The following is a 114,180-nucleotide window of genomic DNA, read 5'->3' on the forward strand; positions in this document are numbered from 1 at the left end:
TTCCCACAATCCCAGGCACCTAAGCCCAGAACCACAAATCAGCATCGCAGCCAATCTAGGAAACACCAGAGCGAGAGACTTCGTCGCCAGCAGCGCCGCCGCCCTCGTCAGTGATCGGGCTTATAGACCCTACCCAACGAAGTAGTCAACAGCCCTGTTTTGAAAAAATCATAAAAATAGATAACTGATTGATTCTCATGAGAGAATTATGACGGGTATCGGGAAGGGACAAAATCGATGTCCAGACGAGGCGTATCGCTGCAGCGCCACGATCCGGAAGCCGTCAGATTGCCTCTATATAAGGCGAGATATGCAGAAATGCCGGGCGAATAACGAGAATAGAAGCCTGCGGAATGGGCAATCTCCTGGGGAACGGCGATCCGAATCGGCGAAAACAGCCCCCTTGATTTGACACTTCTGTCATAAATATGCACATCTTCGCCCCCAGCCTAAGGCTCGCATAAAGGAAAGCGGATCTCGATTGGCATGATGACGGACAAGATGATGCTCCGATCGCTCGGCAACGAGCCGCCAATCCTGGCCGACGGCCGGCGGGCTCCGGACCGCCGCGAGGTTTCGTTGCGCTGGCTTTCCGGAACCTTCCTTACCGGCGTCACCTCCAGCATATTGATGGGCGTCGCACTGTTTGCAGCGCTCGACGGCCGTCAGCAATTGGCCATCCCGGCCGAAGCCTACGCTACGACGGACAGCCACGACACCTCGGAAGACCAGGTCACGCGCGGCGGAAGACTGGTCGCGACCGCAATCGCCTCCAAGCCTTCCGATCGCAATGTCCTGGAAGTGTCGACCGTCGTGCGCGATGGCGACAAGGAAGTAGTTCGGCGCCAGCCGTTTGCGCATGTGAAGATCACGCTCGCCGCCAACCGGGTTGCCAGCGAGAGCTATCCGCCCTTCGATCCGCTTGCGATCTTCTCCGCCGACGAGAACATACCGCAGCCCGCCAACCGAACCGGAGCGATCTACGGGTCGGACGTTGAATCCGAAGTCAGCCTCAAGACCATATCCTTTCCGGCCAAGGACATCCCATTCCCGCTCGCCGGCTCGATGTCGCTTGAGGAGGTCGAAGAGAATGTGCGTTCCAATGGGTCTATTCTCGCCGATGGCAACACGCAGCTTTCCGCGCTCTATTATGTCGATCCCCGTCGCTTCGCCAATGACGATGCCGATGTCGATCTGACCGCCGGTCTTGCGGCGCGCGTCGTTGAGGAGAACATGTCGGTCTCCGCCCCGGAGGCCGTGACCGCGCAGACCGAAGAATTCGCCGACGATATCATTCCCATCCGCGAGAATATGCCGATCACCACGGCATTGACCAATGCCGGCTATCTGAAAGCCGACGCGGACGACATCACGGCAAAGATCCAGCCGGTCTTCGGCTCGTCCGATGTTTCCTCCGGCGACGTGCTTCGCATCGGCATCCTGCAAAAGGGCGAGCAGGCCAAGATCATTCGCGCCAGCATCTATCGCGGCACAACGCATCTGCTGACCATTGCACAGAACGACCATGGCGATTTCGTCTCGGGCAGCGCACCGCCGATGCTCGATGCCATCGCCACCGCCTTCGACAACGATGCTCCCGTGGCATCCGCCGGCCGCGATCTGCCGAGCGCCTACGACGGCATCTATCGCGGCGCGCTTTCCTACGGAATGAGCAAGGAGATGATTGCCCAGATCATCAAGCTGCTTGCCAGCAACGTCGATTTCCAAGCCCAGCTGAAGCCGACGGATTCCCTCGAAGCCTTTTTCTCCGTAACAGACGACAAGGGTCAGGCAACGGCCGACTCCGAGCTGCTTTACGTCAACGCCAAATTCGGCGACACCGTCACCCGCTTCTATCGCTTTGAAGATCCGACGGATCATTCGATCGATTACTTTGATGAGGCCGGCAAGAGCATCCGTCAATTCCTGCTGCGAAACCCCGTTCCGACGGGCATTTTCAAATCCGGCTTCGGCATGCGACGCCACCCCATTCTTGGCTTTGCCCGCATGCACACGGGCGTGGATTGGGCAGCCCCTCGCGGTACGCCAATCATCGCCGCCGGCAATGGCATCGTCGAAAAGGCGGGATGGGATTCCGGCGGTTTCGGCAACCAGACGCTCATCCGGCATGCCAACGGCTACGTTTCGTCCTATAACCACCAGAGCGCGATCGCCAAGGGTGTCGTGCCGGGCGCAAAGGTCGTTCAGGGGCAAGTCATCGGCTTCATCGGCTCGACAGGCCTCGCAACCGGACCGCATCTTCACTACGAGCTGATCGTCAACGGCACCAAGGTCGACCCGTTGCGCATTCGCCTTCCCGGCGGCAAGTCGCTGGAAGGCGATGCGCTCGCCAAATTCCAGGAAGAACGCAAACGCATCGATACTCTGCTGAGCGACGAAAAGACCAAACAGGTTGCCAGCAAATAGCGCCTCGCCGGCATAGGCTGGAACGGCGGACTATTTCGATACCTGCGACTTTGCCAGCCGAGCAACAAGTTCTTCAGCGATATCGTTAGCCGACGTCCGGAAGGTGTCGACGATGATGACGTCCCTGTCCCAGTCGTCAAACGTATGATTGATGATCTCATCCCATGTCGGATTGATATGCCCGTCTATGTCGACCTCGCGTGTTTCCGCACGACGCCGATGCTCGGCCGTATCGGAACAGAGAACGTTTATTTCGATCGCTGAAACCTCGACACCTTGCGCTACCTGACGCCAAGCCTCTCGCGTCACGGAAATGGGATTGACCGAATCCGCGATCACCACGCGCCCCAGCTTGAGATTATCCTGCGCAATACCATAGGCGATCATATACCCGGCAGCTCCGACATCCGCTTTCAACGTGCCGGAGTTCCGTAAAGCCTGCTCGATCGTATCGAGCCGAACATGCACACCGCCCAGACGCGCGGCCAGCGCACGGGCAAGCGTGGTTTTCCCGCTTCCCGGCAAACCACTCAAGATGACAAGCACAATCGCCTCCCCTTTTGCCGCGTCCAATCCAGCTTCACAGAGGCGGCTGCCCCCGGCAAGCCGGTTTTCGAATGGAAGCTCCAAACGTAAATGGCGGCCCGAAAGCCGCCATCTCCAGTTCATCTCGACATTCGAGCGACTTACGCCGCTTGTTCATTCACAGCTTGCCGCGAGCGGAACAGCAATCTGTCCGAACCGCTGGTGACCTTGACTGCCGATCCATCCGGAACCTGCCCTGAGAGAATCTGCTCTGCGAGCGGATCCTGGACATATTTCTGGATGACCCGCTTCAGCGGCCGTGCGCCGTAGACCGGATCGTACCCCTTGTTGGCGAGCCAATGGCGGGCATCCTCATCAAGCTCGAGCGTGATCTTACGCTCCGACAGCAGCTTCAGAAGCCGTTCCAGCTGGATATCGACGATCGCGCCCATCTCATCGCGCTTCAGGCGATGGAACAGGATGATCTCGTCGACACGGTTCAGGAATTCCGGCCGGAAATGCGACCGGACCACGTCCATGACCTGTTCGCGCACCAGATCGCTGTCATCACCGTCCTTGAGCTGGGTCAGATATTCGGCACCCAGGTTGGAGGTCATGATGATCATGGTGTTGCGGAAATCGACGGTGCGACCCTGCCCGTCCGTCAAACGTCCGTCATCCAGAACCTGGAGCAGGACGTTGAAGACATCGGGATGCGCCTTTTCGATCTCGTCGAACAGCACGACCTGATACGGCCGGCGGCGGACGGCTTCGGTGAGCGCACCGCCTTCCTCATAGCCGACATAGCCGGGAGGAGCACCGATCAGCCGGGCCACGGAGTGCTTCTCCATGTATTCCGACATGTCGATACGAACCATCGCGGTATCGTCGTCAAAAAGGAAGCGCGCAAGCGCCTTGGTCAACTCCGTCTTGCCGACGCCGGTCGGGCCGAGGAAGATGAACGAGCCAATCGGCCGGTTCGGATCCTGCAAACCGGCACGCGAACGGCGAACGGCACGGGAAACAGCCTGAACGGCGTCACCCTGACCGACGACCCACTTTGCCAGCTCGTCTTCCATCCGGAGCAGCTTGTCGCGCTCGCCTTCGAGCATCTTGTCCACGGGAATCCCGGTCCAACGGGACACGACCTGGGCGATGTTGTCAGCGGTGACGACCTCCTGCACCATGGAATCGCGGGCACTATCCTGCTCTTCCGCTGCGTGAAGGTCTTTCTCCAGATTGGGGATCACGCCGTAGGCAAGCTCGCCGGCACGCTGGAATTCACCCTTGCGCTGGGCAATGGCGAGTTCGTTGCGGGCATCGTCGAGCTGCTTTTTGAGGTCGGCAGCAAGGCCGAGCTTCTGCTTTTCGGCCTGCCAACGCGCCGTCAGCGCATCGGCTTCCTCTTCCAGAGAAGCAAGATCCGTTTCCAGCCGCTTCAGCCGGTCGGCGGAAGCCTGGTCGGTTTCCTTCTTCAGCGCTTCGCGCTCGATTTTCAGCTGGATGATGCGGCGATCGAGTTCGTCGAGCTCTTCCGGCTTGGAGTCCACCTGCATGCGCAGCCGCGCTGCGGCTTCGTCCATCAGGTCGATGGCCTTGTCGGGTAGGAAGCGATCGGTGATATAGCGGTTCGAAAGGGTTGCTGCAGCCACCAGCGCGGCATCGGCGATGCGCACCTTGTGATGCTGTTCGTACTTTTCCTTCAGACCGCGCAGAATCGAGATCGTGTCCTCGACCGTCGGCTCCTCGACCATGACGGGCTGGAAGCGACGGGCAAGAGCCGGATCCTTCTCGACGTGCTTGCGATATTCATCGAGCGTGGTCGCGCCGACGCAGTGCAATTCGCCACGAGCTAGCGCCGGCTTCAGGAGGTTGGACGCATCCATGGCGCCATCGGCCTTGCCGGCACCGACCAGCGTGTGCATCTCGTCGATGAACAGAATGATCTCGCCATTTTCCGACTGCACCTCGTTCAGAACGGCCTTGAGACGTTCTTCGAATTCGCCGCGGAACTTCGCACCGGCAATCAAGGCACCCATATCGAGCGCCATCAGCTTCTTGTCTTTCAGCGATTCCGGCACGTCACCATTCACGATGCGCAGCGCCAAGCCTTCGACGATGGCGGTCTTGCCGACGCCGGGCTCACCGATCAGCACAGGATTGTTCTTGGTGCGGCGGGACAGAACCTGGATCGTGCGGCGAATTTCATCGTCGCGCCCGATGACCGGGTCAAGCCTGCCTTCACGGGCCTCGGCGGTGAGATCGCGGGCATATTTCTTCAGGGAATCGAAACCCTGCTCCGCGTTGGCGGAGTCGGCCGTGCGGCCTTTGCGGATATCGTTGATGACCTGATTGAGGGCAACGGGCGTGACACCGGCCTTTTTCAGACTGGCCGAGGTCGAAGCTGTTGGCTCCATGGCCAAAGCCTGCAAAAGACGCTCGACGGTGACGAAACTGTCCCCGGCCTTCTTTGCGGCATCTTCAGCCGTAGCAAAAACCTTCGCAAGCGGCTGCGCGAGATAAACCTGTCCGTCACCGCCGGAAACCTTGGGCAGTTTGGCAAGGGCGGCATCATTGGCAAGCCGGGCGGCCTTGGCATCGCCACCGGCACGCTCAATCAACGAAGCGGCCATTCCCTGGTCGTCGTCAAGAAGTACCTTGAGCACATGTTCAGGCGTGAACTGCTGATTACCCTGCGCAAGCGCATTGGTCTGGGCGGATTGCAGGAAACCGCGTACCCGCTCGGAGTATTTTTCAATATTCATATTAGACCTCCATGAATCGCACTGCCCTAGCGGCACAGAACGATGTTTGAGATTGAGCCCCCTCAAAAGGCAGGCCCGGCTTTACCGTCATTGGGATTTACGGCGAAGCAGCTGAGCAGAATATGGGAGGAATGCCCGGCAGTTTAAAGGGTGGAAAAAGCGAAAACGAGAGGATTTTACACTGCCGAAACGGCCTCGTTGGCATCGCCGAAAATGCGGGTGCCAACGACTTCATATGAGCCTTGGGGATAGACGGGCATCTTCAGAACCACGCCATAAAAGCCGAAACGGCAGCGCTTTCGCGCTGCCGTTCACAATGCTTATCAATCGCACCTCTCAAGGAGGCGTGAAATTATTCCGAAGCGGCGTCCGCCAAAGCCGGAGCTTCGCCCGATGCTGCCTCGCCTTCGCCCTCGCCTTCGGCGCCTGCAGCGCTGCGGCGCGGCTGACGACGCGGGCGGCTGCCGCCAGCATTGCGGCGGCGCGGCTGGCGTTCTGTCGCGGCAGCTGGCGTTTCTTCTTCGATGGCGACTTCCGCGGGGATGCCTTCGATCACAGGCTGCGGGCCAGTGCCGTCGATGACTTCCGGCTCGGGAGCAGCGGCTGCTACCGGGGCCGGAGCGGGCTGCTGACGGGCCGGAGCCTGTGTCATCTGCGGCTGGTCGTCCATCTCGTTGGCATCGATATCGTCGATGTCACGGTCGCCTGCATCGCGTTCGTTGTAGTTATGATGATCGTCGCGCTGATAGCGCTCCTGCATCTGCGCCTGGGCGCTGGCAATGATCCGATTGTAGTGTTCGGCATGCTGCAGGTAGTTTTCTGCCATGACACGGTCGCCGGAGCTCTGTGCATCGCGGGCCAAAGCCGAATATTTTTCGGCGATATGCTGGGCGGTTCCGCGAATCTTCACATCTGGACCGGAGCTGTCGTAGGTCCTGGTCAGCGGGTTGGAGCCCTTGCGGTTGAAATTGTTGTTGTTGTTATTTCCGCCGCCACCGCCGCCGTTGTTGTTACCACGCCCCCGACCGCGCTTGTTCTGCTGTCCTGGCCTCATAGATCCTTCACCTGAATTCTCTTCGTTGGGATAAAAATCATACACGACACCTGCCGCCGCGGTTCGGAACCTTCCGAACCAGGGCCTGCGTGCCGCAAGCAAACTGCGCTTTAGCGCTGGTCTGCCGCTCGACTACGTCAGATTAACTGATCACGCATTGGGTTATCTTCAACCTTTGACACTCTTACCAAAGAGCGGATCCCCGAGGCTGTCCAAGACAGGCGAATCGTCTCGCCTATTCCCAGCCGCCCAACGCGTGAGCGCAACCTATATCGCTTCCTCAGGAAATCCAAGCTTTTTCTTCGCGATAACAACAGTGGTTCCACAAATCCGCAGCAAGATGTCGCGTTAATGTTGAAATTCAAACACTAGTACCCGGTCGTTCTGGCCGTAGTCACGAACCGCCTCGACTAGGAGAAATCCTGCTCCTTCAAAAACCGAAGTCACCATTTCACGCTGATCGTAACCGATCTCTACTCCTACTATGCCATCGGGATGTAGAAACCGCGCCGCGTCTTTCGCGATCGCTCTATATGCATCCAGCCCATCAAGGCCACCGTCAAGGGCCGCGGGAGGATCGAAATCCTTTACTTCTGGAGCGAGAGTGGAAATGACACTGGAGGCAATATAGGGCGGATTTGAGACAATCACATGAAATCGTTCGTGGACGGCGTCAAACCAGCTTCCATGCGCAGTCTTGAACCGCGCCGCCAAGCCATTCCGCTCCGCGTTGCCACGTGCGGTCTCCAGCGCCTCGCTGGAGATGTCGGAACCGACGCCCGTCGCTTGCGGACATTCATGAAGCAGAGCCAAACAAATAGCCCCGGTTCCGGTTCCCATATCCAGTATGTGGACACTCCCCTTCTGCGATTCAAGGCGCCGGACATGCGCAAGCATCGTATCGACAAGAATTTCCGTATCGGGGCGAGGCTCCAGCGTGGCCGCCGAAAGCCGCAACGGCAGTCCGTAAAATTCGCGCTCGCCGAGAATGCGGTAAACCGGTTCGTGGTTCAGACGACGCTCGATGGCCTTCCGTGCCGCACTCACATCGTCCGCAGATACGGCTTGCGGACCGCGCGTCACCAGCTCGGTCGAAGAGAAATGCAGCAGGCCGCCGACGAGAATACGCGCCTCTGTGGCGGGATCGTCGAGATCGGCCTCGGCAAAACGGGCCCGCACTTCCTGCAGGAGCCCGGCTACGGTCGACCCCTGCCCGCCACTCATGCCTGTTCGCCAAGCTGAGCGAGCTGGCTCGCTTGGTAATCCGCCAGAAGCGCATCGACGACTTCGTCGATCTCGCCGATCATCATTCGGTCAAGCTTGTAGAGCGTCAGATTGATACGGTGGTCAGTGACCCGGCCCTGCGGAAAGTTGTAGGTTCGGATGCGTTCCGACCGGTCCCCCGAGCCAACCTGGCTCTTGCGATCGGCCGAGCGCTCGCTGTCGGCGCGTTGACGCTCCATATCGAACAGACGCGAGCGCAGAACCTGCATCGCCTTGGCCCGGTTCTGGTGCTGCGACTTCTCCGAACTCGTTACCACGATCCCCGAGGGAAGATGTGTGATGCGCACCGCCGAGTCCGTCGTGTTGACGTGCTGGCCGCCGGCGCCGGAGGACCGCATCGTATCGATGCGGATATCCTCGGCACGAATTTCGATATCGATTTCCTCGGCCTCGGGCAACACGGCGACAGTTGCCGCCGATGTATGGATGCGGCCGCCCGCCTCGGTTTCCGGCACGCGCTGCACCCGATGAACGCCGGATTCGAATTTCAGCCGCGAGAACACGCCCTTGCCGCTGATGGTGGCGATGATTTCCTTGAACCCACCCGCTTCGCCTTCGCTCGATGAGAGAACCTCGACCTTCCAGCCGTTGTTTGCGGCAAAGCGCTCATACATGCGGAAGAGATCGCCGCCGAAAAGCGCCGCCTCGGAACCGCCGGTGCCGGCGCGAATTTCAAGAATGGCGCTCTTTTCGTCTGCCGAATCCTTCGGCAGCAACAGGATCTGAATCTCCTGCTCGAGCGCTTCGATACGCTCCTTGACGTCAGGCAGCTCCATCTCCGCGAGATCGCGCATCTCGCGATCGACGGATTTGTCTGAAAGCATCGTCTCCAGATCGGCGGCCTCGGTCATGGCGCGTTCGTAATCGCGGATCTTCGTGACGACGGGCTGCAACTCGGAATATTCGGAAGCAAGCTTCACATAGACATCGGCCGCCGGCCCGGCGGACATGCGCGCCTCGATTTCGCCGAAGCGGCGCTCCAGTTCGCGCATTTTTTCAATGGGAAGCTTCGCCACCCTGAACTCCAATTCTTCTTATTATGTCTGCTGTGATGTTGTGCGCATGATCTTGTCCGGAAACCGTTTGGTGTCTTTGTGGATCAGGCACGCTAGAGCGGAATATTGTGACTCTTGGCAAAATCGGCAAGGATATCGCGCATCGATGTCGTCGGCTGCGTGTCGTTCAGCGCCGTTTCCATGATATCGGACAGAGCCTTGAGATCGAGCCCGAGAAGCATGGCCTTGACCGGTCCGATCGAGGCCGGCGACATCGACACCGAACGGAAGCCAAGTCCGAGCAGCGCCATTGCCGAGATCGTCTTGCCGGCCAGCTCGCCGCACAAGGTCACCGGCGTCTTGTTGCGCTCGCCGGCCCGCACGATATCCCGAAGAATACGCAGGAACGGTCGGTCGAGCGGATCGAAGCGATCCGCGACGCGCGCATTGCCGCGATCGACGGCCATCGAAAACTGGAACAGATCGTTGGAACCGACCGAGACGAAATCGACCTCGGCCATCAGCTCGTCCAGCTGCCACAACAACGCCGGCACTTCGAGCATCGCTCCGAATTGCAGCTTGCGCGGCAGGCTGTGGCCAAAGCGCGAGAGGTGCTGAACTTCCTTTTGCAGGAGTTCGCGCACCGCCCTGATTTCGGACACTTCCGTCACCATCGGCACCATCATCTTCAGCTCGCCATCGGCCGCAGCCTTCAGCATGGCGCGCAGTTGCGTGCGCAGCAGGCCCGGCCGGTCGAGCGAAAGACGAATGGCGCGCCAGCCAAGCGCCGGGTTCTCTTCCTCATGCGCCCTGAAATACGGAACGACCTTGTCGCCGCCGATATCGAGCGTCCTGAAGGTGACGACACGCCCGTTCGCCTGCTTCAAGACATTGCGGTAGAAGGCTTCCTGTTCGGCAGCCTTCGGCATGGTCGAGGCGATCATGAATTGCAGTTCGGTACGGAAAAGACCGATGCCTTCAGCGCCGGATTCGGCAAGCTGCGGCAGATCGACCAACAGGCCGGCATTCATCTGCAATGAAATGCGCTGCCCGTCCTTGGTGACCGACTCGACCGAGCGCAAGGCACGGAACTGCTCCTGACGGCGAGCACGGAAACGCACCTTTTCTTCATAGGAGCGCTGATGATCGGCCATTGGCCGCAGGTGCACGTGACCGCCATCGCCATCAATGATGACCGGATCGCCATTTTCGGCAAGCGCTACGATCCCCGTTGCCTGGCCGATAACCGGAATACCCATGGCACGCGCGACGATCACCACATGGCTTGTGACCGCACCCTCTTCGAGCACCAGGCCACGAATATTGGCGCGCGGGTAATCAAGCAGTTCGGCTGCGCCCATGGCGCGCGCAAAGATGATCGCATCGCTCGGAAAGCTGTCGGCGCTGGTGCGACCGGAATAACCGATCAACTGGCGCAGCAACCGGTTCGCCAGATCCTCGAAATCATGCATGCGCTCGCGCAGATAGGGATCGGTCAGGCGCATCATCCGCGCCTTGGTATCGCTCTGCACTTTTTCGACGGCGGCTTCAGCCGTCAGGCCGTTGCGCACGGCCTCTTCGAGCTTACGCACCCAGCCCTGGTCGTGCGCGAACATGCGGTAGGTTTCCAGCACCTCGCGATGCTCGCCTTCCATGGACACGTCGCGACGCGACAGCATGTCGTCGATCGAAATGCGCAGCGAGCCGAGCGCCTGTGCCAAGCGGCCGATTTCCTTGTCGGCATCCTCGTTCAGGAGGTTGGTGACGACGATGCGCGGCTCATGCAGCACGACATAGCCAAGGCCGATGCCTTCATTGTAGCTGTCGCCGTCGATCGTGACCGAGCGGGTGAGATCGAGCTCGAGGCCCGGCTTGGTAATCTTTTTGAGTTCGCCTGTGGCGATCATCTCGGCCAGCACCATCGCCGTCGTTTCGAGCGCTTCCAGCTCTTCTTCGCGATAGTTGCGACTCGCCTTGTTCTGCACGACGAGAACGCCGAGCGAACGGCCGGTGCGCAGGATCGGCACGCCGAGGAAGGAATGGTAGATCTCTTCGCCGGTTTCCGGCAGATAGCGGAAGGCGGGATGCGATTGCGCGTCCGATAGATTGAGCGGCTGGGCGGAGGCCGCGATCGTGCCGACGAGGCCCTGTCCCATCTTCAATTGCGATAGGTGGACGGCTTCCTTGTTCAGGCCTTCGGTCGCGTAGAGCTCAAGCACGCCGTCGGCGCGCAGCACATAGACCGAACACACTTCGGCGACCATGTTGCCGGCGATCTGACGGACGATCCGGTCAAGACGCTCCTGCGGCTCCAGCGGCTCCGCCATCAATTCGCGTAGCCGCTTGAGCAGAACGCGTGGACCGCCGGATAGGTCTCTCATTGCGTCTCTAGCTCCCGAATCAAGATATCATGCCATTCTTGCCCACGTCAGGGCCGGCCGAAACTCGCCTCCGTCACGGTCCGTCGTCAGCAGTCCAGAATCAACTCTTATCCAGACCGTAGCAGGAATGCAAAGTCCTGACTGCGAGTTCCGCGTACGGACCGTCGATCAGGATGGAAATCTTGATTTCTGACGTCGTAATAGCCTTGATGTTGATGCCTTTTTCGGCAAGTGCCCGGAAAGCGGTCGCGGCCACGCCTGCATGCGAGCGCATGCCGATGCCGATAACCGAAACCTTGACCAGACCTGATTCGTTTTGGATCACGTCGTAGCCGATGGTTTCCTTGTTCTCGCCGAGAACGCGAAGCGCCTTTTCGACATCGCCCGAAGGAACCGTGAAGGTCATGTCAGTCTTCGAGCCGTCCTCGGAAATATTCTGGACGATCATGTCGACATTGATGTGGTTTTCAGCCAGCGGCCCGAAGATCGCGGCGGAAACGCCCGGCCGGTCGGCAAGACGGCGCAGCGAGATCTGGGCCTCATCCTTGGCATAGGCAATGCCGGTGACTACTTCCTGTTCCACGATTTCTTCCTCGTCACAAATCAGCGTTCCGGGCGGGTTAAGCAGATTGCCCATGCCCGGAGCATCGGGATCCTCGAAAGACGAGCGCACGAAGGTGCGGACCTTGAATACCATGGCCAGCTCGACCGAGCGTACCTGCAGCACCTTGGCGCCGAGGGAGGCCATTTCGAGCATTTCCTCGAAGGCGATCTTCTTCAGGCGGCGTGCCTTCGGCTCGATGCGCGGATCGGTGGTGTAGACGCCGTCGACATCGGTGTAGATATCGCAGCGATCGGCCTTCACGGCCGCGGCGATCGCCACCGCCGATGTATCGGAGCCACCGCGACCCAGCGTCGAGATGCGATTGTCGGGACCCAGTCCCTGGAAGCCGGCGACCACAGCCACCTGGCCCTCTCCCATGCGGCGGATCATCTCGCCGCCGTCAATTTCGAGAATGCGGGCAGCACCATGCGCGTTGTCGGTGCGGATCGGAATCTGCCAACCCTGCCATGAGCGGGCGTTGATACCCATCGCCTGCAGCGCGATCGCCAGCAGGCCCGAGGTTACCTGCTCACCGGAGGCAACGATCGCGTCATACTCGCGCGCGTCGTAGATCGAGTGTTCGGCACCGGCGACTTTCGGCATGTTCTGGACCCAGCCGACCAGTTCGTTGGTCTTGCCGGACATGGCGGAAACGACGACCGCAACCTCGTGGCCGGCATCGACTTCACGTTTCACATGGCGTGCGACATTCTTGATACGGTCCAGATCCGCGACGGAGGTCCCGCCGAATTTCATCACGATGCGTGCCATGTGCCTCTACCAGTACCCAGCGCCAGGCGGCCGAAATGCGATAAGCCCGGCATGCAAAATCGCCCTTCCGGTTCGATAGCCGGAAAAGCGTGATCTCAATGGGGGCGTCTCTTAGCGAGTTTGGCAGGCGGGTGCAATAGCATCCCATGCCCGGGCAGACTAAAACTTTCTTTTAATAGTCAACTTTTAAGCTCGACCAGAGCTTGTCGATAATGGCCCCGTCCTTGGGAATATTCTCCTTGTTGGCGAAGGTGGCGACGAGCACGCCGCCATCCGGACGCCCGGTCGCGACGATCTCATAGTCCATGACATCGTTGGGTGTCGTCGTCTCCGCCTTCACGCCATTCAGAACTTTGCCGTCGGCAAGCGTTCGCTGCGCCGTCTCCTTCGTCATCTTGGCGCCAGCATTGAGGCTCTCCTGCACCATCTGCTGCAAGACGAAGTCCGTTATGCTGGAGGGATTAAGACCCTTGTATTCCTGGACGATAAGACCGGTTCCGATCGGTGTTATCAGCGCATATTGCTGCACGCCGCCACCAAGATCGGTCTTGGCGACTGCAAAATTGCCGTCATGGTCGAAGGAAAATTTGCCGCCGCTGAATGTCACGGTTTCGCTGCGCTGCAGCTCCACAGAGACCTTTCGCCCGTCCTTCAAAGTCACATCAAGGCTATCCCCGGGGTTGATGCCGACCTCGACGCCATCGACCTTCAGGCGAAAGCCCTTTCCATCTCCAGCATAGGCTTGGCCGACCGCAAGACAGACGATGGCAACCGCTGATACAACACGAAATGGTCTCATCAAGAACTCCTCCCCATACCGAAGACCGGCGCGCGATCCAGGCTCTGAAACTCCGATTGAAAGCCGCAGCGATTGATTGCCATGAGACCGTTCCTTGTCAACCTTAGACTGTCTGCCGCTGACGCTATCGCAAGGGCGTGACGATGCGGTGACCTGGCGGCCCTTGACATCGGCTCCCGATCGTCCGACTTCACAGGAGACGAAACCTTGCCTCGCGATCATGCGAGCGGATCGCACAGTGCAGACCAAGGAGTGAGCCATGACCGAAACGGCGAAAACCACGATCGACCAGAGCGAAGTGGATCGTTTCTCCGCCATGGCGGCGGAGTGGTGGAGCCCGACCGGCAAGTTCAAACCGCTGCACAAGTTCAATCCGGTGCGTCTTGCCTATATTCGTGACCGCGCCTGCGAGAATTTCGGCCGTGATCTGAAAAGCAGCCGGCCGCTGGAAGGCCTGCGTGTGCTCGATATCGGCTGCGGCGGCGGCCTGTTGTCGGAGCCGGTGGCCCGCATGGGCGCCAGCGTCGTCGGCGCCGACCCATCGGAAAAGAACATCGGCATCGCGTCGACCCATGCGAACGCCTCGGGCGTTCCCGTCGATTATCGCGCCGTTACCGCCGAGCAGTTGGCCGAAGCCGGCGAAACCTTCGACATCGTGCTCAACATGGAAGTGGTCGAGCATGTTGCCGATGTCGAATTCTTCCTGTCCACGTGTTCAAAGATGGTGCGACCCGGCGGTCTGATGTTCGTTGCGACCATCAACCGAACGATGAAGGCGGCCGCGCTCGCCATCTTTGCCGCCGAAAATGTTTTGCGCTGGCTGCCGCGCGGCACCCATCAATATGAAAAGCTCGTGCGCCCGGAAGAGATCGAAAAGCCGCTTACGGCCGATGGTCTGGAAATCATCACGCGCACCGGCGTCTTCTACTCGCCTCTGCAGGATCGCTGGAACCTGTCGAAGGATATGGACGTGAATTACATGCTCCTGGCGAAGCGACCGAACCTGAGCTGAGGCCGGCATGACGCGTAGCGCATGCTAGACCTTCAAGGTCAGAACATGCGCCATCAGTTCGCGTTGCCCCGCGGTGTTGAATGCGGCGATCTGCTTCACGCGACTGCGATCGATTTCGGCAGGCTCGCCGTTAGGCCGATAGGGTTGCTTGAAGGTGAAAGCGGCCGCGCCGGGGCCGTGATCGTGAAGGCGCTCCAAGCGCTCGACGCCATCCTTCCATTTGGGAACAAGCCCGGCATCCACCCACCAGAGCACCAGCGGCGGCCAGACCTGCCTGACATTCCAGTGACGCGCATGTTTCAAGGCGTCGGCGTGAACACCGCTATAGCTGAACGCCATCAGCGACTCGATATCGGTCCAGAGCGACAGTGACGATGGTGCCGTCTTAAAACCGCTGCCGTCCATAAAACGCGGAAAGACCTGTGTGCCCCAGCAGTCAGGGCCCGGCTCACCGGCATAGCCCGAGCGCCCGACGAAACCCTGGGCACGGGCGGCCGCCTCGAAATTTGCCGCCTCCCGCAGCCGAAACCCTTCGACGGCGGGACTGTCATAGGCAGCGACATGCAGCCCGAAATTATACATCGCAAGATGCCAGTCGGCGTGCGCCGGCATCAGTTCACGTCGTCTGGAAGCACGGGAATGGCAGCGATCTCGATGCCCTCATCGACAAGAGCCTGAGCCTCGTCCGGCGTCGCCTTGCCGATGATCCCACGCGCATCCGCTTCGCCGTAATGGATCTTGCGGGCCTCTTCGGGAAATTTCGCACCGACATCCTCGGCATTCGCCTTGATGGCCTCGACGGCTTCCTTGAGTTTGGTCATCGCTTCCTTGCGCGCCGTGTTCATGGCAAGCGTCTGCATCTCATCTTTCTTGCGTGCCGTAGACACCGAAGGCGCCATCAGAAGTTTGGAAATCGCAGCCGAATTGCAGACGGGACAGGTCAGAAATCCGCTCGCGACTTGGCGATCGAAATCGGCGCTTTCGGAAAACCAGCCCTCAAACTCGTGGGCATTGTCACAGCTGAGCGAATAGCGGATCAAGCAGCGACGCCTCCAGACGTCGGCGTCGCGATCTTCTCCAGCGAAAATTCGCGCGCATTCTTCAGGTTCGGTATTTTGTCATGGGCGGATTTTACCGCGGCCACGTCGATTTCGGCGATGACGACGGCCTCGCCTGTGCCGCCGGCGGATGCGAGCACCTTGCCCCAGGGATCGATGATCATCGAATGGCCAAAGGTTTCGCGACCGTCCTCATGCTTGCCGGCCTGTGCGGCGGCAATGACGAACATGCCGTTTTCGATGGCGCGGGCACGCAACAGGATTTCCCAATGCGCCTCGCCCGTCTGTTTGGTGAAGGCGGCAGGCACCGTCATGACCTCGGCGCCGGCCACGGCCTGGGCGCGGAAAAGCTGCGGAAAGCGCACGTCGTAGCAGATGGAGAAACCGAGCTCCGCAAAAGGCAGCGATACGATCCGCGCTTCCGATCCGGGCCGGTAGACGGCGCTTTCACGCCAGCTCTCGCCATTGTCGAGATCGACATCGAACATGTGGATCTTGTCGTAGCGGTTGATGAGCTTGCCGTCGGGGCCGAAGAGAAAGCCGCGATTGGCGATCTTGCCGTCATCGAGCGCAATGGCGGTCGAGCCGATGTGGACATATATGCCGAGCTCTTTCGCGAGCTCGGACGCCGTCTTGACGATGGTATCGTTCGGCTCGTCACGCAGCACAGCGCGCAGCCCGGGGCGATCTTTCTGGACCGCACCGGTCATCTCCGGCGTCTGCACGTACACCGCGCCCTTGGACGCGGCGTCACGCACCAGGCGCGCCATGTCAGCCGCGTTCTTCACCGGATCGACACCGGAACACATCTGGATGGCAGCGGCCTTGAAGCTCATCGCAGTCTCCTTCGTTCAAGACAAATCAGGCGTTCAAGACAAATCAGGCGGCCAGCATCGGGTCGAGCTTGCCGGCCCGATCAAGCGCATGGATGTCATCGCAACCGCCGACATGCTCGCCATTGATGAAGATCTGCGGAAAGGTCGCACGGCCGTTTGCCTTGGCGATCATCTCCTGCCGTGCCTCGGGAGAATAGGTGGCATTATGCTCGACGTAAGCGACGCCCTTGGAATCGAGCAGGGATTTCGCGCGGGCGCAGTAGCCGCAGAATTCGCGGGTATAAATAACGACGGATGCCATGATCCACTCCGGAAAAGCTTAGATTGTCTGTCATATAAGATGGCCGACGACCCTTGCAAAGGTCAAAACCGTCACATCGGCCGCCCCCGCCTTTTTCAGCGCCCGCGTGGCAGCCGCGACCGTCGCACCGGTCGTATAGACATCATCGACAAGCACGATGCGGCGGCCGAACACATCCGCCGCCCGATGTTCGGAAAGTGCGAAGGCTCCGCGCACATTATCCTGGCGCGCCTTTGCACCGAGGCCGACCTGCTGGCTGGTACGCTTGACGCGCAACAGGGTCGCAGCCAGCAGCGGCTTGCCGGAAAGCCTCGAAAGATGACGGGCAAGCTCGGCGGCCTGATTATACTTGCGAGAAAACAGGCGCGTCCGATGCAACGGCACGGGGATGATCGCATCACAGGCCGCAACGGTGCCATCGCTCGCACGCAGCATCCAGCTGGCCATCATCGGCGCCAGATCGGTGCGATCGCGATATTTGAGGCTGAGGACGAGATCCCGCACGATGCCGTCATGCACGGCAGCGGAGCGCAAGCGGTCGAAGACGGGCGGATCGGCGATAGCTTCGGCACTGAGGATTCCCGCGCCGAGATCATGAGAAAAAGGGCTGCCCAGAACCTCGCAATAGGGCCGCTCTATGAAACGGATGCGTGACCAGCACGAGGGGCAAAGCCCTCGATGCGCACCGACGGAAACCCCGCAGCCCGAACAGGCAGGCGGGTAAATGAGATCAGCCAAAGCAATCCAGGGCCTGATTAGCCCAGATCGCACCCGTGACAACGTGATTTCGCGCCCCAGCATCCCCATATGATTGACACTAGCTTTTTCCCGCAGGCTTTGCGAAGGAAAACACGCGTGCCCGGCACGCCCGCCGAAATGTTGATATTGCAGGAAACGCCATGGAAATCGTGTTCGACCAATCGCTGCTCGCAGCCCGCAAGCGCCGGGCACTGAGACAGGGAGACGAGAAGGCGGCGTTTCTGCTCGATATCGCCGCCGAAGAACTGGCCGAGCGTCTGGCCGTTACCGAACGTCACTTCGACGAGGCTGTCGAACTTCATGGCGTCACCGGCATCGCCGCCCGCATGGCTCTGGCGACCGGCAAGATCGGCCATCTCAGTCGGGTCGAAACTGAAGCGGGCTTTGCCGCACCCGGAGAGACCGTCATTGCCGCGCCGCTGGAGGAATTGCCGCTGCAGGCGGAGTCGGTCAATCTCGTACTCTCGCCGCTCAGCCTGCATGTTACCAACGACACACCGGGTGTCTTCATTCAGATCCGCCGCGCACTCAAAGCCGATGGACTTTTCCTTGCCGCAATCCCCGGTCTCGGAACCTTGCAGGAACTGCGTGACGTGCTTTTGGCCACCGAAGTCGAATTGACGGGCGGCGCCAGTCCGCGCGTCATCCCCTTTGCCGACGTCCGCGATGTCGGCGGGCTGCTGCAGCGCGCCGGCTTCACCCTGCCGGTCATCGATGCCGAGACCTACACGGTCCGCTATGACAGCCTGTTTGCCCTGATGCGCGACCTGCGCGCCATGGGCATGACCAATCCGCTGGCCGACCGCAGCCGCAAGCCGCTGACACGCGCCTTCTTCCTTCGCGCAGCCGAAATTTACGCCGAGCGCTATTCCGATCCGGACGGGCGCATCCGCGCGACGTTCTCAATTATCTATGTCTCGGGCTGGACGCCGCATGAAAGCCAGCAGAAGCCGCTGCGCCCAGGCTCCGCCAAGGCGCGCCTGGCCGATGCGCTCAAGGTCGAAGAGCACAAGCTGAAGCAATAGCCGCCAATCAGAAGAAAAGGGCCGCCGACGGCGACCTCAATTGCCTGAGCCGGAGGAATTTTGCATCTGGCTGGACACGGTATTGAGGGTGCGCGACAGGCTCCCGCCAAAAGCGCCAACGCCGCTGATGATCGCAGCCGACATAAGGGCGGCAATCAGCCCATACTCGATTACCGTGGCGCCGGTCTTGTCATTGAAAAAACGCCGTATGGAACGCATACGCTCAAAGCTCCAAGCATTGGACAACAAGTGAATCCGATGCTCGTCATGGCATCCGCAGACCCCGATGCTCATCATTGCATCGGTAGACTATGCTCATGCAACTTTCAGCAGCCGCTATCGGCGCCATAACCCTGAACGATGCAAACCGAGCCCGGCTCGTTCTGCAGCACGCTGCGGCGGATCGTGTAACGCTTGCCGTTTTCGGTCTGGGGGATTGACCCCGTGGTGATCGTATCAAGATCCGGCGCGCTTGCAAGCACGCGCTGCTTGGATTTGTCCGATAGCATCGGCGTCAGGATAAGCGAAAGCGCGACCGCCGCCGTACCGAACAGCAGAGCGATATTCAACGCGCCCGTCTTGCGCGACGTGGAATAGGACTGCTCTTTCTCCTGAACAGCTTTCCAGAAATCGTCGTCCATTATTTCAAGCCTTCTTTAACGCACCCAACAACCCGCTTGATTGAGAGAATTGAATGCCAGAAGGTCATAAACGATCCCTTAATATCCACATGCAAACTAAAGAGACGTAAAATTCCGGGACAGCAGTCGAATCAGACTATAGAACTGATTTTAAATGACTAATTTTCATTAACCATAATTGCGATGTATTGGCTTAACGCATTTCGAACCGTAACGGCGTAAACCCGAAATGGGTCCGCCCCGCTACAGGACAGCAAATTCGCTCCTCGAAAGCAAGCAATGCCAGAAAAATTCTTCAATACACCAAATAATGGAGACCAACACTTGCGCGCCATGATATAACGCCTAGGGTATATCTTGTTATCTTGAGTTGCGGGGGAATTTAAACGTGGCAGGTCTGCTCAAGGTGGTTGGCGGCTTGGTGGTTGGTCTTGCGATCCTGTTCGGGATCGCGATGTTGTTTTTCGGAAGTGCAGGCGGCGTAGCGGCAGGGCTGGTCGTTGCCCTTTCCTACGCGTTTAGCGGCGCCATGATTTTTGCCTTTGGCCTGATGCTCGAACATCTGGAAGCAATTCGCAGCGAATGTAACAGGCAATCCTACATGCTGAAGGATCTACTCCGCAGAATGCCGAAAGCGGATGCGTCCACCAAGGAGTCCGGCGTCTCCCACCTCGATCAGCTCGCCAAGCCGAATTTCAATTTCAAGGATGTCTAGACACGTCGCGACGCCACCCAATGGCAGCGCCAACCAAGCCCTTGCCACAAAAAATTAAAGCAAATCCTGCAGGAAAGGGATCAGCGGCTCGTCGGCCGGCGGCATGGGATAATCGCGCAGCGCCTGTGGCCGCACCCATTTCAATGCCTGCCCTTCCCGGCCGTGCGGAATACCCTCGAACCGACGGCAAATATACAGCGGCATGAGCAGATGGAATGTTTCATAGGTGTGGCTGGCAAAGGTCAAAGGCGCAAGGCAAGCGATCTTCGTCTGGATGCCAAGCTCTTCATCAAGCTCGCGCACCAGCGTCTCCTCCGGCGTTTCGCCGGCCTCGACCTTGCCGCCGGGAAACTCCCAGAGACCGGCAAGCGACTTGCCTTCGGGGCGCTGCGCCAAAAGAATGCGACCATCGGTATCGATGAGCGCACAGGCGGCAACGAGAACGATCTTGCGGCCTGCCTCGCTCATGCTTTCACCGAAGCTTGCCAGTAACAATAGCGATAGGCTTCGCGGAAGCCGAAGCGGGCATAGAGCGTCAGGGCCGGCGCATTGTCGGCGCTGACCTGGAGCCACGCGGTCTTGGCGCTGCGCATGCGCGCCCAGCGGAGTGCCGACGTCAGGATCTCGACGCCGAGGCCCTTGCGGCGATGCTGCGCCGATACGGCAACCGACATGACGCCGGCGAGATCGTTGTCCTGAACGCAAAGCGTCGTCGCCAGCGGCCCGGCCTCGGCATCCTCGATGACGAAAAGGCCGGATGGCGGCTTGATACCACTCACCACTTCCGCAAGCGCCGGCTTCAGCGACGGATCGGCCTCGTCAACGACAAGACTTGCATCAACGAAGCGCCCGACATCGTGGCTCGGCAGGTGGTCCAGCGTATCGGGCAGCTCGAGATCGACGAGATCGGCGGTCATGACGATCGTCTCGTCGAACCGCTTCCAGCCGCGCTCGCGCAGAAGGTCGATGAGCATCGGCGACGCCAGCGGCGTCTCGCGCACGACCATCGGCCGGCCATAGGCTTCGAACTTACGCTGCGCCTTGGTCAGGCGAATTTCGAGATCGCGGTGATCGGAAGGATCGAGCGGAACGACCGAGTTCAGCCGCTTCGACGGGTGGCCGGCCGTGAGCCGCACCTGCCAGCTGCCATCATATTGCACCGACGAGGCAGGCCAGGCCCGGAAGCCGACGGCTTCGAGCCTGCGCACCAAGGGCAGCTTGTTTATCGTGGACTGCGCATGCATCAGTTGGATATCAGCTCCGGTAGTCGCCATTGATGGCAACATATTCCTTGGTGAGGTCGCAGGTCCAGACCGTTGCGCGGCCATTGCCGAGGCCGAGATCGACCTTCACCGGAATATCCTGCTGCTTCATGACGTTGGAGGCGGCTTCCTCGGAATAGGAAGCGTCGCGCTCGCCATTGACGGCAACGCGGACATCGCCGAACCAGATGGCGAGCTTGTCGCGATCAGCCATTTCGCCAGCCTTGCCGACGGCCATGACAACGCGGCCCCAGTTGGCATCCTCACCGGCAGCCGCTGTTTTGACCAACGGCGAATTGGCGATTGAAAGCGCGATGCGCTTGGCAGCCTCGTCGCTTTCCGCACCCGTCACGGTGATTTCGAGCATCTTGGTGGCGCCCTCGCCATCGCGAACGACCTGAATGGCGAGATCCTTCAGCAGTTCGTTGAGCGCTGCGCGGAAAGCCGCAAGCTTCGGATCGTCCGCACGATCGATATGCGCTTGTCCGTCGGCAGCAGCAGCGCCCGTCGCAAACAGCATCAGCGTGTCCGACGTGGATGTGTCGCTGTCAACGGTCATGGAGTTGAAGCTCGGGCCAACGCCATCGGACAACAGTGATTGCAGGGCGGCAGACGAGATATCGGCATCCGTGACGACGAAGGAAAGCATCGTCGCCATGTCGGGCGCGATCATGCCCGCGCCCTTGGCGATGCCGTTGATGGTCACTTTGACGCCTCCGATCTCGGCGGTGCGGGTCGCGACCTTCGGATAGGTATCCGTGGTCATGATCGCCTTGGCGGCCTCGAACCAGAAATCGTCGACTGCATCCTTGGCCATCGTGTCGAGCACGCCGGCAAACTTGGTGGCGTCAAGCGGCTCGCCGATGACACCGGTCGAGGCGAGATAGACTTCGTTCTCGCCGCAGCCGACGGCAGCCGCCGCGGACTTGGCCGTCAGTTCCGTCGCCTGGCGTCCCTTCAGACCGGTGAAGGCATTGGCATTGCCGGAATTGACCACGACGGCGCGCGCGCTGCCATGTGCAAGATTCTTACGGCAGAAATCGACGGGAGCCGAAGGGCACTTCGAGCGTGTGAACACGCCAGCCACAGCGGCCGGCTTATCGAAAACCATCAACAGGACATCGGTCCGGTTCTTGTACTTGATACCGGCGGACGCCGTGGTCATGCGCACTCCGCGAAGGGCAGGCATGGACACAAAGGATTTGGGAGCGAGCGGAGAAACGGAACCGGACATGAGACCCACCTAGACGAGCATGATGCCGAAAAGTCTAGGCGGTTTTCGGATCACATCATGCTCTGCTTTTCAATTCTGGAGCGGATTCGGATTTTACGTCGTGTCGACCCAAAATCATCCGGCTCCAGTGAAAGGCCCGGAAAACCCGGGCCCTGATTGTTTCACTGCTGTCTATTACTGCTGCGGTTGCGCGTCGGGCGCTGCCGCACCGTCGGCAGGAGCAATGGCGTCATCAGCCGGTGCCGCATCCTGCTGCTTCTGCGCATCGTCATAAGCCTTGCTGAGCGCCGGATCGTTGATCACGACCTTGGTGTCGGTCTTGGCCTTGTTCAGAAGCTCAAGATACTTGTCGCGCATGACGAGCTGACGAACCTGATCCTTGACCTGTTCGAACGGCGGAGGAGGAGCATTACGCTTGTCTTCAACCTTGATGACGTGCCAGCCGAAATCGGTCTTGACCGGGGTCTTCGTGTAGGTACCGACCGGAAGAGCGAAAGCCGCGTCTTCGAATTCCTTGACCATGCGGCCATGGCCGAAATAGCCGAGATCGCCGCCGTCAGCCTTGTTCGGGTCGGTCGACTTTTCCTTGGCGAGTTCGGCGAAATCCTTGCCGGCGTCGAGTTCCTTGATGATCGCCTTGGCTTCGTCCTCGGTCTTGACGAGGATGTGGCGGGCGTGAACTTCTTCCTGCTTCGGCAGGGCTGCGACTTCCTTGTCGTAGCGAGCCTTGACTTCGTCGTCCTTGATGGAGTCAGCCACGTGAGCCTTGAAGTAGGCATTGTGGAGCTCGCGGTCACGCAGGTAAGCCATATGAGCCTGGAAGTCCGGCGTCTGGTCGAGCTTCTCGGCCGCAGCCTTCTGCGACAGGAGCTTCACGTCGACCGAAGCGGAAAGCGCGGCAACCTTCTTCTGGTCGTCCGGGAGCTGGCCGAGCTGCGGATCGAGGTTGGCGATCGCCAGATCGAGTTCGGACTGGTGAATCTCGACATCGCCGACCTTGGCGACTACGGGGTCCTTGGCATCGGCCGCAAAGACCGGAGCCTGGAAGGTAACGATTGTTGCGAAAGCAACCGCAGCAAGTTTGTTATACTTCAACATAAAATAACCCTTCGGTGATCTCGACCGGCTCGATAGATCTGAATCCGGCGTAAAAAAGCCTTCAGCAGGAGAATGTGGCCTTTGTGTATCGGCCAAATCCCGTTGACATCAATCGACCCCCCTCTTATCTGTCACGCAACCTCGCGTCCAGAACAGTTTCCGGCCGTTTTGCGCTATACTCCCGTTTTTTTCGGGATTGGATCAAGCAACGAACGGCGGGATGAAATCTCAGAAAGGACCAGTCACATGGTCAGCCTAGGTGGAATTGCCCGCAAGTTGTTCGGCTCGTCCAACGACCGCCGGGTCAAATCGTTCCAGCCGCAAGTAGCCGCAGTCAATGCGCTCGAGCAACAGATGCGTGCGCTGTCCGATGAAGCTCTGGCCGCAAAGACGGTTGAGTTCCGCCAGCAGCTCGCGGATGGCAAAACGCTGGATGACATCCTTGTCCCGGCCTTTGCCGTTGCCCGCGAAGCGTCGCGCCGTGTTCTTGGCATGCGACCTTTTGACGTACAGCTGATCGGCGGCATGATCCTTCATTCCAATGCCATCGCCGAAATGAAGACGGGTGAAGGCAAGACGCTCGTCGGAACGCTGCCGGTCTATCTGAACGCGCTGGCCGGCAAGGGCGTTCACGTCGTCACCGTCAACGACTACCTGGCGCAGCGCGACAGCGCCACCATGGGTCGCCTCTACAATTTCCTCGGCCTGACGACGGGCGTAATCATCCATGGCCTGTCCGACGAAGAAAGACGCGACGCTTACGCCTGCGATATCACCTACGGCACCAACAACGAACTCGGCTTCGATTACCTGCGCGACAATATGAAATATGACCGCGCGCAAATGGTCCAGCGCGGACACAGCTTTGCCATCGTCGACGAAGTGGACTCGATCCTCGTCGACGAAGCGCGCACGCCGTTGATCATTTCCGGGCCGCTCGATGACCGCTCCGATCTTTACATCACGATCGACGCCTTCATTCCCCGTCTGTCCAAGGACGACTACGAAATCGACGAAAAGCAGCGCTCGGCCAACTTCTCCGAAGACGGCACCGAGAAGCTGGAAAACATGTTGAACGAAGCCGGTTTGCTGAAAGGTGAATCGCTCTACGACATCGAAAACGTCGCGATCGTTCACCACATCAACAACGCCCTCAAGGCCCACAAGCTCTTCCAGCGCGACAAGGATTACATCGTCCGCAACGGTGAAGTCGTCATCATCGACGAATTCACCGGCCGCATGATGCCGGGCCGTCGCTACTCCGATGGCCAGCACCAGGCTCTGGAAGCCAAGGAGCGCGTACAGATCCAGCCTGAAAACCAGACGCTGGCGCAGATCACCTTCCAGAACTACTTCCGCATGTACGGCAAGCTCGCCGGCATGACCGGTACCGCATCGACGGAAGCCGAAGAATTCGGCAACATCTATGGCCTCGACGTCGTCGAAGTCCCGACCAACCTGCCGATTCAGCGTATCGACGAGGACGACGAGGTCTATCGTACGCACGAAGAGAAGTACAAGGCGATCATTGCCGAGATTCTGGAGGCGCATAAGCGCGATCAGCCTGTTCTCGTCGGAACCACGTCGATCGAAAAGTCGGAACTTCTTGCCGATCTCATGCGCAAGCAGGGCTTCAACAACTTCCAGGTTCTGAACGCCCGCTACCACGAGCAGGAAGCCTATATCGTCGCTCAGGCCGGCGTTCCCGGCGCGGTAACGATCGCCACCAACATGGCCGGTCGCGGCACGGATATTCAGCTCGGCGGCAACCTCGAAATGCGCGTCGAGCGCGATCTGCACGAGGTCGAGCCCGGCCCGGAACGGGATGCCGCAATCGCCCGCATCGCTGAAGAGATCAAGGGGCTCAAGCAGCGATCCATCGCTGCCGGCGGTCTCTACGTCATCGCATCCGAACGCCATGAAAGCCGCCGTATCGACAACCAGCTGCGCGGTCGTTCCGGCCGTCAGGGCGATCCCGGCCGTTCGAAGTTCTTCCTGTCGCTTCAGGATGATCTGATGCGCATCTTCGGCTCCGACCGTATGGACGGCATGCTGCAGAAGCTTGGCCTGAAGGAAGGCGAAGCGATCGTTCATCCCTGGATCAACAAGGCGGTGGAACGCGCGCAGAAGAAGGTCGAAGCACGCAACTTCGATATCCGCAAGAACGTTCTGAAATATGACGACGTCTTGAACGACCAGCGTAAAGTGATCTTCGATCAGCGCGTCGAATTGATGGAATCACCCGATCTGTCGGAATTCGTCGGCGACATGCGCCACGATGTCATTGAAGATCTCGTTTCCAGGCATATTCCCGAGCGGGCCTATGCCGAACAATGGGATGCCAATGGCCTGAAGACGGGCGTCGAAAACTTCTTCGATCTCGACTTGCCGGTGCACGACTGGATCAAGGAAGAAGGCATCGCCGAAGACGATATTCGCGCTCGCCTGACCGAGGCGGCCGAAAAGGCCGCCGCCGAAAAGGCCGAACGCTTCGGCCCCGAGATCATGACCTATGTCGAGCGCTCCATCGTGCTGCAGACGCTGGATAACCTCTGGCGCGAACACATCGTCAATCTCGACCACCTGCGTTCCGTGATCGGCTTCCGCGGCTACGCCCAGCGCGACCCGCTGCAGGAATACAAGGCTGAAGCTTTCGAGCTGTTCCAGTCCCTGTTGAACAACCTGCGTCAGGCCGTCACCGCGCAGCTGTCGCGCGTCGAGCTCGTACAGCAGCCGGCTGAACCCGAAACCCCGCCGATGCAGGGACGCCATATCGACGCGACGACCGGCGAAGACGAATTTGCCCCGCTCAACTTGGCAACCGAAAGCTTCGTTCCTCCGGAGAACCGCGACCCGAACAATCCGGCAACCTGGGGTCGCGTCGGCCGAAACGAAGCCTGCCCCTGCGGTTCCGGCAAGAAATACAAGCATTGCCACGGCGCCTTCGAAAGCACCGAGGTCGTCTGACCCTTCGATTTTTCCGAGAAATCAAAAAGATGCCGCCTTCCGGGCGGCATTTTTCTTTTCCCCAGATTGCTAACGCTCCGGTTGCTTTCGAAATTTTGAAAGAACCGATTCTTAACCCTCCTCTGGCAAAGCTATCGCGAGGTTCGGATCAGATTAAAAGTATTGCGTGTTGATCATGGCGGTCTTTCACACAGCAGAGAGGATGCTGCCGTCCGCGTTGCGGAACGCGCTATCGCGATATTTGCGCAAATTTTATGCTCTTCTGACCGCACGTGATGAAAAGACCGCGTCGCAACGCATGGCGTTGACGGCGTTTGCTATCCGGATTGCCGGCGCCGCCCTCGCCTTCCTGTCGCAGATCATTCTCGCGCGGCTGATGGGCAGGTTCGAATACGGCGTCTTCGTCTTCGTCTGGGTGCTGATGATTCTCTTCGGCAATCTTGCCTGCCTCGGCTTCCCAACGGCCATCATCCGCTTCCTGCCGCAATACGATGCCGGAGGCGATCATGCCGCCATACGCGGCTTGAATGCGACGGCGCGCCTGTTCGTCGTTGCGGTTTCCGGCCTGTTGGCTCTGCTCGGCGCCGCTCTGGTCTATGCGTTCCGTGGCACCATCGAACACTATTACGTCATGCCGATCCTTCTCGGGATGATCGCGGTTCCGATGATCGCGCTCGGCGACGTTCTTGACGGCACGGCTCGCGCCAAGCATTGGCCGATCATGGCGCTCAGCCCGACCTTCCTGATCCGCCCGACCCTGATCCTTCTCTTCATGGTCGCAGCGGTGCTTGCCGGTGCGCCGACCAATGCCGTAACCGCCATGACGGCGGCGCTCGCAGGCGCCTTCACCAGCGTTCTCCTGCAATATCTGGTCGTTACGCTGCGCCTCAAACGCCACTATCCGAGCGGGCCGAAGACCTTCGAATTCAAGACCTGGATGGCCGTCGCCTTTCCGATCTTCCTGGTGGAAGGCGTCGGATATCTCATGACCAACTCCGACGTCATCGTCGTCGGCATTTTCCTCGATCCCGACGAGGTCGCCGTTTACTTCGCCGCCGCCAAAACCATGGCTCTGGTGCATTTCGTCTATTTTGCCGTGAAAGCGGCCATCGGGCCACGCTTTGCCGCCATCATTGCCGAAAACGACAGGAGCAAGCTTGCGGCTTTTGCGATCGACGCAACACGCTGGACATTCTTTCCGGCCCTCGCGGTTGGCCTTGCGGTTCTTGCCGCTGGTCAGTTTCTGCTGGCGCTCTTCGGCAGCGCCTTTACGGAAGGCCAGATCGTCATGGGTATCCTGCTGATCGGCATTCTCGTGCGTGCGCTTGTCGGCCCTGCAGAAGTGCTTTTGACGATGGCGAGCAAACAAATTCTCTGCGTCTATCTTTACACTGTCACATTTGCTGCCAATATCGCGCTGGATGTAATTCTCATTCCGCATTTCGGCATAGAGGGGGCCGCGATTGCCGGTGCCGCCGCCCTGATGATAGAAGCGCTTCTTTTGCATGTTGCCGTGCGCAGAGCACTCGGCATCACACTCTTCGCCCTTATTCGCCGCCCGGCGACACCTGCAACGAACGGGGCCACTTAGACCATGACGCGCCCTCCCTATACCGAAACCACCGATAGCCAGGTGAATTCCCTGACGCATACGCTCGCGTCCCTGCATTTCGAGACGCCGAAGGCCGAAGCGCGGGTCGAAGTTGGCAGGGCCGGCCGCGAGCTTTGCCTCTACCCCGGCAAGCTCGGCTATGAGCTGCAGGACGAGCTGGATTTCCTGTCCAACCGGGCCATGGAACCGAATGTCTTCTTTTCGGGCCGCTTCCTGGCGCCGGCAATGCCGCGCCTCGAGGATCGGCAGGTTCGGCTGGCGCTGATGCGCGACAACAATGGCACACGCAGCCGCATGCGACTGCTGATGCCGTTCACCGTCGATAAGCCGGGCTTTGCGATCGGCCCCTCGATCATTCGCGTCTGGTCGAACTCTTTCGGCCCGTTGGGCACGCCGCTCATCGATGCGGAAGATGCGGGCGATACGATCGACAATCTTTTCGACGGACTGGCACGACCGTCCTTACATCTGCCGACCGCCCTCGTTCTGCCGGATGTGCGGCTGAACGGCCGTTTCGCCCAGATGGTCAAGGTCGTCGCCATCGGCCGAAATCTGCCCATCACGGTGGCCAACAAATTCCAGCGCCCGATGCTCCATAGCAGCGAAGACGCGATGAGCTATCTCAAGCGCACGATCTCCAACTCCCATTTGCGCGAAATGCGCCGGCAATGGCGGTTGCTTGAGAGCCAGGGCGATGTCGCCTACAATGTGGCGCGTCAGCCGCGCGACATTCATCTGCGCATGGAAGAATTTCTGACGCTGGAGGCCAGCGGCTGGAAAGGCAAGAAGCGTTCGGCGCTGGTCGCGGACCGTCATCATGCCGCCTTCGCCCGCGAAGCAATCTCCAATCTTGCAGCGGTCGACGCCGTTCGTATTCACACCATCGATCTCAACGGCAAGGCCATCGCGTCGATGATCGTGCTGATGATGGGCGGCGAGGCCTATACCTGGAAAACAGCCTACGCCGAGGCCTATGCCCGCTATTCGCCGGGCAAGCTGCTATTGGCTGAGCTGACGGAATGGCATCTCGACGACGCCAACGTCGTGCGCTCGGATTCCTGCGCCGTGCCGGATCATCCGATCATGAGCCGCTTCTGGCAGGAGCGTGAGGATATGGGCACGCTGATCATCGGCCTGACCCCGAACGGCGACCGCGATGTCCGCCAGATCGCGACGCAACTGCATATGTATCGCAGCACCCGCAACATGGCGAAAATGCTGCGCGAAAAGATCCTGTCGCTTACGAAGCGCTGATCTCCGCTGCCGCCTGCTCACGCAGCAGACGGCGGATCACCTTGCCCGACGTCGTCAGCGGCAACGCATCGACGAATTCGATCTCGCGCGGATATTCATGCATGGAGAGCCGTGTCTTTACCCAATCGCGGATATCCGTCGCCAAAGCCTCACTCGGTTCGCGGCCGGGGACGAGCACGACATAGGCCTTGACGATTTCGGTGCGCACCGGATCGGGCTTGCCGACGGCCGCGGCCAGTTGCACCGCCGGATGTCCGCCCAGACAGTCTTCGATCTCGCTGGGCCCGATGCGGTAGCCGGATGAGGTGATGACGTCGTCATCCCGGCCGACGAAGGAAATATAGCCTTGGGCATCCTGCCAGCCGATATCCCCCGTCAGCAACCAGTCATTGGCGAATTTTGCCTGCGTTGCTTTCTCGTCTCGCCAGTAGTGAAGGAACATCACGGGATCGGGCCGCTTGATCGCGATCTGCCCGCGCTCGCCCAATGCGACCTCGACGCCATCGGCATCGACAACCGCCATCTGATGGCCCGGCACCGGCTTGCCTGTCGCGCCGGGACGGCTAACACCGAAGGCGGCGCTGGAGGACAGCACGAAATTGCACTCGGTCTGGCCGAAGAACTCATTGACGTTGATATCGAGCGCTGAGCGCGCCCATTCGAAGGTCTCGCGACCGAGCGCCTCGCCGGCAGAGCCGATGCTGCGCAGCTTGAGATCGTAGTGAGCACGAGGATTGTCGACGGATTTCAGCAACCGAAGCGCGGTTGGCGGGATGAAGGCATTGCGCACGCCCATCTCGGCCATGATGCGAAACGCGGTATGCGGATCGAACTTCTGCGCCGGGGACGAAACGACGGGCACGCCAAGCATCAAGCTTGGCAGCAGCGCATTCAGCAGCCCGCCTGCCCAGGCCCAGTCCGACGGCGTCCAGAGTTTGTCGCCGGCCTGAGGAAAGCCCTCATGGGCGAACTGCATGCCGGGGATATGCCCCGGCAGGACGCGATGACCATGCAGCGCGCCCTTCGGCGGCCCGGTCGTACCCGATGTGAAGATCATCAAGGCCGGGTCATCCGGACCGGTATCGGCTATCTCGAAAATCGGCGGATGCGCCGCCACCAGATCGGCAAAGCTCGCCACGCCGTCCTCAGCACCGTCGATGCTGATGACTTCAATCAGATCCGGCAGCAGATGACGAATGGGACGCAACCGCTCCAGGCCGAATTGATTGGTGACGATCACGGAGGCGCCCGCGACCTTCAGCCGATATTCGAGCGCCTCGGTACCGAACAGCAGCGCCAGCGGCAGCGCGATCGCCCCCAGCTTGTAGATCGCCACATGTGCCACCACCGTCTCAAAACTTTGCGGCAGCAAGAGCGCGACGCGATCGCCCGACCGCACGCCGAGCGTTGCAAGCGCATGAGCGAAGGACGCCGAGCGATCCCGCATTTCACCATAGGTCATGACGAGATGATTGCCGTCCGGACTGAAGTGCTGAAGACAGATTCGATCGGGCTCGCGTTCGGCCCAGGCATCGCAAACGGCATATCCTATGTTGAATTTCGCCGGAATTTCCCAGCGAAAATCGCGATAGAGGGCCTCATAGGTGTCACGCGGGGGCAATTTCATGCAGAATTCCAGAAATGGTGCAGCGCAGCTAACACCTCCGGCCCGTGTCGTTCAAGGAAACATTTAAGATCACAGTCTTCCCCGGCTGGCGAATTGCCTTATTTATTTAGCAACACTTCGAAACTCTTCACGAACTGATGCAGACATCGGCGGCGTCTTTGCTCCGCTGATCTATTTCCCACGGCGCATCCACTCTGCCTTTCTCCCTTAGACGGAGCGCCCTTGCGCCGGATACTCGAACGGACGGAGAATATCGATGGAATACGTGAAGCTTGGCAGGACAGGTCTTGAGGTCTCGCGCATCTGCCTAGGATGCATGACATATGGCGACCCCGACAAGGGCACGCATGCCTGGTCACTGCGCGAAGAGGAAAGCCGTCCACTGTTGCGCCAAGCGATCGACGCCGGCATCAACTTCCTTGATACCGCCAACACCTATTCGAACGGCTCGTCGGAAGAGATCGTCGGGCGCGCCATTCGGGATTTCGCCCGTCGTGAAGACATCGTGCTCGCCACCAAGGTCTTCAACCGCATGCGTCCCGGGCCGAACGGCGGCGGACTGTCTCGCAAGGCGATCTTCGACGAGATCGACAACAGCCTGCGTCGCCTCGGCACCGACTATGTCGATCTCTATCAGATCCATCGCCTGGACCATACGACACCGATCGAGGAAACGCTGGAGGCGCTCCACGATATCGTCAAGGCCGGCAAGGCCCGTTATATCGGCGCATCCTCGATGTATGCGTGGCAATTCGCCAAGGCGATCTACACCTCCCGCCTCCACGGATGGACGGAGTTCGTCAGCATGCAGGATCACCTGAACCTGCTCTATCGCGAGGAAGAGCGTGAAATGCTGCCCTTCTGCGAGGATCAGAAGATCGCCGTCATCCCCTGGAGTCCACTTGCGCGTGGTCGCCTGACCCGCGATTGGGACGAGGAGACGGCGCGCACCCAGTCCGACGAATTCGGCAAGACGCTCTATACGCAAGCGCTGGAATCAGACCGCAAGATTGTCGATGCCGTCAGCGCCGTGGCCAAGGCACGCGGGATTCCGCGCGCGCAAGTGGCGACCGCCTGGATCCTGCAGAAGAGCGCCGTCACCGCGCCGATCATAGGCGCCTCGAAACCCGGGCACATTGCGGATGCCGTCGCCTCCCTGGAAGTCAAGCTGACGCCGGAGGAAATCGAGACGCTGGAAGCACCCTACATCCCGCACGCCGTCGCCGGATTCAAATGATCGGGATTTGGCTTAGCCGTCCGAAGTTGATCAACCACGTTGCCTGCTTGGCCCCTCTCCCCGCTCGTGGGGAGAGGGGCAACCTCAAACTCTGAGTCTATGCCGCTGCACCCCGGTAAATCGCGCAAAAGTGACTTCACGAACCGGTCACAGTTGGGGCTTAACAGATCGAAGTTCCTTAGCCCCGAGGATGGCAATCCATGATCACAGTTCCCTTCGAAGCGCGGCGCTTTCAATCGACCGCCGCCTATTACCTGCGCTACCGTATTCCTTATCCGGACAAGCTGATTGCGCGTGTTTCCGAGCGCAGCGGTCTGAAGGCCGGCGATCATGTTCTTGATCTCGGCTGCGGCCCTGGTCAGCTTGGTATCGCCTTTGCCCGGCTGCAGGGTGCCGCCGTCACCGCGATGGACCCGGAACCGGAAATGCTTGCCGAGGTCGAAAACGGCGCGAAGGCGGCCGGTGTCGAGATCGATATCCGTCAGGGATCGTCCTACGATCTCGGTGCCGATATCGGCAAACTGCATCTCTGCGTCATGGGCCGCTCCTTCCACTGGATGGACAGGCCGGCGACGCTTGATGCGCTGGATAAGCTGATCCAGCCGGGCGGTGCTGTCGTCCTCTTCCACGACAAGGGCATCCTTGCGGAACCGAACTGGCGTGGTGTTCTCGAGCCGCTGATGGAGACCTATTCGCCCGAGCGGAAAGCGGAGCGGCAGATGCGCAAGAGCAAGGAATGGGCGCCGCATGAAGCGATGCTGCTTGCCTCGCCTTTCCGCAACCTCGAACGCATCAGCATCGTTTCGGAATATACGAGAGACATCGACGAGATCGTCGGCCGCATCTTCTCGATGTCATCGACCTCGCCGCAGGCACTCGGCGACGGGGCTGCGGACTTTGAAGCAGCACTTCGTGCCGAATTGCTGGCAGCCGCGCCCGATGGCAAGTTCAAGGAAATCGTCGAGGCAAACGGCCTGCTGGCATTTCGCGACTGAAGCCCGATAGATTAGCTGTCTTCACTCGGCGGGGGCGTCAGTTCCTGCCGGGTCGCCGCCAGAAACTCCTGGGACAATTCCGGCGTATCCATCGTCCGCGCCAGGATCACGGCGCCGACCATGGCGGAAAGACTGGCAAAAGCCTTGCGCCGACGCTCCTCGGGCGTATCGCCGGGAACGATTTCCTCAAGAACCTCAACCAGCCCCATCAAGCCACCGCTGAAGGTCGATTGCATTTCCGGCCCATGCCGACTGACTTCCTGAGTCAACGATGCGAAGACGCAGCCGGTCGCCTGCTCGACAACGTTGCGATGTGAGAGATAATGAGCAAGCAGCGCCTCCAGCGGCTGCTCCGGCGAGCTCGCCGCCACTTCCTTCCAGCGCACCAGCGAGCGCGCCACCAGTGCCTTGCTCGCCTCGCAGGCAAGTTCGTCCTTCGATTCGAAATGGCCGTAAAAGCCGCCATGCGTCAGACCGGCAGCCTTCATGATATCGGCGACGCCGATGCCGTCAAAACCCTTCTCGCGGAAGAGCTCCCCTGCCACGGAAAGGATCTTTTCGCGGTTCTCGGCGAATTTTTCCCGGCTCACTCTCATCAAAAAACTCCATCAGAGCTTCAATAAATCTGTATTGACAATTTAGATGACGACCATCATCAATACATCACAAACATGATAGCAATCATGTAAATGCCTTTACACAAACGTTCAAGCCGGAAGAGCGGCCTGGCGCTATAAGCAAAAGCGGTAAAATCGTCTTTCGCGGAAAAGCGCTCCCTCGCCTAACCGATCCTGACGCCAAGATATGAAACCTATCGGAACGCACCTATGGTCTCGACTGCTCTTGCTTCGACCCTCGCCCGCCGCAACATCCATTACGGATGGGTGGTCGTCGGCGCCACATTCCTCACCATGCTGGTCACGGCCGGCGCAATGGGCGCTCCAGGCGTCCTGATCAAGCCACTGGAGGACGAATTCGGCTGGAGTACCTCCTCCATTTCGTCGGCGCTTGCCGTTCGTCTTGTGCTCTTCGGCCTGATGGGTCCCTTTGCCGCCGCCTTCATGAACCATTTCGGCATCCGCAAGGTCATTACCTTTGCGCTGGCGACCATCAGTGTCGGCTTCATCGGCTCGCTCTTCATGACGCAGGTCTGGCAGCTGCTTTTATGCTGGGGCATCATTGTCGGCTTCGGCACGGGTCTGACTGCGATGGTGCTGGCGGCGACCGTTTCGACACGCTGGTTCACCAAGCATCGCGGCCTTGTCATCGGCATGCTCTCGGCGAGCTCGGCCACAGGCCAGCTCGTGTTCCTGCCGCTGATGGCCGAGCTGACAACCCAATATGGCTGGCGCGCAACTGTGATTTTCGTCTGCGGCATGATCGTCGTTGCCGCCCTCATCGTGCTGCTTCTGATGCGTGACCGCCCCTCGGACGTCAATCTGCCGCTCGTCGGCGAAATCCACGTCACGCCGCCGCCGGCCGCCACCAAGAACTTGAGGGCCGCTCTCGCTTCGCCGATCTCCGTACTGCGCGAGGCATCCACGACCTCGACCTTCTGGATCCTATTTGCCACCTTCTTTATCTGCGGCCTGTCGACGAACGGATTGATCCAGACGCACTTCGTCACCCTTTGTGGCGATTTCGGCATTGTGCCGGTGGCTGCCGCCAGCGTGCTCGCCGTCATGGGCATTTTCGATTTCTTCGGCACGATCGGCTCCGGCTGGCTCTCCGACCGCTTCGACAATCGCTGGCTGCTCTTCTGGTATTACGGCTTGCGCGGCCTGTCGCTGGTCTACCTGCCCTTCAGCAACTTCACCTTCTATGGCCTGTCGATCTTTGCCGTCTTCTACGGCCTGGATTGGATCGCCACCGTGCCGCCGACCGTCAAGATCGCCGCCGACCGCTTCGGCCGCGAAAAGGCCGGCCTCGTCTTCGGCTGGGTCTTTGCCGGCCACCAGCTGGGTGCAGCCACCGCGGCCTATGGCGCCGGCCTCACCCGCACGGAGCTGAATACCTACCTGCCCGCCTTCTTCGTGGCCGGCGCCTTCTGCCTGCTCGCCGCGATCCTCGCGATCACGCTGCAGAAGTCCGGCTCCACGACCAAAGGCCCGGCGATGGCTCACTAGCTCGAGCTTGAGTGAACAGACAGGCTCATGGCGCTCATCCACGCCATGGGCCTATACCAATTCGGCGACCCCTTATCTGATCTGTCGACTTGGGCATTTCGGCGCTCTTCCGTCTGCTAAACGCCTATTCCTGGTCTCACTACGGGCGACAAGAGACAGATTGCGCCTCCCCCGGACAATGCACGCCAACATTCCGGCCTTCCCCAAATTATACTTGTCAAACATGGGCTTAGAGAGCAATTTCTGACCCACTCCAAAGTCCTGACACTATAATTTTCGCGAGACATCCACTTTCGCCAACAAGGAAGCTGACTTTGCTTTATTCCGAAACTGGGCAGGTTGTGAACGAGCATGGCGGACGGCGTGTATCGGTCCGCAAAGGACAGGCGGGATGGGTGCTCTATGGCCCCTATGTGACCCTGTCTCCAGGGCGCTACAGCGTTGAATTCCCCATCGATGCGGACCCTGCCGTGCCGGCCGAGGAAGTGTGCTGCGATATCGATGTCGTTGCCGGTTTCGGCACCCGGCTCCTCACCCAGAAGCGGCTGACAGGCGCCGATTTGCTGCGATCGGGCAAATCCATCGCCCTGCAATTCGATACGGATGCCGAGGACGTCTTTGAATTTCGCATCGCCTCGACCGGCGCCGGAGCTTTTATCGCGGACGTCAACCGCCCATTGAAGCGCATCGACCTTCAAAGCGGGCAGATATCGGATGTCAACGTCCCCGAAACGACGAATGAATTCTTCAAAACCCATGTGGCCGAATTCAAGCACTTCGAGAAGAACGGCTTTACCTTCGAAGCCACGGCAAGCGACATAATCGCCGATTTTTCCGGCACGCGGTTCCACGTCTACAATGTGGAAGATCTGCAGGTTGTCAGCGAGATTTTCGTCAATAACGAATACAATTTCATAAGCGGCCGCGACAAGATCATCGTCGACATCGGCATGAATGTCGGCCTGGCATCGCTGTTCATGGCAAGAGATCCGACCGTCCGGGAAGTCCATGCATTCGAGCCCTTTTCCCTGCCGCATGCCCGGGCGCTGAAGAACTTCGCGCTCAACCCGCAGATCGCGGCGAAGATCCGGCCCAATCAGTTCGGCCTGGGCGAGAAGGACGAGCAGACGCAGGTCATGGTACGCTCCGACGCGACGATCGGCATTTCCGTCCGGGGAGCCGATACCGGAAAGCCCGAAACGATCCACATCAGGGAAGCTGCCGCTGTGATCGCTCCGCTTGCCGAGCGCGCCAGGAAAGGTGGCATGGACCTTATTATCAAGATGGATTGCGAGGGATCGGAATTCGGGATTTTCGAGGCGCTCGAGCGGCAAGGATTGTTCGGCTCCATCCACGCCATGGTGATCGAGTGGCACAAATGGTGGGCCGAGGGCAAGACGCAGATGACCCTGATCGCGCCGCTGCTCGAGGCGGGCTTCATCGTGCTCGACAAGACCCAGCTCTCCAACCCGCACGCAGGATTGTGCTACGCCATCAGAGCCGCCCGTTAGGCATCGTCAAGACCAGAAACCCCGCCCAGCAGGCCTGGCTTTGGCCTGCGGCAAAACCCGTGGCATCCATCCGCGCCATGGCGCGGATCGCAACCCTGCGGAAACACTCGCAATATCTGCGAAGCCGGCTTGCGCGCCCAGCCGATCACATGCTAGACAGCCGCCTCATCCGTTGCCCCATTGGCGGAATTGGTAGACGCGCTCGACTCAAAATCGAGTTTCGAAAGAAGTGCTGGTTCGACTCCGGCATGGGGCACCACACTATCCATAACCAATTGAATTATATGGCCAATTGTATCCATAATTGACTTTGGCAGTCGGAATGAAACAAATTCCGCACGGCCGAGAGGTGAGAATATCACCTACCATTTGCAGGCCTCTCTTAGAGGCTTGATCTCACTTTCCAAGTTCGCAATGGAATAACTGACCGTTAGCGCGCTCTCGTTGAACGGCATTGCTCGAACAATCAGGCGATTTCCTCCAAATAGTGCTTTGATCAGGGAAATACTCGTTGGACCGCTGAAAAGACCTAGAGCGCTGTGATCCGTCGATTCACGAAGACCTTTCGTGAAAGCTTTTTTGTTGTCCACTCGAAAGGTCACATCGCCATAACCACCGCTTTCGGCCATGAAATGATCGGCAAACTGGAACGTGATTGCGGTTTTCCCCTCCATGCATCGAACAACGAGGGAGGCTTTGCTCGGCGCACGGCCGTATCTGCTGGGAACATCGTCATCTGATTCAAGAAGCAAAAATACGCTCTTCGAGTCGTCGATCTTTGATTTCTCGGTTTCCACCGTCCACTTGGAACTACTTTGGGTCTTGGGCGGTTCAACGCTCGTCTGAACTCGAAAAATAGCGTCGTAGCAGATCAGCCGCTCACCGCCATCTTGCATGGCGGCACACTCCTCCGGCTTTTCCGCAGCTTTTACAGGCGCGGCAAAAGCAAAGGCAGAAACGAGCGCTGTCACAGCCAAGGCAAGCCACCCATTTCGTCGCGATAACAATGGTCTGGATTGATGCGCATCCGTTGGCTCTGCTCCTCGGAATCGAGCAACGACACCTTCATCGCTTCCCCAAGCAATCCCTGCCTTTGAACGTCCCATTCTCCCCACCTTCTGCACACTTGTGATCAATTTTCGCGCGCGAAATTTCTGAATTGTGACCACGAATCAATCTGAGCGCATAGGTTGAATGAAACACAGAAGAATCCCTTTGTAATCATTGCAATGATCATTTCGATCAGCGTCGTTTTCATTGTCGGGAATTCCCCCACCATCACGAAAAATTTTGATTTTGTGCGGCTTCCGTCACTCCGCGACCATTTACAGCCATATTCCTGCCCCCTAAAGGTTTGCAACGCAGCAAAGGGGACCTCATGCTTCGAAGACTTTACGACTGGACCATGTCGCTTGCCGGCCGCAAATCGGCTGAGGTTTGGTTGGCCGTTATCGCCTTCGTCGAAAGCTCCATCTTCCTCGTTCCGGCTGACGTCCTGTTCCTGCCGATGTCGCTTGCCAAGCCCGAACGCGCCTGGCGCTATGCGCTGACGGCGACAGTGGCGTCCGTGCTCGGCGGCATTGCCGGCTGGGCGCTCGGCTATTATGCCTTCGAGGCCATCGCCAAGCCGATCCTCGAATTCTACGGCAAGCTCGATGCTTTCAACCAGATGAGCGCCGGCGTCACCTATGAATGGGTCTTGTTGCTGCTGGTCACATCAGGCCTGGCGCATCTGCCGCCGATCAAGGTCGTTACGATCCTGTCGGGCGTCGCCCATATCAACCTCGTCCTGTTCATCGTCTCGGCCATCGTGGCGCGTGGCGCGCGCTTCTTCCTTCTGGCCTATCTGCTGCGCCGCTACGGCGAATCCATTCGCCACTTCATTGATAAACGCCTCGGCCAGATCACCATGGCTGCCGCCGCCGTTCTCATCATTCTCTACGCCATCTTCCATTTTGCCCTGGCACGCTGACCAAGGAGCCCCGCATGTCCATTGCAACATCCTCGACCTCGTCCCGCGCCGGCCTCGGCTATAGCGTACTGCTGACGATCGGCATGATCATCGTCATCGGCTCGGCGCTCGGCTTCCAGCACATCGGCGGCTACATCCCCTGCGCACTCTGCCTGGAGCAGCGCCAGCCTTATTATTACGGCATTCCGGTCGCGATCGTCGCCGCGCTGACGGCAGCGCTCGGCCTGCCCTCCTGGATCACCCGCGGGCTCCTCATCGTTGCAGGCTTGATGATGGTTGTGGGCGGCGGCATCGGCGTCTATCACGCCGGCGTCGAATGGCATTTCTGGGCAGGTCCCACGACCTGCTCGACGAGCGCCAGCAGCATGACGCAGAATGCCGGCGATCTCCTGAACGAGCTGAGCACCATAAAGGGTCCGTCGTGCACGGAAGCAGCCTTGCGCATCCTCGGCCTCTCCATGGCCGGCTGGAACGTCATAGCCAGCGTCATCCTCGCTGCCATCGCTTTTGTCGGCGCGAAGAAGGCTGCTTGATCGAACTGATATTCGCCAGGCTGTAAGACGCTTGCCGCGGTGATATCTCACCCTCTCCCCGCAAGCGGGGTGAGGGAATAGGCGGGCCCGCCAAAGCGAAGCTCGATCGATTTTCTTGTAGGAATGCCCTTACGGCTGCAGTTCCGAATCCCAGTAGAGATAATCGAGCCAGCTGTCGTGCAGGTAGTTCGGCGGGAAGAGACGGCCGTTATTGTGCAGATCCTGCACCGTCGGCTGGTAAGGCTTCTGCGCCGGGAACATGCCCGCCTGCTTCGGCAGCTTGCTGCCCTTGCGAAGATTGCAGGGCGAACACGCCGCGACCACATTCTCCCAGGTCGTCTCGCCGCCATGCGCACGCGGGATGACGTGGTCGAAAGTCAGGTCGTCGTGCGATCCGCAATACTGGCACTCGAACCGGTCACGCAGGAAGACGTTGAACCGGGTGAAGGCCGGATTGCGGGACGGCTGCACATACGTCTTCAGGCAGACGACGCTCGGCAGCCGCATCGAGAAACTCGGTGACGAAACGCTGTGTTCGTATTCTGCGATGATATTCACACGGTCAAGGAAGACCGCCTTGATCGCGTCCTGCCAGGACCAGAGCGACAAGGGGTAATAACTCAGCGGCCTATAGTCAGCGTTCAGGACGAGCGCCGGCAAGGACTGCGGGGAGACTGCAATCGTCAAGGAACCCTCCTGATCGATTCGGCATCTGCACCTGTATATTAGGCCGGTTGTTACAGGATTGTGAAGTCCAATAAATTCAGTGCATAGCGCCTTGTTCGCGGATGTCCCCGATTAAACTATAGGCAGCGCATCCCGACGCATTTTCACGGCATAGTAAGCCCAGAAAAGCCGGGCGGCGACCGAGCGCCAGGGCGACCAAACCGCGGCTTCCAGGGCTACGGCCTTGGCCAAGGGCCTGACGTCATGGCCGAAAGCCATGCCGACAGCGGCCTGCAGCGCCACGTCCCCGGCCGGAAACACATCTGCGTGACCGCCGCAGAACATCAGATAGACCTCCGCGGTCCAGGCGCCGATTCCCTTGATGGCCATCAGCTCTACGAGCGCCTTGTCGGGTGATTCGGCGCTGAGCGCGTGAAGATCGAGGCTGCCGCCGGCGACGGCCTCGGCCACCCGATGGAGCGTTTCGTGCTTGATTCGCGAGAGGCCGAAGGTTCTCCATGCCTCCGGCTCGAGTGCCACATAGCCACTGGCGGTCACCTCACCCATGCCCGCGATCATCTTTCCCCAGATCGCATCGGCGCTGGCGCGGGAGACAACTTGCGAAACGATGATATGGGCCAGGCCCTCGAAACCCGGCGCGCGCAGCCTCAGCGGCAGGCTGCCGGCCTCTGCGGCAACCGGCCGCAGGCGCGGATCGATCTCAAGCAGAGCGGCCAGCCCCTCTTCGATATCCCGCTCGTCGCGAATGATCTGCATGACGTCTCGTAGTCCCCGGTTAAGATTCGTGGCAGAAGAAAGCATGATCGAGATTCCCCGTCAAAAGCCGAAGTTCCGTTTTGCCCCGAGCCCAAACGGCCCGCTGCATCTCGGCCACGCGCTGTCGGCGATCCTCAACCACGATATGGCGGCGGAAGCAGGCGGCGATTTCCTGCTGCGCATCGAAGACATAGATCAGACGCGCTGCACACCCGATTTCGAAGCGGGGATATTTTCAGACCTCGCCTGGCTCGGCCTTCGCTGGCAGGAGCCGGTGCGCCGGCAGTCCGAGCATTTTGCGGCCTATCAGCAAGCCTTGCAGTCTCTGATCGGGCGTGGCCTCGTCTACCCCGCCTTTCTGACACGCGGCGAGGTCAAGGCGCGCGTTGCCGCCTTCGAGGCTGAAGGCAGATCCTGGCCGCGCGACCCCGATGGCACGCCGCTCTATCCACCCGACGATCGCGAGCGCAGCGAGACCGAACGCCGGCGCCTGTTGGCAACGGACATGAAGCACGCCTGGCGTCTCGACATGGAAAAGGCTCTGGCAACCGCAGGCGGCCCATTGTACTGGGAGGAAAGCGGCGACGGCGAGACAGGCATTGTCCGCACCGATCCGGCTGTGTGGGGCGATGTCGTGCTCTCACGCTCGGATGCGCCCTCCAGCTACCATCTTTCCGTTGTGGTCGATGATGCCGTGCAGAAGATTACCCACGTCGTGCGTGGGCTCGACCTTTTCCACGCCACCTCGATCCATCGTCTGTTACAGACGCTGCTAGATCTGCCGGAACCGCTCTATCATCACCATCGCCTACTGCTCGGCGCCGACGGCAACAAACTTTCCAAAAGCTTGGGCGATACAGGCCTCGCGGAATGGCGACGGCAGGGCCTCTCACCGGTGGAGCTTCGCCGCCGTATCGGTCTCTGACGCGGGGAGCGTCTTTTCCGAGGGCGTCTCCGCCGGGCGATCACCGGTTTTGCCGAAGAGCATGCGCCGCACGCGGAATTTCATCAGCGCCGCATTGATCTCCGCCCCCATGATGAAGATCACGGCCAGCATGTAGAGAAAAATCAGCACGATCATCACCGACGCCAGACCGGCATAGGTGGCGGTGTAGTTGGCGAAGGTCGAGAGATAATAGGCAAAGAGCAGCGCGCCGATCGACCAGCAGATCAAGGTCAGCAGCACGCCCGGAATGACGTCGAGCAGCCGCCTGCGGCCTGCCGCAAGCCACAAATGCAGGATCATCAGCCCCGCCAGAAGCAGAAAGATCGTGCCGTAGATCCGCCAGCTGAAAACGATGTCGAGGATATCGGCAAGCTTCGGCAGCCACTGCCTGGTGTAATTGAGCGCCAGCGGCACGGCGACCAGCAGGATGCTGAGGATGGCAAAGATCAGCACTGCGATCAGCACATAGCCGAGACTGGCGAGGCGGTTGAAATACCACGGCCGGGTCTCAGGCACGCGATAGGCGCGATTGAGGGAGATACGCAGCGCCTCGACACCGTTGGAGGCGAAGTAAGCTGCGGCAAGCACGGAGATCGTCAGAAGGCCGCCGCGAGGGATCGTCAGCACCTGCACAACCTGATCTGCCACCGGCTTGGCGATCGCCTCCGGCCAGGTGTCGAAGATCAGGTGTACGGCGGTCGAGGAAAACTGACTGGCGCCGAGGAAGCTCGCGAGCGCCGTGCCGAAGATCAGAAAGGGAAACACGGCCAACAATGTCGAGAGCGCCACATGACTTGCCATGGCGAACCCGTCATCCTCGATGAAATGGAACACAGCGTCGTAAATTACCTTGTAAGTCGTCCGCAGGCCTGTCGGCATTCCATCTCCGCTCAACGTCGGTATTTCATCCGGCGGTTGTTACCGCTTGTCGATTGTATCGGGTCCCTGAATATGGGAAACGAGTTCCGCTTTGTACAGGAATCATCTTCCCATGACGGAACAACGCATAATCCTGCTAACTGGTTGCTCCTCCGGAATTGGCGCCTATTGCGCCCGGGCTTTGAGGGACGACGGATGGCGTGTTTTTGCGACCGTGCGAAAGGAGGCCGATCTCGCTCCTCTCGCTGCTGATGGCATTGAAGCGCTCCTTCTCGACTACACGCAGCCCGAGACGATTTCCGCCGTCGTCGCAACTTTGCGCGAGCGCACCGGCGACCGTATCGACGCCCTCTTCAACAACGGCGCCTACGGGCAGCCGGGTGCGGTGGAGGATCTGTCGACCGATGTCTTGCGCGTGCAGTTCGAAACGAATTTCTTCGGCTGGCATGAGCTGACGCGCCAGATCCTGCCCCTGATGCGCAAGCAGGGCCATGGCCGCATCGTCAATTGCTCGTCCATTCTCGGGCTTGTCCCCTATCGCTTCCGCGGCGCCTACACCGCCTCGAAATTCGCGCTGGAAGGACTGACGATCACGCTCAGGATGGAGCTGCAGGATAGCGGCATTCATGTCAGCCTCATCGAGCCGGGCCCGATCGCGACCCAGTTCACCGCCAATGCGCTCGCCAAGATCAACGAGCATGTCGACATCGAAGGCTCCGTGCATGCGGTGGAATACCGCAGGCAATTGCGGCGTCTGGACGGCTCAGGACCAATCAACAAGCATAAATTGGGACCCGAAGCGGTCTATGATGTGCTAAAATCGGCTTTGACCGTCAGGAATCCACGCCCGCACTATCTGGTCACGACACCGGCCAAGCAGGGCGTGCTTCTGAAAAGGCTATTGCCGGCTAACCTTTTCTATCGTCTGATGCGCCGGCTGGACTGACGCAGCTCTTGAGGAAACGCAGCAAGCGGTTCCGAAGGGAGTTGCGAAACAATCGTGAAGTTGAGCGGCCAGGGCATTTCGTTGAAAGCCCGGCTGCTTTGAAGACAAGGATGGAGGAGCCATGTCGACCTTTACCTATATCGCCGCCATCATTGTCATGGGACTTGTCGCGATCGTTCTCGTTCGCGGCCTGTTGAACATGATGAAAGGCGACAATCCGAACCTTTCCAATCGGCTGATGCAGCTGCGCGTGCTGCTGCAGGCGGTCGCGGTGATCCTGATCATGCTGACGCTATGGCTGACGGGCGGCGGTCGCCCGGCCTAGAACAATTCCCGGAAAATTGCTTAGCGGTTTCCCCGCCCGGAATTGCTGAAAACAAAGGGATAGAGCGTTTCGTGATCTGACGAAAAGCGGAAGGCCTCTAACCGCAGGAATAAGATGGTCAAGCTCAACAAGATCTATACCAAGACCGGCGACGACGGCACCACGGGCCTTGCCGCCGGCCCAAGACGACTGAAGCATGACCTGCGGGTTGAAAGCTATGGCACGGTCGACGAAACCAATTCCGCAATCGGCGTCGCCCGGCTGCATGTGGCAGATCGGCCCGAACTCGATGCCATGCTGATGCGCATCCAGAACGATCTCTTCGATCTCGGTGCGGATCTTTCGACGCCTGAGACCGACGAGCCGCTGGGCTATGAGCCGCTGCGCATTATCGACCATCAGGTCGAACGTCTCGAACATGATATCGATCGGCTCAACGCCGATCTCGATCCGCTGAAATCATTTGTCCTGCCGGCGGGCAGCGCCGCCTCCGCGCATCTGCACCTCGCCCGCACCATTGCCCGGCGTGCCGAGCGCCTGATGGTGGCGCTGTCACGTGAACAGGGTGAGCGCGTGAGCCTGGCTGCGCTGAAATATATCAACCGGCTCTCCGATTTCCTTTTCGTCGCCGCGCGCCATTCAAACGACAAAGGGCGCGCCGACGTGCTGTGGGTTCCCGGCAAGAATCGCTGATGTCGCAAACCAATCATCGAAGGCATACGTATTGACGTTGACGTAAACGTTATTTATGCCTTTCAAGCAATCTGCCTATCTGCGGCATGGAAGCGTTGTAATTGGGGGAAAAACGCGTATCCATGTCGCCATTCGACAAACGGAGCGGCGCTGAACAGGCCATGTTCTATAGCGCAGTGTTGAAGGAAGGACATCATGAAGATTCTCGTGCCAGTAAAGCGGGTGGTTGACTACAACGTAAAGATCCGGGTTAAGCCGGATGGGACAGGCGTTGAGTTGTCGAACGTGAAGATGTCGATGAACCCGTTCGACGAGATCTCGGTCGAAGAGGCGCTGCGGCTGAAGGAAGCCGGCAAGGCGGAGGAAGTCGTCGTCGTGTCGATCGGACCTGCCAAGGCCGAGGAAACGCTGCGCACGGCGCTCGCCATGGGCGCGGACCGCGCCATTCTGGTCGAGACCGACGATGCCGTCGAGCCGCTCGCCGTCGCCAAGATCCTCAAGGGCGTTGCTGACGCCGAGCAACCTGGCCTCATCATCGTCGGCAAGCAGGCGATCGATGACGACAGCAACCAGACCGGCCAGATGCTGGCAGCCCTCTTGGGCACCGCTCAGGCAACCTTCGCCTCGAAGATCGAGATCGGTGAAGGCAGCGCCAAGGTCACCCGCGAAGTCGATGGCGGCCTGCAGACGATCGAAGTCAAGCTCCCGGCTGTCGTCACGTCGGACCTTCGCCTCAACGAGCCGCGCTATGCCTCGCTGCCGAACATCATGAAGGCCAAGAAGAAGCCGCTCGACAAGAAGTCGCCTGCCGATTTCGGCGTGTCGACCGAGCCGCGTCTGAAGGTCCTGAAGACGGAAGAGCCGTCGGGTCGCAAGGCAGGCGTCAAGGTCAAGTCGGTCGCCGAGCTGGTCGAAAAGCTCAAGACCGAAGCCGGCGTCCTGTAACCCAGTCCGAACGAGGAGTTAGACATCATGGCCATTCTTCTTCTGGCTGATCACGATAATGCCCATCTCTCCGACCAGACCGCCAAGGCGCTGACGGCGGCAACCAAGATCGGCGGCGACATCCATATACTCGTCGCCGGTGCCGGCGCCCAGGCTGCGGCTGGCGAAGCTGCAAAGCTCGCCGGCGTCTCGAAGGTGCTGGTTGCCGAAGACGCAAGTCTTGCCAACAATCTGGCAGAGCCGCTCGCAGCATTGATCGTTTCTCTCGCCGGCTCCTACGACACCATCATCGGTGCTGCGACCTCGGTCGGCAAGAACGTGCTGCCGCGCGTCGCCGCCCTTCTCGATGTCGCCCAGGTCTCGGAAATCATCGAAGTCGTTTCCGCCGACACCTTCAAGCGCCCGATCTACGCCGGCAATGCCATCCAGACGGTACAGTCGACCGACGCCAAGAAGGTCATCACCGTGCGCACCGCCTCCTTCGCCTCCGCTGCCGAAGGCGGTTCGGCTTCGGTCGAGACGGTGTCTGCGGCTGCCAATCCCGGCCTTTCCACGTTCGTCGGCGATGCGCTGTCGTCTTCGGATCGTCCGGAGCTGACGTCCGCCAAGATCATCATCTCGGGCGGTCGTGCGCTTGGCTCTGCCGAAAAGTTCAAGGAAGTCATCCTTCCGGTCGCGGACAAGCTCGGTGCTGCCGTCGGCGCATCGCGCGCTGCCGTCGATGCCGGCTACGCCCCGAACGATTGGCAGGTGGGTCAGACGGGCAAGGTGGTCGCACCACAGCTCTACATCGCCTGCGGCATCTCCGGCGCCATCCAGCATCTGGCCGGCATGAAGGATTCGAAGGTCATCGTCGCGATCAACAAGGACGAGGAAGCCCCGATCTTCCAGATCGCCGACTATGGGCTCGTCGCCGACCTTTTCGAAGCCCTGCCGGAACTTCAAAAGACGCTGTGATCGGTTCGATTGGGTTTCTCGCAGTTGCGAGACACTGGAAAATCGTCTCTTATAGGTCTATCAATCTTTGCCGGGCTAGAAATGGCCCGGCAAATTTGTGGTTAAGAGCATAAGCGCATCGCCAGGAGCGCGCCGGGGAGTTGGCAATGAGTTCGCTGAAGACGATCGGTATTATCGGCGCGGGCCAGATGGGCTGCGGCATCGCCCATGTGTCCGCCATGGCCGGCTATAAGGTTCACATCTACGATCTCTCGCAGGATCGCATCGAAAGCGGCCTTGCAACCATCAACGGCAACCTTGCCCGCCAGGTCGCCTCCGGCAAGACCAGCGACGAAGACCGCAAGGCTGCGCTTGCTCTCATCACCGGGTCGAGCGATCTCAACGATCTCGCTCCGGTCGATCTTGCCATCGAAGCCGCAACCGAAGACGAAAGCGTCAAGCGCAAGATCTATTCCCAGGTCTGCCCGGTTCTGAAGCCGGAAGCGCTGCTGGCCACGAACACGTCGTCGCTGTCGATCACACGCCTCGCCTCCGCCACCGACCGTCCCGAACGCTTCATGGGCATCCACTTCATGAACCCGGTCCCGGTGATGAAGCTGGTGGAACTGGTACGCGGCATCGCCACCGACGAATCGACGTTCTCGACCGCAAAGGCCTATGTGTCCTCGCTGGAAAAGACGATCACCGTTGCCGAAGACTTCCCGGCGTTCATCGTCAACCGCATCCTGCTGCCGATGATCAACGAAGCGATCTATACGCTTTATGAAGGCGTCGGAACCGTCGATGCCATCGACACGGCGATGCGTCTTGGCGCCAATCACCCGATGGGCCCGCTACAGCTTGCGGACTTCATCGGCCTCGACACCTGCCTGTCGATCATGCAGGTGCTGCACGACGGCCTCGCCGACTCCAAGTATCGCCCCTGCCCGCTGCTGGTGAAGTATGTCGAAGCCGGCTGGCTCGGCCGCAAATCCGGCCGCGGTTTCTATGACTACCGCGGCGAAACGCCGGTTCCGACACGGTAATTCTGGATCAACCCGGATCGCTCAAGGCTTCGGTCTTTGACGGTGAAGGTCGGCCTCGCGCCTGCCACGAATGATCACATCTCCTCGCAAGAAGAAAACCCAACGCGCATGCGACCATGAGCGTTGGTGACCATGCAAATTGCCTAGAGCGGTTCAGCTTTTCACGGAATCCTCAAACCGCTCTATTTCTTTGTTATCTAGCAATCCCGGGCGGTAAACCGCTGCGCAGTTTTCCTGGAATTGCTCTAGATGCCTGTCGCCGCCTTCACCAGGGATTTCGCATCCTCGCTGTCCCAAGCGGCCGGACCGTTCATGGCCGACAGCAGGCAGCCCTTGTCGTCGATGAGCAGCGTCACCGGCAGGCCGAAGGCGAGGCCCTGCTTCTTCAGCACATTGAACACGCCCATGGTGTTGTCACGGTAATAGTTGAGCTTGTCGATGGCATATTCCGTGCGGAAAGCCTTCGTCTTTTCATCATCGCCTGTGTCGATGTTGATGGCGACCACCTCGAACTTGTCGCTGCCCGCACTCTTCTCGAGCGTGTTCAAGGCCGGCATTTCCTCGCGGCACGGCACGCACCAGGTCGCCCAGACATTCAAGAGCACGGTCTTGCCGGCGAAGCTGCTGATCGACAGCGGCTGGCCTTCGGCACCCTTGAAGGAAACGTCCTTCAGCGAAATCGGTGCCGGTGGCACGCTCATGGCGGCGACCTGTCCCTTGGTGAAGGGCTTTAAGGCAGCAGCACGATCCCTAGCCGATCCGCATTGATCGGCTGCGGCGGTTTCACCAACGCCATTGCCATACCCCGCCTCCTTCACGTATACCGCTGCCGCGCCGGCAATAACCCCAGCGACGGCGGCAAGCAGAACAAGTTTCATGGACGGCAGACCGAACGGCTTCTTTGCTGTCATTACATTCTCCAGGTGGGCATCTCATGACTGACGGCACGGACACCAAATCCTCCAACCAGATGTGGGGCGGGCGTTTCGCTTCCGGCCCCGCGGCGATCATGGAGGAGATAAATGCCTCGATCGGTTTCGACAAGAAGCTGTTTGCTCAGGATATCCGCGGCTCAATCGCGCATGCAAGCATGCTGGCGCATCAAGGCATCATTTCAACCGAGGATAAAGACAAGATCGTTCACGGCCTGAACACGATCCTGTCAGAGATCGAAAGCGGCAATTTCGAATTCTCGCGCCGTCTCGAAGACATCCATATGAACATCGAGGCGCGGCTTGCAACGCTCATCGGCCCCGCCGCCGGCCGCCTGCATACCGCCCGTTCGCGCAACGACCAGGTGGCGCTCGATTTCCGCCTCTGGGTGAAGGAAGAGCTACAGAAGTGCGAACAGGCGCTGACCGATCTCATCGCGGCCTTCCTTGAGCGCGCGGAAGAGCATGCGGAAACCGTCATGCCGGGCTTTACGCATCTGCAGACGGCGCAGCCGGTCACCTTCGGCCATCATTGCATGGCCTATGTCGAAATGTTCGGCCGCGACCGTTCGCGCGTGCGCCACGCCATCGAACATATGGACGAATCGCCGATCGGCGCAGCGGCTCTCGCCGGCACCGGCTTCCCGATCGATCGCCATATGACCGCGAAAGCACTCGGCTTCCGCGAGCCGACACGGAATTCGATCGACACCGTCTCCGACCGCGATTTCGCACTCGAATTCCTGTCGATCGCGGCGATATCAGGCATGCACTTGTCGCGCCTTGCCGAAGAGATCGTCATCTGGTCGACGCCGCAGTTCGGCTTCGTGCGCCTGTCCGACGCCTTTTCCACCGGCTCCTCGATCATGCCGCAGAAGAAGAACCCCGATGCCGCCGAACTGGTGCGCGCCAAGACCGGGCGCATCAACGGCTCTCTCGTGGCGCTGCTGACCATCATGAAGGGCCTGCCGCTCGCCTACTCCAAGGACATGCAGGAAGACAAGGAACAGGTGTTCGACGCCGCAGAAAGCCTTGAACTCGCCATCGCCGCAATGACCGGCATGGTACGCGACCTGACCATCAATACCGCCCGCATGAAGGCCGCCGCCGGCTCCGGCTATTCCACCGCCACCGACCTTGCCGACTGGCTGGTGCGGGAAGCAGGTCTGCCCTTCCGCGACGCTCATCATGTGACGGGACGCGCCGTGGCGCTTGCCGAAAGCAAGTCCTGCGATCTCGCCCAGCTGTCTCTCGAGGAGCTGCAGGCAATCAACCCTGCCATCACCGACAAGATCTTCGACGTACTCACCGTCGAGGCCTCGGTTGCCAGCCGCAAAAGTTTCGGCGGCACCGCACCTTCGGAGGTGCGCAAGCAGATCGCCTTCTGGCGCGCTCGCAACTGAAAAGACTGACGAAAACGCAAGCAAACAATCGGGGTGCACAAGACGCGGAAACTTCGCTAAGAAGAGTGACTTCCGCGTTTATCGCCCAAGAGGATTTCGATGCAGATCAACATGCCGCATATCATCCGCCTGACCGTCGTGCTTTCGGTCGTCGGCCTTGCCGTTGTCGGATGTGGCCGCAAAGGCGATCTCGATCCACCGAGCGCCGCAGCGACGAAGGGCGGCGACGTCACCAAGCCGACGAAACAGCCCGGCACGGACGACAAGAAGTTCATCCTCGACCCGCTTCTCTGATTAGGTAGCGACCGTGAATCATTTTGAGTATCGAGACAGCATCCTCCACGCTGAGGGTGTTCCGGTCCCCGAGATCGCCAAGGCGGTCGGCACGCCCTTTTACGTCTACTCAACGGCCACACTGGAGCGCCACTACCGCGTCTTCGCGGAAGCCTTCGGCGATGTCGATGCCATGGTGTGCTACGCCATGAAGGCCAATTCCAACCAGGCGGTGCTGAAAACCTTGGCCCGCCTCGGCGCCGGCGTCGATGTCGTTTCCGTCGGCGAACTGCGCCGCGCGCTGGCGGCAGGTATCCCGGCGAGCCGCATCATGTTCTCCGGCGTCGGCAAGACCGCGCAGGAAATGGACGTGGCGCTGGAAGCCGGCATCTATTGCTTCAACGTCGAATCCGAACCCGAACTGGAAGTGCTGAACCAGCGCGCCGTTCGCGCCGGCAAGGTCGCACCGGTCTCCTTCCGCATCAATCCCGATGTCGATGCGCGCACGCACGCGAAGATTTCGACGGGCAAGAAGGAAAACAAGTTCGGCATTTCCTGGGAGCGCGCCCGCGCCGTTTATGAACGCGCCGCCAACCTGCCCGGCATTCAGGTTACCGGCATCGACATGCATATCGGCAGCCAGATCACCGAGCTGCAGCCGTTCGACGACGCCTTCAAGCTGCTGCGTGATCTCGTGGAAACGCTGCGCGGCGACGGCCACGACATTCATCACGTCGATATCGGCGGCGGCCTGGGCATTCCCTACCGCGACGACAACAATCCGCCGCCGCTGCCGGATGCTTACGCGCAGATTGTCAAGAACCAGCTGCGTGGCCTCAACTGCAAGATCGTCACCGAACCGGGCCGCTTGATCGTCGGCAATGCCGGCATCCTGGTGACCGAGGTCATCTACGTGAAGGACGCCGGCAACAAGTCTTTCGTGATTGTCGACGGCGCCATGAACGATCTCATCCGCCCGACGCTCTACGAAGCCTATCACGAGATCCGACCGGTCGCGCTTGGAGATGCCAAGGCGCCACGCATCAAGGCTGATGTCGTCGGTCCCGTCTGCGAAACGGGTGACTATCTGGCGCTCGATCGCGAGATGGCGATGCCGAAGCCGGGCGATCTCCTCGCAGTCAGCTCGGGCGGTGCCTATGGCGCCGTGCAGGCCGGCACCTACAACAGCCGGCTTCTCGTTCCAGAGGTGCTGGTCAAGGGCAACGACTTCCATGTGATCCGCCCGCGCGGAACCTATGAAGAGCTGATCGGCCTGGATTCCATCCCTGCCTGGCTTGAGGATTAAGCGGTTCACTCCCGGATTGGCGTCGTGGCAGGCGGAATCAACGTTTCGCTTGCCCCGATCACGTTTCGGCGAAGTCTGATGAAAAAGCAGCCTTTCATGCTCCTTGCCCTCGTCTTCGCCACAAAGAATGTTATCTTTAATAAAATGGCGTCTCGCCGGGCGCCGCGTGTGCAGGCGTGTGGGACGCCGCACCATCCCAAACGGGCAATCAGCCATCCACGTCAGATCGGGAGAAGACCGGACCGATGACCAGCCCCAGCAACCCCAAAAAGGGCGCTTTCGCCAACCGACCGGCGCTGGCGCGCATGGTTGCGGTCAAGCGCTTCTTTGCCCGGATCGTGCTGGTTTTCGAACATCTTCTGCCACGGTTGCTGCTGCCGGTATCCATTCTCGCATTGTTTCTATCTGCCGCCTGGTTCGGCATCTTCCGTATCGCGCCGGATATTCTCCGCTTCGGGATGCTTGCCGTCTTCGCGATCGGCTTCGTCGCCTCTCTCTATCCGTTACGCCGCATGCGTTGGCCAGGTGTCGGAGAGGCCGACCGCCTGCTGGAAGAACGCAATGGCCTGCCGCATCAACCCGTCGCGGTTCAGGATGAAGATCCGGCCCTCGAAACGCCGTTCGCCCGGGCGCTATGGCGCGAGCACCAGACCCGCATGGCCGAGCGCATCGCGGCCCTCGATGCCGGCCTGCCACGTCCCGATATTGCTCGTTATGACGGCTATGCCCTGCGTGCCATCCCCGCATTGCTGGTGGTCACGGCCTTCAGCTTCTCCATGTCCAACAGCGGCGGCTCGCTGAGTGACGCCTTTACGGTATCCGCCTCTTCCTCCAGCAATCCGGATGTCCGCGTCGATGCATGGGTCACGCCGCCTTATTACACGGGCCAACCGCCGATCTATCTGACCGGCAATGCCGCAGGTGCGGATAACAGCTTGAACGTACCACAGTTCTCTGAATTGACGGTCCGTGTTTCCGGCGGCCCCACCGATGAGAAAGTGCTGTTTCAGGCAACCGGCGCGGACAAGAGCGCGGAAATTCCCGAACAGACGGTAGACGCCAACGATCAGGCGGTGGACGGCAAAAAGACGCCCGCTGTACCCGTTGCCGCTCCCTCGGCGAATGGTGTCGCCAATCCGCCGGCGTTGGATGGCATGACGTCCCACACCCATATCCTCAAACTGGAAAAGGGCGGTGCGCTGAGCGTCAACGGCAAGTCCTGGTCCTTCAATGTCGTGACCGACAAGCCGCCGGAAATCAGCTTTAACGGTATTCCGCACGCCAATGCCAGCAGCGCGTTGGAAATTGGATTCAAGGTAAAAGACGATTACGGCGTCGAAGAAGCGCATGCCGAAATCGTGCCGGTCGAAGCCGATGCATCGGCCACGCCGCTTTATGGCCTGCCTGAATACAAGCTGGATATTCCGCGACGAGATCGCCGTAGCGGCAAGGGCATGGCGACCCGCGACCTGACGCAGGATCCGCTTGCCGGCAAGCGCGTGCGTATCACGCTTGTCGCCAAGGACGGCGCCGGACAGACCGGCCGCAGCGCGCCCTATGAGATGGTCCTGCCCTCTCGCAATTTCAGCCAGCCGCTTGCCGCCGCCGTCGCCGAAGAGCGTCAGGTCCTTGCGCTCGATACGCGAAAGATGCCGGAGGCGATCGAACTCAACAAGTCGCTGACGCTCCGTCCGGAAGAAACCATTCCCGACCTCGGCAACTATCTGGCGATCAAGTCCGCCTTGACGCGCATGAAACTCGCAAGCGACACGGCATCTTTCAAGGATACCGCGGATTATCTCTGGCAGATCGCCCTCGGCATGGAGAATGCGCAGCTGAGCGATGCCGAAAAGGCCCTGAAGGACGCGCAGCAGAAGCTCTCCGACGCCCTGCAGCGCAACGCCTCCGATGCCGAGATCAAGAAACTGACGGACGAACTGCGCAAGGCGATGGATGCCTATATGAAGGAGCTGGCCGAGCGTATGCGCAACATGCCGGCCCAGCCCAATCAGCGCTCCGCCAACATCCTGCGCCAGCAGGATTTGCAGCGCATGATGGATCAGATCGAAAATCTTGCCCGATCCGGCAACCGTGAAGCCGCGCAGCAGATGCTGTCCCAGCTACAGGAAATGATGAACAGCCTTCAGGCCGGCAAGCCGCAGCCGGGTCAACGCCAGCAGAATCAGGCCAATGACAAGATGCGCGAGCAGATGGACAAGCTCGGCCGCATCATGCGCGATCAGCAGAAGCTGATGGATCAGACCTTCAAGTTCGATCAGGCCATGCGCGACCGCATGCAGCGCGGCGATCAGAACGAGGATGGCGATGGCTTGATGGATCAGCCTCTCCCCGGCCTCGGCGATCCTCAGCGCCCGGATATGGGTCAGCGAAACCAGAATCAACGGGATCAACAGCAAGGCCAGAACCAACAGGGCCAAAAGAACAGCGATCCCACGGACAGTATGACAGCCGACCAGCTGCGAGATGCGCTGAAAAAGCTGCGCGAACAGCAGGACGATCTGGCCAAACAGCTTGGCGAACTTCAGAAAAACCTCGGTTCCCTGGGAATGAAGCCGAATCAGAATTACGGCAAGGCCCAGCAGGAAATGAAGGGCGCCTCCGGCCAACTCACCGAGGGCAATGGCGAAGGTGCCGTACAGGGTCAGGCACGCGCGCTGGACGCCTTGCGCAAGGGCACCCGAGATATGATGAACCAGCTGATGGCGCAGATGCAGCAGGGTCAGGGCCAAGGGCAAGGACAAATGCAGGGACCGGGCCAAGGCGGCCAGAGCGGCCGCGACCCGCTTGGACGCGACCGCAATGACGGCTCTTCACTCGATGATCCGGACGGCAACATGGTGCCCGACATCATCAAAGCCCAGCGTGCCCGCGAGATTCTCGACGCCATCCGCGAGCGTTTGAGCAACAATCCGTCGCTTTCCGAGGAACGTCGCTACTTGGAACGCCTGCTGAACCTTGGGCAATAGTCATAGGTAGTTTCAGAAGAGATGCCTGCGCTTTCAATCGTCTGAAAGTGCGCCCCGAAACAGGGGGAATGTCGGCATAATCGGAGTTATGCCGAACGATAAGGCATGAAGAGCATGTCGCGCAAAAATATCAGACGACTTTGCGATGGCGACATGCTCGAGGTCAAAAACTCAAAATACCGGAAGCAAATCCGAACGACCTTCAGCCGCTTTAGGCAGCCAGCGCGCGGGCAACGGCCTTGCGAATGTCGGGAAGCGCGAAGGGCTTGGCGACGACATCGACAATCTTTTCCATGAGGTCGTCGGCACGCTCGCGCTGTTCGGCGTAGCCGGTCATCAGCAGGATCTTCATGCCCGGGCAGCTCGAATGCGCCTGATGGGCAAGCTCAATACCATCCATCACAGGCATGCGAATGTCAGACAGCAGGAGATCATAGGCACCCTGCTTCAGCTTCTCCAGACCTTCGGCGCCGTCGGCTGCCTCCTCGGTCTCGTGACCGTCCAGACGCAACGCGCGCGCGACGAAGGTGCGAAGAGAATCCTCGTCTTCCGTGATCAGAATTTTTGCCATGGCCAATGCTCCTGGTCCGTCATGTTCCGCGACCGAAATCACCAGAATTCCGTTTGCGATAGGTAAACGCCGGACAGGCGATTAGGCTCCGTGGTTAACGGTTCGTCATCGCCGGAGCAGAATGGGACAGGCGGCCATGCCGCCTGCATTAACCGACAATCAGGCCTCGGCGTCGCCGGTAACGACGCCCACGAAGGGCAATTCGCGGAAAGCATAGGCAACGTCCATGCCATAGCCGACAACGAAATAATCGGGGCATTCAAAGCCGACATAATCGGCCTCGAGCTCTTCCTGGCGCTTGACGCTCTTGTCGAGCAATACGGCCAGAGAGACGTGGCGGGCGCCGCGCTCATAGAGCAATTCCTTGGCAAAACGCAGTGTTCGGCCCGATTCCAGGATGTCGTCGATCAGCAAGACGTCACGATCCTTAACGTCGCTGTCGATATCCTTGACGATACGCACGCCCTGAGAAACCGTACCGGCGCCATAGCTGGAAAGAGTGATGAATTCGACCTCCGGCGCAAGGCCGGTATCGTGAAGCGCCCGCAGCAGATCGGCCGCGAAAATAAACGAGCCTTTGAGAACGGCGATTACGAGAAGATCCTTCGTCGGTCCGCTGGCAATGTCCTTCGCCATCTCATGATTGCGCTCGGCAATCTGTTCGGCAGTGAAAAGCGGCTCGATATTCTTCCCGCGTACGACAGGCATTGATTGGCATGCTCCATGGCTGCTGCGGCACTCGTCCGCCGCGATCAAGCCCTAGCCCCTAGCACAATCGACCGCGCGGACACACCCCCTAAGGCATGAAGGACAGGCGAACATCCGGCGTTTTTCCACCGGGATGCTGCAATCTCGTCGAGAATCCGCGGCTTTCATGCGGCCCGAGCCGATCGATCGGCACATTGACCACGACACTTCTCACCAGCTGGTCGCCGGCAAAAAGATTGGCGCGAACGGGCGAAACGGATAACGTCGCCCCGCTGGTGTTTTCGATGATGCCGTTCAATGTCAGCACCCGCAGGCCGTTTTCATCACGCGGCGTCAGCGTCACATGCGAGAACTGCAGCGGTTCGCCGCTCATGTCGGCGGGAGCGCCGGACAGGCCCGAAAATCCGCCTGACAATCCGAAGATCAGCACCGCGAGGCATACGATGAGCGCCACGAAACTGCGCCGGGAGGCCTGCTGTAAAATCTCTTCCGCAAAGCGCAATGTCGAGAGCATGCGCGGCAGCCAACCGTGGTGCGTCGGCATCCTCGGCGATTTTGCGGCCGGACCCTCGTAGCGCATGTTGACGCCGGCCGCGGCCTTGCCCCGGCCGCCGGATACCGTTACGAATTCAGCATCGACGATATCGGGCTTCGGTGCGAAGCGATGTCCCTGGCCGGATGCCGTTCCGCGTTCGGGCGGAATGAGGTCATAAACCAGCCCCGCCTGCTGCTGACGGTGGCGAAAAGCGCCCATGATGACCTCCTCGTTCGGTGATCCACATGGTTTCGATGCCCATGACTCATCAGGGCATTGAAACGAATCCTGCCCAGTCGTAAATTTTAATGGTTAATGCTTCGCAAAGAACGCCATGAATGGGGCGCCTTTCCAGAAAAATTTACCGGCTGTTAATGCCATTGGTTAACAAGTCGCCTGATTGAACCCTGCGGAAGACTGGACTGCCCGTTGATTCACTTTGAGAACGTCGGTTTGCGCTACGGCATGGGTCCGGAAATCCTCCGCGACCTGACCTTCGACATACCGAGGAAATCGTTCCAGTTCCTGACCGGCCCCTCCGGCGCCGGCAAGACGACCCTGCTGCGGCTGCTGTTCATGTCGCTGCAGCCGACGCGTGGGCTGATCCGCATGTTCGACCGGGAAATATCCTCCATCCCGCGCAGCGAACTGCCGCTGCTGCGCCGGCGCGTCGGCATCGTCTTTCAGGATTTCCGGCTGCTCGAGCACCTCACCACCTATGAAAACGTCGCCCTTCCCCTGCGCGTGCGCGGCAAGGACGAGAGCTCCTATCGGACGGACGTACTGGAGCTATTGAAGTGGGTCGGCCTTGGCGAGCGCATCAACGTGCTGCCGCCGGTTCTCTCGGGCGGTGAGAAGCAGCGCGCCGCAATCGCCCGCGCCCTCATCGACCGCCCGGAAATCCTGCTTGCCGACGAGCCCACGGGCAATGTCGACCCGCCCATGGCTCGCCGCCTGCTCAATCTCTTTCTCGAACTCAACCGTCTCGGCACCGCCGTCGTCATCGCCACCCACGATCTTGCCCTGATGGATCAGATCGAAGCGCGCCGCATGATTCTATCGGGGGGGCATCTCGATATCTATGACTGAGCCCAGCCCCCGCAAAAACGCCCCGAATGCCAAGGCCGCACAAGCGCGGCAGCCGCCCGCCGCACCTCCGGAGCGCAAACGGCCGGAAATGCGCGTGCGCCCGACAGGGCCGATCGTGCCCTCCTCCAACATTCAGGGCAATGCGCTGATCGTCGTCATCGCCATCATGGCCTTCCTTGCCTGCCTGACGCTCGGCGCGGTCTCCATGGTGCGTTCGACGGCGGCAAGCTGGGAAAGCCAGATTTCTCGCGAGATCACGATCCAGATCAAGCCTGACGACAATCTCGATATGGAAAAGGCGCTGGCGAGCGCGCGCGATATCGCCCTGAGCTTCGTCGGCACCAAATCCGGCCAGATCGTTGATGAAGCGGCGACCGCCCGCCTTCTCGAGCCCTGGCTGGGCGCCGGTCTCGACCTCAAGGAGCTGCCCGTTCCGCGCCTTGTCATCATCACCATAGACGAGACGCACCCACCCGACTTCGAGGCGATGCGCAGCCTGCTCAAGGCGCAGATTCCGCAAGCCACGCTGGATGACCATCGCACCTGGGTCGACCGGCTCGTTTCCATGGCGCACACGACCGTTCTGATCGGCACCGGCGTGCTGCTGCTGGTTTTCACCGCCATGGTGTTGACCGTGGTCTTCGCGACGCGCGGCGCGCTTTCGGGCAATCGCCATATCGTCGAGGTCCTGCATTTCGTCGGCGCGGAAAGCACCTTCGTCGCGACCGAATTCCAGAAGCATTTCCTGAAGATCAGCCTCAAGGGGTCAGCGGCGGGCAGCGCGCTAGCCGCCCTGTTTTTCGCCAGCGCCGGCTTCCTGCAGAGCCGTACGATCGCGACACCGCAGACCGACCAGGCTACCGCCCTTTTCGGTACCTTTTCCGTGGGCGCGCTCGGCTATGCCGGCATTCTGGCGACAATGATCGTCATTGCCCTGCTCACCACGCTGACGGCGCGCTTCACCGTCATGCGCACGATCTACGAGATCGATCTCATCCGCTCCGATCCCGGCAGGAGCGACAGTGTTCCAAGTTGACGCTGACGTAAAGAATTTTTGCCGACGCTTAGCCCGTACCTTGCCGCAATTAGCGTATAATACCGAATCATGAGCATGGACATGACGACTCGCAAGACCGTGAGTTCGCCGCCGTTGCGGGAGCGCTTCCGCAGCGATGGATCCGTGCGCCGCAGCCTGTTCAGGCGTATTTTGCGCTGGAGCGGTTTTGCCTTCATTTTCCTCGTGGCCATTATTTTCGGCGGCTTTCTGCATTTCGCCGACTCGATCACGACCCTCAAACCACCGCTGGATCCGAAAGCGGATGCCATCGTCGTACTCACGGGCGGTTATCAACGCATCGACCAGGCTGTGGAATTGCTGCGTTCCGGCGCCGGCAATCGCCTGTTGATCTCGGGCGTCCACCCGACCACGACACCGACACAGATCCGCAGATTGACCCAAAGCTCCGTCAGCCTGTTCAACTGCTGCGTCGACATTGGTTATGACGCGATCGACACGATCGGCAACGCGCGCGAAGCGGCAAAATGGATTCACGCACGCGGCTATAAGAGCGTTCTGGTGGTCACCAACAACTATCACATGCCCCGCAGCCTGGCGGAGCTGAAATATGTCGATCCCTCCACCGACTTCATCCCCTATCCGGTCGTCAATTCCGATCTGAAAACCAAGAACTGGTTCACCGATCCGAATGCGCTGCGCACGATGATTGCGGAATATGCCAAGGTGCTTCTGGCTGGAGCCAGAAACATCACCGGGCTTGGCCGTCCGATCGGCCTGCGCTCGCGGCAACCGGGCGAAGACAACGACTAAGACGCAAGCGCGCATCGAGCGACTTTTTATTGACGCCATAATCGTGTAGGCAAGCCATCATATGTCGGCGCAAGCCGGCGCCTTGGGAAAGCCCTTGATGATTACCCTGCGTTCGATCCTCTTCAATATAGTCTTCTATGCCAATCTGATCATCCGCATGATCGTGTTGACGCCAATCTACTTCCTGATGCCGCGCAAGGCGGCCTACGCCATTCCCAAAGCCTGGGCGAAGTCCAGCACCTGGCTGATGGAAAAGATCGTCGGCACCACGTTCGAGATCGAAGGCCTGGAGAATATCCCCAAGGGCAGTTTCATCTTCGCCCCCAAGCACCAGTCTTTCTGGGATACGTTCGCGCTGCTGCCCTATCTCGATGATCCGGTCTATATTCTGAAGCGTGAGCTCCTGTGGATTCCGCTCTTCGGCTGGTACGCTAGGAAGCAGCGCATGATCCCCGTGGATCGCAGCGCCCGCGGCAAGGTGATGTTCGATGTGCTGAAGCGCACTCGCGAGGAACTTGCGAGCGGGCGCCAGCTCATCATCTATCCCGAGGGCACCCGCCGCCCGCCGGGCGCGGAGCCGGTCTATAAATACGGTATTGCCCGCATGTACCGCGACCTTGGCATTCCCGTCGTCTCGGTCGCCATGCATCCCGGTCTCTTCTGGCCGCGCCGCACCTTTCGCAAATATCCCGGCCACATCAAGGTCCGCATCCTGCCGCCGATCGAGCCGGGACTGGATCCGGACGCCTTTTTCGCACGGCTGATCGAGGAGACGGAAAAGGCAAGCGACGAGCTGCTGGTCGAAACGATCGCCAACAATCCGAACCTGCCGGTTCCGCCGACGGCAGCCCAGCGTCTGGCCGAAATCGGCAAGGCAAAGCCGGTCACCGCCGCTGTCTAAGCTGGGAAGAATAGCGACGGCGCTTTGAGTTCAGGACGCCTTTCGCATCCGCTCCACTTCGGCGACGACATGTTCGAGCCATTGGTCGCGAATGCCCATCTCGCGCAGATGCGTCAGCGTATTGAACACATAGGCGTCGTTCGGACCGGATTGACCGACAGACGCTTCCACCACGCGCGCGGCATCCACGGCATCCAGCGCTCCGGCATATTGCCGGTGGGCACGATCGACGACATAGGCGACGGCGGTGACGCGTCGGGTATCGGCAAGCCGGATCGGCAGCGTCTTTTCCAGATAGACATTGGTGACGAGTTCGCGCTCGCGCAGATAGGTCAGAACCTCGTCCCAGGCCGATGCCGCTACACGAAACGCCATGCCTCGGCACGAGCCGCCGCGATCAAGGCCCAGCACCAGACCCGGACTTTCCTGGCTACCGCGGTGGACCCAGGAGCGGACACAAAGCGAGCGTCTGTAACCAAAAATAAGAGCCTGTGACTTCTCTTCGTAAGCAAAGCCCGGATTCCACATAAGCGATCCGTAGCCAAACACCCAAAATTCGTCCATATCCAACGCCAAATCACTGTGAAGCTTCAGTTCAACCATTGGAGAACAACATGGCAGCGTCAAGCCAGAGCGTAGCGACCGGCCGAGGCAAACGTCTCTGGATCGTCCTGCTCGGTCTGTTGGTGGTCCTCGCAGCGCTCTATACCGGCGGATGGTATTACGCGACCGGCTTCGTCAGATCCAACGTATTGAAGGCGTTGGGTCAGCAGAACCATGCGGGCATCGCCGGCAAGTGCGAGAATATGGCCTTCAACGGCTTTCCCTTCTCCATCGGCCTGACCTGCGACACGGTGACCGTGGACAATCAGACCCGTGGCGTCTCCGCCAATTTCGCAACCTTGAGCGCTGCGGCACCGGTCTTTCAGCCCAATCATGTCAACTGGAGCCTGAAATCGCCGGCCGAGCTTCGTACCGCCGAAGGCCTCACGGTGTCGGCTGAATGGACGGACCTGCAGTCGAACCTCGTCGCCAAGGGGCGCGGCGTCGCGCAGAGCGAGACCGTCATCGACGGGCTGAAGGCCGGCATCGTTTCCTCCTTCACAGGCCAGAGTGTGAACCTTACCGCCGCGCATACCGAGATGCACGCCAGCCAGAACGGCAGCGACCTCGATTTCGCAATCGGCATCGAGAATGCCAATGCCGTCATCAAGGATTTCCCGCAAACGCTGCCGACCGGCTCGACCAGTGCCAATGTGACGTTGACCGGCAAGGCGGGTCTGCTCGACGGCAGCGATCGCGATGGTCTTCGCGGTGCCGCCGGCGTGCTGCATCAAGCCGTCATCGATATCGGCGATGGCCGTGTCATGACACTCTCCGGCCCGTTCAACTTCGATGAAAATGGCCTTCTGTCCGGACAATTCAAACTGGAGATCAACCAGATTGGCCCTTGGGGCGACAGCCTGACGGCGACGCTTCCACAAGCAAAAAGCATCATCAAGACAGCCACGAAGATGCTGAAGGCGCTTGCCAGCGGTGCGGACAAGGTTTCCGTCGATTTGACTGCGGATCGCGGCCGCCTCTCGCTCAGCGGCTTTATCCCGCTTGGCAAGATCCCGCCGATCTGAAGCCTATTCTTCGCTCTCGCCGGAGATATGCTTGATAAAGAATATCTCCGGGCTTGGCTGGACGATGCGAAGATCGATGCTGCCGGCAGCTTTGAAGCCGTTGCGGCGATGCCAGGCCTGCGGCTCAGCCTCCGCCCATTCGCTCGACGTCATGAGATGCTGCGCACCATCGTCGATCATGGCTTTTTCCCAGGCATGGAATAACGCCGTCCCCACGCCGGTGCGCTGACGTGATGGCGGCACACGGATCATGTCCATGTAGGGGATCTTGCCCCAGAAGCGGCTGAACCTGAGGAAGCCGAGGATTTCGCCATCCTGCTCGGCGACGAAATACTCGCCGTACTGGATACAGCGACCAACCCAATGCTCGCTCGCATCATCGTGCTCAACGAGCCAAGGCAAATCTTCGGAGCGCCCCCGCCTGACAATCATGAGCGGCCCTTCTCTGCTATGGCAGGATGCCTATTCCTTCGTATCCAGCGCGTGACGGCCGAAGTCCGGCGCGTCGACGTCCTGGCCGGCTTCGACGATAGAGCGGCGAATGGCGCGCGTGCGCGTGAAAAGCTCGAAGATCTTGTCGCCGTCACCCCAACGGATGGCGCGCTGGAGCGAAGAGAGGTCTTCCGAGAAGCGCGACAGCATCTCGAGGATCGCATCGCGATTGTGCAGGCAGACGTCTCGCCACATGGTCGGATCGGAAGCAGCCAGGCGCGTAAAATCGCGGAAACCCGAGGCTGAGTACTTGATGACTTCCGATTTGGTCACCGTCTCCAGGTCATCGGCCGTCCCGACGATATTGTAGGCGATGAGATGCGGCAGATGCGAGACGATGGCCAGCACCTTGTCATGATGTCCGGCGTCCATTTCGTCGACGCGCGAACCCAAGGCCTCCCAGAAATCCCGAAGCCTCTTGATCGCAGCTTCGTCGGTGCCGGGAAGAGGCGTGAAGATGCACCAGCGTCCCTTGAACAGTCCGGGAAAGCCGGCATCCGGACCGGATTTTTCCGTGCCCGCGATGGGATGGCCCGGAATGAAATGAACATTCGGCGGCAGATGCGGCTGCATCTGTGCGATGACGGATGCCTTGGTCGAGCCAACGTCGGTCACGATGGCGCCGGGCTTCAGGTGGTCGGCGATTTCCTTGGCAACGCTCTCTGAGGCGCCGACCGGCACTGAGACGACGACAAGATCGGCGTCCTTGACCGCATCGGCCGATGACGGCGTGTAGCGATCGCCAAGCTGAAGCTCCTCTGCCCGTTTCAGCGTTTCGGCGCTGCGCGTCGACACGACCACTTCCTTGGCGAGGTTGAGCCGCTTGATATCGTGGGCAATGGATGAGCCGATGAGGCCGATGCCGATCAGAGCGATGCGGTCGAATTGAATGTTGCTCATGCCTTGCGTCCCATAAATTCAGTCAATGCGTCGATAACGCCGAGATTGGCCTCTTCGGTGCCGATGCTCAGTCTGAGCGAGTTCGGGAAACCATAGGCCGGCACCGCACGCAGGATATAGCCGCGACCGGTGAGGAAATCATCCGCCTCGATAGCGCTCTTTCCTTTGCTGTCGGGAAAATGAATCAAAACGAAATTCGCGACCGACGGCGTCACCTTGAGACCGAGTGCCTCGAGCGCCGCCGTCATCTTCTCAAGCCAGAGCGTGTTGTGGACGACGGCCTGCTCGGTGAAGGCGCGATCGCGGATGGCAGCCGCGCCCGCAGCCAAGGCCGGCGTGTTCATGTTGAAGGGCGGGCGAATGCGATTGAGCGCATCGACAATATCGGCAGGGCCGTACATCCAGCCGATGCGCAGCGCCGCGAGACCATAGATCTTCGAAAACGTGCGGGTCATGACGACGTTCTGGTTTGCGGAAACAAGCTCCAGCCCGGCCTCATAGTCGTTGCGTCGGACATATTCGGCGTAGGCGGCATCGAGCACGAGTATGACATGCTTCGGCAGGCCCGCATGCAATCGGCGGATTTCGCTGACGGGAACATAAGTGCCGGTCGGATTGGCCGGATTGGCGATGAAGACGATCTTGGTCTTTTCCGTCACACCGGAAAGGATGGCGTCGACATCGACGATGCAATCCTTTTCCTTGACCGTGATCGGCGTCGCACCGGCAGCCATGATCTGGATCTTGTAGATCAGAAAGCCATGTTCGGTAACGATGCCTTCATCGCCCGGGCCGAGATAGGTGTGGCAAATCAGGCTGAGCAGCTCGTCGGAGCCGGAGCCACAGAGAATATTGGCCACGTTGAGCCCATGCACCTCGGCAATCGCCTCGCGCAGTTCCTTGGCCTGGCCATCCGGATATTGCTCAAGCCGCCCCGAAGCATTGCGGAAGGCTTCGATCGCCTTCGGGCTGGCGCCGAATGGCGTCTCGTTCGACGAGAGCTTGAACACGCGCGCAACGCCCGGCGCATGTTGCTTACCCGGCACATAGGCGGCGATATCGAGGATACCGGGACGCGGGGCGGGCTTGCTCATTTCCGTGCTCATGGGATCGACCTTGCTAAGGACCGGAAACTTCCGGCTTAAAACACCTCGTCGCCTTAATGCGAATTGACAATTTTGTCGAGTGTCGGCGCCAAGTCAAACCAGTCAGGGAAGGTCTCGGGTCGTCGGTATGCCACGCGGTGCAAGAACGGGAACGAAGACGCGGCGCGAGGCGCGGACGGCGACCGGCAGGCCCTGATAAAGCCGCTTCTGCGCTTCGACGATGATGACGCCGGAGAAGGCCGGCCACAACGTGCGGCCGACGCGCTCGAAGGCGCGGCGAAGCCGCAGCACGGTGCGCAGCTTCGAAGGCGGGAAGAACAGCGCTTCCGCCGTCGCACCGGGCGTGAAATTGGTCTCTCGCAACAACGACGTCAGCTGGCCGCGGGAATAAGGGCGACCGGAGCCGAATGGCGTGTGATCCATCCGCGCCCACACGCCACGACGGTTCGGCACGGCGATGACGAGGCGCCCGCCCGGCGCCAGCACACGCCAGAGCTCCTTGAGCGTCTCACGCGGGCTTTCGGCAAATTCCAGTGAATGCACCATCAGCACGCGATCGATCGAGCTATCCGGCAAGGGCAACTCCTCGTCGAAGATCAGCGCGGTAGACGAAGCCGAACCCATCGGCCAGTTCACCGCGCCCTGCCCCGCCGGCATGAAGGCGAAGGTGCGCTCGGTATCGGCACGAAAACGATCGAGATAGGGCACGGCATAACCGAGGCCGACGAGACGCTCCTCGGGCATCCGCGCCCAGATCGAGGATAGCGCCATGGCGATGGATTGCTCCGCCAGGCGACCAAGCTCGGAATGATAGAACTGACGGAGATCGACAATATCGGCGTGCATCGAACAAATGTTATCAGCCGAGCGTTGGACTTCAAGGCCGAACGGCTTACATTCTGAACCAACCCAAAAGACGAGGACGATTTCGATCATGAAACCATTGGAATTAGAGATTTTCATCTGCCGTTCCGACAATTACGGCGTCTTGGTCCATGATCCGGAAAGCGGATTGACCGCATCGATCGATGCTCCCGATGCGGATGCGATCCTCAAAGCCGCCGAGCGCCGCGGCTGGAAGCTCAGCCACATCCTCACCACCCACCATCATACCGATCACGTCGAAGGCAATCTGGCGCTGAAGGAACAGTTCGGGTGCGAGATCATCGGACCGATCAATGAAGCCGTCGCCATCCCCGGCCTCGATCGCACGGTCGCCGACGGCGATATCTTCGAATTCGCCGGTCACACGGTCAAAGTCATCGAAACACCCGGCCATACCGCCGGCCATGTCTGTTATCATTTCGTCGACGACAAGCTGCTCTTTGCCGCCGACACGCTGTTCGCACTCGGTTGCGGTCGCCTGTTCGAAAAGACGCCGGCCGACATGTGGGCTTCGCTGCAGAAGCTGGCCGTCCTTCCGGATGAAACGGCCGTTTATTTCGGCCATGAATATACACTCTCGAACGCCCGCTTTGCCCTGACGATCGACCCCGACAACGAACGCCTGAAGGCGCGTGTCGCCGATATCGAGGCGCTTCGCGCGGACGGCAAATTCACCATTCCGACGACGCTGGCGCTCGAGAAGGAAACCAACCCGTTCCTGCGCGCCGCCGATCCTGCGATCCGCCGCCATCTGCTGATGGAAAGCCGCAGCAATGACGAGGTCTTCGCCGAAATCCGCAAGCGCAAGGATAATTTCTGATGCGGGCAGCAGAGATCATCGAGACGCTTTCCATGCAGCGGCATCCGGAAGGTGGCTGGTACGTGCAGACCTTTCGCGACGAAAACGGCGGCGCGCGCAGCCACTCTACAGCAATCTACTATCTGCTTGAGGCAGGCGAGCGCTCGCATTGGCATAGGGTTCACGACGCCGCAGAGGTCTGGCACTACTACGCCGGCGCTCCGCTCGCCTTGCACCGCTCCGCCGATGGCACGAGCAGCGAACGCCTCGTTCTCGGCACGGATCTGGCAAAGGGTGAGCGTCCGCAGGCGATCGTTCCCGCCAACTGGTGGCAATCGGCCGAAAGTCTCGGCGAATTTACGCTTGTCGGCTGCACGGTTGCGCCCGGCTTCGAATTTTCAAGCTTCGAAATGGCGCCGCCGGACTGGAAGCCCGCCTCAGGCTAGACCTCTTTGCCTTTCATTGACATCGCATGGGATGCAGCCAGACGGTACAGCGCGGAAGCCTTGAAAAAGCGCCGCACTGTTTCAGCTTTACACGAGGAGAGAGAAGTTGTTTGACCTTGAGGAGGATATTTCGTGCGTTTGTTGTTTCCCTTGCTTGTCGCAGCAGGCTGCGTGATGAGCGCCCCTGTATTTGCCGCTGATGCTCCGGCCTCGCCGCCGGCCGACCAGCCCCTCAAGAACTTCGTCACATCGGTCGAGAAGGACGGCTCCATTACCTTCCGCCTTTATGCGCCTTCCGCAAAGGCGGTGTCGGTCGGTCTCGGGCTGCGCGATCCCATCGCCATGCAGCGCAGCGATAACGGCACATGGAGCGTCAAGACGGAGGTTCTGAAGCCCAATCTCTACGAGTATTACTTCAACATAGACGGCTTCCGCAGCATCGACCCCGGCACCAACGCCCCGAAGCCGCAGCGGCAGGTGAACACCAGCTTGCTCCTCGTGCCCGGCAGCATTCTCGACACCCGCAACGTGCCGCATGGCGACCTGCGGCTGGTAACAATCCATTCCAAGGCGCTCGATTCGGAACGGCAGATGTATGTCTACACGCCGCCCGGCTATACCGATGCCTCCAAGCCGCTGCCGGTGCTCTATCTCTACCATGGCTTCGGCGATACGGTGGAGTCCTGGGTCGCGCAGGGTCGCGCGCCGCAAATCCTCGACAACCTCCTCGCCGAGAAGAAGATCGAGCCGATGATCGTCGTCATCCCCGATACGGAAACCGACGTGCCGAACGCGATCGCGGAAAACTTTCCGGCAGCCGACCGCCGCGCGAACTTCTATCCGGCAAATGCCGAGGCGGCCGATCGGGAGCTGACTGAAGACCTGATCCCGTACATGAAAAAGCATTATCGGGTTCGAAACGAGGCGAACGGTCGCGCCGTGGCTGGCCTTTCCCAAGGCGGCTATCAGGCCCTCGTCTCAGGCCTTTCGCATCTCGACACTTTCGGCTGGGTCGCAAGCTTCAGCGGCGTCAGCACCACGACAGTCCCCAACAAGACGGTCGATGCCGTGTTGAACGAGCCCGAGAAGATCAACAAGGCTCTTCATAACTTCACGGTGACAGTCGGAAGCAAGGACCAGGTTGTCGGCAAGGACGTGGCCGGCCTCAAGACGACGCTCGACGAGAAAAAGATCAAGTACGAGTATCATGAATATCCCGACCTCCAGCACGAAATGGATGTCTGGCGCCCCTCGCTCGTGACCTTCCTGGAAAAGGTTTTCAAGAAATAATCGAAGGGAATGCGGCGGAGCTATTCCGCCGCTTCCGCCTGAGGCTTTTCCGCATGGTCTCGGCGCAAGATCATGCGATGCGCAGCCAGCACAGCGCCACCGGTGACGAGTAGGCAGGCAAGCGCGATACCCCAACTCGGCACGGCAAAGCCGAAGAGCGTCAGGATCAACGTCGACAGCAGCGGCGCGGCATAGCTCGCCGCACCAAGAATCTGTATATCGCCGTTCTTGACGCCATAATCCCAGGCGTAAAAAGCGGCCCCGACGGGAAATAGACCCAATCCCAATACGGCAATCCACTGCGCCGCGCTCTCCGGCCAGACGGTCTCCTCAAGTCCGAGATGACAGAAAAAGGAAAGGATCGATGTGACCAGGCAGAAGACCGTAACCACATCGGTAGACACGGCCTCGAAGCGCCGCGTCATCAGCGAGTAGCCGGACCAGGTGAACGCGCACAGAAAAGCTGCGCCATAACCGATCGCATAAGCGCCCTCGAAGTGAAAGCCATTCCGGCCAACGATCAGCATCGTGCCCGCGAGCCCCATCAATGCACCGAGGATGTGATACCAGCGCAGCCGCTCGCCGGGCAGCAGCGCCGAGCCGACAACGATCAGAAGCGGCCAGAGATAGGCAATCAATCCGGCTTCCACCGCCGGTGCATGCCGCAATGCCGTGAAATAGAGGAAATGATAGCCGAACAGCCCGGCAATGCCTGTGATCCAAACCTTGAGCGGCTGGCGCAGAAGCTGAAGCCGTTCCGGCCTTACCAGCAGCACGATCACGCCGGGAATGCTGCCGATGGCAAAACAGATGGCAAGCAGCTGAAACGGCGGCATGCTACCGGAAGCAACGGTCAGCAGCGCCAGAAACGACCACATCACGATGGCCGAGAATCCCGTCAATGTCGCACGAAACGCCAAGCCTGCCCCCAACTCGCTTTGGCGGACATGGCGGCCGCCAAGGCAACGGTAGGGGCATCCCGTGCTTCTGTGAAGCCTTAGCCGCCGTATTTCACCGCCGTAATGGTCACTGTCCCGTATTGCGTGGGTATGCGCACGTAGACGGGCGCATAGACATTCATGGCATCAGCCTTGGCAAACCAGATTTCCATGTTGTCGCTCTTGGCGAGATAGAGGTAATCCTTACGGGTCCCCTTATAGCCGCTCTTCGGCGTGAACCGCACGCCACAAGCAACGGTCTTGCCCTTGAAGCCCTCGGTCGAAAACGGATGCGACCCTTTCGGCGACAATTTCAGATCCATGCGCATCTCGCCGTCGAACACGGCAAGCGTCTGGTTGCACAGATTGAGGCTGGGCGTGATCGGGAAGATCATGCCGGAAATCGGATCCAGGACCGCTTTCAGATCTGCCTGGCTGAGCGGAACCCAGCTGTCGGGCCGCTTCGGCTCGGGCGTGATCGTATTCGACGTGACGTTGCCGTTGGCGTAGGCGACATCATAGGTCCGCTCGCGCTTGCCGCTCTTGTAGTACAGCGTGTAGTGGGTCGCCTGCAGCCTGCTGTCGTTGACGACGCCGGTTACATCGGTCTTTGCGTCGATCGACGTCACGAGATCCGCCAGGCCGGCGGAGGTGATATCGCCCCGGATGGTGAACTGCTTGCCGGTGACCTCTGTCTTGAAGTCCGCCCGGGCGATCGGCAGGCCGGCAAGAGAAACGCGATATTGCGTTTCATGCCGCAGCACATCCGCCAGCGCCATCGACGGCACCGACGCGACGATTGCTGAAATAAGAAGCCACTTCCGAATTTGAACCATGATCAAGGCCTTCAACGAGGATCAGGCAAGATATATAGATACGAATCTAGCCCGCTGCGAGCGCCAGACAACAGCAGCTTTTTGACGGAATTGCGGGAAAAGACAAGGTTTGGCTTGACGCGGCCGGCCGCTCTGACTATAGAACCGCAACTTTCCAATTATGGCCTGTTGGATTGCACGCCGGGTTTTGCTCGGGATGCTTATCTAGTGGCCGAGAAAAACAAAAGTAGGTGTACCATGTCCCGCATGTGCGAATTGACCGGCAAGGCCGTCCTCGTGGGCAACAACGTTAGCCACGCCAACAACAAGACCAAGCGTCGGTTCCTGCCGAACCTCTGCCAGGTCACGCTGATCTCCGACGTTCTCGGCCAGCGCTACCGTCTGCGCGTTTCCGCTGCAGCGCTTCGCTCGGTTGAACATCGCGGCGGTCTCGACGCTTTCCTCATCAAGGCAAGCGAAAACGAACTCAGCATGCGCGCTCGCCTGCTGCGTCGTCAGATCGTCAAGAAGTCTGCTGAAGCTGCCGTCGCTGCTTAATCAGCGCTAGCACTTCGCGATATCATACGGACTGAAAGGCTTGCACGGATTATATCCGGACAAGCCTTTTTCCATGTCCGGTTTCTTCAACTGGTGGCATCTCCCAGGATAAAAAAAATGCTGACAGCACGTCACACCCTTATCTACGTTTTGCTGATGACGCTGGTCGTCGTCGCCTCCAATATCCTCGTTCAGTATCCGCTGCAGGCAACGATCGCCGGCATCAATCTTGCGGATATTCTGACCTGGGGCGCGTTTACCTACCCGGTCGCCTTCCTCATCACCGATCTGACCAACCGCCAGTTCGGCCCCAAGGCCGCGCGCAAGGTGGTGTTTGCCGGCTTCGTCGTCGGCGTCGCACTCTCCTTCTATACGGCACAGCAGCGCATCGCGATCGCTTCCGGTTCGGCCTATCTTGCCGGCCAGCTGCTCGATATCTCGGTCTTCAACCGTCTGCGCCGCATGGCCTGGTGGCGCGCGCCGTTGTTCGGTTCGCTCGTCGGCTCGATGCTGGATACGCTGATCTTCTTCTCGTTCGCCTTCGCACCGTTCTTCGTCTTCTTCGGACCGAATGAACCCTTCGCGATCGAGTGGGCTCCGATCCTCGGCGCATTCTCCACATCGGCGCCGCGCTGGATTTCCTGGGCGATCGGCGATTTCTCGGTCAAGGTAACCGTCGGCCTCGTCATGCTGCTGCCCTATGGTGCGCTGATGAACATGCTGAAGCCGATGCCGCAGGCTCCGACGGCCTGAGCAGGCAATTGTCGGCGCGTGTCTGAAGAGAGGCGCGCCGGACACGTCTTACCGATAAGACAGGCAGGTCCGGACGGCGGATGCGAATGCATCCGGGTTTTCCGCCATCATGAGATGGCCGGTATCGGCAATATTGATCCGTGCCGTGCAAAGGGCATTCGCCCAGCCGGGAACATCCCACCCCTCCGCAGAGCGCCGGCCGGCAATCAGATAGAGAGGCCTGTCGGATTTCAGGATGGTGCGCACCGCCTCGAGATAGGCTTCTTCTCCCGTCGCCGCGACCACTGCTCTGGCCTGCGCCCTGATCGTCGACGGCGGCTGATTCGCAAGCCAGCTTCTGGCAAGTGACGATGTCCACTCGTTGATCTCTACGCCCGCACCGGCGATCCACGCATCCGGATCGGCGGCATAGCCCGCAATGATGCTTGCAACCTCTTCGATGGGCTTTATGGCGATCTGCCCCGACCAGAACGCATCCTTGAGCGTAAAATTCCCTTCGACGCTGGTCAGCGATTCGATCAACTCCGGAAAGTGCCGGGCGACGAGCACTGAAACCGCACCGCCGATAGAATGCCCGACCAGATGCACCTTGCCGAGACCAAGGCCGGATATGAATTCCGCGACATGACGCGCCTGATCCAAAAGGGAGAGGCTGCTCGTGTTCGCGTCGCGATGACGGCCATAGCCGATGAGATCGGGCGCATGAACGTCAGCGTCACCGAAGGCAGCCAGAATCCTGGGATCGCTGAGGCTACCGAAGAGCCCATGCACCAGCACGATCGGTTTGTCGGGAGCAGACATGACGAAGAATCCCATTGTTGGAGCAAAGACGTCGCTTAGCGCATGGCCGATTTTTCCTCAATGCCGACGAATCGAGCGAATGGACCGGTGCGGCGTCTAGTTCTGACTAAGCAGCTTGTCATCAAGCAAACGGAATTCCAGCATCAGACTGCGCTGCAGGATCGAATGATTGTCATCGGAAATCAGGATGACGTGGATAGACCCGTCAGCCGCGCGGAAGACATCGATGCCTTCCATGTTGTCGATCTGGTCGCGCGTATCGGCCTTGAAGATTACCCTGCCATCCACCACTGCGCCCGGCTTGATATCCGGGCCGGCGATACGACGAATGCGCACACCCAGGCCCTGCGCTAGCCCGAAGCGACGTTCCAGCAACAGCAGGTCGCCGTCCGGCAGGAAGACGCCATCGCTGACATTGAAGCCGCCGTAATGACGAACGCTGAAGCGGCCATGCAACGGGCCGTCGAGAATGGCGGCAAGCATGTTGCCCTGGTCATCCAGACTGTCCTCGGCGACCGTGACGGCACCGCCGGCAAGCGGGCTCGCTGCCGGCGCGATCATCAGGGCTTCCAGGCTGCGATTTGACCGCAACTCGAATTGGGGGAGCGGAAGCGGCAACGTGCCGTCGGGCGGCGAGATCTCGAAGCCGGGATCCGGATAAACGTCGACACGGTGATATTGTTCGTAACTCACGAGCACATGATTGCCGCGCAGCGCCAGCCCCTCCGCATCCATGGCGCCTCGGCCGGGATCGATGCCCCCGCTGCGATCGATCATCGGCGTGATACGCGCGTCGGTAATACCCTTCAGCCTGCCCTTGTCGTCTCGCTCGATGGTTCCGGTCAGCCAATGGCCCGTATCCAGCACGGAAATGAATTGCCGCTGATCGGGACGGAAGCGAATGGCGGAGATGGCGCCGAGAAGGGCGTTGTCCGAACTGAGTTCGAGGCCGCCGATAAACTCCAGCGAACCAAACCGCGTTTCGCTTGAGCCTTGCTTGAAGTTGGAAATCTCGATGGCGCGGACGTTGGCGGGACCGCCTTCCTCGCCATCACTCCCGGCGCTACAGCCGGTCATGAGCGCCAGCATGGCCAGCAGCCCGAGAGATATTACCCCGATCTGTCTGGCGGAAGAATCAGACCTGTTGCTTCTGAAACGCATCGGCCGGAAGGCCGATGCGAAAGGACGCCTGAGCGGGCTCAGCTGGCGCGGCGCATGCGCGAACGCGGCATGCTCGCCTGATCCTCGAACAGCGATGCGAGCTGTTCGGTCATCGCACCTGCCAGCTCGTCGGCATCGACGATGGTAACGGCACGGCGATAGTAGCGCGTCACGTCGTGACCGATACCGATAGCCAGCAGTTCGACGGGCGACCGCGTCTCGATCTGGTCGATCACGGCGCGCAGGTGCCGTTCCAGGTAATTGCCCGGATTGACCGACAGCGTGGAGTCGTCGACGGGCGCACCATCCGAGATCATCATCAGGATGCGGCGTTGCTCGCGGCGGCCGAGCAGGCGGTTATGCGCCCAGATCAGTGCCTCGCCGTCGATGTTCTCCTTGAGGAGGCCTTCGCGCATCATCAGACCAAGGTTGGCGCGAGACCGGCGATAGGGCTCGTCCGCAGACTTGTAGATGATATGGCGCAGGTCGTTCAAACGGCCCGGTGTCTGTGGCTTGCCACTGGCGAGCCACTTCTCGCGCGCCTGACCGCCCTTCCACGCCTTGGTGGTGAAGCCGAGGATTTCGACCTTAACGCCGCAGCGCTCCAGCGTGCGCGCCAGAATATCGGCGCAGGAGGCTGCAACCGTGATCGGTCGTCCACGCATCGAGCCGGAATTGTCGATCAGCAGCGTCACGACCGTGTCGCGGAACTGCGTATCCCGCTCCATCTTGAAGGACAGAGCCTGCATCGGGTCGATGATCAGGCGCGTCAGGCGGGCCGGATCGAGATAGCCCTCTTCCAGGTCGAAATCCCAGGAGCGGTTCTGCTGGGCCATAAGGCGACGCTGAAGGCGATTGGCAAGCCGTCCCACGGCCCCTTGCAGATGCGCAAGCTGCTTGTCGAGGAAGGCGCGCAGGCGCTCGAGTTCGGCCACGTCGCAGAGTTCCTGCGCGGTCGTGGTCTCATCGAATTCCTCGGTGTAGACGTGATAGTCGACCTTCTCGTTGAAGTCGGTGAACGGCGTATTCGGCCGGCGGGTCTCGCCCGGCGTTTCCGAATCTTCCTCACCTTCTTCACTCATGTCGTCGTCGGAGATCTCGCCACCGTCTTCGGTCGCGCCGTCGTCCATCTGCTCGTCGGAGGCTTCGCTATCCTCGGCAGGTGCCGCATCGGAGCCTTCGTCTTCGTTGACGTCGTCGTTGTTCTGATCTTCGCCGTTCGGCTTGTCTTCCTCGCTCGGCTGCTCTTCGCTATCGGGCTCGGATTGCTCGTCACCGTATTCCTCGGCCATTTCCATGGCCGTAAGGATGTTGCGGACTACACGGGCAAAGCTCTGCTGGTCGTTGATGGCGGACAACAGGTTGTCGAGTTCGCCGCCAGTCTTTTCCTCGATGAACGGGCGCCAGAGATCGAGCACCTTGCCGGCGCTCTCCGGCGGCTTCTGGCCCGTGAGCTTTTCGCGCACGATCATCGCCATCGCCTCGCCGATCGGCGCATCTTCACGCCGCTCGACGCCGGAGAAATTTGCCTTGGCATATTTCTCCGAATTCATGGAGCTGATGTTGGCGGCAACACCGCTCATGCGCAGCGAGCCGATCGATTCGACGCGCGCCTGTTCGACGGCATCGAAGATATTGCGGGCATCGGCGCCCTGGGGCGACATGACGGCGTGGACGCGCGCGTCGTGGCACGCAAGCCGCAACGCCATCGAATCACCAAGCCCCCGCGTGACGGCCAGCTCATGCGCTGTCGGCCGCTTCGAAAGCTCCGGCAGGCGGATGCGCTCGGCAGTCATGCCCGGGCGTTCATTGGCAAATGCGACTTCGATCTCGGCATCGCCGGCGATCGAACGCACGCAGCCGGTGATGGCCCGGCGCAACGGCTCCATGTCCACCGGGGCGCCCGGCTTCGCTTTGGAATTATCTCCGCGACCTGACATGATGTGTCGGCTTTTCCTTAGGCTTCGAGCACGATGTTGGCAGCACTTTCCTTCAGCTCGATACCGAAGGCGCGCTGATAGTGTTCGGCGACCAGAGGCCGCTCCAGCTCGTCGCACTTGTTGAGGAAGGTCACACGGAAGGCGAAGGCGACATCGCCGAAGATTTCCGCATTCTCAGCCCAGGTGATGACGGTACGCGGGCTCATGACCGTCGAAAGGTCGCCATTCATGAAGGCCGCACGCGTCAGATCGGCAACACGGACCATCTTGGAGACGGTATCGCGGCCCTTGTCGTTGCGGAAGGACTTGACCTTCGCCAGCACGATATCGACTTCGTTGTTGTGCGGCAGGTAGTTCAGCGTCGTCACGATCGACCAGCGGTCCATCTGCGCCTGGTTGATCTGCTGCGTGCCGTGATAGAGGCCAGTCGTATCGCCGAGACCGATGGTGTTGGCGGTCGCAAACAGGCGGAAAGCCGGGTGAGGACGAATGACGCGGCTCTGGTCGAGCAGGGTCAGGCGGCCCGAGGATTCCAGCACGCGCTGGATGACGAACATGACGTCCGGACGGCCGGCATCGTATTCGTCGAAGACGAGCGCGACATTGTGCTGGTAGGCCCAGGGCAGGATGCCGTCCTTGAATTCGGTAACCTGCAGCCCATCCTTGACGACGATAGCGTCCTTGCCGACGAGATCGATACGGCTGACATGGCTGTCGAGGTTGATGCGCACGCAAGGCCAGTTCAGGCGCGCGGCAACCTGCTCGATATGGGAGGACTTGCCGGTGCCGTGATAGCCCGAAATCATCACGCGGCGGTTGTGCGCAAAGCCGGCGAGAATGGCGAGCGTCGTCTCGCGGTCGAAGAGATAGTCCGGATCAAGATCCGGTACGTAAGCGCTGCCCTGGCTGTAGGCCGGCACGCGAATGTCGGAATCAATGCCGAAAACTTCACGAACCGAAACGGTGGTGTCGGGAACTTCGGAAATATCAAGGTCAATCTTGCTCATCATGTCTCCAGGGCGGGTGGCTCTCACCCAGCCATATCAAACTCAGCCGATTTTTCCGAAACGCCACAGCTTTGTTGCCCGCATCCGTTCGGTCGGAACAGCGGCGATACTTCTCCGGGACTAAAGCAAAATCTCGGCGCGATTGCATAATCGCTTGCGAGCATCCTTGAACAGAGTCCCCGGACAAGAAACGCCGCGTCCGGAAAGTTGGCCGAGGTGCAGCCAGCCAAATGCGCACCCTGCCGCGGTTGCCCCCGGCTTCAGCCGATTTGGACCATACCTGATTGAAGGCGGAGAGCAAGGACGGGAATTAACAAAAACCGTTCTGCTTCAATAATTGATAGGCCTGAATGACCTCGCGAAAACGCTCCTCGGAACCACGGTCGCCGCCATTGGCGTCGGGATGGTGCATTTTCACCAATTCCTTGTAACGACGCTTGATATCCGGCGCCGATGCGTTGGCGCCGAGCCCCATGGTATCGAAAGCTTTCGCCTCCAGCGTTTTCAGCTTGCGCTGCTCGGGAAAGCGCGGGCCGTTGCCACGCCCGTCGCTATCCTTGACGAAGCCGAAGGGATCGCGAACCCGGGTATAGGCACCGGAGCGGATGTCGGATTGCAGCGGGCTGTTCTTTGCTGCCTTGTTGACACCGACAGTCCAGGTCGGACGATGGCCGGTGATCGCTTCCTTCTGGTAGCGCGCAATCTCGCCGTCCGAAAGGCCGGAGAAATAATTATAGCCCTTGTTGTATTCCTTGACGTGCTCGAAGCAGAACAAAAAGAACTGCCCTTCCGCATTGCGCCCGACCGGGGCGCGATGCGTGCCGTGCTTGTCGCAGCCATCCCACTGGCACGTCGGCGGACCCTGCTCGGGCTCCGGCGGACGTTTGCGACGGGTGCGGATGCGATCGAAGTATTTTGAATCAAGTCCCATAGTGGCCTAATTATGGGGCCTCGATTGGCCCACAACAAGAATTGACAAACAGGAATGTTATAGGCTTTGTGGGAACCTTTTTTCGCAACGGAGGTCGACGCGGGAACATGGAAACCACACTGCAATCCCGCATTGAGGCAAAGCTCAACGAAGCTTTCGCGCCTGAGCGTCTCGCAGTCATCAACGAGAGCCACCTGCACGCCGGTCATCAGCCGGACATGACCGGAACCGGCGAAACTCATATAAGAGTTCGCATCGTGTCCGCCAAGTTTTCGGGCATGCCGCGCCTTGCGCGCCACAGGGCGATCAACGAGCTTTTGAAGCCGGAGCTGGATGCCGGGCTGCATGCGCTGGCGGTGGAGCCGGCAGCGCCTGGCGAATCGGTTCGCTGGTAACGCGAAAGCCGATCGCGCCCTATTCCGGCTTTGCCTCTTCCGTCTCGGCGGGACGGATGCGCAGCTTGGTGATGCGATTCTTTTCCCGCTTCATGACGATGAAGCGCTTGCCATAGAAGGTGAAGGCCTGACGTTCCTCGGGAATGGTCATCGACTCGTGGATGACGAGACCGGCAATCGTTGTTGCTTCCTCGTCCGGCAAATCCCAGTCAAGCGCGCGGTTGAGATCGCGAATCGGCACGACACCGTCGACGACGATCGAGCCATCGGCTTCCTGACGCACGCCCTGGATATCGAGATCATGCTCGTCGGCGATATCGCCGACGATCTCCTCCAGAATGTCCTCCAGGGTCACGATGCCCTGCACCTCGCCATATTCGTCGACGACGACGGCGAAATGTTGCTTGCGGCGCAGGAAGGCGTTGAGCTGATCTTCGAGATTTGTGCTGTCGGGCACGAACCAGGGCTTTTGCGCGATCTTCACGATATCGAGGTTTTCCGGCTCGACATTGCGTTCAGCGAGCGCCCGCAGGAGGTCCTTGGCGTGAACGACACCAATGATGTTGTCGATCGTACCGCGCCAGAGCGGCATGCGCGTATAGGGGCTGTCGAGGATCGCGCGCACCACCACCTCGGGCTGATCGTCGGCATTGATGGCGCGCATCGCCGTGCGGTGCACCATGATGTCAGATAGCTCAAGCTCGCCGAGGTCGAGCACGCCGCCCAGCCGGTCGCGATCAGCCTTGACCACCGATCCCTCGCGGTGAAGCAGATCGACGGCACCACGCAACTCCTCATGTGCCGACAGCATCGACACCTCGCGGGAGAGGTTGATGCCGAAGACGCCGAGAATCCAGCGAACGATCGCATTGACGAAACTCGAGACCGGCCCGACCACAGCGACAAACAGCCGCACGGTGCCGGCAACATTGAGCGCGAAACGATCCGGTGTCGAAATGGCCCAACTCTTCGGCAGCACTTCCGCGAAGATCACGAGGATGACGGTCATCGCAGCCGTCGCCAGCGCGACGCCGGAATTGCCGAACAAGCCGAGGAAGACGCTCGTCGCCAGTGACGACGATAGAATGTTTGCGAGATTGTTGCCGATCAGCAAGGCGCCGATCAGCCGGTCTCGACGTTCGATCAGCGCGCGCACAATGCCCGCGCGCTCGTCCCCGTTCGCCTCAAGTGTATGAATACGGCTGCGCGAGACGGCGGTAAGCGCCGTCTCCGAACCGGAAAAGAATGCCGACAACAGCACGAGCACGATGATCGAGGCGATCTCGGGCCAATATTCCAACAATATAGCCAGCGTGCCCTCGATCGTCATCAGGGATGCTTTTCCTTGAGGAAACTCAGGACTTCGGAAGACGGCACATCGTCGGCAACGAAGGATTGGCCGACACCGTGCGTGAGGATGAAGGTGAGCTTGCCGCTCTTGACCTTCTTGTCCTGGCCGATTGCGTCCATCAGCGTTTCGGCCGGCGGCAGCTCTCCGGGAATATCGCCCATCCGGGTCGGAAGGCCCACGGCCTTCAGATGCGCCTCGACGCGCTTGGCATCGTCGGGGCTTGCTAGATTGAGCCGCGCGGAAAACTCATGCGCCAGCACCATGCCGATCGCGACGCCTTCGCCATGCACCAGCCGCCGGCCGTCATAGGCCGTGGCCGCTTCGAGGGCGTGACCGAAGGTATGACCGAGATTGAGCAGAGCGCGGGCGCCATTCTCGCGCTCGTCGGCAACGACCACATCGGACTTGGCCTGGCAGCTGGCAGCGATCGCTTCGATACGCGCCGCGCCGCCGGCAAAGACATCCTTCCAGTTGGCCTCAAGCCAGGCGAAGAAATCCGGCTTGTCGATCAGGCCATACTTGGCGACTTCGGCATAGCCGGCGCGGAATTCGCGCTCGCTGAGCGTATTCAGCACATCGCTATCGGCCAGCACGAGATCCGGCTGATGGAAGACGCCAACGAGGTTCTTGCCGTGATGAGTGTTGATGCCGGTCTTGCCGCCGACAGAGGAATCGACCTGAGCCAGAAGCGACGTCGGAACCTGAACGAAGCGAACGCCACGGCGGACGATGCCGGCGGCAAAGCCGGCGAGATCGCCGATAACACCGCCGCCCAGAGCGATCACCGCATCGTTGCGCTCGACGCGAGCCGTCAGCACCGCATCGCAAACAGTCATGAGATGTTCGAAGCTCTTGGTCTTCTCGCCGGCCGGCAGCACGAGGCTGGATGCCTGGATGCCCGCGGCTTCAAGGCTTGAGACCAACGCATCGAGATAATGCGCGCCGACATTCTCGTCCGTGACGATGGCAGCCTTGCGGCCCTTCAGGCGCGCGGCGATTTCGCGCCCTGCGCGGGCGATCAGGCCGGGGCCGATCAGGATGTCGTAGGCGCGCTCGCCAAGGGGCACGCGCACGAGACGCTCTGCGGAAGCCGGTGTGATCGCATTCATGATATTCTGCTTTCTGCTGTCTTTCCTTCGGCAATCGCGGCCAGGACTTCCTTGACCATGACATCCTTGCCGACATCGCGGGAGAGAACGGTGAGATCGGCTTCCGCATAGATGGGATAGCGCGCATTCATCAGGTTCTCGAGGGTCTGCTTCGGGTTCTCCGTTTTGAGCAGCGGCCGCGTATCACGCTTATTGACGCGGTCCCACAGGACGTCGAGATCGGCCTTGAGCCAGACAGAAAGGCCGCCCCGCTTCACATGCATACGCGTGCTGTCGTTGATGAAGGCGCCACCGCCCGTCGAGACAACGCGCGGACCGCCGCGCAGCAGGCGCTTGATCACCCGCGTTTCCAGGGCCCGAAACTCCTGTTCGCCATAGGCGGCAAATAGCTCGGTGATCGTCATGCGCGACACGCGCTCGATCTCGACATCGGTATCCACAAAGGGAATGCCGAGCTGCTGCGCCAGCAGCCGGCCGATGGACGATTTCCCCGCACCCATCAATCCAACAAGAACGAGATTGCGTTGACCCAGCGCGATGCGCGCCCTGTCTTTCAGGCTTTCGGCAAGGGTCAGGACTTGTTCACTCATCGGCCCATTCACTATTTCTTTGGAAACGGTATCGTCAAATGCACCGGTAGCGTCAAGACGCGCTGCGTAAACATGTCTGCAATATCCTTCAGTTAAGCCTTGAAGGACATAATTATTGCGCATCACCCGCCCAATGGACGGGAAAAGGAGAGTTTTCGCATGCCAACCCTGTTTCGTTTCCTTGTCATCTGCGCGGTCATCGCGGGATCGATATATGGAGCGATGTGGGCATTGGTGCTTTTCGTCGATCCCCAGCCGCGCGAGGTCACGATCCGCATTCCGCCGGAACGCCTCAACCCGCCGGTCACCGGCTCACTGAAGCCATGAATGCGAGGACTGCGGTGAGAGATCTGGGCCGAGCGCATATGGAAGCTTTCCTCGAGATGATGAGCGCGGAGCGAGGTGCGGCCGTCAACACGCTTCAATCCTATGAACGCGATCTCGACGATCTCCACGGTTTTCTTTCCGAGCGCAGCGTTCGCCTCGCGGAAGCAGGCGCGACCGATCTCGGCGCCTATCTTTCCGGCCTTGCAAGTCAGGGCTTCAAGGCCTCCTCCCAGGCCCGCCGGCTCTCCGCCATGCGCCAGTTCTACAAATTCCTTTATGCCGAAGGCCTGCGCACGGACGATCCCACGGGTATTCTCGATCCGCCGAAAAAAGGCCGCGCCCTGCCCAAGACCATGGGCGTCGACGAGGTGACGCGTCTTTTGACGCAGGCGGAGCAAGAAGCAGCGGTCGACGGTCCCGACCAACTCCAACGCTTGCGCATGCTGGTTCTGCTGGAACTGCTCTACGCCACCGGCATGCGCGTGAGCGAGCTGGTATCGCTGCCGGCAAAGGTGCTGGATCACGAAGGACGCTTCCTGATCATTCGCGGCAAGGGCAACAAGGAGCGCCTGGTTCCGCTGTCCCAATCGGCGATAGCCGCGCTGAAGACCTACGGAAAGCTGCAGGCAGAGCTGGCGGCAAATGCCAAGCAGCCGGTGCCGGAAAGTCCATGGCTTTTTCCATCGACCTCCCAGCAGGGCTATCTGCCGCGTCAGGTCTTCGCACGTGATCTCAAGGATCTCGCCATCCGCGCCGGCCTCACGCCATCGATGATCTCGCCGCACGTCATGCGCCACGCCTTTGCGAGCCACCTCCTGGCCAACGGCGCCGACCTGCGCGTCGTGCAGGAACTTCTTGGCCATTCGGACATTTCGACCACTCAAATCTATACGCATGTGCTGGAAGAACGCCTTCATCAGCTGGTCCAGACGCATCACCCTCTTGCCAAACAGGCAAAAAAACAGGATTAGGACCGGCACAAAGGCTAAAGCCGCCGTCTCTCGTTACGGGCAAAAGGATCGGAAACGCACCTCATGCACAATTATCTGGACTTCGAAAAACCCATCTCGGATCTCGAAGGCAAGATTCACGAGCTCAAGAAACTGGCGAGCGAAGACGAAAGCATCGACACCTCCGACGAGGTGGGTCGGCTTGAAATCCGCGTGCGCGAGGCAACTGCGGATATCTATTCCAAGCTCAATGCCTGGCAGAAGACGCAGGTCGCGCGTCATCCGCAGCGGCCGCATTTCGTCGATTATGCCGAAGCGCTGCTGACGGAATTCACGCCGCTGGCCGGCGATCGCAAATTTTCCGAGGATGCCGCCATTCAGGCAGGCTTCGCTCGCTTCCGCGGCCAGCCCGTTGCCATCATCGGCCAGGAGAAGGGCAACGACACCAAGACCCGCCTGAAGCACAATTTCGGCAGCGCCCGTCCGGAAGGCTATCGCAAGGCAATCCGCGTGCTTGAAATGGCCGATCGCTTCCAGTTGCCGGTCATCACGCTCGTCGACACCGCCGGCGCCTATCCCGGCGTTGGCGCGGAAGAGCGCGGTCAGGCAGAAGCCATCGCCCGCTCGACCGAGATGTGTCTCGGCGTCAAGGTGCCGATCATCTCCGTCGTCATCGGCGAAGGCGGCTCGGGCGGCGCTATCGCGATTGCCACCGGCAACCGCGTCTACATGCTCGAGCATTCGATCTACAGCGTGATTTCGCCGGAAGGTGCTGCTTCTATCCTGTGGCGCGACAGCACACGCGCCAAGGAAGCCGCAACCAACATGAAGATCACGGCCGACGACCTGAAGGGCCTCGGCGTCATCGACGGCATCATTCCGGAGCCGCTGGGTGGTGCGCATCGCGATCCGCAGAGCGTCATCGCCGCAACCGGCGACATCATTTCCAACGCCCTTGGCGAACTTTCCAGCCGTACGGGTGATCAGCTGCGCAGCGACCGCCGCCAGAAATTCCTCAACATCGGCCGCAATCTTTAGGTCAATTTCTGAAAAAGTGATCGCCCAAAACGCGAATGAGGCCAAACCTTGGCCACATTTGCGTTATCGAAGCTGTTATGGCAAAGAAAAGCTTGCCGACGCGTCGCGGGCAGGTCATAGGCTGGTAAGGAATTCTCAAGTATAAATCGCCTATGATTCCGTTTCATGCTTCGAGGGGAGTGGCGAAACCGATTGAGTTGTCGCTCTTCGCATTTATGGGCCAGTCAGAATGCGCTTCCGTCACCTTGCCTACGTCTCATTGATGGCACTGGCACTCGCCGGCTGCAACGACGCGTTGGACACCGCGTCGATTGACCTGTCGACGGTGAAGAACAAGGTCGAGCAGCCGCTGCCCAGCCATATCCTTGCCGATATGTCCAAGAAGGGCATGGACCGCAACTCGCCGATCATGATCCGCATCTTCAAGGAAGAAGGTGTGATGGAAATCATGAAGGCGAACCAGAGCAACCGGTTCGAGGTGATTGCGGACTACAAGATCTGCGCCTGGTCCGGCCGTCTTGGCCCAAAGGTGAAGGAAGGCGACCGGCAGGCTCCGGAAGGCTTCTACATGCTGACGCCGGCCAACCTGAATCCCAATTCGAAATATTATCTCGCCATCAATACCGGCTTCCCGAACCGCTACGACGCGGTGAACGGCCGCACCGGCAACAATCTGATGATCCACGGCGCCTGCTCGTCGTCGGGTTGCTATTCGATGACGGACCAGCAGGTGCTGGAAATCTACGCTTTCGCACGCGACGCCTTCAAGGGCGGCCAGAAGGCGATCCAGCTCGAGGCGTTCCCGTTCCGCATGACGGCGGAAAACATGTGGAAGCATCGGCTGAGCCCGAATATCGAATTCTGGAAGATGCTGAAGGTCGGCTACGACAATTTCGAGGTGACCAAGCGGCCGCCTGAAGTCGAGGTCTGCGAGAAGAAATACGTCTTCAACCAGCAGGCCAGCAGCCCGTTCAACGCTGGCGGCAAATGCCCGGTCATGACGACCCCGCCCGCGCTGCAGACGGCGCTTGCAACCTATGACAAGCAGTATGATTCCGACTATGCCATGGCCTCGAAGAAGTTCGACGGTATGGCTTGGTACGATCCGACCGAAGCCGAGCGCAAGGCCGTTGTCGCCAAGCAGCGCAAGGGTCATGATATCGCCTATGCGCCGACGGGCACGGCACTTGCCGCCGGCAAGATGATGAAGGTCGCCGATCTCGAATCGATGATGTCCAATCAATCGGCACAGCAGGTCGCACGCGGCGGAACGGTCGCGAGCCCGACGACGACGGCCAGCATTCCCATGTCGACGGCGGCCCCGAATGCGGTCGCACAGCAGACCGGTGGTCCCGTGGTTGCGGCCAATATCCCGGCAAATGTGCCGATCCCGATGGCGAACCCGATGAACCCGGGACCGACGGTCAATGCGCTCGCCTATGCGCCCAACCCGTCTGTCGAAACGGCGCAAACGGAGCCGGCAAAGAAGCCGCCTTTCTGGAAGTTCTGGGCAAAGGGTGAACAGTAATCACGCCGACATCTACGATCTGCGCGGATTGAAATGCCCCTATCCGGCAATCAAGACGGAAAAGCGCCTGCGTGGCATGGCAAGCGGCACGACGCTAACCGTGGAAACGACGGATCCGCTTGCCGTCATCGACATCCCGCATCTTTGCAATGAAAAAGGCCACACGCTTCTCGCAAGCGAGAAAACGGACAGTGGCCATCGCTTCATGATCCGCAGAGGGTGATAATTTGCATCCGTGGCCATCCTCGCGGTGCGAGGGTCGCCACGCTTTCGCCCCACCCCGAGGATGGAGCGAACTCCGCCTGATATCTTAAAGCTAGTGCAATTCCAGGAAAAGTGCGCAGCGGTTTTCCGTCCGGAATTACGCGAAAACAAAGAGATAGAGCGGTTCGGGGATTCCGTGAAAAGCTGAACCGCTCTAGAACCGCATTCCCGGCACGGCGAGCGGATTATCCTGCAACGCCGCCCGGTCAGGCGTATCGACGCGCGGCTTGCTCAGGAACGCGTCGAAAAGGCCCTTCACGAAATCCTCGGGCAGATCCTTGGTGATGATCACCATACGCGTGCGCCGATCCTCGGGATTGGGCCACGCCGGCAGCCGCACGGGCGCATGGAAGATGTTCTGCACGCCATGCAGCACGACGGGCCGCTCCGGCCGATCGGACACGGCAACGATCGCCTTCATGCGCAGCAGCTTTTCGCCATGTGCCGAGCGCAGGAGATCGATGAACATCTCCAGCGCCATCGGATCGATGGGCTGCGTTTCGACGATCGAGAAGGATCGGATCGAATCGTCATGACGAGTCACGTCGTGGGAATGCTGGTGCCGGTGGCCATGGTGGTGGCCGTGATGATGGTGGTGCCCATGGTCATCATGATGGTGATGGTCATGCCCATGATCGCCATGATGATGATCGTGGTCATCGTGGTGATGATGGTGATCGTCTGCCTCCAGCTCGTCCTTCAGCCACCGACCGACATCCGCAATCTTGGAGCTGGGATCGTAGAGACCGTTCACGAGAACTGCCGCGCGCCCCGCCTCATCGCTGTCGGCATTCAGGATCTGCGCACGCGGATTGAGCGCTCGCAGGCGGCTCTCCAGCTGCGCTTCCGGCACGGCGCCGGCAATCCCCGTCTTGGACACGATCAGCCGATCGGCGACGGCCACCTGCTTGCGCGCCTCTTCATGATTGTCGAGCGTCTGCAGCCCATTGACCGCGTCCACGACGGTAACGACGCCATCGAGATCGAAATTGGTGGCGATGATCGGGTTGCCCATGATCGACTGCATGACGGGGGCAGGATCGGCAAGGCCGGTCGTTTCGATGACGACACGCTTCAACGGGCGGATGCGGCCCGTCTGCATGGCATCCATCAGGTTTGCCAGCGTATCCACCAGCTCGCCGCGCACCGTGCAGCACAGGCAGCCATCCGAAAGCTCGATGATGGCGTCGCCGGAGCTTTCGACGAGCAGATGATCGATGCCGACATCTCCGAACTCGTTGATGATGACGGCGGCATCCCGCATAGCCTCATCCTTGAGCATGCGGTTCAGCAGGGTCGATTTGCCCGCTCCGAGAAAGCCGGTCAGAATGGTAACCGGCACTCTTTGCTGCGAAACGCTCATGGCTTCAATCCGATATTAGAAAGGCAGATAGTAGAAGGCCGACATTAGAAGGTAGGACGCGGCATCGGGATCGGCACGTTGGAAGAGCCGGAAACCGCAATCTTGTCGCCTTTGGTCGCCTTGTCGCCCTTGGCGGTGGCGTCGTCCTTGTCGCCCTGGCTGGCAGTCATGATATCCTGACCGCCGATCAGGCCAGCATAGATGAAGTTCGGCTCATGATCCATCTCGTGGATATAGGGCGACTGGACCTTTGTGCGGCCGAAGGGGTCGCGGGTTTCACTGCGCGCCTGTGCGCCCTTGGCGCTGCAGATATCGGCGGTGACATCGGCGACTTCGTTGGAAAGCGGCGCGGTCGGCCGAAGCGTCGCCAGCGTGTCCGGGGTCGAAAGCTGGTTCTGGAAACCCTTCTCCAGGAAATTGGCGGAATCGTCGGCGCGGGCCGCCAGACTGTCGGTTCCGAGCACGACCGAAATCAGCGTGCGGCCGTTGCGGGTGGCCGATGCGATCTGGTTGAAGCCGGCTGCGCAGATGAAGCCGGTCTTCATGCCGTCGGCACCATCGAAACGGCCGATCAGCATGTTGATGTTCGGCACCTGCTTCACACCGTTGGTGAAGCCCTCGAGCGAGAAATAGCCGGCATATTGCGGAAATTCGCGGCGCAGCGCGACGCTCAGAATAGCAAGATCGCGCGCCGTGGAATACTGGCCCTTGCCGGGCAGGCCATTCGGATTGATGAAGTGCGAGTCGCGCATGCCGAGGCGGGCTGCTTCCGCATTCATCCGCACCACGAAAGCCTGCTGCGAACCGCCGACGGTTTCGGCAACGGCCATGGCAAGATCGTTCGCCGATTTGACGAGCATCATCTTCAAGGCGTTGTCGAGCGTCATCTTCTGCCCGGGCTTGAAGTACATCTTGGCCGGCGGCTGCGCCGATGCCAGCTTCGACATGACAACGGGCGTATCAAGCTTGATCTGGCCGGACTGGATGGCCCGAAAGGTGACATATGTCGTCATCAGCTTGGTGAGGGATGCGGGATACCAGCGGCGAAATGCTTCCTGCTGATCGAGAACCCGACCCGTATTCGCATCGACGAGAATATGCGGGTTTGCTCCGGCCGTCTGCGCGGTCGACACGAAAAGCATGGATGCAGCGGCGGCGGCGGGAATGAGCCGCAGGGCGGCATACAAACGATTCTGCTTCGTCGGCACGATCTATCCTTCAGAAGTCCGGAATTTTCTCGAAAGCTTCGTCTATTTAACCTATATGGCTAGGAGAAGGCAAAGGCGATTGACGACTTTATTTACCGGCAGCACGCGGCAAGGACACTATTCGGCCGAAGCGACGCAGTGCAGCGGACCCGCAAGTTGAACCAGAATCGATATTGAGCAGCAGGAAAATCAGCATGCCGATCTTGAACAGAGCCGCAGAACTCCAGGCCGAAGTGACCGAGTGGCGCCGCCATATCCATGCGCATCCCGAACTGCTCTATGCCGTCGAGAACACGGCCGCTTTCGTGGCTGAAAAGCTGCGCTCTTTCGGCGTTGACGAAGTGGTGACCGGTATCGGACGAACCGGCGTCGTCGGCCTGATCCGCGGCAAGGGAGAAGGACGCACGGTCGGCCTGCGCGCCGATATGGATGCCCTGCCGCTGACTGAAATTACCGGCAAGCCCTATGCCTCCGAAACGCCCGGCAAGATGCATGCCTGCGGCCATGACGGCCACACCGCCATGCTGTTGGGTGCTGCAAAATACCTCGCCGAGAACCGAAATTTCAACGGCAATGTCGCCGTCATCTTTCAGCCGGCAGAAGAAGGCGGCGCCGGTGGCGACGCCATGGTCAAGGACGGCATGATGGATCGCTTCGCCATCGCCGAAGTGTACGGCATGCACAATCTGCCCGGCCTTCCCGTCGGCCATTTCGCCATCCGCAAGGGGCCGATCATGGCGGCAACGGACGAATTCACCGTGTCCATCAAGGGTCTCGGCGGTCATGCCGCCCTGCCGCACAAGACGATCGATCCCATCGCCATCGGCGCGCAGATCGTGTCGAACCTTCAGCTGATCGCCTCGCGCAGCACCGATCCGCTGAAGTCAGTGGTCGTCTCCGTTACAACGTTCAACGCCGGCAACGCGCATAATGTCATTCCGAACGATGCAAGCCTGGCCGGCACCGTGCGCACGCTCGATCCTGAGATCCGCGATCTCGCCGAACAACGTTTCAAGCAGATCGTTTCCGGCATCGCCGCCAGCCACGGCGCGGAAGTCGAAATTGACTTCCAGCGCAACTATCCGGTCACCTTCAACCACGCAGACGAGACGGAACATGCGCTCGCGGTGGCTGAAGAGATCGCCGGCACGAGCAATGTCGTTCCCAATGTTGACCCGATGATGGGCGGCGAAGACTTCTCCTACATGCTGAACGCTCGCCCGGGCGCCTTCATCTTCGTCGGCAATGGCGACAGCGCCGGCCTGCACAACCCGGCCTACGATTTCAACGACGAAGCCATCGCCCACGGCATTTCCTACTGGGTGCGCCTCGCCGAACAGCGCCTCAACGCCTGAGGCCTCATAGTGAAAGCCCATGCGGCATCGAAGCTCCGCGGGCCAAGCTCAACACAGATTGTCTCCGCAACGCAAAAAGGCTTGGCTTCGGCCCTTTGCTTTTGTATGGATCATGCCGAGTGGTCTCGTAGCTCAGCAGGATAGAGCATCAGATTCCTAATCTGAGGGTCACGCGTTCGAATCGCGTCGAGATCACCATAGCCATGACCAAGCAGGCGACTATTCCTCATTCTACTTATAATTAAACGCGTCCGGATGGTTCTCGAGGCTGCCTGTGAGAGCCGCATAGAGAATGGTCCTGCCGTCGATCGCTTCGTTGCCCGCGCCGATATGCATCCAGGTTAATTTTTCAGACATGGTTTTGGGGTCGGCGACCAGAAGCACACCGTACATAACCTTTTTGGCAGGGTCGTACAGGATAGCGATCCGTTCCGCGCCGCAATCATGTTGCTTGCAGGCACTCATGACATAGACCTTGTCGGCGCCGAACATGACTTCATGGCCGGGAGATTCAACGGTCTTGCCGTTGATCCAGTCCGGAAGCCGATGGCCTGTTGCCATCGTCTTGAAGGCTGCGGCAGCGGCGGGGTCGGAAGCGATGTCTCGGAAGGTGACGGGGTGGCTCTGCGCATATGCGAATGGCGACCCCAGAAGCGCGGCAGTGAAAAAGGCCGACACTATAATCTTGTTCATGCATTTTCCCTCAGACGACTGGGTACAAAGGGAGAGTAAAAGAGCACAGCACAAGCGCTCCGGCAAATCGGCTCAGCAAACCATGATTCTGTTTCGAACGAGCCGCACGCCGCGGATCGCTTCGGCAACAGCAGTTGCGCGTCTGATTTCCGGCTGACTGGCCACGGTTCCGTCCAAACGGATTTCCTGGCCGGCGGCAGTTACCCTGACATCGGATGCATCGATCCCGCCAGCGACAGCCAAAGCGTTGGCTACCGTGGATTCCAGTTCGGAACGCCTGGAATGTTCATTTTCCAGATAGAGCTCCATGCCATGAAATGTTGCCGCTTTGAAAACCATACCAATCTCCGCACTCAAGTGGATGGAAAACGCAGCACCGCGCATTTGGTTCAATAGTTGCTGAAAATAATGCCAAATCAGTGGTTTCGCCTTAAGCGCGCATGCTCGGCGGGAGCGGGGTTGCATGGTGTCACACTTGCCGCTTTCCGCGATCCCCTGTAGAGCCTTGAAGGATGACAGCAAGATGCGGATACTTGAATGACTACCGGTAGCAAGGCGAAGCGCCGCCTGACGATATTGGGTTCGACCGGCTCCATCGGCCAGAATACGCTTGATGTCGTCACCCAGCTCGGCGGGCGCGACGCTTTCGACATTGCCGCCATAACCGGCCACGACAATATCGACCTGCTGGCACAGCAGGCCAAGGCGTGCGGCGCGGCTTTCGCGGTCACCGCCAACGAAGAACGCTATCAGGCGCTGAAGGACGCATTGGCCGGCACCGGGATCGCCGTCGGCGCCGGCAAGAATGCCTTGATCGAAGCGGCCTCCATGCCATCGGATTGGGTCATGGCGGCGATCGTCGGAACGGCTGGTCTCGCCCCGACCCTGGCTGCCGCTCGCCGTGGCGCCGATATCGCCCTGGCCAACAAGGAATGCCTGGTTTCGGCCGGCGATCTTTTCGTCCGCGCCGTTTCCGAAGGCGGCGGCCGGCTGATCCCTGTTGACAGCGAGCACAGCGCCATTTTCCAGGCACTGGAAGATGATCAGCAGCATGCGGTCGAGCGCATCATCATCACCGCATCGGGCGGGCCGTTCCGCACCTGGACGCGCGAGCAGATGGCCAATGTGACGCCGGCGACGGCGCGCGCCCACCCCAACTGGTCCATGGGCTTCAAGATTTCCATCGGCAGCGCCTCGATGTTCAACAAGGCGCTGGAGATGATTGAAGCCAAGCATCTATTCAACGTCCACCCCGATCAGATCGAGGTGGTGGTGCATCCGCAATCCGTCATCCATTCCATGGTCGGCTATAGCGACGGCTCGGTGCTGGCGCAGCTCGGCTGTCCCGACATGCGCACGGCCATCGGCTATGCGCTTACCTACCCGGCCCGCACCAAGCTCAATGTCGACCGGTTGGACTTCGCCAAACTCGCGCGTCTCGATTTCGAGGCACCGGATGAGGTTCGCTTCCCGGCACTGCGCCTCGCCCGCACCGCATTGGAGCGCGGCGGCCTGCAGGGCGCGATCATGAACGCCGCCGAAGAAATAGCCTTCCATGCTTTCGTGGACGGCCGCATCGGTTTCCTGGAGATGGCCGATATCGCCGAAGCCGTCATGGACGAGATGATCGCGACCGGCAGTGCGGAAACCATGGATGCCGTTTTCGCCGCCGACGAGGAAGCGCGTGGCCGTGCCGCGGCTCTCGTCGCCCAGCGGGACAAGGCCGCCTGAACTTCATAGCCGACAAAGCCCCCGGACAGATTTATGCCACTTCACCTCGAAACGCCGCTTCTCGAATCCCGCCCTCTTAGCCAGACAACAGGACGCTCCATCTGGTTGAAAATGGATGCCCTGCAGCCCCCGGGTTCCTTCAAGATCCGCGGCATCGGGGCTGCCTGTGAGCATCACGCGCATAATGGCAAGCGGCGCTTCGTCTCCTCCTCCGGCGGCAATGCCGGCATCGCGGTTGCCTATGCAGGCCGCCGCCTTTCGATCCCCGTATCGGTTTTCGTTCCTGAGACGACGACGGATCGGGCAAAAGCGCTGATCCGCCAGGAGGGCGCCGAAGTCTTCGTGCACGGCGCATCCTGGCAGGAAGCAAACGAGCGTGCGCTTCAGGCTGTCGACGCGGAGACCGCCTTCATCCATCCCTTCGACGATCCGCTTCTTTGGACAGGCCATGCGACGATGATCGATGAGGTCGTCAAGGCAGGCGTGTCATTTGACGCCGTGGTGCTGTCCGTCGGCGGTGGCGGCCTGCTCGCCGGCGTTTCGGAAGGGCTCGACCGCAACGGCCTTCAGCATGTCCCGATCATCGCGGCCGAAACGGATGGCGCAGCATCGCTCGCAGCCGCCGTCAAGGCCGGCAAGCCGGTAGAGCTGCCCGCGATCACCAGCATTGCGACGTCGCTTGGCGCCCGAAAGATAAGCCAGCGCGCTTTCGAAATCACACAGAGCAGGCCGGTCGATAGCGTCGTCGTCACAGACCGCGATGCCGTCGATGCCTGCATGCGCTTTCTCGACGACCATCGCGTCCTTGTGGAACCGGCCTGCGGCGCTGCCTTGGCGGTTGCTTATGCCCATGCCGACAGGCTCGGCAGCTTCGAGCGCGTGCTGATCATCGCCTGCGGTGGCGCAACGGCCACGCTCAACCAGCTGCAGAGCTGGCAGGCATCCTGATCGACGTGACACGCCATCATTAGTAAGCCGTATCTTACGGATGACAGTAGCGATGCTGCGCCTATCCGAGACGAATGGCATGATCCGGATCATCAGACCAAAATTGGATCCCGCCGTGATGAAGGTGGTTGTCATTATCGGCAATGATGTTAGAGAGGAATTCCGGCTTCACTTTTAAAGGACTCACGATGCCGGATTTTTCCACACTCATTCTTTTTGCCGCCGCCGCGCTGGTGCTCACCGCCACGCCCGGCCCCGACATGCTTCTCATTGCGTCGCGCAGCGTCAGCCAGGGGCGTTCCGCTGGCTTCCTGACCTATGCAGGCATTGCGCTTGGAACCTATTGCCACGCCATGGCCGCCGCGCTCGGGCTTTCTAGACTCTTCCTGACCGTGCCGGTCGCCTATGAAATCGTCCGCTGGGCGGGCTGCGCCTATCTGCTTTATCTGGCTGTCAAAACCCTGCGCTCGCAGGGCTCCGCCTTTGCACCTTCGGCCGGGCTCAAGCGCCTCTCCGGCAAGCGTATTTTCGTCGAGGGATTGGCGACCAATCTCCTCAACCCGAAAATGGCACTCTTCGTACTCGCCCTTTTTCCGCAGTTCGTCGATCCGCACGGCGGCTCGATGATCGTACAGATGGCTTTGCTCGCCACCATCCTGAACGGGGTCGGCTTCATGGTGAACGGTTCGGTCATCATGCTGGGGAGCCACATCCGCAGCCGTCTCTCGGCGGTGAAGCGCATTCCGAAGTTGCCGCAATATCTGCTGGCGACGGTCTTTGCCGGTCTCGCATGCCGTCTCGCCCTCGGAAGCCGAGGCTAACATGACCCAATAAAAAATCACGGCGGAAGCAGGTTTCAACCAACGCTTCCGCCATGAATTTCATGTAGATTTTCGGCCAGAAGCCGCGCTTGTCAAAAGAGCGCGGCTCAAAGAAACGAACTGAGCTTACGCGACAGCGCGGGCAAGCGCACAGCGCGACCACAGGGCGTGCAGCGCGCCAACCAGCTGCTCGATATCGCCATCCGAATGCAGCGGGGTCGGCGTGATACGCAGACGCTCGGTCTTCTTCGGCACCGTGGGATAGTTGATCGGCTGAACATAGACGCCCGCGTCGAGCAACAGATCGGAAATCCACTTGCACTTGGCCGCATCGCCGACCATGACCGGCACGACATGGCTCGGGTTCGGCATATGCGGAATACCGGCAACATCGAGCTGAGCGCGCAGCCTGCGAACACGGTCCTGATGGCGCAAGCGTTCGAACTGGCTGACCTTCAGGTGCTGGATAGAAGCGACGGCGCCTGCAGCAAGCGTCGGCGGCAGCGACGTCGTAAAGATGAAGCCGGACGCGAACGACCGGATGAAATCACAGAGTGCAGTCGAAGCGGCGATATAACCGCCCATGACGCCGAACGCCTTGCCAAGCGTACCTTCGATGACGGTCAGACGATCCATCAGGCCCTCGCGCTCGGCAATGCCGCCGCCGCGCGGTCCGTACATGCCGACAGCATGCACTTCGTCGAGATAGGTCATCGCGCCATACTTGTCGGCGAGATCGCAGATTTCCTTGATGGGGGCGATATCGCCATCCATCGAATAAACGGATTCAAACGCGATCAGCTTCGGCGCCTTCGGATCCGCAGCCTTCAGCTTGGCTTCTAGATCGTGCAGATCGTTATGCTTCCAGATGACCTTGTCACACTTCGCATAGCGAATACCTTCGATCATCGATGCATGGTTGAGCGCATCCGAGAAGATGATGAGGCCGGGGATGCGTGCACCGAGCGTGCCGAGCGTCGCCCAGTTGGAAATATAACCCGAGGTGAAGATCAGCGCGGATTCCTTGCCGTGGAGATCGGCAAGTTCCTGCTCGAGCAGAACATGGTAGTGGTTGGTGCCAGAAATATTCCGGGTGCCTCCCGCACCCGCGCCACAGTGATCAATGGCTTGCTTCATCGCCTCGATCACTTTGGGGTGCTGGCCCATGCCGAGATAGTCGTTGGAACACCAGACCGTCACTTCCTGCGGGCCGTCGGGAGTATATCGGGTTGCACGCGGAAAATTGCCCCTACGGCGTTCCAGATCGGCAAATACGCGATAGCGGCCTTCATTGTGCAGGCCGTCCAGCTCGCCCTTAAAAAATGCTTCGAAATCCATCATCTGCTCCAGTAACGTGCGACCGTTTTCAAGAATGCCGGATCGCCCGTCAACCCCTCCCCATTGCTTTCACACCCTGCTGCGGCAAATGGCCCCTAATTTTGAACAATTCCAGACAACAATAGCCAATCACATCAAATTGACAATCGAAACTATGGTGGAAACACTCTCTCCGGAGCGGCGGGTAAAACCCCGCCGCTCCGGGCTTGTTCGTGGTAAATCTAGGCGGCAGCCACAGCGCGTTTGGCCATGACCTTAACCAGATTGGCGCGGTACTCCGCCGTCGCATGCAAGTCTGATAGCAACGATGACGGATCGACCGTCACGCCCGCGAGCGCATCCGGCGACCAATTCGACGCGAGCGCCTGCTCCATATCGCCCTGACGGAACACGCCGTCCGCACCGGCACCGGTGACGGCAACGCGAATTTCCGCTCCATTCCTGGCAACGAAAACGCCCGTCATGGCATAGCGCGAGGCCGGATTGGGGAATTTGGCGTAGCCCGCCTGTTCCGGCGCCTCGAAAGCGATTGATGTGATGATCTCGGCGCCCTCCAGAGCCGTTTCGAACAAGCCGCGGAAATAATCCGCCGCCGCGATCTGGCGTCGATCGGTAACGATGGTGGCATTCAGCGCCAGCATCGCCGAGGGATAATCCGCCGCCGGATCGTTGTTGGCGACGGAGCCGCCGATCGTGCCCATGTGCCGGACATGCGGATCGCCTATCATGCCGGCAAGGTCGCACAGCGCCGGACAGACCGCACGGATCGCCGCCGAGGAGGCGACTTCCGCATGGGTTGTCGCCGCACCGATCGTGACCCTGCGGCCATCGACACGAATCCCCTTGATCGACGGGATATGCCTGAGATCGACCAGATCGCTCGGCGACGCCAGACGCTGCTTCATGGTGGCGATCAGCGTCATGCCGCCGGAGACATATTTGCCTTCGTCGGCATTCGACAGAAGCTTGACGGCTTCGTCGACCGAGGAGGCGCGATGGTAATTCGTTGCGTACATTGTCCTATCCTCCTCTTGTCTCAGGGCGTGGCCCGCGCCGCTTCCCACACCTTGAGCAGTGTGGCCGGCATGGTCAGCGTGTTGTTGCCGATCGCATCGGTGATGGCGTTCATCAGCGCCGGCGGCGAGCCAATGGCGCCCGCCTCGCCACATCCCTTGATGCCAAGGGGATTGCTCGGGCACGGGGTGTTCTGGTGTGAAAGCTGGAAGAACGGCAGGTCGTCGGCACGCGGCATGGTGTAATCCATGAAGCTCGCCGTCAGAAGCTGGCCACTCTCATCGTAATGCACGCCTTCCAGCAGCGCCTGGCCGATCCCTTGCGCAATGCCGCCATGCACCTGCCCTTCGACGATCATCGGGTTGATGATGTTGCCGAAGTCGTCGGCAGCGACGAACTGCACGATCTCGGTCTTGCCCGTTTCCGGGTCCACCTCGACCTCGCAGATATAGCAGCCGGCCGGGAAGGTAAAATTGGCCGGATCGTAGAAGGCGGTTTCCTTGAGGCCCGGCTCCATGCCGGCGGGAAGATTGTGCGCAGTATAGGAGGCGAGCGCCACCTGGAACCAGGGAAGCGCCTTATCGGTGCCGGCGACCTTCAACTCGCCGTTCTCGATGACGATATCGCTCTCGTCGGCCTCCATCAGATGCGCGGCGATCTTCTTCGCCTTCGCCTCCACCTTGTCTAGCGCCTTGACGACGGCGGACATGCCGACGGCGCCCGAGCGGGAGCCATAGGTGCCCATGCCCATCTGCACCTTGTCGGTATCGCCATGGACGATGGAGACACTGTCGATCGGGACACCCAGCCGATCCGAGATCAGTTGCGCAAAGGTGGTCTCATGCCCCTGGCCATGGCTGTGCGAGCCGGTGAGCACTTCGATCGTTCCCACCGCGTTCACCCGCACCTCGGCCGATTCCCAAAGGCCGACGCCGGCCCCGAGCGAACCCACCGCCTGCGAGGGCGCGATGCCGCATGCCTCGATGTAACAGCTCATGCCGATGCCGCGTTTCATGCCACGCGTGGCAGCCTCGGCCTTACGAGCGGGAAACCCGGCCCAATCCGCCTGCTGCATGGCGGCGTTGAGCGAAGCTTCGTAATCGCCGGCGTCATAATTCATGATGACGGGTGTCTGGTAGGGGAACGAGCGGATGAAGTTGATCCGTCGAAGCTCCGCAGGAGAGACGCCGAGTTCGCGCGCCGCCGTTTCCACCGTGCGCTCGAGCAGATAGGTCGCCTCCGGACGCCCGGCTCCACGATAGGCATCAACAGGCACGGTGTTAGTATAGACCGTGCGGACATTGGCATGGATCGCCGGAATGGCATATTGGCCCGACAGCAGCGTTGCATAGAGGTAGGTCGGCACCGCCGAGGAGAAGAGCGACATATAGGCGCCGAGATTGGCGATCGTGTCGACCTTCAGCGCCGTCATGCGGTTTTGCGCATCGAAAGCCATCTTCACCTTGGAAAGATGATCGCGGCCATGCGCATCGGTGAGGAAGGCTTCCGTGCGGTCGGCCGTCCATTTGACCGGCACGCCTGTTTTCTTCGATGCCCAGAGACAGACGATCTCTTCCGGGTAGATGTAGATCTTCGAGCCGAAGCCGCCGCCGACATCGGGTGCAATAACGCGCAGCTTGTTTTCCGGCGCGACATTGTAGAAGGCGCTCATGACGAGCCGGGCCACATGCGGATTCTGGCTGGTCGTATAGCAAGTGTAGTGGTCTTCGGCCGCGTCATAGATGCCGAGCGTGGCGCGCGGCTCCATGGCGTTCGGCGAAAGCCTGTTGTTGTGGAGTTCGATTTCGGTGACATGCGCCGCCTCCGCGATCGCCTTGTCGGTCGCTGCCGCATCGCCGAGCTCCCAATCGAAGATCAGATTGTCGGGCGCCTCGGGATGGATCTGCGGCGCACCCGCTTTCAGCGCATCCACCGCTTCGACGACCGCAGGCAGCTCTTCATAATCGACCGCCACAGCCTCGGCCGCGTCACGGGCTTCTCCAAGGCTGTCGGCCACGACGATCACAACCGCGTCGCCGACGTAACGGACAGTATCGACCGCCAAAGGCCGCCACGCGCCCATCTTCATCGGCGAGCCGTCGCGGGAGTGAATCATCCATCCGCAGATCAGGTTGCCGATGCCGTCGGCGAGCAACTGCTTGCCCTCGAGCACGCCGATCACACCCGGCATGGAAAGAGCCGCCGATGTATCGATGCCGGCGATCTTCGCATGTGCAAGCGGGCTGCGAACGAAATAGGCGTATTTCATCCCCGGCGTCACCATATCGTCGGTGTAACGCCCTTTGCCCGTCAGAAATCGCTTGTCTTCCTTGCGCGCCACGCGCGCACCAATGCCTTCCACGCCCATCACATCCTCCCATCGGGGTTGCGGGCCTGGCACCGCGCCAAGACGTCTATCATCGGCGCTCTGCCAGACGGTCTCGGTGAAATTCTATTCGACCGCCTGGCTTGCGGCATTCATCTCGGCATTGGCTGAGAGCACGGCCTTGACGATGTTGTGGTAGCCGGTGCATCGACAGATATTGCCTTCGAGCTCGCTGCGAACGGTTTTCTCGTCCAGCTTGCCGCCATGTCGGTGGATCATGTCGACCGATGTCATTACCATGCCCGGCGTACAGAAGCCGCATTGCAGGCCATGATGCTCCTTGAAGGCAGCCTGGACCGGATGCAGCTCGCCATTGGCCGCCAGACCCTCGATGGTTGTGATCTTGGAACCGGAAGCCTGGACGGCCAGGATGGAACAGCTCTTCACGGATCTGCCGTCCATATGCACGACACAGGCACCGCACTGGCTGGTATCGCAGCCGACATGCGTTCCCGTTAGGCTGAGTTTTTCCCTGATGAAATGGACAAGCAGCATGCGATCCTCGCACTCGCCGCTGACCGAACGGCCATTCACCGTCAAAGTCACCTTTGCCATATTTTCCTCCTCGCCTCTCCTCCAGAGGCAAGGGCATCATTTGACTTTTTCGCAATCCAATCAACCGCTACTTTAGAAAAGAAGCGGATTTTCGATGCCGTCTGGATCGTTTTACTGTCCGGATGCAGGGCTGCCTTAGTCCAGCAACAAAAAAACTCTTCGCTCCCAATGGACAATCATATTTTGCACGATATTTTTTCGTAGTTGCAGGACTGAAAAGACAGCCCATCGTGGTGGAGCTGAAGAATTGGGACGACGTTGCCGGGTTCGGCTTAACTAACGTTGGAGAGAGTAAATGAAGAAAGTTCTTATGCTCGCAATGATCGGCTTGGCGATCGCAAGCTGCACACCGACTGAACAGGGCGCAGGCATCGGCGCCGCATCGGGCGCCATCATCGGCGGCGCAGTCACCGGCAACGTCCGCGGCGCTGCCGTCGGTGCTGCCATCGGCGGCGTTTCGGGCGCCGTCATCGGCAGCGTTCAGGAGCAGCCCGGTCAGTGCTACTACCGCGATCGTTACGGTCGTCGCTACATCGACGATTGCCCGCGCGGCGGTTATCGTGGCGGCTACGGCGGCTACTGATCGATCCACGATCGGCATTTCGAAGTCCCGGACCAGGCGTCCGGGACTTTTTGTTTCAGGCTGAGGAACGGCGCGAAAATCGGCTTAGAGCCGCCTGGTCGCATTTCCCGACGCTCTGTTTGAAGCCGTAAAAATATACGGGAACCATACCGGCAACCGCGGCGTTTCACCCCGAGAGGGGCATATTTCCAGGTTTTTGACTCCAAAACGGTACACCTTAGAGACTTTTGCCTCTATGGTGGCCGCGCGTTAACCCCGGGGAAACGTCAAGCTGAGTAAGTTCTCATATAACCGTAAAGCGGCGTATGCTTAAAAGAACTGTACCGAGGAAGAGTATTGCGTATCGGCAGGCAGGAACCGTAGCAGCGGTTGCGGCAGTGCTTGCGCTCGGGCCTCTTTGGGCCGGCAATGCCTTCGCCTTCAAGCTTTTCGGCATCAAGCTCTGGGGCGAGGACGAGACCACCGACCAGGTTTCCGATCCCGTCCATTACACCGTCGATTTGAAAGCTGACAATCTCGACAAGGATCTGAAAGACTCCTTGAATGAGACGTCGATGCTGATCGCCGACAAGGACAAGCCCGCCTCCGGCGACCTCGGCGTTGTCGTGAAGGCCCGCGACGACCGCGACCGGCTGATCGCCAATCTTTATGAGAAAGCCCATTATGGCGGCGTCGTCACCATTACCATCAATGGGACCGCGCTTGACGCTTTGCCGCCGACGCCGACCTTCAGCCGTTCCAAGCCCGTTGCCGTTGCTATTAGCGTCGACCCAGGTCCTGTCTTCAAGCTCGGCAAGGTAAGCCTGCAGGGCGATGCCGCCCAACTGGACCCGCAGAAATATGGTCTGGTTCGCGGGGGAGATGCCGGCTCGCTGACCATCTTGAAGGCGGGTGACAAGATGGTTGCCGACTTCAAGAACGAAGGGCATCCGCTCGCCAAGCTCGACAAGCGCGATGTCGTTGCCGATCATTCAAGCAACACTGTCGACGTATCGCTCAAGGTCGAAAGCGGCCCGGTCGCTCCCTTCGGCAATGTCGGCGTCACCGGCCAGAAGTCGGTCGATCCGGATTTCATCAAGCGTTACGCCCGCATCAACGAAGGCAAGCCCTATTCGCCCGACGATCTGAAAAAGGCATCGGACCGGCTGCGCAAGCTTGGCGTCTTTTCCAGCGTCACCATCCGCGAAGCCGACAAGCTGGCGCCGGATGGCAGCATTCCGACGACCATCGAGGTATCGGAAGGCAAGCAGCGCTATTTCGGCGTCGGCGCTCAATATTCGACCATCGACGGCTTCGGCCTGCAGGGCTATTGGGGGCACCGCAATCTGACGGGCCGCGCGGATTCCTTGCGTATCGAAGGATCGGTATCCCGCCTTGGTGAAACAACCGATGTCGGCCAGCTCGATTACACCGCCGGCATCACCTACATCAGGCCGGCCACCTTCTACCCCTCGGCCACCTTTACGGCCGGCCTCAAGATGCAGAGCCTGCATCCGGATGCCTATGACGCCAACACAGCAACCTTGAGCGCCGGCCTCGCCTACGACATCAACGATCAAGACACCGTTTCCGCCGGCGGCGAGGTGTCGTATGAATCCGATACGACGGATGCCTTCGGCAAACATAATTATCTGACCGTGACTATCCCGCTGGAATATGTGCGCGACACCCGCGACAACAAGCTGGATCCGATCGACGGCTATCGTGCCGCCATCAGCGCGAAGCCGAGCTACGAGGCGATGGACGGCACGATCTTCGGCTCGGTGGAAGGATCGATCACGGGCTACAAGGGCGTCGGCGCCAACAACAATGTGGTCTTCGCCGGCAAGCTCGCCGCAGGATCGCTTCTCGGCGCCAACAGCATCGAGGACATTCCGGCCACCCGGCGCTTCTATGCCGGCGGTGGCGGTTCCGTGCGCGGCTATGGCTATCAGGAAATCTCGCCCTATAATTCCAATGGTGACGAGACGGGCGGCCGCTCTTACGTTACGGCGTCATTCGAGGCGCGCGTGAAGATCACCGATACGATCGGCATCGTGCCGTTTGTCGATATGGGCAGCGTCACCGATACGGCCTTCCCGGACCTTTCCGATCTGCGCATCGGTGCCGGTGTCGGCCTACGCTACGCGACGCCCTTCGGTCCGATCCGGCTCGACGTCGCTGTTCCGTTGAAGAAATATGACGATGGCACGGCCTATGGAATTTATGCCGGCATCGGCCAGGCCTTCTGACGAAACGTAAAGTTGCTGCCGACGTTTCAGCACACGGTTACAAAATTGAGGTTACTGTCGCCTTCATGAGCATTTTGATTCGAATCCTCGGGAAATTGGTGCGCTGGGTCGCCTATGCGATCGTGGCGGTTCTTTTGCTCGTGGTTGCCGTTGTGCTCGTCGTCGGCTTCGTTCCCTCCGCAACCAATTATGCCGTCGATCAGGCAGCAAAACTCGCCTCCACACCGGATCACAATATTACCGTGACTGCACCATCGGGCCTGCTCAGCGGCAATCTGCGCGTGGGGTCGATTACGGTCGCCGACACGAAAGGCGTTTTCGCCAAGGTGCAGAATCTGGCGATCGACTGGTCGCCGCTATCGCTTTTGTCCGGAACCTTTCACGCTGATCGTGTGGCCGCCGATGTCATCGATTTCCAGCGTCTGCCGGTCTCGACAGCGACACCCGCGCCACAAAACCAGACGGCGAGCAGCAGCGGTTTTTCCCTGCCCATCGCAGTCGATATCGGCGCCATTGCGCTCCCCGATCTGCGTGTCGGCCAGGCAGTTGCCGGTCAGGATTTCGTTCTCGCCGCCGACGGCAGCGTCAAGGCCAACAGCAGCAGCATGGGCCTGACGCTGAACGCCAGCCGGCATGACGTGCCCGATGCCAAGCTTTCCGCCGACATCGCTTTTGCTCCGGCCGAAAACCAGCTGAAACTGAAGACGCAGATTTCCGAGCCGCGCGACGGCATGCTGGCAGGCATGCTGCATCTGCCGGGCGGCCCTGCCATCAATATCGATCTCTCGGGCGAAGGCCCGCTATCCAACTGGGCCGGCAAGCTGCAGGCGGCGCTCGACGGCAAGCCGACGGTTGCCATCAACGGCCATCACACTCTTTCAGCAGATGGCCTGCACCATATCGACGTCAAGGGCGGTGGCGATGTGGATTCTCTGCTGCCGCCGACCATGCGGCCGCTGTTTACCGGCCAGACGACCATCGATGTCTCGGCAACCTTCGACGGCAAGGGCAAGATCGACATCCAGACCGGCAACCTTGCAACCGGCAGCGTCGTGATCGCCGCCTCGGGCACGCTCGATCAGGCCGGCAACAATAGCCTCAATGCCAATCTGATCGGCACCTCGGGGCCGGTCGATTTCCGCTGGCCGATGGAAGGCGGCGATGCTCGCGCGCTGATTTCTCGCGTTGACGTCGCGCTCACGGGTGCGGCGCAATCGGTGAAGATCGACGCCAAGGCGGCCATCGATAGCGCCAGCACGCCGCAGGGTCAGATCGGCCAGGTCAATCTCAGCGCCAGAAGCGACAGTTTCAATCTGGCCAACATGTCCGGCCCGCTGCAGCTTCGTCTCGTCGTCGGCCAGACAGCCTTCGTCAGCGCCGACCTCAATCGACTGATCCGCGCGCCGATCTCGCTGACGGCGCCGCTGCAGCTTTCTCCGGGTTCTATCGGCTTCAACAACACGACGCTGGAAAGCGCCAGCATCGGCGGCACGGTCAACGGCAAATATACGCTCTCGTCCAACGGCTTGACGGGCAACTTCAAGCTCTTCGCCTTGCCCGGCGTGCTTCCGGACGGCGTCTCGAACAAATTCGAAGGAACGATTTCGCTGGAAGGCCAGGTGGGCGGCACGGTGCCGTCCAAGATGACGCTCTCCAATCTCAAGGTGAAGTCCAACGTCGCAGAGATCGCCGGCAATGTCGCCCTCAGTGACCAGATTTTGACCACGGATCTCACCGGCAAGGTGCTCGATCTCTCGAAGTTCGTGCCGAATGCGCAGGGGCAGGCCGATATCGGCCTCAAGGCCAAGGGGCCGCTCACAGCGCTCGGCATCGATGCCTCGGTCAAGGCCGTCAATGTCAAACTTGCCGGACGCCTCCTCGACACGCTGGACATTGGCGTCACCGGAATCGCCGACCCTAATGCTCCGCAGGCAAATATCGACGCAACCGGTGCGATCGACGGCAAGCCCATCCGCATCAAAGCCGATGCGACGTCGAAGGATGGTCGCACAAGCATTCCGTCGCTGTCGGCCGAAGTCGGAACCAACAAGCTGCAGGGCAAGCTGGATCTGTCGCCGAGTTTCGAGCCGTCCGGCGCCCTGACCTTCAATCTGCCCGATCTGAGCCTGCTTGCAGCGCTCGCAGGGCAAAAGGCGGAAGGCGATCTCAAGGGCTCGCTCGATATCACCAGCAATGCCGGCAAGATCGGCCTCAAGGTCAACGCCGATGGCAACGGTATTCGTCGTGACGATCTTGTCATCAGCAAGCCTTCCGTCGCGTTGACTGTCGACGACCTGAAGGCATTCTCCGCCAATGGCAGCATTCGCGCCGACGCCATCGCCTCCGGCGCCAATCGCATCGCCGATCTCGGCCTGACTTTCGCCCAGCAGGGCAGCCGCACCGATTTCGACCTGAAATCGAAATATGACAATGCGCCGTTGACGACCCATGGCAGCGTCGAGACATCAGGCGGGCAGACGACTGTCAATCTGGATAGTTTTGCCGGCGCGCCGAAAACCATACCGGTGAAGCTCGCCGCCCCCACGAAGATCGTCATCAAGGATGGCATCGCCTCGTTGAACGATCTGACGCTTCAAACCGGCGGTGGCTCTGTAACCGTCGGCGGAACGGCGGGGCAGAATCTCAACATCAATGCCAAGATCGCCAATCTGCCGGCGAGCCTTGCCAACGTCTTCGCACCGACGCTGGCTGCCGAAGGCGTCATCTCTGGCACGGTGACGGTTACCGGCAAGGCGGCATCGCCCGTCGTTGCATTCCAGACCAACTGGTCGGGCGCCGCCACCAGTCAGACGAAATCTGCGGGCCTCTCGCCGCTCGGTATCAAGGCCGACGGCAAGTTTGCCGATAATGTCGTGACCATCAATACGAACCTGACCGGCCAGAGCGGCCTGTCGCTGAACGGCGGCGGCACGGTCGCCATCGCCGGCAACAAGGCGATGGCGCTCAAGTTTTCCGGCAACGTTCCCTTCGATGCGCTGGCAGGTCAGCTTGCCGCCCAGGGATTGGTGATGACGGGGTCCGCCAGGATCGACATGCAGATCGGCGGCACCACGGCAGCGCCCGCCATCACCGGTACAATCACGACCGACGGCGGCAAGCTCGTCGACGTCCGCCGCAACCTGACGCTCAATGGCCTCGCCGTCACGGTGACCCTCGATGGCAAGCAGGCCGTCATCTCGCGGCTGAGCGGCAATTTGAACACCGGCGGCAGCATTGCGGGCAGCGGCACAGTCGGCATCGCGCCCGATAGCGGCTTTCCGGCCGATATCCAGATGAAATTCACCAACGCGACTTACGTCGATGGCACGCTTGTCACGGCAACCATCAACGGCACGATGGGCATCAAGGGACCGCTTTTGACCGCACCCATGCTCACCGGCAACCTCAAACTCAGCAAGGCATCGATCACCGTGCCGGAGAAGCTGCCGGCTTCGCTGTCTGAAATCAATATCAAGCACAAGAATGCATCCGCCGCCGTCAAGGCACAGTTCAAGGACCAGAAGCCCGAGGCTCCGCGCAGCAAATCGACGGGCCTCGGCATCGACCTGCAGCTGGAAGCCCCCTCACAGATTTTCGTACGGGGACGCGGCATCGATGCCGAACTTGGCGGCAATATCACGGTGCACGGCACGGCGGCAGAGCCTGTCGTATCCGGCGGCTTCACCATGCGGCGCGGACGCCTGACGATCCTGAGCCGCCGTCTCGACTTTGCCGATACCAGCAAGATCACTTTCGGCGGCGACCTGACACCGGCGCTGAACATGGAAGCCACATCGACGGCAGGGTCCACCACCATAACAGTCGATGTCACCGGTCTCGCCACAGACCCGCAGATCGGTTTCTCCTCCTCTCCTGCCCTGCCGCAGGACGAGGTGATGGCGCAGCTGATCTTCGGTCAATCCATGTCGAAACTCTCAGCCCTCCAGATCGCACAGCTGGCCGATGCCGCAAGCCAGCTTGCCGGCGGGCGATCCACCTCGCTGTTCGAAGGTCTGCGCAGCCATCTCGGCGTCGATGACCTCGACATCTCGACGGATGCGAACGGCCAGGCACAGGTCGGCGCCGGCAAATACATCAACAAGCGGACTTATATCGAGCTGCAGCAGGGTGCTTCCAACAACACCAAGGCGATCATCAACCTCGATGTCGGGCGCGGCGTAAAGCTGCGGGGTGCGGCAGGCTCGAACGGTGCGGGTGAAGCCGGCATCGTCTACGAGCACGAGTATTAGAGCAATTCCAGGAAAAGTGCGCAGCGGTTTTCCGTCCGGAATTGCGCGAAAAGAAAGAGATAGAGCGGTTCGGAGATTCCGTGAAAAGCTGAACCGCTCTAGGGAATAAGTTCCCAGCCGCTGTTCGGATAGCGACTTGCCAGGGAAGACGGGACATCCGTCAGAAACCCATCTTGCTGGTCTTCAGCAAAATGTTGGATTCGGTCGTGTTGATGCCGTTGATCAGCCGTATCCGGCGCAGTGTCTCGTCGAAGGAGGCAAGGTCGCGGTCCTCAAGCTCGGCGATGAAATCCCATTTTCCGTTGGTGCTGTGCAGTGCGCGCACCTGTGGCAGGCCACGGAGCTGATCGGCAACCTTGTCGGCCAGCTTGCCGAGCACTTCGATCAAAACAATCGCCCGCACGCCGGCGGCGCGCGTTTCATGACCAGTGCGAATGGTAAATGCGGCGATGGTTCCGCTCTCCACCAGGCGGTCTATGCGGGCAGCAACGGTCGCCCGGGATGCGCCTGTCGCCGCAGCAAGAGAAGAGACAGATATGCGGGCATTGTTGCGCAGCGCGCTCAGGAGGTCGCGATCCAGATCATCCATGGCTTATCATTCTGATAAATACGATTTAGCAAACTGTCGAAACCTAATCAATTTTCGGCAATTTTCCATCTTTTTGCTGTCATGCAGACAATCAATAATGCGAGTTGTCAATCTTTGGTGCGGCACAGCTCTTCACGGGAGCTCTGAGCCGCTCTATCTCATTGTTTTCTCGTAGTTCCGGACAGAAGGCCGCTAGGCTTTTGTGTGGAATGACCTAACCCTCGGAGCAATGCCGATGAACACGCAATCCACCCCTATCACATTGATCGGCGTTCCCCTGGAAGAAGGCTCCGGCCGTCGTGGCGCCGGCATGGGGCCGACCGCACTGCGCATTGCCGGCATCGAGACCACACTGATCGAACTCGGCCACCGTGTTACCGACAGCGGCGACCTGCATCCCGCACCCGCGACCGATCTGCCTGACGATCCCCAGGCGCATAATCTGAAGATCGTCGGCGCCTTCACGCGCGCACTCGAAGCCAAGGTCTACGACGTGGCGGCCTCCGGCAGCTTCCCGCTGATCCTCGGCGGCGACCACAGCCTGTCCATGGGCAGCGTTTCCGGCATGGCGCGCCATGCGGCAGAGGTCGGCCGCCCGCTCTTCGTGCTCTGGCTGGATGCCCATTCCGATTTCAACTCGCCGGCCACCTCGCCATCGGGCAATATTCACGGCATGCCGGTCGCCTTCTTCTGCGGCGAGGCGGAGATAGCCAATGTATTGCCGGCCGGCCGGCCGCTGGTCGATCCGACGAAGGTTTTCCAGGTCGGCATCCGCTCCGTCGATGCGCGCGAGCGCGAGGAAATCCGCGAGCATGGCGTCAACGTCTTCGACATGCGCTCGCTCGATGAGCTGGGTGTTGCCGCCATCATGCGCGAAGTCCTCGACACGGTCGAGGCGGCCAATGGCCTGCTGCATGTCAGCTTCGACGTCGATTTTCTCGATCCCGATATCGCACCGGGTGTAGGAACGACCGTGCCGGGCGGCGCGACCTATCGTGAAGCGCACCTCATCATGGAGATGCTTTCCGACAGCGCCCTCGTCTCGTCGCTGGATCTGGTCGAGCTCAACCCGTTCCTCGACGATCGCGGCAAGAGCGCCCGGGTTCTGGTGGAGATGGCGGCAAGCCTTTTTGGCCGACGCATCTTCGACCGCCCCACCAGAGCCGCGTGACAGTATTCCCCGAGTGATCCCGGACGGCAAACCCGGGATCACCCCTCAATACTTACGAAACCTTGTCCGCGGATTTAGGTTTAAGCAATGTTCTTGCTCTATCGTGACCATTAACACGCCGATTTGGCGTCACGGTTCAATGGGAAGAACGTTCATGGCCACGATCAATTCCACCAGCTTCAGCGGCGATACTCTGGAGATCATTGCCTTCCGGCTCCACGAGCAGGAATTCTGCGTCAAGACCACGACCATCCGCGAAATCCGCGGCTGGGCGCCGTCGACGCCGATCCCGCATGCGCCGGCCGATGTCATCGGCGTCATGAACCTGCGCGGCTCGGTCATTCCGATCATTGATCTCGCCTATAAGCTCGGCATGCAGAGCACGGTCGCCAACGAGCGCAGCGCCATAGTCGTCGCCGAAGTGCACAACATGGTCATCGGCATGCTGGTCGATCGCGTCTCGGACATCCTGACGATCGCTTCCGAGCAGGTTCAGCCCGTTCCGGAAGTCACCGCTTCCTTCGATCGCGCCTATTGCGAAGGCATCATCGCCACCGAAAACGGCATGATCTGCTTCCTGAACCTCGCCAAGATGTTCAAGGAAAACGAAACGGAAGAACTGGCAGCCTAATTCTTTCCGCTCACGCTTCTGAAAAAGCCGTCACCTTCCCAGTGGCGGCTTTTTTGTTCCGTACAATTTTAGAGAGTTCTTTTTTATTTAAATTATAATTTCTAATATACTGAATTTTACTCAAAATTAAGGGGCAGATTCCATCATCAATTGTGAAGCGAGGGAACGAAAACACAATCTCAACATTCCGACCATTCCCGTGCGGAGCGCCGTCATGACGGTGCAACGACGTGCGCGGCCGCCCGCTTCGATGCCTTATCGACGCCCGGCAAGCGTGAGCCTTCTGAGAGGGAATAGGAATGTTCAGTCTATCATCGGATGCCAGTCGCATTCTGTCGGCCGTTTCCAAATCGCAGGCCGTCATCGAATTCGATCTTCAGGGTAACATACTGACAGCAAACGAGAATTTCTGCCACGCCTTGGGTTATGATCTGAAGGAAATCGTCGGCAATCATCACCGGATATTCTGCGACCCCTCCTTTGCTGCAACCCCTGCCTATGCGGATTTCTGGGCGCGGCTTGGTCGCGGCGAACATGATGCCGGTACGTATAAGCGGCTCGCCAAGGGCAATCGCGAGATCTGGATTCAAGCCTCCTACAACCCGGTTTTTCGCAATGGAAAGCCGGTGAAGGTTGTAAAATTCGCCGCCGACGTGACGGAAGCCCAAAAAAAGTCAATCGACGATGCCGGCAAGCTTGAGGCGCTTTCCCGCTCGCAAGCCGTCATCGAATTCCTGCCGACGGGTGAGATCCTGACGGCCAACGACAATTTCTGCGGCGCCCTCGGCTATGCGCTGAGCGAGATCGTCGGCAAGCACCACAGCATGTTCTGCGATCCCGCCTATGCGCGCACCGAGGAATACAAGCAGTTCTGGCAGCGCCTGGCTCAGGGCGAGTTTATCGCCAATGAGTTCGTGCGCTACGGCAAGGGCGGCAAGGAGATCTGGATCCAGGCCGCGTACAATCCGATCGTCGGTTCCGACGGCAAGGTCTACAAGGTGGTCAAGTTCGCGACCGACGTCACCTCGCGTATGAGCGCCATCAGCGAGCTTGCCGGCGCGCTCAGAAAGCTCTCGGAAGGCGATCTGACCAGAACACTCGATCATTCCTTCGTCCCGTCCATGGAGCAGCTTCGCCAGGATTTCAACGCCACGATTCACAAGCTCTCGGAGACCTTGACCACAGTCGGCGAGAACGCCAGCGCCATTGCTGCCGGCTCACGCGAACTCGGCGATTCCGCTGAATCCTTCTCTCGCCGCACCGAGCAGCAGGCCGCTTCGGTCGAAGAGACGGCGGCCGCACTGGAAGAGATCACCACCACAGTCGCCGATTCCAGCCAGCGTGCGGAAGAAGCAGGCCGCCTCGTGGCGGAAACCAAGCGGGGCGCGGAAGAATCCGGAACCGTGGTCCGCAACGCCGTCGCCGCCATGGATCAGATCGAAAAATCCTCGCGCGAAATCACCAATATCATCGGCGTCATCGATGACATCGCCTTCCAGACGAACCTTCTCGCCCTCAATGCCGGTGTCGAGGCGGCCCGGGCTGGTGAAGCGGGCAAGGGCTTTGCGGTCGTAGCGCAGGAGGTGCGTGAACTGGCGCAGCGCTCGGCGAGTGCCGCCAAGGAAATCAAGGCACTGATCACCACATCGAGCGAGCATGTGAAAAACGGCGTCGGCCTCGTCGGCCAGACCGGTAGGGCGCTGGAGCAGATCGTCACCCAGGTCGCCGATATCAACGGCAATGTCGCGGCCATCGTAAAGGCCTCCAAGGAGCAGACGATCGGCCTTCGGGAAATCAATGCGGCAATCAACTCGCTGGATCAGACCACGCAGCAGAATGCCGCCATGGTCGAGGAAAGCACGGCGGCAAGCCTCAGGCTGGCCCATGAAGCGGACGCGCTGCATATGTTGCTTGCCCAGTTTCGCCTGGCCGAAACGATGATCCGGGCAATCGCGATCCGACGCGCCGCCTGATCTGTCGACCGATCGCTCAGAACGAAGCCGCCCCGACGAACCGGGGCGGCTTGTCATTTCATGAGATGCTATCAGCTGAAGAGAGCGTAGGTGCTCTTGATCGTCACCCACACGCCCCAAAGCAGCGGAATGCCGACGATGGCCCAGGCAATCAAAGCTTTGCCGTCGAACCCGCCTGTGCCGATACCGAAGGAGCCAGTCGGGCCGGCATTGGCGGCAGCGGTCTTTGCCTGGAGTGCGGCCACTTCTTCGTCCGACATGAACCATTTGTCGGCGAGAGGCTTGACCAGCGCATTGGCGATCAGCCCCAGTGCCAGCATCCCGGCAAGGATGTACATGGTGAACGTGTAAAGCTGCGCGCCTTCGACGCCGGCGGCCTTTTGCGCCTCGCGGATGTAATTGACCACGACAGGCCCGATGATGCCCGCCGTCGCCCAGGCCGTCAGCAGGCGGCCATGGATTGCGCCCACGAACTGAGTTCCGAAGATATCGGCGAGATAAGCGGGAACAGTCGCAAAACCACCGCCATACATCGACAGGATGATGCAGATCGCACCAACGAACAGCACCCGGCTATGGATGCCTGCCGCCCAGGGCGCCAGGATGTAAAGCGCGATGCCGATGACAAAGAAGCAGTAATAGGTGTTCTTGCGGCCGATCTTGTCGGACAGCGACGCCCAGAAAAAACGCCCGCCAATGTTGAACAAAGAGATCAGCCCGGCGAAACCGGCGGCGATCGCCGCAACCGTCGCCACCTGATCTTTGCTAAGATCGCCAAACTTCACATCCGGCAGACCGATCAACGCACCGCCGAAGATTTCCTGCAGCATGGGGGATGCCATGCCGATGACGCCAATGCCGGCGGAGACATTCAGGCACAAAACCGCCCAGATGAGCCAGAACTGCTTGGTCTTGTGAGCATCACGCAGATGCACATGCCTCGTGGTGATCATCGTGCTCTTGGCGACAGGCGGCGTCCAGCCTTCCGGACGCCAGCCGGCCGGCGGCAGGCGATAGCCGAAAGCCCCGCCCAGCATGAAGACGAAATAGATGGCCGCCATGACGATGAAGGTCTGCCATACGCCGACGGACGTATCGGTGCGGAAGTTGTTCATCAGCAGGCTTGCGAGCGGAGCGCCGATCATCGCGCCACCGCCGAAGCCCATGATCGCCATGCCGGTCGCCATGCCGCGCCGATCAGGGAACCATTTGATCAGCGTCGAAACGGGAGAGATATAGCCGAGCCCCAGGCCGATGCCGCCGATAACGCCCGCACCGATCCACATCACCCAGAGTTGGTGGAAAATGACACCCACAGCCGCAATGACGATGCCGCCGCACCAGCAGCAGGAGGCAACGACGCCGGCCTTGCGCGGCCCGACCTTTTCCAGCCAGCCGCCCCATATGGCGGCGGAAGAACCGAGCAACACGAAGAAGAGCGTATAGATCCAGCCGAGATCGCTGACGCGCCAATCACAGCTCGTCGTGAAAAGGGCGCTGAGAAGATTGAGATTCGCGCACTCGGCTGGAGCCGGCGTCGGCGTACCGAGCGCCTTGGAAAGCGGCAGCCAGAAAACGCTGAAGCCATAGGCCATGCCGATGCAGAGGTGGATCGCAAGTGCGGCCGGCGGCACCAGCCACCGATTGAAACCTGGCTTGGCGATGATGCGCTCGCGATCGAGCAGACCCGCAGTTGTTACTCCCCTAGAACCACTCGTATCCGCAGCCGCCATGAACAACTCCTCCGCGTTTCAAAGACCAGCACCCAAGTTTTTCAGAAAGAATCACTTGTCAGGCAGATTCTCCCACTGCCACTCAATAGCATTTGTCGGTTTTGGATACTAAGGCGACGTGACTTTCTCCACTGGCATGGGCCGATGGATCATTTGTGCGGCTTCCAGCACGAGCGGGTGCAGGCCGCTATCGCCCTTCTCGATGATTTCGAACAGTTGCCGCCGCATGCGCGGCTCCCAGAACTTGTTGATATGGTTGGCAACCCCCTCCACCGATTCGCTTGCCGGCTGCGTCTTGAAAAACGTAGCAATCTGGTTGGCCATATAGACGAGTTTGGCTTCCGTCTTGCCGTGCGGCGAGTCGTCAGGCGACATCGGCGATGCTCCCTGGGGTAATGCGATGCGGATGGGTGAAAATCTCGAAATCGTCGCCGCGCACCAGCGCGACAAGCGTCATGCCGGCCTCATCGGCCGTGCGAATGGCAAGCGCCGTCGGGGCGGAGATGGCAACGAGTACGGAGCTGCCCAGGATCGCGGCTTTCTGCACCATCTCCACCGACAGACGGCTGGTGACGGCGACAACGCCTTCCGCGCCCTTGCGGCCCGAGCGGACGACCGCGCCGCAGAGCTTGTCGAGCGCATTGTGCCGGCCGACGTCCTCGCGCACCGCAAGCAATCCCTCCGACGGGATATAGAAACCGGCACCATGAACCGCACGCGTCTCGCGATGCAACGGCTGGGCGTCGTTCAGCAGAGCGATCGCGCTGACGATATCCTTTTGCGTCAGCGTCAGGGCGACCTTGGAAACGTCGGGAACCTTGCGCACCGCTTGTTCGATCGATTCGATACCGCAGAGCCCGCAGCCGACAGGCCCCGCCATATGCCGGCGGCGGAGCCGCAAGGCATCGGCCGCATCGTCGATGAGACTAGTCTGAACGTCGATCCCCTGCTCATCCTCGATCGTCTCGATGGCAGCGATCTGATCGATATCGGTAATAATCCCCTCGGTCAGGCTGAAGCCGACGGCAAAATCCTCAAGATCGGCTGGCGTGCCCATCATGACGGCATGAGACGATCCACCATAGGAAAAAGCGATCGGCACTTCCTCCGGGACGATACGCGTTCCCGAACGGACCAGTCCATCGCGGCGGGCGGTTTCGGGAACGGTAGTCTTGGGCTGAAAACTGCTCATTGGCTAAAGCAATATCTCTCCATGCAATCTCATTCCGCAGCCTCCATCTTCCCGGCAATACGGCGGGATTGCTTGGCCTGCTCGTCATAGTCGACCTGCCACTGGGACGGACCGTTCGACGGCGAAACCTGCACGGCCGTCACCTTGTATTCCGGGCAGTTCGTCGCCCAGTCGGTGTAGTCCGTGGTGATGACGTTCGCCTGCGTGTCCGGATGATGGAAGGTCGTATAGACGACGCCGGGCGCCACGCGGTCGGTAATCAAGGCGCGGAGCGTCGTGTCACCGGAGCGGCTGCTGAGCCTGATCCAGTCGCCCTCGCGGATGCCGCGCTGCTCGGCGTCATGCGGATGGATCTCCAACCGGTCTTCCGCATGCCAGACGACGTTTTCCGTGCGTCGTGTCTGCGCGCCGACATTGTACTGACTGAGAATGCGCCCGGTGGTGAGCAACAGCGGGAAGCGCGGACCGGTGCGCTCGTCAGTGGCAACATATTCCGTGCGAATGAACTTGCCCTTGCCGCGCACGAAGCCGTCGACATGCATGATCGGCGAGCCGAGCGGCGTCTTCTCGTTGCAGGGCCACTGTACCGAGCCCATCTTCTCCAGGTACTCGTAGGAGACGAGCGCGAAGCTTGGCGTCGTCGCGGCGATCTCATCCATGATTTCGGACGGATGGCTATAGTTCCAGCCAAGACCCATGGCCTGCGCCATCTTCTGCGTCACCTCCCAGTCGGCATAGCCGTTGCGCGGCGTCATGACCTTGCGGACGCGGTTGATGCGGCGCTCGGCATTGGTGAAGGTGCCATCCTTTTCGAGGAAGGTCGAACCCGGCAGGAAGACGTGAGCGTAGTTTGCCGTCTCGTTCAGGAAGAGATCGTGAACGACGACGCATTCCATCGCGGCAAGGCCGGCAGCGACATGCTTGGTATCCGGGTCGGACTGGAGGATATCCTCGCCCTGAATGTAGATGCCCTTGAACGTACCCTCGACGGCAGCGTCGAGCATGTTGGTGATGCGCAGGCCCGGCTCGTTGTTGAGCTTCACGCCCCAGAGCTTTTCGAAGACATCACGCGTCGCATCATCGGAGATATGACGATAGCCCGGCAGCTCGTGCGGGAAAGACCCCATGTCGCACGAGCCCTGCACATTGTTCTGGCCGCGCAGCGGGTTCACGCCGACGCCTGGACGGCCGATATTGCCCGTGACCATCGCGAGGTTGGCGATTGCCATGACGGTCGTCGAGCCCTGACTGTGTTCGGTCACACCGAGGCCGTAGTAAATCGCCCCATTGCCACCCTTCGCAAAGAGGCGAGCGGCACCCCGTACGAGCTCGGGAGAAACGCCGGTATATTTTTCCGTTTCTTCCGGGCTGTGCTGTGGCTCGGCAACGAAAGCACCCCAATCCTCGAATTCGGACCAGTCGCAGCGCTCGCGGATGAAAGCTTCGTCGAACAGGCCCTCGGTGACGATGACGTGAGCCAGTGCCGTCAGCATCGCGACATTGGTACCGGGCTTCAGCGGCAGGTGATAGCTCGCCTCGACATGCGGCGTACGCACCAGATCGATGCGGCGCGGATCGATGACGATGAGCTTTGCACCCTGACGCAGACGCTTTTTCAGGCGCGAGCCAAAGACCGGGTGGCCATCGGTAGGATTGGCGCCGATGACGAGGACGACGTCGGAATGCTCGACACTGTCGAAATTCTGCGTTCCGGCCGAGGTGCCGAAAGCCTGGCCAAGACCATAACCGGTCGGAGAGTGGCAGACGCGGGCGCAAGTATCGACATTGTTGTTGCCGAAACCGGCACGGATCAGCTTCTGGACGAGATAGGTTTCCTCGTTGGTGCAGCGAGACGAGGTAATACCGCCCACGGACTCGCGGCCATATTGATATTGCAGACGCTTGAATTCATTGGCGACATGCGCGTACGCTTCTTCCCAAGTAACCTCGCGCCACGGATCGGTGATCTTTTCGCGGACCATCGGGTTGAGAATGCGGTCCTTGTGGGTCGAATAGCCGTATGCAAAGCGGCCCTTGACGCAGGAATGGCCGCGATTGGCCTGACCGTCCTTCCACGGCACCATGCGCACCAGCTCTTCGCCACGCATTTCCGCCTTGAACGAGCAGCCGACGCCGCAATAGGCACAGGTGGTAACGGCAGAATGTTCCGGCTGGCCGATCGCGATCACCGACTTCTCGGTGAGGGTCGCTGTCGGGCAAGCCTGCACGCAGGCGCCGCAGGACACGCATTCGCTGTCGACGAAATTCTCATGCATGCCGGGCGAAACGCGCGAGCCGAAGCCGCGACCCTCGATCGTCAGCGCAAAGGTCCCCTGCACTT

The 114,180-nt window shown here is 60.1% G+C and carries 107 protein-coding genes and 2 tRNA genes (1 of these 109 only partly in view); 52 read left to right on the forward strand and 57 right to left on the reverse strand.

The window, feature by feature from the left end:
• The first annotated feature begins 486 nt into the window (after positions 1-486).
• Positions 487-2,427, forward strand: a complete 1,941-nt coding sequence (locus tag HGP17_RS19425; RefSeq protein WP_168812006.1) for a peptidoglycan DD-metalloendopeptidase family protein — start codon at positions 487-489, stop codon at positions 2,425-2,427.
• A gap of 30 nt (positions 2,428-2,457) precedes the next feature.
• Here the strand turns inward: HGP17_RS19425 and HGP17_RS19430 are convergent, their stop codons facing one another.
• The 8 genes from HGP17_RS19430 to HGP17_RS19465 all read right to left on the reverse strand — a co-directional run bounded on the left by HGP17_RS19430 (position 2,458) and on the right by HGP17_RS19465 (position 13,605).
• Positions 2,458-2,973 carry an AAA family ATPase gene (locus tag HGP17_RS19430; RefSeq protein WP_168812008.1) on the reverse strand — a complete coding sequence of 172 codons (516 nt, stop codon included), beginning with the start codon at positions 2,971-2,973 and terminating at the stop codon, positions 2,458-2,460.
• Positions 2,974-3,113: 140 nt separating this feature from the next.
• A complete protein-coding gene (gene clpB, locus HGP17_RS19435) occupies positions 3,114-5,717 on the reverse strand; it encodes an ATP-dependent chaperone ClpB (RefSeq protein ID WP_168812010.1) in 2,604 nt (867 codons plus the stop codon).
• Positions 5,718-6,069: 352 nt separating this feature from the next.
• Positions 6,070-6,771, reverse strand: coding sequence for a DUF4167 domain-containing protein (locus HGP17_RS19440; RefSeq protein ID WP_168812011.1), 702 nt, complete (start codon positions 6,769-6,771; stop codon positions 6,070-6,072).
• Between the two features lie 348 nt (positions 6,772-7,119).
• Positions 7,120-7,995, reverse strand: coding sequence for a peptide chain release factor N(5)-glutamine methyltransferase (prmC, locus tag HGP17_RS19445; protein ID WP_168812013.1), 876 nt, complete (start codon positions 7,993-7,995; stop codon positions 7,120-7,122).
• A complete protein-coding gene (gene prfA, locus HGP17_RS19450; protein ID WP_168812015.1) occupies positions 7,992-9,071 on the reverse strand; it encodes a peptide chain release factor 1 in 1,080 nt (359 codons plus the stop codon). The genes prmC and prfA overlap by 4 nt, the downstream gene beginning before the upstream one ends.
• A 92-nt stretch (positions 9,072-9,163) precedes the next feature.
• Positions 9,164-11,431: a phosphoenolpyruvate--protein phosphotransferase gene (ptsP, locus tag HGP17_RS19455; protein WP_168812017.1), complete on the reverse strand. Its 2,268-nt coding sequence runs from the start codon at positions 11,429-11,431 to the stop codon at positions 9,164-9,166.
• A 100-nt stretch (positions 11,432-11,531) separates the two neighbouring features.
• A complete protein-coding gene (locus HGP17_RS19460; protein ID WP_168812019.1) occupies positions 11,532-12,806 on the reverse strand; it encodes an aspartate kinase in 1,275 nt (424 codons plus the stop codon).
• A gap of 172 nt (positions 12,807-12,978) precedes the next feature.
• Positions 12,979-13,605, reverse strand: coding sequence for a hypothetical protein (locus tag HGP17_RS19465; RefSeq protein ID WP_168812021.1), 627 nt, complete (start codon positions 13,603-13,605; stop codon positions 12,979-12,981).
• Between the two features lie 259 nt (positions 13,606-13,864).
• Between HGP17_RS19465 and ubiG the strand changes: the two genes are divergently transcribed.
• On the forward strand, positions 13,865-14,617 hold the full coding sequence (ubiG, locus tag HGP17_RS19470) for a bifunctional 2-polyprenyl-6-hydroxyphenol methylase/3-demethylubiquinol 3-O-methyltransferase UbiG (protein WP_168812022.1): 753 nt from the start codon (positions 13,865-13,867) through the stop codon (positions 14,615-14,617).
• 24 nt (positions 14,618-14,641) lie between these two features.
• Here ubiG and HGP17_RS19475 read toward each other — a convergent pair whose 3' ends face one another.
• Genes HGP17_RS19475 through HGP17_RS19495 form a run of 5 tightly spaced genes read right to left on the reverse strand, consistent with a single transcriptional unit; the run spans position 14,642 to position 17,619 of the window.
• Positions 14,642-15,229 (reverse strand): DUF3291 domain-containing protein, encoded by a 588-nt coding sequence (locus tag HGP17_RS19475; RefSeq protein ID WP_168812024.1) that lies wholly within the window; start codon positions 15,227-15,229, stop codon positions 14,642-14,644.
• Positions 15,229-15,657 carry a DUF1178 family protein gene (locus tag HGP17_RS19480; protein ID WP_168812026.1) on the reverse strand — a complete coding sequence of 143 codons (429 nt, stop codon included), beginning with the start codon at positions 15,655-15,657 and terminating at the stop codon, positions 15,229-15,231. Before HGP17_RS19480 ends, HGP17_RS19475 begins: the two co-directional genes overlap by 1 nt.
• Positions 15,654-16,511, reverse strand: a complete 858-nt coding sequence (locus tag HGP17_RS19485; RefSeq protein ID WP_168812028.1) for a carbon-nitrogen hydrolase family protein — start codon at positions 16,509-16,511, stop codon at positions 15,654-15,656. Before HGP17_RS19485 ends, HGP17_RS19480 begins: the two co-directional genes overlap by 4 nt.
• A gap of 43 nt (positions 16,512-16,554) precedes the next feature.
• Positions 16,555-16,812 (reverse strand): glutaredoxin 3, encoded by a 258-nt coding sequence (grxC, locus tag HGP17_RS19490; protein WP_168812030.1) that lies wholly within the window; start codon positions 16,810-16,812, stop codon positions 16,555-16,557.
• Between the two features lie 30 nt (positions 16,813-16,842).
• Positions 16,843-17,619, reverse strand: coding sequence for a ComF family protein (locus HGP17_RS19495; protein ID WP_168812032.1), 777 nt, complete (start codon positions 17,617-17,619; stop codon positions 16,843-16,845).
• 92 nt (positions 17,620-17,711) lie between these two features.
• On the opposite strand from HGP17_RS19495, the gene HGP17_RS19500 reads away from it, so the two are divergent.
• Positions 17,712-18,596, forward strand: a complete 885-nt coding sequence (locus HGP17_RS19500) for a methyltransferase domain-containing protein (RefSeq protein ID WP_168812034.1) — start codon at positions 17,712-17,714, stop codon at positions 18,594-18,596.
• Between the two features lie 36 nt (positions 18,597-18,632).
• Here HGP17_RS19500 and HGP17_RS19505 read toward each other — a convergent pair whose 3' ends face one another.
• A complete protein-coding gene (locus HGP17_RS19505) occupies positions 18,633-18,815 on the reverse strand; it encodes a Flp family type IVb pilin (protein ID WP_168812035.1) in 183 nt (60 codons plus the stop codon).
• 107 nt (positions 18,816-18,922) lie between these two features.
• Positions 18,923-19,237, reverse strand: coding sequence for a hypothetical protein (locus HGP17_RS19510; RefSeq protein WP_168812037.1), 315 nt, complete (start codon positions 19,235-19,237; stop codon positions 18,923-18,925).
• A 388-nt stretch (positions 19,238-19,625) separates the two neighbouring features.
• On the opposite strand from HGP17_RS19510, the gene HGP17_RS19515 reads away from it, so the two are divergent.
• Complete coding sequence (locus tag HGP17_RS19515; RefSeq protein ID WP_168812039.1) at positions 19,626-19,952, forward strand: hypothetical protein; 327 nt, start codon at positions 19,626-19,628, stop codon at positions 19,950-19,952.
• Between the two features lie 54 nt (positions 19,953-20,006).
• Here HGP17_RS19515 and mutT read toward each other — a convergent pair whose 3' ends face one another.
• The 4 genes from mutT to HGP17_RS19535 form a co-directional block, all read right to left on the reverse strand.
• Positions 20,007-20,420, reverse strand: a complete 414-nt coding sequence (gene mutT, locus HGP17_RS19520; protein WP_168812041.1) for an 8-oxo-dGTP diphosphatase MutT — start codon at positions 20,418-20,420, stop codon at positions 20,007-20,009.
• On the reverse strand, positions 20,417-21,226 hold the full coding sequence (locus HGP17_RS19525) for a GNAT family N-acetyltransferase (protein ID WP_168812043.1): 810 nt from the start codon (positions 21,224-21,226) through the stop codon (positions 20,417-20,419). Before HGP17_RS19525 ends, mutT begins: the two co-directional genes overlap by 4 nt.
• Positions 21,207-22,448 carry a bifunctional glutamate N-acetyltransferase/amino-acid acetyltransferase ArgJ gene (argJ, locus tag HGP17_RS19530; RefSeq protein WP_168812045.1) on the reverse strand — a complete coding sequence of 414 codons (1,242 nt, stop codon included), beginning with the start codon at positions 22,446-22,448 and terminating at the stop codon, positions 21,207-21,209. The genes HGP17_RS19525 and argJ overlap by 20 nt, the downstream gene beginning before the upstream one ends.
• Positions 22,449-22,622: 174 nt before the next feature.
• Positions 22,623-23,546: a peptidylprolyl isomerase gene (locus HGP17_RS19535; RefSeq protein WP_168812047.1), complete on the reverse strand. Its 924-nt coding sequence runs from the start codon at positions 23,544-23,546 to the stop codon at positions 22,623-22,625.
• A 246-nt stretch (positions 23,547-23,792) separates the two neighbouring features.
• Between HGP17_RS19535 and secA the strand changes: the two genes are divergently transcribed.
• The 3 genes from secA (at position 23,793) to HGP17_RS19550 (ending at position 29,379) form a co-directional block, all read left to right on the forward strand.
• Entirely contained in the window at positions 23,793-26,513 is a 2,721-nt protein-coding gene (gene secA, locus HGP17_RS19540) for a preprotein translocase subunit SecA (RefSeq protein WP_168812049.1), read from the forward strand.
• 166 nt (positions 26,514-26,679) lie between these two features.
• Positions 26,680-28,104: a lipopolysaccharide biosynthesis protein gene (locus HGP17_RS19545; protein WP_348648971.1), complete on the forward strand. Its 1,425-nt coding sequence runs from the start codon at positions 26,680-26,682 to the stop codon at positions 28,102-28,104.
• Between the two features lie 3 nt (positions 28,105-28,107).
• On the forward strand, positions 28,108-29,379 hold the full coding sequence (locus HGP17_RS19550) for a GNAT family N-acetyltransferase (RefSeq protein ID WP_168812053.1): 1,272 nt from the start codon (positions 28,108-28,110) through the stop codon (positions 29,377-29,379).
• Here HGP17_RS19550 and HGP17_RS19555 read toward each other — a convergent pair.
• Positions 29,366-31,006 (reverse strand): AMP-binding protein, encoded by a 1,641-nt coding sequence (locus HGP17_RS19555; RefSeq protein WP_168812055.1) that lies wholly within the window; start codon positions 31,004-31,006, stop codon positions 29,366-29,368. The two genes, HGP17_RS19550 and HGP17_RS19555, sit on opposite strands and share 14 nt — an antisense overlap.
• Before the next feature lie 256 nt (positions 31,007-31,262).
• Here HGP17_RS19555 and HGP17_RS19560 point away from each other — a divergent pair, with 256 nt between their 5' ends.
• Together HGP17_RS19560 and HGP17_RS19565 are read left to right on the forward strand one after the other, a co-directional pair.
• On the forward strand, positions 31,263-32,243 hold the full coding sequence (locus tag HGP17_RS19560; RefSeq protein WP_168812057.1) for an aldo/keto reductase: 981 nt from the start codon (positions 31,263-31,265) through the stop codon (positions 32,241-32,243).
• Positions 32,244-32,443: 200 nt separating this feature from the next.
• The gene (locus tag HGP17_RS19565; protein ID WP_168812059.1) at positions 32,444-33,238 is read left to right on the forward strand and encodes a class I SAM-dependent methyltransferase; all 795 of its coding nucleotides are present in this window, start codon (positions 32,444-32,446) and stop codon (positions 33,236-33,238) included.
• 11 nt (positions 33,239-33,249) lie between these two features.
• On the opposite strand, the gene HGP17_RS19570 is transcribed toward HGP17_RS19565, so the two are convergent.
• Complete coding sequence (locus HGP17_RS19570; RefSeq protein ID WP_168812061.1) at positions 33,250-33,834, reverse strand: TetR/AcrR family transcriptional regulator; 585 nt, start codon at positions 33,832-33,834, stop codon at positions 33,250-33,252.
• 231 nt (positions 33,835-34,065) lie between these two features.
• Between HGP17_RS19570 and HGP17_RS19575 the strand changes: the two genes are divergently transcribed.
• The 3 genes from HGP17_RS19575 (at position 34,066) to HGP17_RS19585 (ending at position 37,134) form a co-directional block, all read left to right on the forward strand.
• Positions 34,066-35,364: an MFS transporter gene (locus HGP17_RS19575; RefSeq protein ID WP_168812063.1), complete on the forward strand. Its 1,299-nt coding sequence runs from the start codon at positions 34,066-34,068 to the stop codon at positions 35,362-35,364.
• 314 nt (positions 35,365-35,678) lie between these two features.
• Positions 35,679-36,875 (forward strand): FkbM family methyltransferase, encoded by a 1,197-nt coding sequence (locus HGP17_RS19580; RefSeq protein WP_168812066.1) that lies wholly within the window; start codon positions 35,679-35,681, stop codon positions 36,873-36,875.
• 174 nt (positions 36,876-37,049) lie between these two features.
• A tRNA-Leu gene (locus HGP17_RS19585) sits at positions 37,050-37,134 on the forward strand.
• A gap of 103 nt (positions 37,135-37,237) precedes the next feature.
• Here the strand turns inward: HGP17_RS19585 and HGP17_RS19590 are convergent.
• The gene (locus HGP17_RS19590) at positions 37,238-37,981 is read right to left on the reverse strand and encodes a type VI secretion system-associated protein TagO (RefSeq protein ID WP_168812068.1); all 744 of its coding nucleotides are present in this window, start codon (positions 37,979-37,981) and stop codon (positions 37,238-37,240) included.
• A 272-nt stretch (positions 37,982-38,253) separates the two neighbouring features.
• Between HGP17_RS19590 and HGP17_RS19595 the strand changes: the two genes are divergently transcribed.
• Entirely contained in the window at positions 38,254-38,847 is a 594-nt protein-coding gene (locus tag HGP17_RS19595; RefSeq protein WP_168812070.1) for a YqaA family protein, read from the forward strand.
• Positions 38,848-38,867: 20 nt separating this feature from the next.
• Positions 38,868-39,380, forward strand: a complete 513-nt coding sequence (locus HGP17_RS19600) for a disulfide bond formation protein B (protein ID WP_168812498.1) — start codon at positions 38,868-38,870, stop codon at positions 39,378-39,380.
• 129 nt (positions 39,381-39,509) lie between these two features.
• Here the strand turns inward: HGP17_RS19600 and HGP17_RS19605 are convergent, their stop codons facing one another.
• Together HGP17_RS19605 and HGP17_RS19610 are read right to left on the reverse strand one after the other, a co-directional pair.
• Complete coding sequence (locus HGP17_RS19605) at positions 39,510-40,067, reverse strand: HNH endonuclease (protein WP_168812072.1); 558 nt, start codon at positions 40,065-40,067, stop codon at positions 39,510-39,512.
• Positions 40,068-40,178: 111 nt separating this feature from the next.
• Entirely contained in the window at positions 40,179-40,868 is a 690-nt protein-coding gene (locus HGP17_RS19610) for a DNA-3-methyladenine glycosylase (protein ID WP_205926050.1), read from the reverse strand.
• On the opposite strand from HGP17_RS19610, the gene gluQRS reads away from it, so the two are divergent.
• Entirely contained in the window at positions 40,867-41,748 is an 882-nt protein-coding gene (gluQRS, locus tag HGP17_RS19615; protein ID WP_168812075.1) for a tRNA glutamyl-Q(34) synthetase GluQRS, read from the forward strand. The genes HGP17_RS19610 and gluQRS overlap by 2 nt on opposite strands.
• On the opposite strand, the gene HGP17_RS19620 is transcribed toward gluQRS, so the two are convergent.
• Positions 41,713-42,648, reverse strand: a complete 936-nt coding sequence (locus HGP17_RS19620; protein WP_168812077.1) for a YihY/virulence factor BrkB family protein — start codon at positions 42,646-42,648, stop codon at positions 41,713-41,715. The two genes, gluQRS and HGP17_RS19620, sit on opposite strands and share 36 nt — an antisense overlap.
• 112 nt (positions 42,649-42,760) lie before the next feature.
• Between HGP17_RS19620 and HGP17_RS19625 the strand changes: the two genes are divergently transcribed.
• The 6 genes from HGP17_RS19625 to HGP17_RS19650 all read left to right on the forward strand — a co-directional run bounded on the left by HGP17_RS19625 (position 42,761) and on the right by HGP17_RS19650 (position 47,539).
• On the forward strand, positions 42,761-43,594 hold the full coding sequence (locus HGP17_RS19625) for an SDR family oxidoreductase (RefSeq protein ID WP_168812079.1): 834 nt from the start codon (positions 42,761-42,763) through the stop codon (positions 43,592-43,594).
• Between the two features lie 121 nt (positions 43,595-43,715).
• Positions 43,716-43,919: a twin transmembrane helix small protein gene (locus tag HGP17_RS19630; protein ID WP_168812081.1), complete on the forward strand. Its 204-nt coding sequence runs from the start codon at positions 43,716-43,718 to the stop codon at positions 43,917-43,919.
• Between the two features lie 114 nt (positions 43,920-44,033).
• Complete coding sequence (locus tag HGP17_RS19635) at positions 44,034-44,612, forward strand: cob(I)yrinic acid a,c-diamide adenosyltransferase (RefSeq protein ID WP_168812083.1); 579 nt, start codon at positions 44,034-44,036, stop codon at positions 44,610-44,612.
• Positions 44,613-44,807: 195 nt separating this feature from the next.
• Positions 44,808-45,557 (forward strand): electron transfer flavoprotein subunit beta/FixA family protein, encoded by a 750-nt coding sequence (locus HGP17_RS19640; RefSeq protein ID WP_168812085.1) that lies wholly within the window; start codon positions 44,808-44,810, stop codon positions 45,555-45,557.
• Positions 45,558-45,584: 27 nt separating this feature from the next.
• A complete protein-coding gene (locus tag HGP17_RS19645; protein WP_168812087.1) occupies positions 45,585-46,514 on the forward strand; it encodes an electron transfer flavoprotein subunit alpha/FixB family protein in 930 nt (309 codons plus the stop codon).
• Between the two features lie 146 nt (positions 46,515-46,660).
• Positions 46,661-47,539 (forward strand): 3-hydroxybutyryl-CoA dehydrogenase, encoded by an 879-nt coding sequence (locus tag HGP17_RS19650; RefSeq protein WP_168812089.1) that lies wholly within the window; start codon positions 46,661-46,663, stop codon positions 47,537-47,539.
• 245 nt (positions 47,540-47,784) lie between these two features.
• Here the strand turns inward: HGP17_RS19650 and HGP17_RS19655 are convergent, their stop codons facing one another.
• Positions 47,785-48,450, reverse strand: coding sequence for a TlpA disulfide reductase family protein (locus HGP17_RS19655; protein WP_168812091.1), 666 nt, complete (start codon positions 48,448-48,450; stop codon positions 47,785-47,787).
• 23 nt (positions 48,451-48,473) lie between these two features.
• On the opposite strand from HGP17_RS19655, the gene argH reads away from it, so the two are divergent.
• The 4 genes from argH (at position 48,474) to HGP17_RS19675 (ending at position 54,440) form a co-directional block, all read left to right on the forward strand.
• Positions 48,474-49,874: an argininosuccinate lyase gene (argH, locus tag HGP17_RS19660; protein WP_168812093.1), complete on the forward strand. Its 1,401-nt coding sequence runs from the start codon at positions 48,474-48,476 to the stop codon at positions 49,872-49,874.
• 99 nt (positions 49,875-49,973) lie between these two features.
• Positions 49,974-50,168 carry a lipoprotein gene (locus HGP17_RS19665; protein WP_168812095.1) on the forward strand — a complete coding sequence of 65 codons (195 nt, stop codon included), beginning with the start codon at positions 49,974-49,976 and terminating at the stop codon, positions 50,166-50,168.
• 13 nt (positions 50,169-50,181) lie between these two features.
• Positions 50,182-51,453, forward strand: coding sequence for a diaminopimelate decarboxylase (gene lysA / locus HGP17_RS19670; RefSeq protein WP_168812098.1), 1,272 nt, complete (start codon positions 50,182-50,184; stop codon positions 51,451-51,453).
• 245 nt (positions 51,454-51,698) lie between these two features.
• On the forward strand, positions 51,699-54,440 hold the full coding sequence (locus HGP17_RS19675) for a TIGR02302 family protein (RefSeq protein WP_168812100.1): 2,742 nt from the start codon (positions 51,699-51,701) through the stop codon (positions 54,438-54,440).
• 211 nt (positions 54,441-54,651) lie between these two features.
• On the opposite strand, the gene HGP17_RS19680 is transcribed toward HGP17_RS19675, so the two are convergent.
• The 3 genes from HGP17_RS19680 to HGP17_RS19690 form a co-directional block, all read right to left on the reverse strand.
• Complete coding sequence (locus HGP17_RS19680; protein ID WP_168812102.1) at positions 54,652-55,011, reverse strand: response regulator; 360 nt, start codon at positions 55,009-55,011, stop codon at positions 54,652-54,654.
• A 159-nt stretch (positions 55,012-55,170) separates the two neighbouring features.
• Positions 55,171-55,719, reverse strand: a complete 549-nt coding sequence (hpt, locus tag HGP17_RS19685) for a hypoxanthine phosphoribosyltransferase (RefSeq protein ID WP_168812104.1) — start codon at positions 55,717-55,719, stop codon at positions 55,171-55,173.
• Positions 55,720-55,807: 88 nt separating this feature from the next.
• Positions 55,808-56,473 (reverse strand): hypothetical protein, encoded by a 666-nt coding sequence (locus tag HGP17_RS19690; protein ID WP_168812106.1) that lies wholly within the window; start codon positions 56,471-56,473, stop codon positions 55,808-55,810.
• 210 nt (positions 56,474-56,683) lie between these two features.
• Here HGP17_RS19690 and ftsE point away from each other — a divergent pair, with 210 nt between their 5' ends.
• From ftsE to HGP17_RS19710, 4 genes are all read left to right on the forward strand, one after another.
• Positions 56,684-57,343, forward strand: a complete 660-nt coding sequence (gene ftsE, locus HGP17_RS19695; RefSeq protein ID WP_168812108.1) for a cell division ATP-binding protein FtsE — start codon at positions 56,684-56,686, stop codon at positions 57,341-57,343.
• Between the two features lie 88 nt (positions 57,344-57,431).
• Complete coding sequence (locus HGP17_RS19700) at positions 57,432-58,379, forward strand: ABC transporter permease (RefSeq protein WP_168812499.1); 948 nt, start codon at positions 57,432-57,434, stop codon at positions 58,377-58,379.
• A 69-nt stretch (positions 58,380-58,448) separates the two neighbouring features.
• Positions 58,449-59,171 (forward strand): YdcF family protein, encoded by a 723-nt coding sequence (locus HGP17_RS19705; protein ID WP_168812110.1) that lies wholly within the window; start codon positions 58,449-58,451, stop codon positions 59,169-59,171.
• A gap of 97 nt (positions 59,172-59,268) precedes the next feature.
• Positions 59,269-60,072, forward strand: a complete 804-nt coding sequence (locus HGP17_RS19710; RefSeq protein WP_168812113.1) for a 1-acyl-sn-glycerol-3-phosphate acyltransferase — start codon at positions 59,269-59,271, stop codon at positions 60,070-60,072.
• Between the two features lie 30 nt (positions 60,073-60,102).
• Here HGP17_RS19710 and HGP17_RS19715 read toward each other — a convergent pair whose 3' ends face one another.
• Entirely contained in the window at positions 60,103-60,636 is a 534-nt protein-coding gene (locus HGP17_RS19715) for a gamma-glutamylcyclotransferase (protein WP_168812114.1), read from the reverse strand.
• Positions 60,637-60,686: 50 nt separating this feature from the next.
• On the opposite strand from HGP17_RS19715, the gene HGP17_RS19720 reads away from it, so the two are divergent.
• Positions 60,687-61,700, forward strand: a complete 1,014-nt coding sequence (locus HGP17_RS19720) for a DUF2125 domain-containing protein (RefSeq protein ID WP_168812117.1) — start codon at positions 60,687-60,689, stop codon at positions 61,698-61,700.
• Between the two features lie 3 nt (positions 61,701-61,703).
• On the opposite strand, the gene HGP17_RS19725 is transcribed toward HGP17_RS19720, so the two are convergent.
• The 4 genes from HGP17_RS19725 to HGP17_RS19740 all read right to left on the reverse strand — a co-directional run bounded on the left by HGP17_RS19725 (position 61,704) and on the right by HGP17_RS19740 (position 65,044).
• The gene (locus HGP17_RS19725) at positions 61,704-62,132 is read right to left on the reverse strand and encodes a GNAT family N-acetyltransferase (RefSeq protein ID WP_168812119.1); all 429 of its coding nucleotides are present in this window, start codon (positions 62,130-62,132) and stop codon (positions 61,704-61,706) included.
• A gap of 30 nt (positions 62,133-62,162) precedes the next feature.
• A complete protein-coding gene (locus tag HGP17_RS19730) occupies positions 62,163-63,092 on the reverse strand; it encodes a prephenate/arogenate dehydrogenase family protein (RefSeq protein WP_168812121.1) in 930 nt (309 codons plus the stop codon).
• The gene (hisC, locus tag HGP17_RS19735; RefSeq protein WP_168812123.1) at positions 63,089-64,198 is read right to left on the reverse strand and encodes a histidinol-phosphate transaminase; all 1,110 of its coding nucleotides are present in this window, start codon (positions 64,196-64,198) and stop codon (positions 63,089-63,091) included. The genes HGP17_RS19730 and hisC overlap by 4 nt, the downstream gene beginning before the upstream one ends.
• Positions 64,199-64,300: 102 nt before the next feature.
• Positions 64,301-65,044 carry a class I SAM-dependent methyltransferase gene (locus HGP17_RS19740; protein WP_168812125.1) on the reverse strand — a complete coding sequence of 248 codons (744 nt, stop codon included), beginning with the start codon at positions 65,042-65,044 and terminating at the stop codon, positions 64,301-64,303.
• A gap of 88 nt (positions 65,045-65,132) precedes the next feature.
• Between HGP17_RS19740 and gloB the strand changes: the two genes are divergently transcribed.
• The 3 genes from gloB (at position 65,133) to HGP17_RS19755 (ending at position 67,618) form a co-directional block, all read left to right on the forward strand.
• The gene (gene gloB, locus HGP17_RS19745; protein ID WP_168812128.1) at positions 65,133-65,903 is read left to right on the forward strand and encodes a hydroxyacylglutathione hydrolase; all 771 of its coding nucleotides are present in this window, start codon (positions 65,133-65,135) and stop codon (positions 65,901-65,903) included.
• A complete protein-coding gene (locus HGP17_RS19750) occupies positions 65,903-66,328 on the forward strand; it encodes a cupin domain-containing protein (protein ID WP_168812131.1) in 426 nt (141 codons plus the stop codon). The genes gloB and HGP17_RS19750 overlap by 1 nt, the downstream gene beginning before the upstream one ends.
• Positions 66,329-66,460: 132 nt before the next feature.
• Positions 66,461-67,618 carry an esterase gene (locus HGP17_RS19755; protein ID WP_168812133.1) on the forward strand — a complete coding sequence of 386 codons (1,158 nt, stop codon included), beginning with the start codon at positions 66,461-66,463 and terminating at the stop codon, positions 67,616-67,618.
• Positions 67,619-67,638: 20 nt separating this feature from the next.
• Here HGP17_RS19755 and HGP17_RS19760 read toward each other — a convergent pair whose 3' ends face one another.
• Both HGP17_RS19760 and HGP17_RS19765 read right to left on the reverse strand, forming a co-directional pair.
• Positions 67,639-68,538: an EamA family transporter gene (locus tag HGP17_RS19760; RefSeq protein WP_168812135.1), complete on the reverse strand. Its 900-nt coding sequence runs from the start codon at positions 68,536-68,538 to the stop codon at positions 67,639-67,641.
• A gap of 77 nt (positions 68,539-68,615) precedes the next feature.
• Positions 68,616-69,392 (reverse strand): DUF3108 domain-containing protein, encoded by a 777-nt coding sequence (locus HGP17_RS19765; RefSeq protein ID WP_168812137.1) that lies wholly within the window; start codon positions 69,390-69,392, stop codon positions 68,616-68,618.
• A 237-nt stretch (positions 69,393-69,629) separates the two neighbouring features.
• On the opposite strand from HGP17_RS19765, the gene rpmB reads away from it, so the two are divergent.
• Together rpmB and HGP17_RS19775 are read left to right on the forward strand one after the other, a co-directional pair.
• Positions 69,630-69,929: a 50S ribosomal protein L28 gene (rpmB, locus tag HGP17_RS19770; RefSeq protein WP_004107717.1), complete on the forward strand. Its 300-nt coding sequence runs from the start codon at positions 69,630-69,632 to the stop codon at positions 69,927-69,929.
• Positions 69,930-70,046: 117 nt separating this feature from the next.
• Positions 70,047-70,682 (forward strand): queuosine precursor transporter, encoded by a 636-nt coding sequence (locus tag HGP17_RS19775; protein ID WP_168812139.1) that lies wholly within the window; start codon positions 70,047-70,049, stop codon positions 70,680-70,682.
• 48 nt (positions 70,683-70,730) lie between these two features.
• Here HGP17_RS19775 and HGP17_RS19780 read toward each other — a convergent pair whose 3' ends face one another.
• The 5 genes from HGP17_RS19780 to HGP17_RS19800 form a co-directional block, all read right to left on the reverse strand.
• Positions 70,731-71,483 (reverse strand): alpha/beta hydrolase, encoded by a 753-nt coding sequence (locus HGP17_RS19780; protein ID WP_168812141.1) that lies wholly within the window; start codon positions 71,481-71,483, stop codon positions 70,731-70,733.
• A 96-nt stretch (positions 71,484-71,579) separates the two neighbouring features.
• Entirely contained in the window at positions 71,580-72,560 is a 981-nt protein-coding gene (locus HGP17_RS19785) for an esterase-like activity of phytase family protein (protein ID WP_246704162.1), read from the reverse strand.
• 122 nt (positions 72,561-72,682) lie between these two features.
• Positions 72,683-74,584 (reverse strand): cobaltochelatase subunit CobT, encoded by a 1,902-nt coding sequence (cobT, locus tag HGP17_RS19790; protein WP_168812144.1) that lies wholly within the window; start codon positions 74,582-74,584, stop codon positions 72,683-72,685.
• 17 nt (positions 74,585-74,601) lie between these two features.
• Positions 74,602-75,591: a cobaltochelatase subunit CobS gene (cobS, locus tag HGP17_RS19795; RefSeq protein WP_168812146.1), complete on the reverse strand. Its 990-nt coding sequence runs from the start codon at positions 75,589-75,591 to the stop codon at positions 74,602-74,604.
• Positions 75,592-75,901: 310 nt separating this feature from the next.
• The gene (locus tag HGP17_RS19800) at positions 75,902-76,522 is read right to left on the reverse strand and encodes a J domain-containing protein (protein WP_168812148.1); all 621 of its coding nucleotides are present in this window, start codon (positions 76,520-76,522) and stop codon (positions 75,902-75,904) included.
• Between the two features lie 107 nt (positions 76,523-76,629).
• Here HGP17_RS19800 and HGP17_RS19805 point away from each other — a divergent pair, with 107 nt between their 5' ends.
• Positions 76,630-76,917 carry a BolA family protein gene (locus HGP17_RS19805; protein WP_168812150.1) on the forward strand — a complete coding sequence of 96 codons (288 nt, stop codon included), beginning with the start codon at positions 76,630-76,632 and terminating at the stop codon, positions 76,915-76,917.
• Between the two features lie 19 nt (positions 76,918-76,936).
• Here HGP17_RS19805 and HGP17_RS19810 read toward each other — a convergent pair whose 3' ends face one another.
• The 3 genes from HGP17_RS19810 to HGP17_RS19820 are packed head-to-tail and all read right to left on the reverse strand — an operon-like array spanning position 76,937 to position 79,967.
• Positions 76,937-78,247 carry an HlyC/CorC family transporter gene (locus HGP17_RS19810; protein ID WP_168812152.1) on the reverse strand — a complete coding sequence of 437 codons (1,311 nt, stop codon included), beginning with the start codon at positions 78,245-78,247 and terminating at the stop codon, positions 76,937-76,939.
• Positions 78,247-79,377 (reverse strand): 3-dehydroquinate synthase, encoded by a 1,131-nt coding sequence (aroB, locus tag HGP17_RS19815; RefSeq protein WP_168812154.1) that lies wholly within the window; start codon positions 79,375-79,377, stop codon positions 78,247-78,249. Before aroB ends, HGP17_RS19810 begins: the two co-directional genes overlap by 1 nt.
• Entirely contained in the window at positions 79,374-79,967 is a 594-nt protein-coding gene (locus HGP17_RS19820) for a shikimate kinase (protein WP_168812156.1), read from the reverse strand. The genes aroB and HGP17_RS19820 overlap by 4 nt, the downstream gene beginning before the upstream one ends.
• A 159-nt stretch (positions 79,968-80,126) precedes the next feature.
• Here HGP17_RS19820 and HGP17_RS19825 point away from each other — a divergent pair, with 159 nt between their 5' ends.
• The 5 genes from HGP17_RS19825 (at position 80,127) to HGP17_RS19845 (ending at position 84,033) form a co-directional block, all read left to right on the forward strand.
• Positions 80,127-80,294: a hypothetical protein gene (locus HGP17_RS19825; RefSeq protein ID WP_168812159.1), complete on the forward strand. Its 168-nt coding sequence runs from the start codon at positions 80,127-80,129 to the stop codon at positions 80,292-80,294.
• Positions 80,295-80,308: 14 nt separating this feature from the next.
• The gene (gene xerD, locus HGP17_RS19830; protein ID WP_168812161.1) at positions 80,309-81,265 is read left to right on the forward strand and encodes a site-specific tyrosine recombinase XerD; all 957 of its coding nucleotides are present in this window, start codon (positions 80,309-80,311) and stop codon (positions 81,263-81,265) included.
• 63 nt (positions 81,266-81,328) lie between these two features.
• Positions 81,329-82,282 (forward strand): acetyl-CoA carboxylase carboxyltransferase subunit alpha, encoded by a 954-nt coding sequence (locus HGP17_RS19835; protein WP_168812162.1) that lies wholly within the window; start codon positions 81,329-81,331, stop codon positions 82,280-82,282.
• 229 nt (positions 82,283-82,511) lie between these two features.
• The gene (locus tag HGP17_RS19840) at positions 82,512-83,810 is read left to right on the forward strand and encodes a L,D-transpeptidase family protein (protein WP_168812164.1); all 1,299 of its coding nucleotides are present in this window, start codon (positions 82,512-82,514) and stop codon (positions 83,808-83,810) included.
• Positions 83,800-84,033 carry a sulfurtransferase TusA family protein gene (locus HGP17_RS19845; protein WP_348648975.1) on the forward strand — a complete coding sequence of 78 codons (234 nt, stop codon included), beginning with the start codon at positions 83,800-83,802 and terminating at the stop codon, positions 84,031-84,033. Before HGP17_RS19840 ends, HGP17_RS19845 begins: the two co-directional genes overlap by 11 nt.
• A gap of 195 nt (positions 84,034-84,228) precedes the next feature.
• Here the strand turns inward: HGP17_RS19845 and HGP17_RS19850 are convergent, their stop codons facing one another.
• Both HGP17_RS19850 and HGP17_RS19855 read right to left on the reverse strand, forming a co-directional pair.
• The gene (locus HGP17_RS19850; RefSeq protein ID WP_168812169.1) at positions 84,229-85,437 is read right to left on the reverse strand and encodes a GTP-binding protein; all 1,209 of its coding nucleotides are present in this window, start codon (positions 85,435-85,437) and stop codon (positions 84,229-84,231) included.
• Positions 85,438-85,481: 44 nt separating this feature from the next.
• A complete protein-coding gene (locus tag HGP17_RS19855) occupies positions 85,482-86,645 on the reverse strand; it encodes a D-alanyl-D-alanine carboxypeptidase family protein (protein ID WP_168812171.1) in 1,164 nt (387 codons plus the stop codon).
• 194 nt (positions 86,646-86,839) lie between these two features.
• Here HGP17_RS19855 and HGP17_RS19860 point away from each other — a divergent pair, with 194 nt between their 5' ends.
• Together HGP17_RS19860 and HGP17_RS19865 are read left to right on the forward strand one after the other, a co-directional pair.
• Entirely contained in the window at positions 86,840-88,000 is a 1,161-nt protein-coding gene (locus HGP17_RS19860; RefSeq protein WP_168812173.1) for a M20 aminoacylase family protein, read from the forward strand.
• Positions 88,001-88,121: 121 nt separating this feature from the next.
• A tRNA-Arg gene (locus HGP17_RS19865) sits at positions 88,122-88,198 on the forward strand.
• A 33-nt stretch (positions 88,199-88,231) separates the two neighbouring features.
• Here HGP17_RS19865 and HGP17_RS19870 read toward each other — a convergent pair.
• Positions 88,232-88,693 carry an Ivy family c-type lysozyme inhibitor gene (locus HGP17_RS19870; protein ID WP_168812175.1) on the reverse strand — a complete coding sequence of 154 codons (462 nt, stop codon included), beginning with the start codon at positions 88,691-88,693 and terminating at the stop codon, positions 88,232-88,234.
• Positions 88,694-88,765: 72 nt separating this feature from the next.
• Positions 88,766-89,032 (reverse strand): BON domain-containing protein, encoded by a 267-nt coding sequence (locus tag HGP17_RS19875; protein WP_168812500.1) that lies wholly within the window; start codon positions 89,030-89,032, stop codon positions 88,766-88,768.
• 198 nt (positions 89,033-89,230) lie between these two features.
• Between HGP17_RS19875 and dxr the strand changes: the two genes are divergently transcribed.
• The 3 genes from dxr to HGP17_RS19890 all read left to right on the forward strand — a co-directional run bounded on the left by dxr (position 89,231) and on the right by HGP17_RS19890 (position 92,193).
• On the forward strand, positions 89,231-90,424 hold the full coding sequence (gene dxr / locus HGP17_RS19880) for a 1-deoxy-D-xylulose-5-phosphate reductoisomerase (protein ID WP_168812177.1): 1,194 nt from the start codon (positions 89,231-89,233) through the stop codon (positions 90,422-90,424).
• A gap of 33 nt (positions 90,425-90,457) precedes the next feature.
• Positions 90,458-91,372, forward strand: coding sequence for a pyridoxal-phosphate dependent enzyme (locus HGP17_RS19885; protein ID WP_168812179.1), 915 nt, complete (start codon positions 90,458-90,460; stop codon positions 91,370-91,372).
• Between the two features lie 188 nt (positions 91,373-91,560).
• Positions 91,561-92,193: a LysE family translocator gene (locus HGP17_RS19890; protein ID WP_168812181.1), complete on the forward strand. Its 633-nt coding sequence runs from the start codon at positions 91,561-91,563 to the stop codon at positions 92,191-92,193.
• 126 nt (positions 92,194-92,319) lie between these two features.
• Here the strand turns inward: HGP17_RS19890 and hemA are convergent, their stop codons facing one another.
• From hemA to HGP17_RS19910, 4 genes are all read right to left on the reverse strand, one after another.
• On the reverse strand, positions 92,320-93,531 hold the full coding sequence (gene hemA, locus HGP17_RS19895; protein WP_168812183.1) for a 5-aminolevulinate synthase: 1,212 nt from the start codon (positions 93,529-93,531) through the stop codon (positions 92,320-92,322).
• 221 nt (positions 93,532-93,752) lie between these two features.
• Entirely contained in the window at positions 93,753-94,547 is a 795-nt protein-coding gene (locus HGP17_RS19900) for a xanthine dehydrogenase family protein subunit M (protein ID WP_168812185.1), read from the reverse strand.
• Between the two features lie 20 nt (positions 94,548-94,567).
• Positions 94,568-96,913 carry a xanthine dehydrogenase family protein molybdopterin-binding subunit gene (locus HGP17_RS19905; protein WP_168812187.1) on the reverse strand — a complete coding sequence of 782 codons (2,346 nt, stop codon included), beginning with the start codon at positions 96,911-96,913 and terminating at the stop codon, positions 94,568-94,570.
• A gap of 84 nt (positions 96,914-96,997) precedes the next feature.
• The gene (locus tag HGP17_RS19910; protein WP_168812188.1) at positions 96,998-97,486 is read right to left on the reverse strand and encodes a (2Fe-2S)-binding protein; all 489 of its coding nucleotides are present in this window, start codon (positions 97,484-97,486) and stop codon (positions 96,998-97,000) included.
• Between the two features lie 295 nt (positions 97,487-97,781).
• On the opposite strand from HGP17_RS19910, the gene HGP17_RS19915 reads away from it, so the two are divergent.
• The 3 genes from HGP17_RS19915 to HGP17_RS19925 all read left to right on the forward strand — a co-directional run bounded on the left by HGP17_RS19915 (position 97,782) and on the right by HGP17_RS19925 (position 104,550).
• Positions 97,782-98,069 (forward strand): glycine zipper domain-containing protein, encoded by a 288-nt coding sequence (locus HGP17_RS19915; protein ID WP_168812189.1) that lies wholly within the window; start codon positions 97,782-97,784, stop codon positions 98,067-98,069.
• A 305-nt stretch (positions 98,070-98,374) separates the two neighbouring features.
• Positions 98,375-100,300: an autotransporter assembly complex family protein gene (locus HGP17_RS19920; RefSeq protein ID WP_168812190.1), complete on the forward strand. Its 1,926-nt coding sequence runs from the start codon at positions 98,375-98,377 to the stop codon at positions 100,298-100,300.
• Between the two features lie 65 nt (positions 100,301-100,365).
• Positions 100,366-104,550: a translocation/assembly module TamB domain-containing protein gene (locus HGP17_RS19925; RefSeq protein WP_168812191.1), complete on the forward strand. Its 4,185-nt coding sequence runs from the start codon at positions 100,366-100,368 to the stop codon at positions 104,548-104,550.
• A 160-nt stretch (positions 104,551-104,710) separates the two neighbouring features.
• Here HGP17_RS19925 and HGP17_RS19930 read toward each other — a convergent pair whose 3' ends face one another.
• The gene (locus HGP17_RS19930; RefSeq protein WP_168812192.1) at positions 104,711-105,139 is read right to left on the reverse strand and encodes an Lrp/AsnC family transcriptional regulator; all 429 of its coding nucleotides are present in this window, start codon (positions 105,137-105,139) and stop codon (positions 104,711-104,713) included.
• Between the two features lie 235 nt (positions 105,140-105,374).
• On the opposite strand from HGP17_RS19930, the gene rocF reads away from it, so the two are divergent.
• The 3 genes from rocF (at position 105,375) to HGP17_RS19945 (ending at position 108,914) form a co-directional block, all read left to right on the forward strand.
• A complete protein-coding gene (gene rocF, locus HGP17_RS19935) occupies positions 105,375-106,310 on the forward strand; it encodes an arginase (protein WP_168812193.1) in 936 nt (311 codons plus the stop codon).
• Positions 106,311-106,464: 154 nt separating this feature from the next.
• The gene (locus HGP17_RS19940; protein WP_168812194.1) at positions 106,465-106,941 is read left to right on the forward strand and encodes a chemotaxis protein CheW; all 477 of its coding nucleotides are present in this window, start codon (positions 106,465-106,467) and stop codon (positions 106,939-106,941) included.
• 299 nt (positions 106,942-107,240) lie between these two features.
• A complete protein-coding gene (locus HGP17_RS19945; RefSeq protein WP_168812195.1) occupies positions 107,241-108,914 on the forward strand; it encodes a methyl-accepting chemotaxis protein in 1,674 nt (557 codons plus the stop codon).
• A gap of 71 nt (positions 108,915-108,985) precedes the next feature.
• Here HGP17_RS19945 and HGP17_RS19950 read toward each other — a convergent pair whose 3' ends face one another.
• The 4 genes from HGP17_RS19950 to fdhF all read right to left on the reverse strand — a co-directional run.
• Positions 108,986-110,647 (reverse strand): OFA family MFS transporter, encoded by a 1,662-nt coding sequence (locus tag HGP17_RS19950; protein ID WP_168812196.1) that lies wholly within the window; start codon positions 110,645-110,647, stop codon positions 108,986-108,988.
• Between the two features lie 108 nt (positions 110,648-110,755).
• The gene (locus HGP17_RS19955) at positions 110,756-111,022 is read right to left on the reverse strand and encodes a formate dehydrogenase subunit delta (RefSeq protein ID WP_168812197.1); all 267 of its coding nucleotides are present in this window, start codon (positions 111,020-111,022) and stop codon (positions 110,756-110,758) included.
• Entirely contained in the window at positions 111,012-111,839 is an 828-nt protein-coding gene (gene fdhD / locus HGP17_RS19960; protein WP_168812198.1) for a formate dehydrogenase accessory sulfurtransferase FdhD, read from the reverse strand. Before fdhD ends, HGP17_RS19955 begins: the two co-directional genes overlap by 11 nt.
• A gap of 29 nt (positions 111,840-111,868) precedes the next feature.
• Positions 111,869-114,180: the 3' portion of a formate dehydrogenase subunit alpha gene (gene fdhF / locus HGP17_RS19965; RefSeq protein WP_168812199.1), read on the reverse strand. Its footprint extends 568 nt past the window's final position; only the last 2,312 of its 2,880 coding nucleotides appear in the window; the start codon falls outside the window, past its right edge — the gene reads right to left on this strand; the stop codon is at positions 111,869-111,871.

This window comes from Rhizobium sp. P38BS-XIX (assembly GCF_012641435.1).
In the GTDB taxonomy this organism is placed as follows: domain Bacteria; phylum Pseudomonadota; class Alphaproteobacteria; order Rhizobiales; family Rhizobiaceae; genus Rhizobium.

Bases quoted from the DNA above. Each gene is read 5' to 3' on its own strand.
- HGP17_RS19425 (WP_168812006.1), top strand. From the start codon at position 487: ATGATGACGGACAAGATGATGCTCCGATCGCTCGGCAACGAGCCGCCA.
- clpB (WP_168812010.1), bottom strand. From the start codon at position 5,717: ATGAATATTGAAAAATACTCCGAGCGGGTACGCGGTTTCCTGCAATCC.
- HGP17_RS19440 (WP_168812011.1), bottom strand. From the start codon at position 6,771: ATGAGGCCAGGACAGCAGAACAAGCGCGGTCGGGGGCGTGGTAACAAC.
- prmC (WP_168812013.1), bottom strand. From the start codon at position 7,995: ATGAGTGGCGGGCAGGGGTCGACCGTAGCCGGGCTCCTGCAGGAAGTG.
- ptsP (WP_168812017.1), bottom strand. From the start codon at position 11,431: ATGAGAGACCTATCCGGCGGTCCACGCGTTCTGCTCAAGCGGCTACGC.
- HGP17_RS19460 (WP_168812019.1), bottom strand. From the start codon at position 12,806: ATGGCACGCATCGTGATGAAATTCGGCGGGACCTCCGTCGCGGATCTG.
- HGP17_RS19465 (WP_168812021.1), bottom strand. From the start codon at position 13,605: ATGAGACCATTTCGTGTTGTATCAGCGGTTGCCATCGTCTGTCTTGCG.
- ubiG (WP_168812022.1), top strand. From the start codon at position 13,865: ATGACCGAAACGGCGAAAACCACGATCGACCAGAGCGAAGTGGATCGT.
- HGP17_RS19475 (WP_168812024.1), bottom strand. From the start codon at position 15,229: ATGCCGGCGCACGCCGACTGGCATCTTGCGATGTATAATTTCGGGCTG.
- HGP17_RS19485 (WP_168812028.1), bottom strand. From the start codon at position 16,511: ATGAGCTTCAAGGCCGCTGCCATCCAGATGTGTTCCGGTGTCGATCCG.
- grxC (WP_168812030.1), bottom strand. From the start codon at position 16,812: ATGGCATCCGTCGTTATTTATACCCGCGAATTCTGCGGCTACTGCGCC.
- HGP17_RS19495 (WP_168812032.1), bottom strand. From the start codon at position 17,619: ATGGGGATGCTGGGGCGCGAAATCACGTTGTCACGGGTGCGATCTGGG.
- HGP17_RS19500 (WP_168812034.1), top strand. From the start codon at position 17,712: ATGGAAATCGTGTTCGACCAATCGCTGCTCGCAGCCCGCAAGCGCCGG.
- HGP17_RS19505 (WP_168812035.1), bottom strand. From the start codon at position 18,815: ATGCGTTCCATACGGCGTTTTTTCAATGACAAGACCGGCGCCACGGTA.
- HGP17_RS19510 (WP_168812037.1), bottom strand. From the start codon at position 19,237: ATGGACGACGATTTCTGGAAAGCTGTTCAGGAGAAAGAGCAGTCCTAT.
- mutT (WP_168812041.1), bottom strand. From the start codon at position 20,420: ATGAGCGAGGCAGGCCGCAAGATCGTTCTCGTTGCCGCCTGTGCGCTC.
- HGP17_RS19525 (WP_168812043.1), bottom strand. From the start codon at position 21,226: ATGGCGACTACCGGAGCTGATATCCAACTGATGCATGCGCAGTCCACG.
- argJ (WP_168812045.1), bottom strand. From the start codon at position 22,448: ATGTCCGGTTCCGTTTCTCCGCTCGCTCCCAAATCCTTTGTGTCCATG.
- HGP17_RS19535 (WP_168812047.1), bottom strand. From the start codon at position 23,546: ATGTTGAAGTATAACAAACTTGCTGCGGTTGCTTTCGCAACAATCGTT.
- secA (WP_168812049.1), top strand. From the start codon at position 23,793: ATGGTCAGCCTAGGTGGAATTGCCCGCAAGTTGTTCGGCTCGTCCAAC.
- HGP17_RS19550 (WP_168812053.1), top strand. From the start codon at position 28,108: ATGACGCGCCCTCCCTATACCGAAACCACCGATAGCCAGGTGAATTCC.
- HGP17_RS19555 (WP_168812055.1), bottom strand. From the start codon at position 31,006: ATGAAATTGCCCCCGCGTGACACCTATGAGGCCCTCTATCGCGATTTT.
- HGP17_RS19560 (WP_168812057.1), top strand. From the start codon at position 31,263: ATGGAATACGTGAAGCTTGGCAGGACAGGTCTTGAGGTCTCGCGCATC.
- HGP17_RS19565 (WP_168812059.1), top strand. From the start codon at position 32,444: ATGATCACAGTTCCCTTCGAAGCGCGGCGCTTTCAATCGACCGCCGCC.
- HGP17_RS19570 (WP_168812061.1), bottom strand. From the start codon at position 33,834: ATGAGAGTGAGCCGGGAAAAATTCGCCGAGAACCGCGAAAAGATCCTT.
- HGP17_RS19575 (WP_168812063.1), top strand. From the start codon at position 34,066: ATGGTCTCGACTGCTCTTGCTTCGACCCTCGCCCGCCGCAACATCCAT.
- HGP17_RS19590 (WP_168812068.1), bottom strand. From the start codon at position 37,981: ATGGGACGTTCAAAGGCAGGGATTGCTTGGGGAAGCGATGAAGGTGTC.
- HGP17_RS19595 (WP_168812070.1), top strand. From the start codon at position 38,254: ATGCTTCGAAGACTTTACGACTGGACCATGTCGCTTGCCGGCCGCAAA.
- gluQRS (WP_168812075.1), top strand. From the start codon at position 40,867: ATGATCGAGATTCCCCGTCAAAAGCCGAAGTTCCGTTTTGCCCCGAGC.
- HGP17_RS19610 (WP_205926050.1), bottom strand. From the start codon at position 40,868: ATGCTTTCTTCTGCCACGAATCTTAACCGGGGACTACGAGACGTCATG.
- HGP17_RS19620 (WP_168812077.1), bottom strand. From the start codon at position 42,648: ATGCCGACAGGCCTGCGGACGACTTACAAGGTAATTTACGACGCTGTG.
- HGP17_RS19625 (WP_168812079.1), top strand. From the start codon at position 42,761: ATGACGGAACAACGCATAATCCTGCTAACTGGTTGCTCCTCCGGAATT.
- HGP17_RS19630 (WP_168812081.1), top strand. From the start codon at position 43,716: ATGTCGACCTTTACCTATATCGCCGCCATCATTGTCATGGGACTTGTC.
- HGP17_RS19635 (WP_168812083.1), top strand. From the start codon at position 44,034: ATGGTCAAGCTCAACAAGATCTATACCAAGACCGGCGACGACGGCACC.
- HGP17_RS19640 (WP_168812085.1), top strand. From the start codon at position 44,808: ATGAAGATTCTCGTGCCAGTAAAGCGGGTGGTTGACTACAACGTAAAG.
- HGP17_RS19645 (WP_168812087.1), top strand. From the start codon at position 45,585: ATGGCCATTCTTCTTCTGGCTGATCACGATAATGCCCATCTCTCCGAC.
- HGP17_RS19650 (WP_168812089.1), top strand. From the start codon at position 46,661: ATGAGTTCGCTGAAGACGATCGGTATTATCGGCGCGGGCCAGATGGGC.
- HGP17_RS19655 (WP_168812091.1), bottom strand. From the start codon at position 48,450: ATGACAGCAAAGAAGCCGTTCGGTCTGCCGTCCATGAAACTTGTTCTG.
- argH (WP_168812093.1), top strand. From the start codon at position 48,474: ATGACTGACGGCACGGACACCAAATCCTCCAACCAGATGTGGGGCGGG.
- HGP17_RS19665 (WP_168812095.1), top strand. From the start codon at position 49,974: ATGCAGATCAACATGCCGCATATCATCCGCCTGACCGTCGTGCTTTCG.
- HGP17_RS19675 (WP_168812100.1), top strand. From the start codon at position 51,699: ATGACCAGCCCCAGCAACCCCAAAAAGGGCGCTTTCGCCAACCGACCG.
- HGP17_RS19680 (WP_168812102.1), bottom strand. From the start codon at position 55,011: ATGGCAAAAATTCTGATCACGGAAGACGAGGATTCTCTTCGCACCTTC.
- hpt (WP_168812104.1), bottom strand. From the start codon at position 55,719: ATGCCTGTCGTACGCGGGAAGAATATCGAGCCGCTTTTCACTGCCGAA.
- HGP17_RS19690 (WP_168812106.1), bottom strand. From the start codon at position 56,473: ATGGGCGCTTTTCGCCACCGTCAGCAGCAGGCGGGGCTGGTTTATGAC.
- HGP17_RS19700 (WP_168812499.1), top strand. From the start codon at position 57,432: ATGCGCGTGCGCCCGACAGGGCCGATCGTGCCCTCCTCCAACATTCAG.
- HGP17_RS19705 (WP_168812110.1), top strand. From the start codon at position 58,449: ATGAGCATGGACATGACGACTCGCAAGACCGTGAGTTCGCCGCCGTTG.
- HGP17_RS19710 (WP_168812113.1), top strand. From the start codon at position 59,269: ATGATTACCCTGCGTTCGATCCTCTTCAATATAGTCTTCTATGCCAAT.
- HGP17_RS19715 (WP_168812114.1), bottom strand. From the start codon at position 60,636: ATGGACGAATTTTGGGTGTTTGGCTACGGATCGCTTATGTGGAATCCG.
- HGP17_RS19720 (WP_168812117.1), top strand. From the start codon at position 60,687: ATGGCAGCGTCAAGCCAGAGCGTAGCGACCGGCCGAGGCAAACGTCTC.
- HGP17_RS19725 (WP_168812119.1), bottom strand. From the start codon at position 62,132: ATGATTGTCAGGCGGGGGCGCTCCGAAGATTTGCCTTGGCTCGTTGAG.
- HGP17_RS19730 (WP_168812121.1), bottom strand. From the start codon at position 63,092: ATGAGCAACATTCAATTCGACCGCATCGCTCTGATCGGCATCGGCCTC.
- hisC (WP_168812123.1), bottom strand. From the start codon at position 64,198: ATGAGCACGGAAATGAGCAAGCCCGCCCCGCGTCCCGGTATCCTCGAT.
- HGP17_RS19740 (WP_168812125.1), bottom strand. From the start codon at position 65,044: ATGCACGCCGATATTGTCGATCTCCGTCAGTTCTATCATTCCGAGCTT.
- gloB (WP_168812128.1), top strand. From the start codon at position 65,133: ATGAAACCATTGGAATTAGAGATTTTCATCTGCCGTTCCGACAATTAC.
- HGP17_RS19750 (WP_168812131.1), top strand. From the start codon at position 65,903: ATGCGGGCAGCAGAGATCATCGAGACGCTTTCCATGCAGCGGCATCCG.
- HGP17_RS19765 (WP_168812137.1), bottom strand. From the start codon at position 69,392: ATGGTTCAAATTCGGAAGTGGCTTCTTATTTCAGCAATCGTCGCGTCG.
- rpmB (WP_004107717.1), top strand. From the start codon at position 69,630: ATGTCCCGCATGTGCGAATTGACCGGCAAGGCCGTCCTCGTGGGCAAC.
- HGP17_RS19775 (WP_168812139.1), top strand. From the start codon at position 70,047: ATGCTGACAGCACGTCACACCCTTATCTACGTTTTGCTGATGACGCTG.
- HGP17_RS19780 (WP_168812141.1), bottom strand. From the start codon at position 71,483: ATGTCTGCTCCCGACAAACCGATCGTGCTGGTGCATGGGCTCTTCGGT.
- HGP17_RS19785 (WP_246704162.1), bottom strand. From the start codon at position 72,560: ATGACCGGCTGTAGCGCCGGGAGTGATGGCGAGGAAGGCGGTCCCGCC.
- cobT (WP_168812144.1), bottom strand. From the start codon at position 74,584: ATGTCAGGTCGCGGAGATAATTCCAAAGCGAAGCCGGGCGCCCCGGTG.
- cobS (WP_168812146.1), bottom strand. From the start codon at position 75,591: ATGAGCAAGATTGACCTTGATATTTCCGAAGTTCCCGACACCACCGTT.
- HGP17_RS19800 (WP_168812148.1), bottom strand. From the start codon at position 76,522: ATGGGACTTGATTCAAAATACTTCGATCGCATCCGCACCCGTCGCAAA.
- HGP17_RS19805 (WP_168812150.1), top strand. From the start codon at position 76,630: ATGGAAACCACACTGCAATCCCGCATTGAGGCAAAGCTCAACGAAGCT.
- HGP17_RS19810 (WP_168812152.1), bottom strand. From the start codon at position 78,247: ATGACGATCGAGGGCACGCTGGCTATATTGTTGGAATATTGGCCCGAG.
- aroB (WP_168812154.1), bottom strand. From the start codon at position 79,377: ATGAATGCGATCACACCGGCTTCCGCAGAGCGTCTCGTGCGCGTGCCC.
- HGP17_RS19820 (WP_168812156.1), bottom strand. From the start codon at position 79,967: ATGAGTGAACAAGTCCTGACCCTTGCCGAAAGCCTGAAAGACAGGGCG.
- HGP17_RS19825 (WP_168812159.1), top strand. From the start codon at position 80,127: ATGCCAACCCTGTTTCGTTTCCTTGTCATCTGCGCGGTCATCGCGGGA.
- HGP17_RS19835 (WP_168812162.1), top strand. From the start codon at position 81,329: ATGCACAATTATCTGGACTTCGAAAAACCCATCTCGGATCTCGAAGGC.
- HGP17_RS19840 (WP_168812164.1), top strand. From the start codon at position 82,512: ATGCGCTTCCGTCACCTTGCCTACGTCTCATTGATGGCACTGGCACTC.
- HGP17_RS19850 (WP_168812169.1), bottom strand. From the start codon at position 85,437: ATGAGCGTTTCGCAGCAAAGAGTGCCGGTTACCATTCTGACCGGCTTT.
- HGP17_RS19860 (WP_168812173.1), top strand. From the start codon at position 86,840: ATGCCGATCTTGAACAGAGCCGCAGAACTCCAGGCCGAAGTGACCGAG.
- HGP17_RS19870 (WP_168812175.1), bottom strand. From the start codon at position 88,693: ATGAACAAGATTATAGTGTCGGCCTTTTTCACTGCCGCGCTTCTGGGG.
- HGP17_RS19875 (WP_168812500.1), bottom strand. From the start codon at position 89,032: ATGGTTTTCAAAGCGGCAACATTTCATGGCATGGAGCTCTATCTGGAA.
- dxr (WP_168812177.1), top strand. From the start codon at position 89,231: ATGACTACCGGTAGCAAGGCGAAGCGCCGCCTGACGATATTGGGTTCG.
- HGP17_RS19885 (WP_168812179.1), top strand. From the start codon at position 90,458: ATGCCACTTCACCTCGAAACGCCGCTTCTCGAATCCCGCCCTCTTAGC.
- HGP17_RS19890 (WP_168812181.1), top strand. From the start codon at position 91,561: ATGCCGGATTTTTCCACACTCATTCTTTTTGCCGCCGCCGCGCTGGTG.
- hemA (WP_168812183.1), bottom strand. From the start codon at position 93,531: ATGGATTTCGAAGCATTTTTTAAGGGCGAGCTGGACGGCCTGCACAAT.
- HGP17_RS19900 (WP_168812185.1), bottom strand. From the start codon at position 94,547: ATGTACGCAACGAATTACCATCGCGCCTCCTCGGTCGACGAAGCCGTC.
- HGP17_RS19905 (WP_168812187.1), bottom strand. From the start codon at position 96,913: ATGGGCGTGGAAGGCATTGGTGCGCGCGTGGCGCGCAAGGAAGACAAG.
- HGP17_RS19910 (WP_168812188.1), bottom strand. From the start codon at position 97,486: ATGGCAAAGGTGACTTTGACGGTGAATGGCCGTTCGGTCAGCGGCGAG.
- HGP17_RS19915 (WP_168812189.1), top strand. From the start codon at position 97,782: ATGAAGAAAGTTCTTATGCTCGCAATGATCGGCTTGGCGATCGCAAGC.
- HGP17_RS19920 (WP_168812190.1), top strand. From the start codon at position 98,375: ATGCTTAAAAGAACTGTACCGAGGAAGAGTATTGCGTATCGGCAGGCA.
- HGP17_RS19925 (WP_168812191.1), top strand. From the start codon at position 100,366: ATGAGCATTTTGATTCGAATCCTCGGGAAATTGGTGCGCTGGGTCGCC.
- HGP17_RS19930 (WP_168812192.1), bottom strand. From the start codon at position 105,139: ATGGATGATCTGGATCGCGACCTCCTGAGCGCGCTGCGCAACAATGCC.
- rocF (WP_168812193.1), top strand. From the start codon at position 105,375: ATGAACACGCAATCCACCCCTATCACATTGATCGGCGTTCCCCTGGAA.
- HGP17_RS19940 (WP_168812194.1), top strand. From the start codon at position 106,465: ATGGCCACGATCAATTCCACCAGCTTCAGCGGCGATACTCTGGAGATC.
- HGP17_RS19945 (WP_168812195.1), top strand. From the start codon at position 107,241: ATGTTCAGTCTATCATCGGATGCCAGTCGCATTCTGTCGGCCGTTTCC.
- HGP17_RS19950 (WP_168812196.1), bottom strand. From the start codon at position 110,647: ATGGCGGCTGCGGATACGAGTGGTTCTAGGGGAGTAACAACTGCGGGT.
- HGP17_RS19955 (WP_168812197.1), bottom strand. From the start codon at position 111,022: ATGTCGCCTGACGACTCGCCGCACGGCAAGACGGAAGCCAAACTCGTC.
- fdhD (WP_168812198.1), bottom strand. From the start codon at position 111,839: ATGAGCAGTTTTCAGCCCAAGACTACCGTTCCCGAAACCGCCCGCCGC.